The sequence below is a fragment of the Leptospira fluminis genome, from assembly GCF_004771275.1.
Lineage (GTDB): Bacteria > Spirochaetota > Leptospiria > Leptospirales > Leptospiraceae > Leptospira_B > Leptospira_B fluminis.
The window spans coordinates 1-115,343 of the sequence record NZ_RQEV01000012.1 but is presented as its reverse complement, the minus strand read 5'-3'; the positions used below and the strand labels follow the sequence as shown (position 1 = coordinate 115,343).

The 115,343-nt window shown below is 48.5% G+C and carries 107 protein-coding genes and 1 tRNA gene (1 of these 108 running past the window's edge); 37 read left to right on the top strand and 71 right to left on the bottom strand.

Going from position 1 to position 115,343, the window contains the following annotated elements; genetic code table 11:
- Nucleotides 1-591: the 3' portion of a flagellar filament outer layer protein FlaA gene (locus EHO61_RS12470; protein WP_135814215.1), read on the top strand. Its footprint begins 135 nt before the window's first position; only the last 591 of its 726 coding nucleotides appear in the window; the start codon falls outside the window, past its left edge; the stop codon is at nucleotides 589-591.
- Here EHO61_RS12470 and EHO61_RS12465 read toward each other — a convergent pair.
- On the bottom strand, nucleotides 563-1,180 hold the full coding sequence (locus EHO61_RS12465) for an HAD family hydrolase (RefSeq protein WP_135813914.1): 618 nt from the start codon (nucleotides 1,178-1,180) through the stop codon (nucleotides 563-565). The genes EHO61_RS12470 and EHO61_RS12465 overlap by 29 nt on opposite strands.
- 6 nt (nucleotides 1,181-1,186) lie before the next feature.
- On the opposite strand from EHO61_RS12465, the gene EHO61_RS12460 reads away from it, so the two are divergent.
- Together EHO61_RS12460 and nadE are read left to right on the top strand one after the other, a co-directional pair.
- The gene (locus EHO61_RS12460; RefSeq protein WP_135813913.1) at nucleotides 1,187-2,422 is read left to right on the top strand and encodes a 3-deoxy-D-manno-octulosonic acid transferase; all 1,236 of its coding nucleotides are present in this window, start codon (nucleotides 1,187-1,189) and stop codon (nucleotides 2,420-2,422) included.
- Nucleotides 2,423-2,466: 44 nt separating this feature from the next.
- Nucleotides 2,467-4,365, top strand: coding sequence for an NAD(+) synthase (nadE, locus tag EHO61_RS12455; protein WP_135813912.1), 1,899 nt, complete (start codon nucleotides 2,467-2,469; stop codon nucleotides 4,363-4,365).
- 26 nt (nucleotides 4,366-4,391) lie between these two features.
- On the opposite strand, the gene EHO61_RS12450 is transcribed toward nadE, so the two are convergent.
- Complete coding sequence (locus EHO61_RS12450) at nucleotides 4,392-5,096, bottom strand: LIC_20245 family lipoprotein (protein ID WP_135813911.1); 705 nt, start codon at nucleotides 5,094-5,096, stop codon at nucleotides 4,392-4,394.
- A gap of 58 nt (nucleotides 5,097-5,154) precedes the next feature.
- Here EHO61_RS12450 and EHO61_RS12445 point away from each other — a divergent pair, with 58 nt between their 5' ends.
- From EHO61_RS12445 to recJ, 6 genes are all read left to right on the top strand, one after another.
- Nucleotides 5,155-5,937: an LIC11073 family putative lipoprotein gene (locus tag EHO61_RS12445; protein WP_135814214.1), complete on the top strand. Its 783-nt coding sequence runs from the start codon at nucleotides 5,155-5,157 to the stop codon at nucleotides 5,935-5,937.
- Nucleotides 5,934-6,683, top strand: coding sequence for a 16S rRNA (cytidine(1402)-2'-O)-methyltransferase (rsmI, locus tag EHO61_RS12440; RefSeq protein WP_135813910.1), 750 nt, complete (start codon nucleotides 5,934-5,936; stop codon nucleotides 6,681-6,683). Before EHO61_RS12445 ends, rsmI begins: the two co-directional genes overlap by 4 nt.
- A 12-nt stretch (nucleotides 6,684-6,695) precedes the next feature.
- Nucleotides 6,696-7,019: a flagellar biosynthesis anti-sigma factor FlgM gene (locus tag EHO61_RS12435; RefSeq protein WP_135768349.1), complete on the top strand. Its 324-nt coding sequence runs from the start codon at nucleotides 6,696-6,698 to the stop codon at nucleotides 7,017-7,019.
- A gap of 86 nt (nucleotides 7,020-7,105) precedes the next feature.
- Complete coding sequence (locus EHO61_RS12430; RefSeq protein ID WP_135813909.1) at nucleotides 7,106-8,275, top strand: iron-containing alcohol dehydrogenase; 1,170 nt, start codon at nucleotides 7,106-7,108, stop codon at nucleotides 8,273-8,275.
- Nucleotides 8,276-8,673: 398 nt separating this feature from the next.
- On the top strand, nucleotides 8,674-8,994 hold the full coding sequence (locus EHO61_RS12425; protein WP_135813908.1) for a bactofilin family protein: 321 nt from the start codon (nucleotides 8,674-8,676) through the stop codon (nucleotides 8,992-8,994).
- A gap of 3 nt (nucleotides 8,995-8,997) precedes the next feature.
- The gene (recJ, locus tag EHO61_RS12420) at nucleotides 8,998-10,902 is read left to right on the top strand and encodes a single-stranded-DNA-specific exonuclease RecJ (protein ID WP_135813907.1); all 1,905 of its coding nucleotides are present in this window, start codon (nucleotides 8,998-9,000) and stop codon (nucleotides 10,900-10,902) included.
- Here recJ and pcnB read toward each other — a convergent pair.
- The gene (pcnB, locus tag EHO61_RS12415) at nucleotides 10,899-12,359 is read right to left on the bottom strand and encodes a polynucleotide adenylyltransferase PcnB (protein ID WP_135813906.1); all 1,461 of its coding nucleotides are present in this window, start codon (nucleotides 12,357-12,359) and stop codon (nucleotides 10,899-10,901) included. The genes recJ and pcnB overlap by 4 nt on opposite strands.
- A 58-nt stretch (nucleotides 12,360-12,417) precedes the next feature.
- Here pcnB and EHO61_RS12410 point away from each other — a divergent pair, with 58 nt between their 5' ends.
- Nucleotides 12,418-13,434, top strand: a complete 1,017-nt coding sequence (locus EHO61_RS12410; protein ID WP_135813905.1) for a M23 family metallopeptidase — start codon at nucleotides 12,418-12,420, stop codon at nucleotides 13,432-13,434.
- 76 nt (nucleotides 13,435-13,510) lie between these two features.
- A complete protein-coding gene (locus tag EHO61_RS12405) occupies nucleotides 13,511-14,485 on the top strand; it encodes a prolipoprotein diacylglyceryl transferase (protein ID WP_135813904.1) in 975 nt (324 codons plus the stop codon).
- 34 nt (nucleotides 14,486-14,519) lie between these two features.
- Here the strand turns inward: EHO61_RS12405 and EHO61_RS12400 are convergent, their stop codons facing one another.
- Nucleotides 14,520-15,896, bottom strand: coding sequence for a protein-disulfide reductase DsbD family protein (locus tag EHO61_RS12400; RefSeq protein WP_425460352.1), 1,377 nt, complete (start codon nucleotides 15,894-15,896; stop codon nucleotides 14,520-14,522).
- Nucleotides 15,897-16,217: 321 nt separating this feature from the next.
- Between EHO61_RS12400 and EHO61_RS12395 the strand changes: the two genes are divergently transcribed.
- Nucleotides 16,218-16,982, top strand: coding sequence for a hypothetical protein (locus tag EHO61_RS12395; RefSeq protein ID WP_135813902.1), 765 nt, complete (start codon nucleotides 16,218-16,220; stop codon nucleotides 16,980-16,982).
- Nucleotides 16,983-17,106: 124 nt separating this feature from the next.
- Here EHO61_RS12395 and glnA read toward each other — a convergent pair whose 3' ends face one another.
- Entirely contained in the window at nucleotides 17,107-18,528 is a 1,422-nt protein-coding gene (gene glnA / locus EHO61_RS12390) for a type I glutamate--ammonia ligase (protein WP_135813901.1), read from the bottom strand.
- Between the two features lie 320 nt (nucleotides 18,529-18,848).
- On the opposite strand from glnA, the gene EHO61_RS12385 reads away from it, so the two are divergent.
- The 3 genes from EHO61_RS12385 (at nucleotide 18,849) to EHO61_RS12375 (ending at nucleotide 20,565) form a co-directional block, all read left to right on the top strand.
- Complete coding sequence (locus EHO61_RS12385; RefSeq protein ID WP_135813900.1) at nucleotides 18,849-20,066, top strand: hypothetical protein; 1,218 nt, start codon at nucleotides 18,849-18,851, stop codon at nucleotides 20,064-20,066.
- 105 nt (nucleotides 20,067-20,171) lie between these two features.
- Nucleotides 20,172-20,248 (top strand) — tRNA-Met (locus EHO61_RS12380).
- Between the two features lie 17 nt (nucleotides 20,249-20,265).
- A complete protein-coding gene (locus tag EHO61_RS12375; protein ID WP_135813899.1) occupies nucleotides 20,266-20,565 on the top strand; it encodes a Cys-rich protein in 300 nt (99 codons plus the stop codon).
- A gap of 57 nt (nucleotides 20,566-20,622) precedes the next feature.
- Here EHO61_RS12375 and thiH read toward each other — a convergent pair whose 3' ends face one another.
- Genes thiH through EHO61_RS12360 form a run of 3 tightly spaced genes read right to left on the bottom strand, consistent with a single transcriptional unit; the run spans nucleotide 20,623 to nucleotide 25,333 of the window.
- Nucleotides 20,623-21,747: a 2-iminoacetate synthase ThiH gene (thiH, locus tag EHO61_RS12370; protein WP_135813898.1), complete on the bottom strand. Its 1,125-nt coding sequence runs from the start codon at nucleotides 21,745-21,747 to the stop codon at nucleotides 20,623-20,625.
- Nucleotides 21,728-22,543, bottom strand: a complete 816-nt coding sequence (locus EHO61_RS12365) for a thiazole synthase (RefSeq protein WP_135813897.1) — start codon at nucleotides 22,541-22,543, stop codon at nucleotides 21,728-21,730. Before EHO61_RS12365 ends, thiH begins: the two co-directional genes overlap by 20 nt.
- Before the next feature lie 6 nt (nucleotides 22,544-22,549).
- A complete protein-coding gene (locus tag EHO61_RS12360) occupies nucleotides 22,550-25,333 on the bottom strand; it encodes a chromosome segregation SMC family protein (RefSeq protein ID WP_135814213.1) in 2,784 nt (927 codons plus the stop codon).
- 75 nt (nucleotides 25,334-25,408) lie between these two features.
- Between EHO61_RS12360 and EHO61_RS12355 the strand changes: the two genes are divergently transcribed.
- The 3 genes from EHO61_RS12355 to EHO61_RS12345 are packed head-to-tail and all read left to right on the top strand — an operon-like array spanning nucleotide 25,409 to nucleotide 28,507.
- Nucleotides 25,409-27,238 carry a motility associated factor glycosyltransferase family protein gene (locus tag EHO61_RS12355; RefSeq protein ID WP_135813896.1) on the top strand — a complete coding sequence of 610 codons (1,830 nt, stop codon included), beginning with the start codon at nucleotides 25,409-25,411 and terminating at the stop codon, nucleotides 27,236-27,238.
- 1 nt (nucleotide 27,239) lies between these two features.
- Nucleotides 27,240-28,286, top strand: coding sequence for a serine/threonine protein kinase (locus EHO61_RS12350; RefSeq protein ID WP_135813895.1), 1,047 nt, complete (start codon nucleotides 27,240-27,242; stop codon nucleotides 28,284-28,286).
- Nucleotides 28,286-28,507 carry a hypothetical protein gene (locus EHO61_RS12345; RefSeq protein ID WP_135813894.1) on the top strand — a complete coding sequence of 74 codons (222 nt, stop codon included), beginning with the start codon at nucleotides 28,286-28,288 and terminating at the stop codon, nucleotides 28,505-28,507. Before EHO61_RS12350 ends, EHO61_RS12345 begins: the two co-directional genes overlap by 1 nt.
- Nucleotides 28,508-28,526: 19 nt before the next feature.
- Here the strand turns inward: EHO61_RS12345 and EHO61_RS12340 are convergent, their stop codons facing one another.
- The 5 genes from EHO61_RS12340 to EHO61_RS12320 all read right to left on the bottom strand — a co-directional run bounded on the left by EHO61_RS12340 (nucleotide 28,527) and on the right by EHO61_RS12320 (nucleotide 32,373).
- A complete protein-coding gene (locus EHO61_RS12340) occupies nucleotides 28,527-29,435 on the bottom strand; it encodes a DMT family transporter (protein WP_135813893.1) in 909 nt (302 codons plus the stop codon).
- A 110-nt stretch (nucleotides 29,436-29,545) separates the two neighbouring features.
- Complete coding sequence (locus EHO61_RS12335; protein WP_246032118.1) at nucleotides 29,546-30,238, bottom strand: hypothetical protein; 693 nt, start codon at nucleotides 30,236-30,238, stop codon at nucleotides 29,546-29,548.
- A 107-nt stretch (nucleotides 30,239-30,345) separates the two neighbouring features.
- On the bottom strand, nucleotides 30,346-30,558 hold the full coding sequence (locus EHO61_RS12330) for a hypothetical protein (protein ID WP_135813892.1): 213 nt from the start codon (nucleotides 30,556-30,558) through the stop codon (nucleotides 30,346-30,348).
- A 55-nt stretch (nucleotides 30,559-30,613) separates the two neighbouring features.
- Nucleotides 30,614-31,684, bottom strand: a complete 1,071-nt coding sequence (locus EHO61_RS12325; RefSeq protein ID WP_135813891.1) for a bile acid:sodium symporter family protein — start codon at nucleotides 31,682-31,684, stop codon at nucleotides 30,614-30,616.
- Nucleotides 31,681-32,373: a hypothetical protein gene (locus tag EHO61_RS12320; protein WP_135813890.1), complete on the bottom strand. Its 693-nt coding sequence runs from the start codon at nucleotides 32,371-32,373 to the stop codon at nucleotides 31,681-31,683. The genes EHO61_RS12325 and EHO61_RS12320 overlap by 4 nt, the downstream gene beginning before the upstream one ends.
- A 115-nt stretch (nucleotides 32,374-32,488) precedes the next feature.
- Between EHO61_RS12320 and EHO61_RS12315 the strand changes: the two genes are divergently transcribed.
- Together EHO61_RS12315 and EHO61_RS12310 are read left to right on the top strand one after the other, a co-directional pair.
- Nucleotides 32,489-33,094, top strand: a complete 606-nt coding sequence (locus EHO61_RS12315; RefSeq protein WP_135813889.1) for a TetR/AcrR family transcriptional regulator — start codon at nucleotides 32,489-32,491, stop codon at nucleotides 33,092-33,094.
- 4 nt (nucleotides 33,095-33,098) lie between these two features.
- Entirely contained in the window at nucleotides 33,099-33,515 is a 417-nt protein-coding gene (locus EHO61_RS12310; protein WP_135813888.1) for an acyl-CoA thioesterase, read from the top strand.
- A gap of 46 nt (nucleotides 33,516-33,561) precedes the next feature.
- On the opposite strand, the gene plsY is transcribed toward EHO61_RS12310, so the two are convergent.
- The 4 genes from plsY to EHO61_RS12290 are packed head-to-tail and all read right to left on the bottom strand — an operon-like array spanning nucleotide 33,562 to nucleotide 39,127.
- Nucleotides 33,562-34,200, bottom strand: coding sequence for a glycerol-3-phosphate 1-O-acyltransferase PlsY (plsY, locus tag EHO61_RS12305; protein ID WP_135813887.1), 639 nt, complete (start codon nucleotides 34,198-34,200; stop codon nucleotides 33,562-33,564).
- Nucleotides 34,197-35,576, bottom strand: coding sequence for a ribosome biogenesis GTPase Der (gene der, locus EHO61_RS12300; RefSeq protein WP_135813886.1), 1,380 nt, complete (start codon nucleotides 35,574-35,576; stop codon nucleotides 34,197-34,199). The genes plsY and der overlap by 4 nt, the downstream gene beginning before the upstream one ends.
- Nucleotides 35,577-35,578: 2 nt before the next feature.
- Nucleotides 35,579-36,058 (bottom strand): SsrA-binding protein, encoded by a 480-nt coding sequence (gene smpB, locus EHO61_RS12295; RefSeq protein WP_135813885.1) that lies wholly within the window; start codon nucleotides 36,056-36,058, stop codon nucleotides 35,579-35,581.
- A 36-nt stretch (nucleotides 36,059-36,094) separates the two neighbouring features.
- Nucleotides 36,095-39,127 (bottom strand): AAA family ATPase, encoded by a 3,033-nt coding sequence (locus EHO61_RS12290; RefSeq protein ID WP_135813884.1) that lies wholly within the window; start codon nucleotides 39,125-39,127, stop codon nucleotides 36,095-36,097.
- A gap of 158 nt (nucleotides 39,128-39,285) precedes the next feature.
- Between EHO61_RS12290 and EHO61_RS12285 the strand changes: the two genes are divergently transcribed.
- Genes EHO61_RS12285 through pdxH form a run of 3 tightly spaced genes read left to right on the top strand, consistent with a single transcriptional unit; the run spans nucleotide 39,286 to nucleotide 41,923 of the window.
- Entirely contained in the window at nucleotides 39,286-40,404 is a 1,119-nt protein-coding gene (locus tag EHO61_RS12285; protein WP_135813883.1) for a pyridoxal phosphate-dependent aminotransferase, read from the top strand.
- A 7-nt stretch (nucleotides 40,405-40,411) separates the two neighbouring features.
- On the top strand, nucleotides 40,412-41,245 hold the full coding sequence (locus EHO61_RS12280) for a prepilin peptidase (RefSeq protein ID WP_246032117.1): 834 nt from the start codon (nucleotides 40,412-40,414) through the stop codon (nucleotides 41,243-41,245).
- 36 nt (nucleotides 41,246-41,281) lie between these two features.
- Nucleotides 41,282-41,923 carry a pyridoxamine 5'-phosphate oxidase gene (gene pdxH, locus EHO61_RS12275; RefSeq protein ID WP_135813882.1) on the top strand — a complete coding sequence of 214 codons (642 nt, stop codon included), beginning with the start codon at nucleotides 41,282-41,284 and terminating at the stop codon, nucleotides 41,921-41,923.
- 2 nt (nucleotides 41,924-41,925) lie between these two features.
- On the opposite strand, the gene EHO61_RS12270 is transcribed toward pdxH, so the two are convergent.
- From EHO61_RS12270 to rimP, 22 genes are all read right to left on the bottom strand, one after another.
- On the bottom strand, nucleotides 41,926-43,131 hold the full coding sequence (locus EHO61_RS12270) for a bifunctional 3,4-dihydroxy-2-butanone-4-phosphate synthase/GTP cyclohydrolase II (RefSeq protein WP_135813881.1): 1,206 nt from the start codon (nucleotides 43,129-43,131) through the stop codon (nucleotides 41,926-41,928).
- A gap of 159 nt (nucleotides 43,132-43,290) precedes the next feature.
- Entirely contained in the window at nucleotides 43,291-43,908 is a 618-nt protein-coding gene (locus tag EHO61_RS12265; RefSeq protein ID WP_135813880.1) for a riboflavin synthase, read from the bottom strand.
- Nucleotides 43,893-45,158: a bifunctional diaminohydroxyphosphoribosylaminopyrimidine deaminase/5-amino-6-(5-phosphoribosylamino)uracil reductase RibD gene (locus EHO61_RS12260; RefSeq protein WP_135813879.1), complete on the bottom strand. Its 1,266-nt coding sequence runs from the start codon at nucleotides 45,156-45,158 to the stop codon at nucleotides 43,893-43,895. The genes EHO61_RS12265 and EHO61_RS12260 overlap by 16 nt, the downstream gene beginning before the upstream one ends.
- On the bottom strand, nucleotides 45,155-46,096 hold the full coding sequence (gene secF, locus EHO61_RS12255) for a protein translocase subunit SecF (protein ID WP_135813878.1): 942 nt from the start codon (nucleotides 46,094-46,096) through the stop codon (nucleotides 45,155-45,157). Before secF ends, EHO61_RS12260 begins: the two co-directional genes overlap by 4 nt.
- A complete protein-coding gene (gene secD, locus EHO61_RS12250; RefSeq protein ID WP_135813877.1) occupies nucleotides 46,089-48,038 on the bottom strand; it encodes a protein translocase subunit SecD in 1,950 nt (649 codons plus the stop codon). The genes secF and secD overlap by 8 nt, the downstream gene beginning before the upstream one ends.
- 9 nt (nucleotides 48,039-48,047) lie before the next feature.
- Nucleotides 48,048-48,737, bottom strand: a complete 690-nt coding sequence (locus tag EHO61_RS12245; RefSeq protein WP_135814211.1) for an SRP-less Sec system protein — start codon at nucleotides 48,735-48,737, stop codon at nucleotides 48,048-48,050.
- 44 nt (nucleotides 48,738-48,781) lie between these two features.
- On the bottom strand, nucleotides 48,782-49,132 hold the full coding sequence (gene yajC, locus EHO61_RS12240; protein ID WP_135813876.1) for a preprotein translocase subunit YajC: 351 nt from the start codon (nucleotides 49,130-49,132) through the stop codon (nucleotides 48,782-48,784).
- A 57-nt stretch (nucleotides 49,133-49,189) separates the two neighbouring features.
- The gene (gene trpD, locus EHO61_RS12235; protein ID WP_135813875.1) at nucleotides 49,190-50,200 is read right to left on the bottom strand and encodes an anthranilate phosphoribosyltransferase; all 1,011 of its coding nucleotides are present in this window, start codon (nucleotides 50,198-50,200) and stop codon (nucleotides 49,190-49,192) included.
- Nucleotides 50,190-50,924 (bottom strand): CDP-diacylglycerol--glycerol-3-phosphate 3-phosphatidyltransferase, encoded by a 735-nt coding sequence (gene pgsA / locus EHO61_RS12230; protein WP_135813874.1) that lies wholly within the window; start codon nucleotides 50,922-50,924, stop codon nucleotides 50,190-50,192. Before pgsA ends, trpD begins: the two co-directional genes overlap by 11 nt.
- Nucleotides 50,921-52,246, bottom strand: coding sequence for a 30S ribosomal protein S12 methylthiotransferase RimO (gene rimO, locus EHO61_RS12225; protein WP_135813873.1), 1,326 nt, complete (start codon nucleotides 52,244-52,246; stop codon nucleotides 50,921-50,923). Before rimO ends, pgsA begins: the two co-directional genes overlap by 4 nt.
- Nucleotides 52,247-52,254: 8 nt before the next feature.
- Complete coding sequence (locus EHO61_RS12220) at nucleotides 52,255-53,391, bottom strand: helix-turn-helix domain-containing protein (protein WP_135813872.1); 1,137 nt, start codon at nucleotides 53,389-53,391, stop codon at nucleotides 52,255-52,257.
- A gap of 25 nt (nucleotides 53,392-53,416) precedes the next feature.
- Nucleotides 53,417-54,151 carry a LolA family protein gene (locus tag EHO61_RS12215; protein ID WP_135813871.1) on the bottom strand — a complete coding sequence of 245 codons (735 nt, stop codon included), beginning with the start codon at nucleotides 54,149-54,151 and terminating at the stop codon, nucleotides 53,417-53,419.
- A 108-nt stretch (nucleotides 54,152-54,259) separates the two neighbouring features.
- The gene (locus EHO61_RS12210) at nucleotides 54,260-57,109 is read right to left on the bottom strand and encodes a DNA translocase FtsK (RefSeq protein WP_135813870.1); all 2,850 of its coding nucleotides are present in this window, start codon (nucleotides 57,107-57,109) and stop codon (nucleotides 54,260-54,262) included.
- A 331-nt stretch (nucleotides 57,110-57,440) separates the two neighbouring features.
- The gene (gene dut, locus EHO61_RS12205; protein ID WP_135813869.1) at nucleotides 57,441-57,875 is read right to left on the bottom strand and encodes a dUTP diphosphatase; all 435 of its coding nucleotides are present in this window, start codon (nucleotides 57,873-57,875) and stop codon (nucleotides 57,441-57,443) included.
- An 11-nt stretch (nucleotides 57,876-57,886) separates the two neighbouring features.
- Nucleotides 57,887-59,221 carry a M16 family metallopeptidase gene (locus tag EHO61_RS12200; protein WP_210415337.1) on the bottom strand — a complete coding sequence of 445 codons (1,335 nt, stop codon included), beginning with the start codon at nucleotides 59,219-59,221 and terminating at the stop codon, nucleotides 57,887-57,889.
- A gap of 7 nt (nucleotides 59,222-59,228) precedes the next feature.
- Nucleotides 59,229-61,316 carry a polyribonucleotide nucleotidyltransferase gene (pnp, locus tag EHO61_RS12195; RefSeq protein ID WP_135813868.1) on the bottom strand — a complete coding sequence of 696 codons (2,088 nt, stop codon included), beginning with the start codon at nucleotides 61,314-61,316 and terminating at the stop codon, nucleotides 59,229-59,231.
- A gap of 11 nt (nucleotides 61,317-61,327) precedes the next feature.
- Complete coding sequence (gene rpsO, locus EHO61_RS12190) at nucleotides 61,328-61,594, bottom strand: 30S ribosomal protein S15 (RefSeq protein ID WP_135768392.1); 267 nt, start codon at nucleotides 61,592-61,594, stop codon at nucleotides 61,328-61,330.
- A gap of 51 nt (nucleotides 61,595-61,645) precedes the next feature.
- On the bottom strand, nucleotides 61,646-62,572 hold the full coding sequence (truB, locus tag EHO61_RS12185; protein ID WP_135813867.1) for a tRNA pseudouridine(55) synthase TruB: 927 nt from the start codon (nucleotides 62,570-62,572) through the stop codon (nucleotides 61,646-61,648).
- A complete protein-coding gene (gene rbfA, locus EHO61_RS12180; RefSeq protein ID WP_135768394.1) occupies nucleotides 62,529-62,882 on the bottom strand; it encodes a 30S ribosome-binding factor RbfA in 354 nt (117 codons plus the stop codon). Before rbfA ends, truB begins: the two co-directional genes overlap by 44 nt.
- 13 nt (nucleotides 62,883-62,895) lie before the next feature.
- Complete coding sequence (gene infB, locus EHO61_RS12175; RefSeq protein ID WP_135813866.1) at nucleotides 62,896-65,502, bottom strand: translation initiation factor IF-2; 2,607 nt, start codon at nucleotides 65,500-65,502, stop codon at nucleotides 62,896-62,898.
- A gap of 65 nt (nucleotides 65,503-65,567) precedes the next feature.
- A complete protein-coding gene (gene nusA, locus EHO61_RS12170; RefSeq protein ID WP_135813865.1) occupies nucleotides 65,568-66,938 on the bottom strand; it encodes a transcription termination factor NusA in 1,371 nt (456 codons plus the stop codon).
- 2 nt (nucleotides 66,939-66,940) lie between these two features.
- The gene (gene rimP / locus EHO61_RS12165; protein WP_246032142.1) at nucleotides 66,941-67,369 is read right to left on the bottom strand and encodes a ribosome maturation factor RimP; all 429 of its coding nucleotides are present in this window, start codon (nucleotides 67,367-67,369) and stop codon (nucleotides 66,941-66,943) included.
- Between the two features lie 410 nt (nucleotides 67,370-67,779).
- On the opposite strand from rimP, the gene EHO61_RS12160 reads away from it, so the two are divergent.
- The 6 genes from EHO61_RS12160 to EHO61_RS12135 all read left to right on the top strand — a co-directional run bounded on the left by EHO61_RS12160 (nucleotide 67,780) and on the right by EHO61_RS12135 (nucleotide 73,929).
- Nucleotides 67,780-68,973, top strand: coding sequence for an LIC_12708 family protein (locus EHO61_RS12160; RefSeq protein WP_246032116.1), 1,194 nt, complete (start codon nucleotides 67,780-67,782; stop codon nucleotides 68,971-68,973).
- Nucleotides 68,974-68,979: 6 nt separating this feature from the next.
- Nucleotides 68,980-70,434, top strand: a complete 1,455-nt coding sequence (locus EHO61_RS12155; protein ID WP_135813863.1) for a bifunctional ADP-dependent NAD(P)H-hydrate dehydratase/NAD(P)H-hydrate epimerase — start codon at nucleotides 68,980-68,982, stop codon at nucleotides 70,432-70,434.
- Nucleotides 70,427-71,023, top strand: a complete 597-nt coding sequence (locus EHO61_RS12150) for a hypothetical protein (protein ID WP_135813862.1) — start codon at nucleotides 70,427-70,429, stop codon at nucleotides 71,021-71,023. The genes EHO61_RS12155 and EHO61_RS12150 overlap by 8 nt, the downstream gene beginning before the upstream one ends.
- Nucleotides 71,024-71,345: 322 nt before the next feature.
- Nucleotides 71,346-72,302 (top strand): alpha/beta hydrolase, encoded by a 957-nt coding sequence (locus tag EHO61_RS12145; protein ID WP_135813861.1) that lies wholly within the window; start codon nucleotides 71,346-71,348, stop codon nucleotides 72,300-72,302.
- A gap of 15 nt (nucleotides 72,303-72,317) precedes the next feature.
- Entirely contained in the window at nucleotides 72,318-72,674 is a 357-nt protein-coding gene (locus EHO61_RS12140; RefSeq protein WP_135813860.1) for a YciI family protein, read from the top strand.
- 31 nt (nucleotides 72,675-72,705) lie between these two features.
- Nucleotides 72,706-73,929 carry an RNA polymerase sigma factor gene (locus EHO61_RS12135; RefSeq protein ID WP_135813859.1) on the top strand — a complete coding sequence of 408 codons (1,224 nt, stop codon included), beginning with the start codon at nucleotides 72,706-72,708 and terminating at the stop codon, nucleotides 73,927-73,929.
- A 4-nt stretch (nucleotides 73,930-73,933) separates the two neighbouring features.
- On the opposite strand, the gene EHO61_RS12130 is transcribed toward EHO61_RS12135, so the two are convergent.
- Nucleotides 73,934-75,076: a DUF1343 domain-containing protein gene (locus EHO61_RS12130; RefSeq protein WP_135814208.1), complete on the bottom strand. Its 1,143-nt coding sequence runs from the start codon at nucleotides 75,074-75,076 to the stop codon at nucleotides 73,934-73,936.
- 200 nt (nucleotides 75,077-75,276) lie between these two features.
- On the opposite strand from EHO61_RS12130, the gene EHO61_RS12125 reads away from it, so the two are divergent.
- A complete protein-coding gene (locus EHO61_RS12125) occupies nucleotides 75,277-77,802 on the top strand; it encodes a Crp/Fnr family transcriptional regulator (RefSeq protein ID WP_135813858.1) in 2,526 nt (841 codons plus the stop codon).
- A gap of 15 nt (nucleotides 77,803-77,817) precedes the next feature.
- Here the strand turns inward: EHO61_RS12125 and EHO61_RS12120 are convergent, their stop codons facing one another.
- Nucleotides 77,818-78,504, bottom strand: coding sequence for a hypothetical protein (locus EHO61_RS12120; protein ID WP_135813857.1), 687 nt, complete (start codon nucleotides 78,502-78,504; stop codon nucleotides 77,818-77,820).
- 179 nt (nucleotides 78,505-78,683) lie between these two features.
- Between EHO61_RS12120 and EHO61_RS12115 the strand changes: the two genes are divergently transcribed.
- Together EHO61_RS12115 and EHO61_RS12110 are read left to right on the top strand one after the other, a co-directional pair.
- Nucleotides 78,684-79,172, top strand: a complete 489-nt coding sequence (locus EHO61_RS12115) for a hypothetical protein (protein WP_135813856.1) — start codon at nucleotides 78,684-78,686, stop codon at nucleotides 79,170-79,172.
- Entirely contained in the window at nucleotides 79,153-79,647 is a 495-nt protein-coding gene (locus EHO61_RS12110) for a hypothetical protein (protein ID WP_135813855.1), read from the top strand. The genes EHO61_RS12115 and EHO61_RS12110 overlap by 20 nt, the downstream gene beginning before the upstream one ends.
- A gap of 15 nt (nucleotides 79,648-79,662) precedes the next feature.
- Here the strand turns inward: EHO61_RS12110 and EHO61_RS12105 are convergent, their stop codons facing one another.
- From EHO61_RS12105 to dapA, 22 genes are all read right to left on the bottom strand, one after another.
- Nucleotides 79,663-80,133, bottom strand: coding sequence for a tetratricopeptide repeat protein (locus EHO61_RS12105; RefSeq protein WP_135813854.1), 471 nt, complete (start codon nucleotides 80,131-80,133; stop codon nucleotides 79,663-79,665).
- A 47-nt stretch (nucleotides 80,134-80,180) separates the two neighbouring features.
- Nucleotides 80,181-82,094 (bottom strand): 1-deoxy-D-xylulose-5-phosphate synthase, encoded by a 1,914-nt coding sequence (gene dxs, locus EHO61_RS12100; protein WP_135813853.1) that lies wholly within the window; start codon nucleotides 82,092-82,094, stop codon nucleotides 80,181-80,183.
- Between the two features lie 22 nt (nucleotides 82,095-82,116).
- On the bottom strand, nucleotides 82,117-84,444 hold the full coding sequence (locus EHO61_RS12095; protein WP_135813852.1) for an adenylate/guanylate cyclase domain-containing protein: 2,328 nt from the start codon (nucleotides 84,442-84,444) through the stop codon (nucleotides 82,117-82,119).
- A 138-nt stretch (nucleotides 84,445-84,582) separates the two neighbouring features.
- The gene (gene trpA / locus EHO61_RS12090; RefSeq protein ID WP_135813851.1) at nucleotides 84,583-85,395 is read right to left on the bottom strand and encodes a tryptophan synthase subunit alpha; all 813 of its coding nucleotides are present in this window, start codon (nucleotides 85,393-85,395) and stop codon (nucleotides 84,583-84,585) included.
- Complete coding sequence (gene trpB / locus EHO61_RS12085) at nucleotides 85,392-86,606, bottom strand: tryptophan synthase subunit beta (protein ID WP_135813850.1); 1,215 nt, start codon at nucleotides 86,604-86,606, stop codon at nucleotides 85,392-85,394. The genes trpA and trpB overlap by 4 nt, the downstream gene beginning before the upstream one ends.
- A gap of 20 nt (nucleotides 86,607-86,626) precedes the next feature.
- Nucleotides 86,627-88,363 carry a proline--tRNA ligase gene (locus EHO61_RS12080; protein WP_135813849.1) on the bottom strand — a complete coding sequence of 579 codons (1,737 nt, stop codon included), beginning with the start codon at nucleotides 88,361-88,363 and terminating at the stop codon, nucleotides 86,627-86,629.
- A 6-nt stretch (nucleotides 88,364-88,369) separates the two neighbouring features.
- On the bottom strand, nucleotides 88,370-90,055 hold the full coding sequence (locus EHO61_RS12075; RefSeq protein ID WP_135813848.1) for a site-2 protease family protein: 1,686 nt from the start codon (nucleotides 90,053-90,055) through the stop codon (nucleotides 88,370-88,372).
- A complete protein-coding gene (dxr, locus tag EHO61_RS12070) occupies nucleotides 90,049-91,218 on the bottom strand; it encodes a 1-deoxy-D-xylulose-5-phosphate reductoisomerase (RefSeq protein WP_135813847.1) in 1,170 nt (389 codons plus the stop codon). The genes EHO61_RS12075 and dxr overlap by 7 nt, the downstream gene beginning before the upstream one ends.
- 7 nt (nucleotides 91,219-91,225) lie before the next feature.
- Nucleotides 91,226-92,140, bottom strand: a complete 915-nt coding sequence (locus tag EHO61_RS12065; protein WP_135813846.1) for a phosphatidate cytidylyltransferase — start codon at nucleotides 92,138-92,140, stop codon at nucleotides 91,226-91,228.
- Complete coding sequence (locus EHO61_RS12060; protein ID WP_135813845.1) at nucleotides 92,133-92,858, bottom strand: isoprenyl transferase; 726 nt, start codon at nucleotides 92,856-92,858, stop codon at nucleotides 92,133-92,135. The genes EHO61_RS12065 and EHO61_RS12060 overlap by 8 nt, the downstream gene beginning before the upstream one ends.
- A gap of 1 nt (nucleotide 92,859) precedes the next feature.
- A complete protein-coding gene (frr, locus tag EHO61_RS12055; protein ID WP_135768417.1) occupies nucleotides 92,860-93,414 on the bottom strand; it encodes a ribosome recycling factor in 555 nt (184 codons plus the stop codon).
- Nucleotides 93,404-94,156 carry a UMP kinase gene (gene pyrH, locus EHO61_RS12050; RefSeq protein ID WP_135813844.1) on the bottom strand — a complete coding sequence of 251 codons (753 nt, stop codon included), beginning with the start codon at nucleotides 94,154-94,156 and terminating at the stop codon, nucleotides 93,404-93,406. Before pyrH ends, frr begins: the two co-directional genes overlap by 11 nt.
- 3 nt (nucleotides 94,157-94,159) lie before the next feature.
- Nucleotides 94,160-94,759, bottom strand: a complete 600-nt coding sequence (gene tsf, locus EHO61_RS12045; RefSeq protein ID WP_135813843.1) for a translation elongation factor Ts — start codon at nucleotides 94,757-94,759, stop codon at nucleotides 94,160-94,162.
- A gap of 13 nt (nucleotides 94,760-94,772) precedes the next feature.
- Complete coding sequence (gene rpsB / locus EHO61_RS12040; RefSeq protein WP_135813842.1) at nucleotides 94,773-95,666, bottom strand: 30S ribosomal protein S2; 894 nt, start codon at nucleotides 95,664-95,666, stop codon at nucleotides 94,773-94,775.
- A gap of 7 nt (nucleotides 95,667-95,673) precedes the next feature.
- The gene (locus EHO61_RS12035; protein WP_210409363.1) at nucleotides 95,674-95,934 is read right to left on the bottom strand and encodes a hypothetical protein; all 261 of its coding nucleotides are present in this window, start codon (nucleotides 95,932-95,934) and stop codon (nucleotides 95,674-95,676) included.
- 22 nt (nucleotides 95,935-95,956) lie between these two features.
- Nucleotides 95,957-96,340 carry a bactofilin family protein gene (locus EHO61_RS12030; protein ID WP_135813841.1) on the bottom strand — a complete coding sequence of 128 codons (384 nt, stop codon included), beginning with the start codon at nucleotides 96,338-96,340 and terminating at the stop codon, nucleotides 95,957-95,959.
- Nucleotides 96,341-96,350: 10 nt separating this feature from the next.
- A complete protein-coding gene (locus EHO61_RS12025) occupies nucleotides 96,351-96,572 on the bottom strand; it encodes a tetratricopeptide repeat protein (RefSeq protein WP_135768422.1) in 222 nt (73 codons plus the stop codon).
- 4 nt (nucleotides 96,573-96,576) lie between these two features.
- Nucleotides 96,577-96,957, bottom strand: coding sequence for a holo-ACP synthase (gene acpS / locus EHO61_RS12020; RefSeq protein WP_135768423.1), 381 nt, complete (start codon nucleotides 96,955-96,957; stop codon nucleotides 96,577-96,579).
- Entirely contained in the window at nucleotides 96,954-98,000 is a 1,047-nt protein-coding gene (locus EHO61_RS12015) for a CdaR family protein (protein ID WP_210415343.1), read from the bottom strand. The genes acpS and EHO61_RS12015 overlap by 4 nt, the downstream gene beginning before the upstream one ends.
- Nucleotides 97,996-98,820, bottom strand: a complete 825-nt coding sequence (gene cdaA / locus EHO61_RS12010) for a diadenylate cyclase CdaA (RefSeq protein WP_135813839.1) — start codon at nucleotides 98,818-98,820, stop codon at nucleotides 97,996-97,998. The genes EHO61_RS12015 and cdaA overlap by 5 nt, the downstream gene beginning before the upstream one ends.
- Before the next feature lie 13 nt (nucleotides 98,821-98,833).
- A complete protein-coding gene (gene dapB, locus EHO61_RS12005) occupies nucleotides 98,834-99,640 on the bottom strand; it encodes a 4-hydroxy-tetrahydrodipicolinate reductase (protein ID WP_135813838.1) in 807 nt (268 codons plus the stop codon).
- A 10-nt stretch (nucleotides 99,641-99,650) separates the two neighbouring features.
- Nucleotides 99,651-100,535 (bottom strand): 4-hydroxy-tetrahydrodipicolinate synthase, encoded by an 885-nt coding sequence (gene dapA / locus EHO61_RS12000; RefSeq protein WP_135813837.1) that lies wholly within the window; start codon nucleotides 100,533-100,535, stop codon nucleotides 99,651-99,653.
- Between the two features lie 135 nt (nucleotides 100,536-100,670).
- On the opposite strand from dapA, the gene EHO61_RS11995 reads away from it, so the two are divergent.
- Together EHO61_RS11995 and EHO61_RS11990 are read left to right on the top strand one after the other, a co-directional pair.
- On the top strand, nucleotides 100,671-101,681 hold the full coding sequence (locus EHO61_RS11995) for an MraY family glycosyltransferase (protein WP_135813836.1): 1,011 nt from the start codon (nucleotides 100,671-100,673) through the stop codon (nucleotides 101,679-101,681).
- Nucleotides 101,682-101,724: 43 nt separating this feature from the next.
- Complete coding sequence (locus tag EHO61_RS11990; RefSeq protein WP_135813835.1) at nucleotides 101,725-102,177, top strand: MarR family winged helix-turn-helix transcriptional regulator; 453 nt, start codon at nucleotides 101,725-101,727, stop codon at nucleotides 102,175-102,177.
- A gap of 2 nt (nucleotides 102,178-102,179) precedes the next feature.
- On the opposite strand, the gene EHO61_RS11985 is transcribed toward EHO61_RS11990, so the two are convergent.
- The 6 genes from EHO61_RS11985 to EHO61_RS11960 form a co-directional block, all read right to left on the bottom strand.
- Complete coding sequence (locus EHO61_RS11985; protein ID WP_135813834.1) at nucleotides 102,180-102,950, bottom strand: enoyl-CoA hydratase/isomerase family protein; 771 nt, start codon at nucleotides 102,948-102,950, stop codon at nucleotides 102,180-102,182.
- A gap of 76 nt (nucleotides 102,951-103,026) precedes the next feature.
- Nucleotides 103,027-103,527: a tetratricopeptide repeat protein gene (locus EHO61_RS11980; protein WP_167884875.1), complete on the bottom strand. Its 501-nt coding sequence runs from the start codon at nucleotides 103,525-103,527 to the stop codon at nucleotides 103,027-103,029.
- Nucleotides 103,528-103,687: 160 nt separating this feature from the next.
- Nucleotides 103,688-106,756, bottom strand: coding sequence for an efflux RND transporter permease subunit (locus EHO61_RS11975; RefSeq protein ID WP_135813833.1), 3,069 nt, complete (start codon nucleotides 106,754-106,756; stop codon nucleotides 103,688-103,690).
- Nucleotides 106,757-106,787: 31 nt separating this feature from the next.
- On the bottom strand, nucleotides 106,788-107,906 hold the full coding sequence (locus tag EHO61_RS11970; protein ID WP_135813832.1) for an efflux RND transporter periplasmic adaptor subunit: 1,119 nt from the start codon (nucleotides 107,904-107,906) through the stop codon (nucleotides 106,788-106,790).
- The gene (locus tag EHO61_RS11965) at nucleotides 107,903-109,198 is read right to left on the bottom strand and encodes a TolC family protein (RefSeq protein WP_135813831.1); all 1,296 of its coding nucleotides are present in this window, start codon (nucleotides 109,196-109,198) and stop codon (nucleotides 107,903-107,905) included. The genes EHO61_RS11970 and EHO61_RS11965 overlap by 4 nt, the downstream gene beginning before the upstream one ends.
- Nucleotides 109,199-109,206: 8 nt before the next feature.
- Nucleotides 109,207-110,334, bottom strand: coding sequence for a hypothetical protein (locus EHO61_RS11960; protein ID WP_135813830.1), 1,128 nt, complete (start codon nucleotides 110,332-110,334; stop codon nucleotides 109,207-109,209).
- A 383-nt stretch (nucleotides 110,335-110,717) separates the two neighbouring features.
- On the opposite strand from EHO61_RS11960, the gene EHO61_RS11955 reads away from it, so the two are divergent.
- From EHO61_RS11955 to EHO61_RS11945, 3 genes are read left to right on the top strand one after another with little or no spacing between them, the layout of a single operon-like run.
- Entirely contained in the window at nucleotides 110,718-111,398 is a 681-nt protein-coding gene (locus EHO61_RS11955) for a response regulator transcription factor (RefSeq protein ID WP_135813829.1), read from the top strand.
- A gap of 3 nt (nucleotides 111,399-111,401) precedes the next feature.
- A complete protein-coding gene (locus EHO61_RS11950) occupies nucleotides 111,402-112,772 on the top strand; it encodes an ATP-binding protein (protein ID WP_135813828.1) in 1,371 nt (456 codons plus the stop codon).
- A 35-nt stretch (nucleotides 112,773-112,807) separates the two neighbouring features.
- Nucleotides 112,808-113,521 (top strand): MgtC/SapB family protein, encoded by a 714-nt coding sequence (locus tag EHO61_RS11945; RefSeq protein WP_135813827.1) that lies wholly within the window; start codon nucleotides 112,808-112,810, stop codon nucleotides 113,519-113,521.
- A 29-nt stretch (nucleotides 113,522-113,550) separates the two neighbouring features.
- Here the strand turns inward: EHO61_RS11945 and EHO61_RS11940 are convergent, their stop codons facing one another.
- A complete protein-coding gene (locus tag EHO61_RS11940; protein WP_135813826.1) occupies nucleotides 113,551-114,468 on the bottom strand; it encodes a hypothetical protein in 918 nt (305 codons plus the stop codon).
- Nucleotides 114,469-114,750: 282 nt separating this feature from the next.
- The gene (locus EHO61_RS11935; protein ID WP_135813825.1) at nucleotides 114,751-115,038 is read right to left on the bottom strand and encodes a hypothetical protein; all 288 of its coding nucleotides are present in this window, start codon (nucleotides 115,036-115,038) and stop codon (nucleotides 114,751-114,753) included.
- Between the last annotated feature and the right edge of the window lie 305 nt (nucleotides 115,039-115,343).

Below are 115,343 nucleotides of genomic sequence, written 5' to 3'. Positions count from 1 at the left end.
TTTCTGGTAGATTCGTTCGAGGGAGAACGTCCTTGGGAGATCTATCGCGGAATTTCCTTCGTAAATAGAATCGAATTCACGTCCCAGGTGCCCGCCTCTCCCGCGTTTTTAAAAGAGAGAGAACTCTACAAATCTTCCCGGCCGGAAGAGTACAGGTCCATGATGGTCCAGAGCAATTTCGAAAATCCCAAATTGGAACGTCTAGAAATACGACCCAAGGAACCGATCCGCTTGCCGATCGGAATTCCGACGCGGATTTTCTTTTGGGCTTATTCCTCCAACCATAACGCCTCCGTGGAGATCGTATTTAAGCAAAGACATTCCCGGGAAGTGGTTCAAGAAATCGGGAATTTGAAATTCGACGGTTGGAAACGGATCGAAGCCCAACTTTCTCTTCCTCGCAGGAACATACGATTGAACCAATCTCTGAGATTTCCCCTAGAAGTGGGAGCGATCCGGATCAAGCCGAATCCCTTCCAGGAAAAAGGGGAATTCATCTTCTATATGGACCGATTGGGAATCCTGATCGATAGCAGGGACGAAATCTATCCGGGAGCGGAGATCAAAGACAATTGGGGTACTGCTCTCTGAGAAATTCCTCCAGTCCTTTGGGATCCTTAGGATCAAAACGATAGGAGTTCCAATTCAAATAACCGGCGACTTCCACATTCGTGGGATTGTCGTCTATGAATACGATTTCCCGTTCCGGAAAATCCACTTCGATCCATTGGTAATATTCCTGGGAGGGTTTGCGCACTCCCATTTCGCAGGAAAAATAGAGTCTGTCCAAGGAATGGAGAAGACTTCCGATTTCCGGGAACCGAAGGAGTTCCTTGTACCAGATCGAATAGTTGCTGGCCAAAATTACTTGAAACCCTTTCTGTTTTAGAGTTCGAACCACCTGAGCGGTTTCCTCGATAAGTTCCACGGAGGAGAACATCTTTCGTTTCAGTTCTTCCGGACTGGGAAGTCCTGCCAGCCTGTGGGATTCGAGATAAAATCTGGAAAAGAATTCCTGCTCGTCGATTTGGCCTTTTTCGAATTCCAAGAAAGCTTGCCTTTCCCGGCCGTTTTTAAAAGATTCCAACTGATCCTTGGACAACAAGGCGCGCAGAGCCGAGTGAAACGGATCTTTGATCAGTGTGTCCATCAGATCGAACACGAATAGCGGAGATCGCATACCCCCATGCTTTTCTTTTATAGAATTTTGACGATTCTTCTTTGGATTCCGATTCGTGTTTTGTCCCTATCGATTCCCGCTGCTCGGGAATTCTTCCGAGTGAGGAAGGAAGACTTCGTCAGAATTCGTTCCCTTCCCGATCCGGATCCGGCACGGAAAGTAATTTGGTTCCACGCCTCTTCCGTCGGAGAATTGGACCAATGCAGGGCCCTCGCAACCGTATTCCGGAAACGAAAGCCGGAAACTCTGATTCTACAGAGCGTATTTTCTCCTTCCGTCCGGGAATCGCAACTGGATGCGTTTCCCGCGGACGTTACATTTCACCTTCCCTTGGACTTTCCTTGGGCCTATGGTTTCTTGTTCGATAAATTCCGACCGAGAACTTTAGTATGTATGGCCTGGGACCGTTGGCCGAATCTTTTGCTCTCCGCAAAAAAAAGAGGAATTCGAACCTTGCTGGCCTGCGCAGTCATCACTCCTCCTGCCGGTTTTTTGGGAAAAAAATTCTATCGCTGCGTCTTCGCCCTCTTCGATCGAATTTACCCTTCCCATCTTTCCGCGGAAAAAAATTTTCGAGAACTCCTGGGACAAAAAGCGGAGATCAGGACGTTGGGAGACTGTAGGATCGATACTGTGATTCGAAAAGTGGAGTCGAATCCGGGAAGCTTTCGGAGGCCGAACGGATACCCTTTTCCGAAGGTTCTCCTTCTGGCTTCCACGTACGAGGAGTGCGAAGGTCTCTTTCTCCCTTTACTTTCCGAACCGTCGTTAAACGACTTCGCATTCTGGATCTTTCCGCATAAAACGGATCCCGCCAGAATCCGATCCATCTTAACCGAGGTTTCTCGAAGGACGGAAAACGTTCGCCTCTATACTTCCGGTCCTTTTGAAGCCGCTAACGCCAGAGTCGTGGTTTTCGATGTTCTAGGTATTCTTGCGTTCGCATACCAAGCCGCCGATTTCGCCTATGTAGGAGGAGGACTGCATCACCGTGTCCACAACGTATTGGAGCCGGCTTATTTCGGGTTGCCGATACTGACTGGTCCTAAGATCGATCACTCTCCGGAGGCCAAGGAGCTGAATTCACAGGGAGGATTGTTCATCGTAAAAAACGAAAAGGACGTTTTGGAAACGCTTTCCCTTCCCTCCGAAAGATTGGAAAAAATCGCCTCTTCGAATCGGGCTTTTTTGGAATCCGGAAGAGGAGCCGCGGAGCGGATTTACGAGGAATTGGAGAAGTAAAAAAAGGTTTCCGCAAGGGTGCCGGCGAAGACACTAGGGAGAACATGTCGATCTACCGCTGTACCGCAGTAAGTATCCGGACCACCCCTCTCGATTTTCGCGGAAACCGGGAAAGGATTCTGGCTGCATTAGAAAAATGCAAAACTTCCTCGATCGTTCTTTTTCCCGAACTTTGCATTTCCGGCTACGGTTGCGAAGACGCTTTCTATTTTCCTTGGGTGTGGGAACATTCTTGGAAAAGTCTGATCCAAATCGCGGAAGCCTCAGGTTCCAGAACGGTCGTTGTCGGATTGCCGTTTTTCCAGAGCCCTTATCTTTACAACGTAGCGGCGGTATTGCGGAACGGCAAAGTGATCGCCTTGGTACCGAAACAGAATCTTGCACAGACGGGAGTTCATTACGAAAACAGGTGGTTTACCAAGGGGGAAGAAGCGGATCCTTATGCCGTCGCTCCGGATGGGAGTGAGATATCTTTCGGCTCCGTACTATTTGAGACGGACGATTTCAATTTCGGGATCGAAATCTGCGAAGATTCTTGGGTTCAAACCAGGCCGGGGCAAAACTTGGTGGAAGCCGGAGCGGATCTGATTCTTTCTCCCGGAGCCTCCCACTTCGCTCTCGGAAAGCAGGAAACTAGAAAGAGACTTTTCGGAGAAGCCTCACGGAACGGCGCGGGGGCCGTATTGTATTCCAATCTGAACGGCAACGAGTCGGGAAGGTTGATTTTCGAAGGCGGATCCTTGGGATTCTTGGAAGGTGCTCTCGTGACGGAAGGACCAAGATGTCATTTTACGGATTTTGAATTCATTCATCTGGATTTGGATTCGAACGACATACGTTCCAGAAGGGCACGGAATTTTCGTCCTTCCGGCACGAGAGAATCCAGATCCAAAAGCAAAAACCTGCAAAGGATCCGGATTCGGGAATTACCTTCCGTTTCGGTGAAAGAACGGGTTTCTCCATCCGCGACGGAGAAAGGAAGGGACGATTATCGCGATTTTACGCGGGCCGTCTCTCTAGGTCTGTTCGATTATTTAAGAAAATCTAAAACGAAAGGTTACACTCTTTCCCTTTCCGGAGGAGCGGACAGCGCCGCCTGTGCCTTGCTAGTGAAGGCGGGGATTCTGATCGCGAAAAAGGAGCTAGGAAAGGATTATCTTCCATCCATCGGCCTGGACGAGAAGAATCTACTTTTCACACTGTACCAAGGAACCGAAAACAATTCGGACCTGACCCAAAACAGCGCCCAAGCCTTGGCAGCAGAATTGGAAGTTCCTCACTCCAGTATCCGGATCGATTCCGAAGTTTCCTCCATGATCCGAAAGATTTCGGAAGTAGTCGGTTACGTTCCGAATTGGGAATCGCACAATCTCGCCCTCCAAAACATCCAAGCCAGGGTTCGATCTCCTTTGATCTGGCTCTTGGCTAACGTAAACGGCCATTTGCTTTTATCCACCGGAAACAGAAGCGAAGCCAGCGTAGGATACACTACCATGGACGGCGATTCCTCGGGTTCGGTGGCGCCTCTCACGGGAATCAGTAAGGAATTCCTGTTGGCTTGGCTGCGAAACGTGATGGAAGGAAGGGACGAAATACTTCCCGCAATCCGATCATTGGAGAAGATTTTAGATTCCAAACCTACCGCGGAACTCAAACCTCTACAGGACAAGCAGGAAGACGAAAAGGATCTGATGCCTTATCCTTTATTACAAAAGTTGGAAGAATCCTTCGTTGTAAAAGGAATCTCCCCCTCGCAAATCGATCGGAGCGTGGATTGGGAAAATCCCGTGGAGGTTCGAAACGGGGCCGAAAAATTTCTCAAGCTCTTTCCCGCAAGCCAATGGAAACGGGAAAGGCTGCCGCCTTCCTTTCATTTGGATAGTTACGGGCTGGATCCGAAATCCAGCTTCCGCTTTCCGATTTTGAGCGAAATTACGTTCTGATTTTCCGGAATTCTCCGAAAACCGGATCACTGCCCCATTTCGTCGAAGGCTTTCTTTTTGTCCCGCTGCACTTGTTCGAATTGCTGCACCATGGATTGGCGTATCGTCTCCAATTTTTTTTCCTGTTCGTCGTCCCCGGAACCTTTTTGTAAATCCACCAGATAGTTGACTATGTCCAAACGATCCTTGGCCTGCTTTTCTATAAAATCGTAATACGTTACCGTCTGTTCCTGGGAAGCGGTCCGACTCATAACCGCACGAGTCGCATCCGAAACTCTTTGCTCGAATTGTTTTTTCTGCTCTTTTTCCGCCGGACTTAATTTCACCGGGATGAGGGAGTTCCCGGGAAAACGTTCTTTCAATTGCTGGAAGCGATCCATCTCTTCATTGGTATAAGGTTTTCCGGTTTGAGGATTGACGGGATTGTCCGCGTCGGCCGCATCCTCATTGCGTTCCTGGGGTGAACCTGATTTTTCGCTTTCTACATATTCCCCCTTTCCCGAACGAAAAAAATCGGAATCGAAAACGGATCCTGCCGGTCCGGAATTTCCCCCCGAACGATCGGAAGACCGGGAACCGCCTCCGCCTAAGAGACTGGCCACCGCGTCCGCCTCCCCTTTTTTTCGATCGGACCCTCCGCCGTCCTCTCCTCCGGAAAAAAGGAAAACCAATAATAAAATGAAAACTATGATAAAGCCGCCGATGAATAGAATCTTACGTATGCCGTTCAAGACGATAGCCTCCGTATTTTTTAGTTGTAAGACCGTCCTTAGGGTGAATCCTATCCCTGTGGGTCGTATTTCGGGGATCTCATACAGCTGCTATACGGGCAACCTAAAAACCCGACGGATTGGCAGTGCACTCTTCTCTCTTCTTTTCCTCCTTCTATCGAATGGATGCGGAACGAACACCGAAGTAGCCCAATCTCCTTTCGTTTTTCTGACTCCGGTTACTGTCCCCCAAGTCTATAGCGTTCAAGCTACGAATCCGGGGATGGATAATTATTTTAACGTTATCGATCCCTTGTATTCCATCAATTATGCGAATTACAAGCCGAACTATCTCTTGAAATATTTCGTTACGAACTTGGAACCACAGTTTGTAGGATACAACCTGTACATCACCGCCGCCACCCCGTCCATCGCGGAAACTTCCACTAGCGGAGGATTGTATTTGGTGAACGGAACGCAACCTTCCTTTCCGCAATTAGCGATTCAGGATTCCACTACGACCCCGGTTATCCAGAGGGTCCAAAACTTCGTCCCTCCCCCCGGAATCACCTCTTTTCAAAAATGCGAAGTATATACTTTTACGCTAAGGGCGCTATTGAATTCCGGGGTTTTGTCCAACCAATCGACCCCGGTATCGCGCTGCAGTTCCTTGCAACCTGCTTTAGAATGCGGGACGGATACCAGTTGCAACCCTTCTTACTGCCAAGACCCCGCATGTATCGCATCCGTACAGGCCACTTGTTCCGTAGGAACCATATGCAATCCTTGTAATTATCCAAGCGTGGCCAAAATCGGTTGCCCTTGCCCTTCCGGCGTTCTTCCCCCCGGCTGCAACCTATGAGCCTCTCCTGGGATTCCAGGTTCAAAGTCCAGCCGGGCACGGCATACGTGGTTGCCACTCCCATCGGTAATCTGGAAGACATTACATTACGAGCGATAGAAGTTCTGAAGCAAACGGACCAAGTCTATTGCGAAAACGCGGCTTACAGCAAACGACTCTTCCTGGCCTTCGGAATTTCCACACCTTGCCGGACCTTGTACAAAGATCAATCGGAACATCCTTTCGCGAACGTGATCTCCGACCTCCGTTCCGGACAAACCTTGGCCTTGGTTTCGGACGCCGGAACCCCCGGAGTGTCCGACCCCGGTTCCCAGTTGGTCCGGGTGTTAAGAGAAAACGAAATTCCTGTGGTTCCGATCCCCGGAGCAAGCGCCCTTACCGCGCTTTTGTCAGTTTCCGGCTGGCAGGTCCAACCCACCCTTTTTCTGGGATTTCTCTCCGAAAAAAAAGGGAAAAAAAGGAACCAATTGAAGGAATGGGAATCGTTCGAAGGGGTACTTGCCGTCTTCGAGTCCGTCCATAGAATCAAGGATACTCTGCTCGCTGCACGGGAAATTTTCCCCCAATCTCCCATTCTGGTAGGGAGAGAATTGACGAAATTGCACGAGGAAATCCTGAAAATCGACCCTGAGCAGGACCTCGAGACCCTAAAATTCGCGGAAAAAGGGGAATTTGCTATCTTAATCCTAGGAAAACCTAAAAAAATGCTTAACGGACGTGTCGGGGTTGCCGATACTTTCAAGTAAGAGGGAAAACCAATGACCATTGACAAAATAGGCGGCATCAGTGGCGGTTCCTACGAGCCTCGTAAACCGACTCCTGTAAGGAAAAACGAAGCCAAAGAATCTTTCGATAATATATCCATATCTGATACTGCTAAGCAAAAGGCTTCTGAAGCCCGTTTACAGGCCGAAGTCCAGGCAATCTCCCAAAAGATCGCTTCTTCCCCTATAGATTCAGAGCGTTCCGCCAAGCTGAAGGAAGTTAAAGAAAAGCTAAAGAATGGTGATTACGATTCTCTTAGCCCCGAAATTCTGAACGCGGTTGCGGATCGGATCGCCGAGTCTTTTCTCGGACGTTGATTTAACCTGATTTCCCGGAATAAAATCCCTTGCATTCCGGGTTCTATTCCGCCCCTTCCCAACCCTAAATAACGGGAGGACCGCAGGTGCCGATACTCCCCGATTGGATTAATTTCAGTTTTCCCACAAAAGTGCATTTTGAAGCCGATTGCGGCTTCAAAATGGGCAGTTTTATCAAGAACATAGGAACTAGGGCAGTGATACTTTCCACTCAGACCGAGTTGGAAAACATGGACGAATTCTCCATCATCAAGACTTCTCTGGAAAAGCATATCGACGGAGTCATCCTGTACGATAATATCGAAAAAGAACCTACGTTAAAGGAATTGGATACCGCGGCCTACTTCGCGAGAATTTCCAACGCGAATTGTATCATCGGTTACGGTTCCTATGAAAGTTTGAACGCCGCAAAGCTGGTTTCGGTACTGGCCAACAGCGATTCTTTTGCGGAAGAGATATTTATCTCCAAACGCGGGCCGAAACTAAAGAAGCCCATTCCTACGGTTTTGATTCCCACCCACCCCATTATGGGTTTAGAATGTTCTCCCATTGCCACGATCTACACGGACGAAGACAGAACGGTCCGTTACTTTACCCATGAGAATTTATTTCCCGAGCTGGTGATTGCGGACGCGAAGATCGGCGCCTTTATGACTTCTGCCGACGTGGCAAAGGTAGGAGTCGGAATTTTGGCGGCCGCAGTGGACAGCATTCTTTCCAAATACTCGAACGAACTCACGAACTCCTCCTCATTAAGGGCGATAGAACTCATATATAAGAACCTGGTTCCGGCGATTCGCGATCCTAAGAATCTACAATACAGGAATTCCATCTTTGGAGCCAGCATTTTGGTCGGGATGTCCCATTCTTCCAGTTCATTAGGATTATGTTATGCACTTTCTCTAGCGGCCTCCAATCTGACTAATCTGGACATTTTCCAAGCCATGTCCATTCTTCTCCCTCACGTCATGGAATACAACCTCACATCCTCGGCCGGTAAATATGTGCTGATCGCCAAAGCTTTGGACGAGGACATCACGAATATCTCGGTGATCGAGGCCGCTATCAAAGCAGTCGAAGGAATCAGAAAGATTTATATAGAACTTCGCATTCCGCAAAGACTCTCGGAATACGAAGTGCGAAAAATAGACCTGCCAGGGATCGCAAGTTTGGCTTCTTCCTTTCCTTTTTTAGACTGCCTCCCGCGGGAATTGCCCAAAAACGAAATCGAAACGATTTTAGTTGCAGCGTTCTGAGGAAGGGTTTCACAAGGAGATCGTCGGGACTAGGACTGTGCTAGGGGATTTTTTTGGCGGCCCCCACCCAGGTTCGGGTGGAGGCGGTGGGCTCGTGGGCAATTCCGCCCGTTTCTCTATCACAAAAAGATCATACCGACAACCTTTTTTTGCGCTACTTTCATGCAGGAGGTCCTGCAAACAATTTTTACCAAAAAAGGTTTACTGAAAAAGGAATTCATGCTAAGCGCGTTGGGTCGTCGCTTCGGGGTACCACCGCACCGGCCCCCGCCCAAAGAGGGCGGGGGCCATCCCCCAAAAAAACACCCCCACCCGAGCGAATCCAGGAACTGAAGAAAAAGAAACTAAAACCGGGAAAAACATTTGAAAGGGGCCCCCAAAAAATCAGAATGGAAACAATGAACGAAGAATCTATCGACACTGTAATCGGAGACGACATCCAATTCAGGGGTAAACTCCGATTTAACAATGCTCTTAAAATCAAAGGGGCCTTTAAAGGAACGATAGAAACGACCGGAACATTAGTCATCGGAGAAACGGGACAAGTCGAGGCGGATATCGAAACCGGCACTCTTGAGGTGGAAGGCGACCTCAAAGGAAACATCAACGCTGCCCAAAAAATCTCCGTCCGAAAAACCGGTAAAATCGTGGGAGATGTCAGAACTCCCGATCTGGAAGTCGAGTCCGGGGCGAAGTTCAGCGGAAACTGCATCATGTAGCCCATGCCGAAACATGGCCCTTCCCTTTCCGACCTTCCTCTTTCGAATCTTTCCGGCTTAAGCCCTCTTCAGTCCTTTCTATTATTGTCCCGTTTTCAGGACGGGAAACCGACGCCCACGCGACTCAGTCCTAGATTCGAAGACTTACCTTCTCCTTTCTTGTTGCCGGATATGGAGAGCGCTCTCGAGCTTTTAAAGCAATCCGTTCGGGAAAAAAAATCCATCCTACTTTTCGGAGATCGTGATAGCGACGGAGTCAGTTCCACGAGTCTATTGGGAAATTTTCTAAAAAAAATCCATACGGGAAAATTGACGATTAAGACTTCAAGCGAAGAAGATTACGGTCTTTGTCCTCCGGCCATGAAGTTCGTTCGGGAAGTGAAACCGGATCTGCTCATCACGTTGGATTTCGGCACTAGCAATAACTTCGAAATCGAGGAATTGAATTCCGAAGGGATGCAAGTGATCGTCTTGGATCATCACGAGATTCCGGAGAAGATTCCCACTACTTGTAAGTTGGTTTCGCCTAAAAGAATCGATTCCATTTATCCTTACGAGAAAATCTGTACGTCCGTTCTGGCCTGGAAACTTATTACCGCGTGGCTGTATGATTCGTTGGAAAAATCCGGCGAGTACGTTTGGGTCCGCGACGGAGAAACATTATTCGAAGGATCTTTGGTCCGAAAAGGGATCCTACTTTTCCGAGGGGAAAGATCGGTCGCAGAAAATCTATTTCCCTTTCCCTTTCGGGAATGGCCTACTGCTATCGAAGGGGAATATCCTGAAAGATCCGTGTTTGTTTCCCAATTATCCGAATCTCCGGATATCTGGGAGGAAGTCAGACAAAATCTGGACTTGGCCGCAATAGGTACGATTACCGACATGATGCCTCTGACGGGCGAGAACCGGATCATCGTTCAAAAAGGTTGTAGCGCCTTGCAGAAACTCCTCTCGGGAATCGATTCGCACCGCGCCGGATTGAAGCAGCTGATGAAGCGCTTGGATTTAAATCCGAAAAAAATTTCTGCGAGAGATTTGGGTTGGAGTATCGGCCCCGCTTTGAACGCGGCGGGAAGGATGGGCAAGACCGAGACCGCGTTAAAGCTTCTGCTAAGCGAATCGGATCGGGAAGCGGAATCTTGGGCCGCCGACCTCTTGAAATTGAACGAAGAAAGAAAGGAACGGACCAAACGCAATTTATTTCGAGTAGAAGGATTCCTGAAACGCAAGAAAGAAAGGACGGAACGTCCCGTACTTTTTTGCTACGAACCCGACTTCGAACCCGGCGTTTCCGGAATCGTAGCAACTCGACTCGTGGAGCAGTACAGAAGGCCGGTCATCTTCATCGCCCCCGATCACGGCCATGCGAAAGGAAGCATCCGTGCGTATGGAGCGGAGAACGTTCTAAATCTCCTAAAGAAAGCGGAACCGATTTTTAAGCAATTCGGCGGTCATAAAGAGGCGGGCGGATTCTCTCTTCCGATAGATAAAATTCCTCAGCTTGCCGAAATCCTTTTCCAGGAGGCCGATGGGTGGCTTAAGGAAGAAAAGGAAAGCAGTTCCCTTTCGGAGGAAGAAAGCGTCGTCAGCCTCCAGCCTATCGAACTGGGCCCCGGAATATACGATGAATTGGGGATATTCGAACCGTTCGGTCAGGGAAATCCCGTTCCGATTTTATCCGTGAGGGCGGCCAAAGTACTTTCGTACAGACCGCTTTCCGAAGGAAAGCACGCAAAATTCAAAATCCTTTCCGCACCGGATTCGGTTCATTTCATCGTATGGAACAAGGCGAATGAGTTCTCCGAAATTCTCAGATCCAAAGGAGTCCTGGATCTCTGGGGGTATCTTGAGGAAAACACGTTCCGTTCCAAGACAACCCTGCAATTCGTGGTCACTGCTTTCGCTTAAACGTCGTCGTTCTGAGAAGAATCAGACTGTCCTTCCTCGTAATTTCTGTCCGAATTTTCGGCCAACTTATCTTCCGAGGAACCCCCTTGCGATTTCCGGTTCCTCTCGCGGCGTGGTCTCCCTTTAAAATCGATTCCGTCCCGTCTATGGTTTCGGGAAGGCTTTCCCTCTTTTTTTCCGGACGGCAAAACCGGTCTTTTGCGTACGGAGATTTCCCAAAAGAAGGCGCATTGCAGGGCCTTGTCGTTATTGTCCGCTATCGCATTTATTTTGAACACGTAAAAGGCGTCGTAAAAGAAATCCTTCTTACGGAAAAAGTTGTTTTGGGAGGCCTTTTCGTCTTCGGTGTGGTAAAACCTATCCTGAGAAGCAAAAACCTTAATCAACCTTTCCTTGTCTTTCTTCGGAGTTCCTAACCTTTGAAAAATCGGTTCCATAGCGCTTTTCAAAGAGGCGACCAAATGGCCTCCCTTTTTGAGGATCGCATCCTGCACGATATCCGAAAAAATTAATGCGTAGAAAATCTGGGGAGTGAGTTCCTCTCTTTCCGATAGTAGCTTGTCGGCGATCGCAAGGCGCTTCCCCACTCTGGTTTGTAAAAACTTCTCTCCGAAGTCTGCATCCCTCTTCTTTTCCTTTTCGAATGCTTCCTTAAACAGGACGTCTAAAAGATGGTTCTGTGCCATCCCCTGAAATATGAGAGAGGTCTTCCATGTGCGGAAGATCTTATTGTATTCCTCCAACATTCTGGAACTTGAAGCTTTTTCCAATTCGGAAACGTTCTTTTTAATCGACTTGGAAGTTCCCTTATCGATCTTCAATCCCAAAAGAACCGCAAACTTTACGGCGCGTAGCATTCGAACAGGATCTTCTCGGAAAGAAATTTCCGGATTCCCGATCACTCTTAGTTGACGGTTTCTTATATCGTCGTATCCGCCGACGTAATCTACGATGGAATCGTTTCGAATATCGTAATAAAGCGCGTTGATCGTAAAGTCGCGGCGAGCGGCGTCTTCCTGCGGGGTTCCGAACTTATTGTCCCGCTTGATCAGATAATCCTGCTCTTCGTCGTGTTTACCGAAACGGTGTTCGGGAAGGGACCGGAAGGTGCTCACTTCGATTACCTTTCCGCGGAATAGGATATGAACGATTTTGAAACGACGACCGATGATTCTACAGTTATTAAAGATTTTCTTAATTTGATTCGGAGTAGCGTTAGTCACCACGTCGAAATCCTTCGGCTTACGCTCCAGAAGAAGATCCCGCACTCCGCCACCGACGATATATGCTTTATATCCGAATTTGTGTAGTCGATGGATGATTTTTACTGCATCCTCATCAATCATATTCTTACGGATAGGATGGGCGTCGCGATAATATCTCTTTCCTTCCGGGTAAATTAGAATGTCGTCGACGGATCCTATTTTTTTCTTGAATAGATTGGACAGAAATTTCATATGATAGGATGTACAGTCCTATAATCCCCCTCGGATCCCTACCTGCAAGTAAAAATCTATGAACATCGAGGCAAAGTTCGAAGACCAACCGAGTTATCGCGAGAGACTGAAAATTTTCTATCTTCGCGCTCGTTCGAACTGGGCGAGATTTCGGGACAAAGGCTCGCGAAAAATTTCCGTGCTCCTCGTTCCCCACGACCAAGAAGCGGTCTTAAATCTGGAAGTCAGCGTGTTCATGGCGATTTTTTTGGCCGTTCTCGCCGGAGTGCTTTTCTTACTGGCTGCCGCTTTCGTGATCTACATGAATTTCTTTTTCGAGCCCGACAAGGAATTGATTAAAAAAACGGACAACAACGTAGGACTCTTTCTTTACTACGACTCCTTGCTAAAGGATGCGAAAAAAGAAATTTCCGGATTGGAACGAAAGACGGAACAGCTGAACCTTGTGGCCTGGGACGAAGTTCCTTGGAAGCGCATTCTTACTTTCGACTATGTACCCGAGTTCAGCTTGAAAAAGCAAATACCGGAATCGTCGACTAACATGAATTTGTATCAGGATACGGTGGAAGGATTTGCGGAACGCAACATAGAACTTTTCAAGATCAAGCACGCCTTCCAAAACGCATTCGATTATCTGGAGGAAAGGGAATCCATTCTCTATGCGATGCCCCGAGGACGACCTTTAAAACCGGGAGTGGGCTTCGTCACTTCCACGTTCGGAGGTAGGGTGGATCCTTTCGGCCTGGTCCCTCTGGGTGAATTTCATTCGGGAATCGATTTTGCGGCCGGAGAAGGAACTCCTATTTACGCCACCGCTCCCGGAGTCGTCGTAGATAACGGACAGTCCGCAGGCGGATTGGGACGTAGCATTCGCATCAATCATTTGAACGGATTTTATACCGTCTACGGACATTGTTCCCAGATTTTGGTGTCTAAGGATCAGATCGTGAATCGCGGAGATCTGATCGGACTCGTGGGATCCACCGGAAAAGCGACGGGACCTCACGTGCACTACGAAGTGCATATCGGTTACGATCCCTCTATGGATCCTGCGGAATTCGTAAATATGGAATGACCGCTGCGATCTCGAAATTCCTCCCGTTTCGAGAAAGAAAAATTACAAGGAAAGATACAAATCCAAAGTAGGTAATATGTTCGAAGTTATCCCCGTACCCAAATGGCTCATGAGCTTTGTTCAGGAGTATATCAGCAGAGACTGGCATGGATTGTCCACGTTCAGCCTTTTAGTCGTACTCGCGTTTTTAGCCGCCTCCTATCTTCTGCCTAAGGAGCTGGAACGCAGAGGTTTGGAACCGGAGCATTCGGACTGGCTGCTCATTCTGGCCGTCATCGGAACTCTGGTAGGAGCTAAGATATTCTTCATCTTCGAGATCTGGGACCAAGTCTTCGTGGAGACTCCGGGCTTCGACGGAAAATACCTGTACCCCATAACCCATTATAATGGCTTTCCGGGAAGACCGGGTTTATGGAGCAGCCTTTTTTCCGGTAGCGGCTTGGTCTTTTACGGCGGCTTCCTTTTCGGGCTTTCCTTCGTTACTATCTATGTAATGAAGCACAAACTGGACGTGAAAGCCTATTTGGACGCGGCGGTTCCGAGCATGGCGATCGGTTACGCCATCGGTCGCCTAGGTTGTTTCGTTTCCGGAGACGGGTGTTACGGCTTTGCGACGGACGTGAGAATTCCCTTACTTGTATTCAATTACGACGGAGCTCATCCTTCCGGCGTTCCTGTCTGGAACACTCCTATCATGGAATCCGCGGTTTCTTTTCTATATTTCGCGTATTTCCAAGGATGGGCAAGATTCCGGAATTTCCGTAAATTCAGCTTGGGAGCACAGTACCTGATTCTGCACGGAATCGCGAGGTTGAGCGTGGAATTCCTAAGAGTCAACAAAGCGGTGATTCCTTTTACGGAGCCTCCAAAATTGGTGAATATTCCTGCGGCGGACGGAAATCCCGAATTTCTCACAAGCTATTATTGGCACGGATTCTCCCAATCACAATACGTTTCCATCGCCCTGATTCTAGCTGGGATCTACTTCATGGTTCGGTGGAAGCTTTGGGAAAAAGAAACCGAGCCGGTCTCCGCGACAGTCCGCGCTTAACGAAAAAAAGGGACTCCGACAACGGAGTCCCTTTTCATTCTTCCATCTTTGCCTGAACGGATTCTCCTCGGAGAGTCCGGATCATTTCCGGAATGTTCAAGTAGTTATTCGTCTTATACAAAACCGTTCCGGTGGAAGAAAAAATCACGAAGAAGGGCAATCCGATTTTGAGTTCCGGAAACCTGGGATCGTCCTGAAATTTCGGAAAAATATGGTCGTCGTCCTTTATCTTTAAGAGCACTGCTTTGTTCAGTACTTCGTTCAATTCCGGATCGGAAAGAGTGAGGTCCTCGAACTCCCTACAATTCGTACACCAATCCGCATAAAAATCCACGAATAAAAGGCGACCCTCCGACTTCGCAAGTTGGAATGCAGCTTCGGAAGTCCGGTGCCAACCTAGATTTCCGTGCGTTTCTATCGGATCCGCGTGCAAGGATGCGGGGGATTTTCCCCATCCTACAAAATGAATTAAAATCGAAAGCGATACGATTGCACCAGACAACAAGAGGGCCTTCTTCATTTTTTCCGTTTTAGGAAGCGCCTTACTTTGGTAAAAAAAGCACGCGGCCAAAATTCCCAGAGCGATCGCCAACACACCTAAACTGGAAATACGATCCATCCCCCAGAGCTTCATCGCCTTATCGTAATACATCCAAGCGAAATAAAATACGACTCCTCCGAGTGCGAACTGGATCCATTTCATCCACTTACCGGATTTCGGTAAGTGGAGACCGAACACTCCGATCAATAAAAAAGGAATCCCCAGACCGAGACCGAACAAGCTCATTTTCAGAGAGGCTAAGGCCAAAGAAGAGGCGGAAACTTCCCCCACTCCCGCGGATACCTGGATCAGTATGGCCACGACGACCGGACCCACGCAAGGAGAAGACAAAAAGCCGGCACCCATTCCCAAAAAGAAGGTTCCCTTCCACCCGGGAAGCTTCTTATCCTCTTTCGAATAAAACGTAGGGAGACGGATCAGATTTATGGAACCCATCGCTAAGAGAAAGATCAGAACGGAAAGGAATAGGTTCGTGACCGGAAACCGTAGGATCGTATTGAAGGCCCCTCCGGTAAGTCCGGCCAAAAGACCGAAGCAAAGGTACATGAAGGCGAGTCCGAAATAATACAGAAACGGGTGGAGGATCTTGCTCTTTCCGCATTCCCCCCGATTCTGTATGATCCCGACCGTGATCGGATACAAAGGATACACGCAAGGCAGAAGGCTCGCCAAAAAACCGCCGGCAAAAAGAAAAAAAGCCCCGAAAACGGTAAAAGAGGAATGGTCGACGCCAGATTCTATCCACCGGTTCAAAGACTGTAGGGTTCCTCCGGAAGAGAAACTTTCAGCAAAGAGGGGTGTGGAAAAAAGAAAAGGGAACTGTAAAAAAAAGACTCTGGAAAGTTTCACATTCTGTATCACTCGAAATCCACTCGTCCGCCGTCGCTTCCAGAATATTTATTCCGTAAAAGGCAGGTTCTTTCCATTGTTTTTCCCACCTAGATACCGACAAACGTCTCTTGGGTCAATTCGGAATCCCGACCGATTTCCCTCCGTCCTAACAGTTGGACTGGATTCGGAAAAGAATGGCCGCAAAAAGGGTTTCCGGTCTCATTGATTTTTGTTTCCAACGGAAAAAACCGAGCCTACTTGTTCAAGAACACTGGCTACGCCCTTTCCGGTCCCTTTTTGAGGTTTTAGCCCGACACGATTTTGCCGATAGAAATCCTAATGAAGGGGAAATTTCCGACCAAGAAGTCGACGGGAGCAGTTTTAGTTTTGCTGGCTCTGATCCTATCGGGAAATTCCGGACTTTCGCCCGTCCCGGTTTCGATCAGCACGGAACCTGACCTGGACTACAATTACGAATACGAAAAAAACGGACCGTATACGAAATTCTCGGATTGGGTTCCGTACAAACTACACAAATGGGAACCGAAGTTTCTGGAAGATTACTACGAAATGTACGGTTTGAAGCTGCATTACAAGGAAAACGAACTCCGTAGAAACATATTCTTCCTCAAGGCGGGCCTGAACCTAAGATTCCGTCACCCTCGAAACGCGCTCTGCCAGGTGAAAAACGAAGAAGAATACCATAAGTACCGGTTGCTTCTCTTCATGCATATAAACCTTCAGATCATGCGGTCCTATATGCGCATCGCATCCCAATTCGATAAAAGACACCTCTACTTCTACAATCTGGACTTCGCACATGAACTCAAACAATCCTTCGAAGTCGCGGACGGATTCTATCGGGAGGCGGTTCCCTATTGGGAAAAAGCAGTTCGATATGCGGACGAGGCCTCGGAAGTGGATTCGGATTTGGATCTAGGAACCATGGAAACGGAAAGGTACGAGATCATTACGGGAAAACTTGATTTCGGAAAAGTCATTTCGGATCATCGAGGCAGACTGGAGAAAAAAAGAGCCACAGTAAAGGAATACTTGGTCAAGTATCCGGAAGCGGATAAACCCAATCTGGACCAGATCCCCTAATTTCCCGCGTCCGAAAGCGCGAAATACAAGCACGGGACTTCCGCAAAAACGAAAAGCGAGCCGTTAAAACAAAAAACCCCGGAAAAAATATCCGGGGTTTTTTGCCTCTGCTTTTTCTTTCCGATCAGCAAGAGTAGGTGGTGAGAAACTCGAAGGGGTGCGGACGACCTTCCCAAGGCCAAATCTCGGTTTCGAATTTGTAAGCCTTGTAAGTTTGGATGAACTCTTCGGTAAACACGTTCCCTTTTTTGAAGATTTCCTTTCCGGCCAGCATGTGTTCGACCGCCTCTCTAAGAGTGTGAGGCATTTGCTGGATTCCCTTTTCGCGGATTTCGTCCAGAGTGAGCTCGAACAGGTCTTCTTCCCGTGGGGGTCCCGGATCGATCTTGTTCTGGATTCCGTCCAGTCCCGCCATGAGCATAGCGGAAAAAGCCAGGTAGGGGTTAGCGGAAGAATCCGGAAAACGGAACTCTACTCGCTTCGCTTTTTCTCCGCTTACGAAAGGAATACGAGCGCAAGCGGAACGGTTCTGAGCGGAATACGCCAAAATCGCGGGAGCTTCGAATCCTGGAAGTAAACGTTTGTAGGAGTTCGTGGAAGCGTTCGTCCAAGCTGCTACGGTTTTACCGTGCTTCAACACGCCGCCGGTATAATGAAGAGCGATGTCGCTCAATCCTTGGTAGCCGTTGCCCGCAAACAGGTTCTTTCCGTCTTTCCAAATGGACTGGTGGCAGTGCATTCCGTTACCGTTATCTCCGTAGAGAGGCTTGGGCATGAAGGTGGCAGTCTTTCCCCATTTATGAGCCACGTTCTTAACTACGTATTTCAGTTTTTGAACGTTATCTGCGGCTTCGATCAAGGTGCCGAATTTTACACCGATCTCTCCCTGGGCCTGAGCCACTTCGTGGTGGACCACGAACGTCTCCATTCCGATTTTATGAAGCGTTTTTACGATGTCCGCGCGTAGATCCACTTGTGAATCCACCGGAGCGACGGGGAAATATCCGCCCTTGGTTCCGGGACGGTGTCCGGTATTGATGGATCCGGGCATTTCGGTGTGGGAATTCCAAATTCCTTCGCTGGACTCCAGCTCATAATACTGGATATTGATTGCGTCGCGAACTTTCAATCCGTCGAAAATAAAGAACTCGTTTTCAGGTCCGAAATATACCGTATCACCGATTCCGCTGGATTGCAGGTATTGAACCGCTTTTTTAGCGATGGAACGAGGACATTTTTCGTACGGTTGGTTTTTATAAATATCCCAAACATCGCAGAAAACCACCAGAGTAGGATCTGCGGTAAACGGATCCAGGAAGATGGTGGTCGGATCGGGAATCAATTGCATATCCGATTTGTCGATCGGTTGCCAAGCTGGGATGGAACTTCCGTCAAAAGGAAGACCTTTCAGAGTGTCTTCGCCTACGGAATCCACATGGTAGGATACGTGGTGCCACGCGCCTTTGATGTCCGTGAACCGGAAGTCGTAAAATAGAATCTTATTCGCTTTAGCAAAAGCGATCACCTCTGCGGCATTTTTAGCCATTGATATGCGTCTCCTATGTTTTTCTACTAGGTGTCTCTAATTCACACGCCAAAAGCGTGATTCGTCAAAAGATATGCAAAAGCCGTGCCAAATAAAGCTCCGCTTTTCCTAGCCACTAGAATGCCTTTCCCGAAACCTTAACGAAAGAAAGGAAAGCTCTTCCTGCTCACGCTAAAAATCCTTGAAGTGGAGGCAATCAGGAAAAAACTCCTCACCAATGGTTTCCCTGGAATTTTCGAAAGTAAGAATCCGCTTGTCTTTTCACCTACACCTGTACCGTAATAGTACACTCCGCTCAAAACGTACTCATGGACTCCCCAATGAAGGTTGATTTCATTTTTCCTTCTCCGCAGGATCTGCCCGTTCGAACCGATTCGGAAGAGTCGAATTCTTTTCCACCTATACTTGCGGCGATGGAATGGGGAAAAGAAAACGGAGCGGATTCCGTTTCCTTTCTTCCGATCGGCACCGAAGGCTGGTCGGAAATTTCCCGTTGGGAAGAGTTTCCTCTCCGGACGGAAATCGTCCAAGCCGAGAAAGAGGTTTCGGACCTGCTTCCTCCTTTGGTTTTCCGAAATCGTCTTTTAGTATGGACTCGCAACCGGGAACAGGAAATCGCGGAAACCTTTTTTCTCGTCTCCGAGCAGCTAAGAAAATTCCGAGAGCAAGCGTCGGAGCTTTTGGAACTTCCGATCTCCCCCTTTCCGAAAGTGTCCTGGACGGAAGAGTCGGAAGGCACGTCCATCCTTTTGTCCGATCTGTGGGAATCCCGTAAAGGCTCTCTGATTCGATCCAAAGATTTTATCCTTCCCGAAGCCTTTCTATTTGCAAGCTCCGTTCGAAGAGAAAGAATTCCGGAAATCCGTTGGACGGAGTTGGAAGACAAAACGACCGTACTCGTCGGAGATTTTATTTCCCGAAGGAGCATAGGAAAATACGGGCACGTGATCCAGGCTCTCTTTTCCTCGGAAATCCCGGAAGAAAATCCGAATGTCAGAGCCTATCGGCCTAGGGAGATTTTTTCCGTTCCCTTTCAGCTTCTTCTATCCGCGGCAATTTCGGCCGAAGCTTGGGAAAGATTGGTGTCCTATTGTCTGGAAGAAAGACCGCATAAAGAGGACATCGCAGAAAGGTTGAAAACCTGGACGGAGAAGCAACCGGAAACGGAATTAGATTCCGGAATCCGTTCGCTCTTCGAGGAAAGAACCGTTTTGCTCGTGGATAAATTCACGGGTAGAAACGACAGAAGACTTCCTGCTTTTCTGGAGAAGGAATACCGTAAAACGGAAGAGATTCGAAAGCGGAAAAAGGAGACCAGATTACGGGAAATCGAAGAGGAACTTTTGCCTAGGCAATTGCTTCTTGTGGAAGCCCAGTCCAGGTTCGAAGTCTCACAGAACGATCAAAAAACATGGGATGAATTCGGGAACAAATGTAGACAAAAGCTGGAAAGCCTCTTGTCCGAGCAAAGGAATCTATCCAAGGAAAGTGACTCTTCCAACGGCAGAAAAGCGGAGGATTGGAACCATCTGGTTTGAATGCGGATTCGTCCCCTGTTTTCCCTCTGGAGAAATCTTTGACAAGCGGGGGATTCCGAAAAAAATGACGGAGAAGTCCGAAAAGACTTCATAGTAAGAAAAGACGGCGACGTAGCTCAGCCGGTTAGAGCAACGGAATCATAATCCGCAGGTCCGGGGTTCGAATCCCTGCGTCGCTACCACTTTTTAAGATAGGCCTATGAAAAAGAATCTGCTTTTCACCCTCCTTTTCTCCTTGTTCGTTTTGTTTGCCACCGCCAGTGCAAGCGCGCAAAATCCGGCTTGCGGACAGATTTGCGATTTCTACACGAACTGTGTGGAATCCCAAACAAAGAAGAAGCTGACTGCGGAAGAACGCCCCAAGGCGGCTGCAAGCTGTCTCGCAACCTGTCGCAAAAATTTTCCCGCAGTCACACAGTGTTATGAAAGCCACGCCAACCAATGCGTTCCTTTCAACAACTGTTTGATCAACGCATACAAAGCCAAAGAAAAGAAATAAGGAATTCGGCACCGCTTAAGGAATCGGAACATCCGATTCCTGGAAACGGTTTGAATCCTAGGCGCCGACCAAAAACCCCCGATCAAAATCCTTAAAGACCGGATCCAATCCCTTTTCGCGTAGCATGGCGAAGATTTCCGGGATCCTTCGAACGTCTTCGATTTCGAATTGTTTGAGTTCCGTTCCTCCGGAATACCCTCCCGGGTCCGTTCTGGATTCCACCGAGAGTTGAGTGACTACCATTCCGGCAAGATGGTCCCGCATTTTAGAGGACTCTCGGGTGGATTGCACGATCCCGGAATCCGGCAAAAACAATCTTAAGGCAAATAGGAATCGGACGAATTCCCGATCGGAAACGGGAAGGGTTTCATGAAAATCCCCTTCTGCCGGTCTCATTCTGGGAAGAGAGATTTGGACCGTGCTTCTCCAATATTTTTTGGAAATGTAGGAAGCGTGCTCTCCCAATTTGAACATTTCTCCGTACGGATTCGCAAGTCCCAAAAGCGCTCCCAAACCGATCTTCCTGAATCCGGCGGAACCTCCGCGGTCCGGCGCTTCCAATCTGTATCTCATGTTCTTCTTCATGCCTCGGAGGTGATAGGAAGAATATGCATCCGGGTCGTACGTCTCCTGGTAAACCACCAATCCCTCGACTCCCTCGGAGACCAGATCCGCATAGCCTTCCGTGTCGAGCGGATAGATCTCCATGGACACGGAATCGAAAAATTCCCGCAGAATGCGGACCGCATTTTTAATATATTCTAAATTCGTTTTGGAGTATTCCTCTCCCGTTAGAAAGAGAAGGTGACGGATCCCTTTTCCTCTCAGGATGCCGGCTTCTTTACGGATTTCCGATTCGTTTAACGTCCGCCGTGGAATCTTATTCTCGAAACTGAATCCGCAATAAACGCAGGAAGAACGACATTCGTTGGAAAGATACATGGGCATGAACAGGGAGACCGTATTTCCGAATCTCTTTCTCGTCCAGGACCTGGATAAGTTCGCCATTTCCTCCAAATACGAATCGGCCGCCGGAGAAACAAGAGCCAGATAATCCTCGAAACCGACGGCTCTCCCCGATGCCGACCGATCCAGCGCGAATTCCACATCCGTTTTCGTTTTGGACAGTACCCGAGTTACGGCTTCGGAAAAAGGAATGGAATCAAAAAGTTCCGTGTACATTACGATTTTCTTCTTCTAAAAATCCGGTCAAAGGGCTGGAAGCGGTAGCGGTTTTCCGCACCGCCGCTCTACCGGATCCGTACAGATGAGAGATCCTTCCCGCTTCCGTGGCGAGCCGGAATGCGAGTCCGATCTTTCCCGGGTCTTTTGCGATGGCGATTGCGGTGTTTACCAGGACGGCATCCGCACCCAGCTCCATTGCTTGTGCGGCGTGGGAAGGTTCTCCCAATCCTGCGTCCACGACGACAGGAACCCTGGATTGCTCGATGATGATTTCCAGATTGGCAAGGGTCTTAATCCCTTGGTTCGTTCCGATCGGAGAACCTAAGGGCATGACGGTCGCGCAACCCGCCTCCTCCAGATGTTTGCAAAGGATAGGATCCGCATTGATATAAGGCAATACGATAAAGCCGTCCTTTACGAGAATTTCCGCCGCCTTCAAGGTTTCGATCGGATCGGGCAAAAGATAAACCGGATCCGGCGTAACTTCCAACTTAACCCAATTCCCGGCACCCAACTCTCTCGCTAGGCGGGCCAATCGTACCGCCTCCTCGGCGTTTCTCGCTCCGCTAGTATTGGGAAGAAGTAGGACTTTCTTTCTATCGATATGGGAAAGGATATCGTCGGAAGCCGATTCCAGATCCACCCTTCTCAGAGCGACGGTTACGACTTCGGTTTCGGAGGAAAGTATGGCTTCCTCCATCGCCCGTCCGGAGGAGAATTTTCCCGTTCCCAGAAAAAGCCTGGAGCGAAAGGACCTCCCCGCGATGACAAGTTCGTCGGATTTCGGCTGCATCAAAAATTAGACTGCCTCGGAAACCTTTCCGGCAAAGTCCCTTGCCTGGTCCAGTCGGAGGCTGACGATCTTGGAAATTCCAGGCTCCTCGTTCGTAACCCCGAAAATGGAATTCGCGCGGTGAATCGTGGATTGCGCGTGGGTGATCACCACGAATTGAGACCTGTCTTTGAACTTATCCAGGATTTGGCAAAACCGCAGTTTATTCGCTTCGTCCAAGGCCGCATCGATCTCGTCCAAAAAGCAGAATGGAGAAGGTTTTACCATATAAATCGCGAACAATAATGCGATCGCCGTCAGGGATTTTTCCCCACCCGAAAGCAATCTGAGATTTTGGACGTGCTTGCCCGGAGGCTCGGCCATAATTTCGATTCCCGCGTTCAGACTATCTTCCCCTTCCACCAATTCCAGGATGGCCCTACCCCCGTTAAACAGAGTAGAGAAAGTTTCCTGAAAATTTTCCCGGATCTTTTCGAAGGTTTCTCGGAAGAGCTTTTCCGATTCCTCGTTGATGTTCTTCAGAATTTCCGAGATATCGTTTTTGGATTTTTCTATATCTTCCTTCTGGGACCGATGGTGTTCGTAGATTTCCTTGATATTCCGATATTCGTCTATGGAAAGAGGATTGATGGAACCCAACATTTGGATTTCCGATTTCAATTTTCTTAATTTGGATTCGTTCTCTCCTCTTTCGAATTTCTTATCCTTGAATTCGTCGGAAAGCTCCTGTTCCGAAATGGAATAATCGTTGTACAATTCCTCGGAAAAGGATTCCAGCTGTACTCGAAAAACCGAAACAGCTTTTTCCTTTTCCGTCAACACGGGAAACAGGTTCTTGTAGTCTTCTTGGTTTTTTTGGATCTCGTTCTTTAAGCCTTGGATCTCTCGAACGATATGACGCAAAGCCTCTTTTTCGGAGTCGAGAGCCCGACTCATCTCCAGGAATTCGTTGTACCTGTTTTCGATCTGCAACTCCAGATCCGTGACTTCCTTTTCGAATTCCGTCTTTTTGACTAGGAGGGTCTTTGTCGATTCCTTGGCGGAAAGAATCCTTTTTTCGACTTCCGCAATTCTCTCGGAAATGGACTTGGAGCTTTCTATCTTTCCGTTTCTTTCGGAATTCAGTTCCAGGATCCTTTTTTCAAAATCCACGGTTCTTTCCTTGTTTCCTTCCACGTCTTCCCGCAGAAGTTCGATGGAAACTCCGGATTCCTTGATGGATCTGGTATGATTCTCGTTTTCGAGAATCAAATCCTCCAGCTCCTGGTCCAAACCTTCCTTTTGGGAAAGGAATCCGTCCCGGTCGAACAAGAGACTCCTGAGCCCGTCCTCTAAAGAAAAATACTGGGAAAGACGACCGCAAAACTCTTCGGTCTGTAACTCGGATGCGAGAGAGAGGATTCTGGCCCTATTTTCGGGAGTGAAGGAAATCTCCAATTCGGAACGGAGGCTGAGACCCACGGAATGCAGACGGTCCGCTTCCGAAAGCAGGATCTCTTTCAGCTCTTTCCTCCGGGTTTCCGATTCTTGAGCCTCTTTTTTTCTGGATTCCAATTGGCTGATGAGGTCGAAGACCACCTCTTTTAATCGATCCCGCAATTCCACATGTCGTTTATCATTGGAGGTAATGCGACCCTCCTTTTCCTGGATGGAGGCGTTTTCAAGATCGATGCGGGTTTCGAGATCCGTCTTTTGTATTTTAAGTTCCTCGATCGCTCCTTCTAGGTTCCGAATCTGGGCTTCCAGCTCTACCGCTTCCTTTTCCGCCCTTTCCTTATCTAGAACCAGGACGCTCAAAGAGGATTCCTCGGAGGACAGGGATTCGCGAATTTCCGAAATTCGATCCTGATAGTCCTGGATGATTCCCTTATTACTTTCCACCTTATCCTTCTGGATTTGGGTCTGGGTCAAATGGTCCAGAAGCTTTTTATCGATCTCCGCGACCTTCTTTTCCAGATCGGATTTTTCGGAATCCAGGGATTCGATCCGTCCCGTTTCCGTCGAGATACGTTCCAATAGAACCTGGTTCTTTTCCTTCACTTCCCGCAACTCCGTTTCGGAAGCGTTCAACTTCCGGGTAAGAGTATCGTATTTTATAAATCGAATGATCTTGTCCGTTTCGTCCAACTGTTGCTTGAGACGGAAATATTCCTCCGCTTTTTCCGCCTGCTTTTCCTTGACTTCCATCTCCTTTTTCATGGTGCCGATGATGTCTTGGATTCGCAGAAGGTTTTGGCTGGTATCGGCCAATTTCTTGAGCGCCTCTTGGCGCTCCATTTTGAAACGGGAAATTCCGGCTGCCTCTTCGAAAATCAGCCTTCTTTCCTCCGGTTTGGAGTGGAGAATACGATCCACCTTTCCTTGCTCCATGATGGAGTAGCTGGATTTTCCGATTCCGGTATCCATTAGAATTTTCTCAATATCCTTGCGCTGCACTCTGGAATCGTTGATGAGATATTCGTTGGTTCCGTCAGCGTACAATCTACGGGTCAATTTGATCGTAGGGTAATCCATCTTGATGAGCTTGGAGGAATTGTCGAAGACTACGCTGACCTCCGCGTAACCGGCGGGCTTACGAGCCTCGGATCCGTGAAAGATCACGTCGTCCATCTTTTCACCGCGCAGTCCCTTGGCGGATTTTTCCCCGAAGACCCATTTTAAAGCGTCTACAATATTCGATTTACCGGAACCGTTCGGACCTACCACAGCGGTAAATCCCGGATCGAGAAGTACTTCTGTCTCGTCCGCAAATGTCTTGAATCCAACAATATTCAGGGTTTTAAGATACATGGTTTTTTTTGTTTCTTCGGGAAATTGATTGCAAGTGACCAGAATCGGGCAGACTCTGGAATGCCTAGGAATATTATGTCTCACGATCTCCCGGAAAAAACAAGAGAAATATTCGGGAAAAAACCTTACCTAGCGCTCTATTTCCGAGAACCGGAAGCGAGCTCTTCCCCGTTCCGTCTGCAAGAAGCGAAAACGAAAGGGGAAGTTTTTCTTTCCCGAAACGAAAGAGCCTTGGCCAGTGCGGTCTCTCCGCGCACCCAAGCGGTCCGGCAATTGGAAAAGGTGAAAATCGTTCCTACGGATCTTGTCGCGGTTATAGGCTTGGGAAACCCGCACCTGATTCTGGAAACGCATCTGAAAATGGAACCGGGGCAGATCCTTCTGTTAATCGACAACGAAAAAGAACTCCTCTTCCCTCTTTGGAAGGATTGGCTGGAGCCGGTGATGGATATTCCGGGTCGTCACTTATTTTTGGGAGAAGGTTCCCTCCCCATTCTTTGGAATTATTTGGAATCCCTTCCTGTGGAAAGGGTTTCCGGAATTCGGATCGTCAGGAATGCGGCGAGCGTTTCCGGAAGCGAGACGTATTATGCCGAAGTAGAAACGAGACTCCGTAAGATTCTTTCCTCCAAGATGAGCGACCTCTTAACCAAGTTCGAATTCGAACGGATCTGGGTAAAGAATTCTCTCGTGAACACCGCAAACTTTCTTTCTCCACCCAATCCGAAGACGAGGATCGAATCCCTCAAGAACCGCTTCGAAGGAGTTCCTTCTCTTCTCGTATCAGCCGGCCCCAACCTCCGCCGTCAATGTGAATGGATCCGCTCGGTACAAAATAAGGTTTTTATCCTTTCCTGCGATACATCTTTGAAGGTTTTATTAAAGCACGGAATCGTACCGGACGGGGTCATGACCTTGGACGCGCAGACGCATTCCGTATTCCACTTTTTAGGCGAGAATTCGGAAGCGATCCCCCTTTTCGCGGATCTGGTAAGCTCTCCTCCTATATTAAGAAATTTGAAATTTCGTTCCGTGGTGCATAGCGTCACCGCGAAATATCTCGTGGATGCCTCCGGAGAACTCAAACGGGAAGCCACAGCCGGAAGTAGGAGCGCGGAGGCGCTACTCGGTCAGATCGGAGACGTACAGTCGGGAGGAAGCGTAGCGACCACCGCCTTCGATCTGCTGAGAGGGCTGGGATGCAAGCCCTGCTTTTTGGTCGGACAGGATCTGGCCTACTCGGGAAGAGAAATCCATTCCACGGGGACACATCACAACGAAAAATGGCTCACACTATTGAATCGTAAAACCAGCCTGGAAAAGATCAACGAAGCGGTCGTTCGAAAACGGGATACGAGATACGTCCCCTCGGTAACCGGAGGAGAGGTTCTGACCGATTACGTTCTGGATCTGTACCGCCATTGGTTCGAAGAATCCGCTAAATCCCTGGATTTTCCTGTTTACAACGTGAATACGCAAGGAGCTAAAATCGAAAACGTGAACAATATAGGACCGGAAGAAGCGAATTCCATCCTTTCCGGATTTCCCGAGCACGGAAAATTCTGGAAAGAATTTCCCGCCTGGAAACCGGAAACACTGAACGAAACTCTGCCGGGTTCCCCTGGGCGGTTCAGGAAGGAATTGCTCTCCACGATAGAATCGATACGATCCAAGTTTTCTTCTCCGGAGAGAAAACGGGACTCTTACGAAAACCTGACGGCTCTCTTCCGGGAAACTCTAGGAACTTGGGAAGATTTGCGATACTTGATCCGGAAAACCGAAGTCTATATCCTAAGGCACAAGGACACACTGGAGGAATCCCGTAAATCGCAGCTTTTTCTCGGAGCGATTCTAAAGGAATTCTCCGGTCTAAAAAGAAAACTTTTGGCCGGATCGGACCAGTAAGATGGAACCCGGAGAAACGGAATTTTACAATCGGTTGGGTATAGACTCCGTATTAAGCGCGGTGGAAGATGCCGGGCATTCCGTTTCCGGACACTGCTTGGCCTTAAACAGTCTGGAAAACAGAGTCTATGACGTGGGATTAGAGGAAGGCGGTCACTTGATCGTCAAATTCTACCGGCCGGGCAGGTGGACTTTGCAACAAATTTCGGAAGAACATTCCTTTCTGCTGGAATTGGCCCGAGCGGAAATTCCGGTGATCGCACCCATGGCATTGGAAGGAGGGGCGACGATACGGGAAATCTTAGGCATGTATTACGCTCTTTGGCCCGCGCAGAGAGGTCGGTTAGTGGAGGAATTGGACGAGATCTCCTTGCCTATATTAGGAAGACTTGTAGCAAGAATTCATAATATAGGCGCCTCTGTCGGAGCGAAAAATAGGCTGGAACTCACCGTTCGGAATTTCGGCGAGGATCCTCTCCGATTTCTGTTGGAAAAGGAATTCCTTCCTAAGCCTTTGCGCAAGAGATACGAGGATGCCGCGAGGAAAGTATTCCTATCCTTTTCGGAAAATTCCCGGGATGTTCCCTTCCATCGGATCCATGGGGATTGTCACAAAGGAAACTTGATCCGTACGGAAGAAGGCTTTTGCTTCATCGATTTCGACGATTTCGTGACCGGTCCCGCAGTGCAGGATTTCTGGATGCTCCTGCCTTTCGGAGATTCCCGTGCGGATTATGAACGGGAATTATTTCTAGCCGGATATCGGGAATTCCGGGAATTTTCCGATCGGTGGTTTTCCTTGGTGGAACCTTTGCGGGGACTCAGATTTATCCATTACTCCGCTTGGATCGCGAAACGGTGGGAGGATCCTTCCTTTCCGAACGCGTTTCCTCATTTCGGGACGGAGGAATATTGGGAACGGGAAACCACGGATCTGGAACGCCTAGCCTTCGGACTGTACGTTGAGGAAACGAATGTCCAGGAACGGAATTCGGCTTCGGAATCCGAAGAACTTACCAACAAAGACTTTTTCTGGGATCTGAACTGATGGACGGACTATCCACACAGATTCTTCAGGACATCTTTGCTTCCACCCAAGACGGGGGATTTCTCACCATGAGGGATTTGGAGCTGAAGGTTTCGGAATCGGAACGGAGACTTCGCCCCATTCTGGAGGACCTAAAGGAATCCAGAATGATCGTGGAATATTCGGAAGGATTTCAGATCGCGAAAATCGGAAGCCAGTATTGCCGGGCTAGATGGGGATGAGTCTTGCTCCGAACAAGAGTTAATCGGGCAGGACTTTTTCCTTTTTTGTCCGATTCAAAATCAGTACGGCCAATATCGCTAAGGTTCCTCCGGTAAGAGTGGCAAGATTCGGGATTTCCCCTAAAAACATCCAACTTCCCAAAACGGCGGTTACCGGAACCAAAAAGATGAACGAACTCGCGATGCGGGAACCGAGTCGACTCGCCGCATAGAAATACACCGTGGTTCCGAACGTGGTGGAAACGACGGAAAGATATAGAATCTGACTCCAGAACTCGATTCCTTGCGTAAAAGCGAGTTCGATCCCGTACGGTATCGCCAAAAGAAAATCGAAAACCGCCCCTATCGCAAAGACATAGAAGCTGTAGACCAAGGGGGATATTTTCTGTCCGGCGCTATGACTATTCAGACTTAGGAAAGCCCAACTGAAAGCGCATAATAAAAAGAAAATATTCCCGGATTGTAAAATTCCTTCCGAGGATTTATCCCATATATGTAATAGTACTAATCCGCCGACAAGCCCCAGAGCTAGACCGAAAAAGTCCTTTCGGCTAGGAATCTGCCTTTGCACCAGATGAACAAGAAGATACGTGAAAATCGGATTGATCGTGGTTACGAGTACGCCTCCCGCTCCGGCAAAACCGCTATTCAATCCTAGAAGAAAGAATTGGTTGTAGATCGTATACAAGATCGCTCCGACAAATACCAGCAAGGTCGTCCTCTTGTCCGGTAAGCTTACGGATTCCTTTTTCCAAAGAAGGATCGGAACGACGGAAAGAGCGGTCGCCAAAAAACGCCAGAAGATGATCACGTTCGGATGCAGTGTTCCCACGATAACCTTTGCGGAAGGCCAAGCAAATCCCCAGGAAATCATGGAGATCACAAGCAAAACGAAAAATCTGACGGAGGCTGTTGCGTTAGGATTCAAATCGTAAGACTCCTTATGCCAAAATGGTCAAGTGACCGGACGATTCAAATCCAATTTCTATAGAGGAGATGAAGGCGCATCTATGGCGGGAATCCGATCCACGATCGGATTCAAAGATTTTTGGAAAGAATGTAATTTCGCAGGGACTCCAAATTCACTTTCTCTTTTTGGAACTGCAGGCTATTTAACGTCCGGGATAGATTGCTTTCTCTATCTTTGTAATTATTGATTTTCAATACCGGATTGATGACCGTCAAAACGGTATCTTGTTCGACCAAGGTGCCCGCCAAGGAAACGTAAACGGATTTATCCCCGTTCGTTTGCAGATCCGGCGGGATTTCGAACCGATGGATCAGAGAATCCTTTCCTGAAGTTTTTAAGACCACATAAAACGGATCGATCTGGTACAGAAGACCGTTCTTTTCCTGGTACTCTTTTTCCCAGAGATAATGGAATCCTAGGACCAGCTTAGTCGAATGTCTCATCCCCTTTTCCGTCAGGAATTCGCTCTTCTTGGTAAAGACGAACTGGGTGGCCTTGTCTTCCGCGCTGAATACGTATTGCCCCCGAAAGTCGCGAAAATTCAGGATCTTTCCGTCCAAGACCACGATAAAATTCAGATTCTCCCGATTGATTCCAAGAACGGTCAGGTTCTCGTTCGTAGCGATCAGGACATCGGAATCCAGACGTCCGTACTGGAAGACCGAGTTTGGAGTCATCGGAACGGGAGAAGCCGAGGGCCTTAGAGAGTGACAACCGAAGGAAAGAAGCAGAGCGAAACAAGGGAAGAGAAGATTTTTCATGGCGACCCCGAATAAGCTACCGATAGGGCTTTCAGAATTTGCGGAGAAATTTTCAATTCCCTTCAATCCGGAACTCCGACGGGGTTCCGAGAGATTTAGAGAAAAAGCTAGGCGTTCAGATCGATCAGATAGCCCCTACGGAGAGCCTGGTCGTCCGTGTTTACCCCGACCTGAGCGATACTCTTAGGACCGGTAACCACATTGTCCAGATTGGTAAGCGGATGGAGACGATCCGGCATATTTCGGATCGTGAATTCCGACTGAGAAAACTGTCGGGCGGCCCGGTTATTGCTTCCGGATGCGTTTATTTCCTGTAACATTCTGCGAAGTTCCTTTTTTTCGAAGTATACCGGTTTAAGAATGAATTGTAAAGCCTTAAAACCGATCCGGAGACAACTTCCGATCCACATAACCGGCGACGATATGCTGCACTAGATTATAGAAAATGATCGGGAGCATTACCGACGGATAACCGGCTAGGCTAAGAGAAGCCAAAACCAATCCGGTCCCATTGTTGTTCATACCCAAGCCGAAAACCAAGGAGGACCTCTCCTCTCCCGAACTTTTCAAAATCCGGGCAAGAACGAAACCTGTAAAAAAAGCGAAAGCGCAGAGACTTCCCGTAATGACCAGAATCACGAATAAAAAATCCCAATCGGGTTCCGAAAACACCCCCGGTAAAACCACGGAAGCATTCGAATAATTTAAAACGAGTAGATTCAGCAGGTTCGCGTCCTTGATCGGCTTTTTGGCGCCTTCTATATATTTTCTCTTCATTAAAAAATGAAGCCCGATCCCCGCCAAGGTCGGCAACAATACCGACAGAAACAAAAACGCCCCGATCCCGTTTTCGGCGATTTCGTGCAAACGCTCCGAATATTCCCCGGTGGTGATAAAGCCCACGGAATGCAGACCGATCGGAGTCGTCAGCGGACTTAAGACGGTGGAAAAGACGACTAGTCCTAGACTCAAGGCCAGATTGCCGTTGGATTTCTGCGCCCAAGCGGTGGACGAGGCGGCGATAGGCATGGAGGCGATCAAAGCCAAACCTACGAGAATATTCTGCACCTCGTCGGGATTGTGCCACAGCACCATCAAGTAGGAGACGACGAACGTGAATGCGATCGGTATGGAAAGGTTAGCCGTTAATCCGATCAGTAGAAGTCTAGGATTTTTGAACAGATTCAAAAGTTCCGATTTCTGGATTCCCAAACCCGCATTGAAAAGCAGAAGGGAGAGCAAAAGTAAAGATAAGGAAACTTTAATACCTTCCCCGCCCCAAAAACGGAAAGTACCGAAATCCGTGTCACGGATCGCCAATCCGAATTGCGGGAAAAAACCGCCCAAAATATAGGAGGCGATGATGAAATAGAAAAAATGACGATGAAGAAAATGAAAAAAATTTTCTATGAAAGCTGGAATCCGTTTATCACTCGGTTCGCTCAAAGTGCCTCCCCTTCCCAACGAGGATAGATCATTTCCGCATCCTCATTTTTTACGTTATGATCCGACAAAGGAATATCGTCCATTAAGCGAAATCCTTTGGGTTCCTGAGCGAATTCCGGAAAATACTCGAAAAACAGTTTGGAAGCGACGATTCTGTAGGAGGCAGGATAGCGGGACTTGAACAAATCGGTGAAATCCAATTCGGGAAGTTGGTGAAATTGGATCCTGTCCTCGAAGTTTACGAATTCCTGTTTGGAAAAAGCGGTGTTCCTGGAAACGATCTCGTCTTTTAACAGAATCCAATCCAGCTTGAACCGCATACGATATCCTTGGAAAGCGGAGGATCTTTGCATCAGGTTGACGATCCTCATCAGAGGATATTCCAGCTTTACGTACGGAGACAGATAGACCATCAGATATCTCTGGCTGAAACCCAGGGGTTCCCAAACCGTTTCCGGAACTTTTTCCAAGTCGGCGTCCGCGTTCAGATCTTCCAGCATGGAATGGAGCGCAGGTGCATTCTTCTTTTCTCCGAAGAACTCCTGTAACACGATCTCTCCGAATTCTCCGAAATACAGCCATTTATAAAAATCCTGAATTTCCAGTTCCGGATGTCCTTCCAAAAACCGGTTTAGGCTCAGGATCTTCTCTTCTCGAGTTCTGTTTTCGTCGATTTCCTTATGAATCATCGGTAATCCTGACAGATTCTAACAGGGAACGTGACGATTTCAACCGTAAAACAAGCGTTCAAAATTTCATAAAAAAGACTTGATTAATACGACCGCTTGGTCATATTAATTTCACATGAGAATCAGCGCCGAATCAGCCAAGAAGAAAAGAAATACTCTCATCCTCAAGGGGATCGATCGATTTCGCAGATTCGGATATTCCTCCACAGGAATTCAGGAAATTGCGGACGAAGCCGAAATTCCTAAGGCTTCCTTTTATAATTATTTTCCGACCAAACAGGATTTCGCTTCGGAGGCTTTGGAATATTATTCAGAAAATGCGATTTTATGGAACGATCGCATCCTCCGGAAAACCGAGGAGGATCCGGTCTCTTCTCTTTTGAATCTCTACAAAGAAAGAATTCGATTGGAGAAAAAATTACTGAAAGAAGGCGTCTCTTGTCTCGTAAACGTGTTCGGGCAGGAACTAGGTCATTCGGAAACTTCCCTCCGAAAAACCCTAAAGGACCATTTCGATTCCGCCTTGGATCAATTGGCCTCGGTGATCCAAAAAGCGAGAGCATTCAAAAATTTGAATATTTCCGGATCAAACAGGGAATTTGCCTTATTTTTAGAATCTGCCTGGAGAGGATCACTGCTTGTGGGAAGAGCCACCGGATCCTTAGAACCGGCGGAGAATTTTTATAAATATCTAATACAGCTATTGGAGCATAAGGAATAAGGATATGGAAACTGTACAGGCACAAAAGATCAGGGAAGGTCATAAATATTCCTTAAACGTGCGGTGGGACGAGCTGGACTCAAACCGTCATGTGAACAATAAAAACTACCAAGGCTATCTGGATGAGGCAAGAATGAGGGCGATGAGGGCTTGGGGAGCCCCTATGGAGGAATTCGCGGATAAGGGTTTCGGTCCCGTGATCTTAAATTTGAATCTGAAATTTCTAAAAGAGATATCCTATCCGGAGGAAATTACCATAGAATCGGATTTGATTCTCGCTTCCTCCACAAGAGCCGTCTTCGAGCAAAAAATCATTCTGTCGAACGGAAAGCTGGCCTGTCAGGCAAGCACCGAGTGGACCTTAATGGATCTGAAGAGGAAGCGCCCTGCAAAATTTTTGGAAGTTCTCTCCGCGGCTTAGTTCGAATCCGATCCTAAGATCGATTTTCGGGAACTTTAGAAAGAGTTTATTCCTCGTCCCGGTGGTATTTCTCTTTATCGGAGGTGAATTCCTTTCCTTTGACCAATCGTATCAGATTGGTCCTGTGTAAGAACAGGATAGTCAAACTGACACATACGGTTGCCCAGAAAATCGGAGTATTGAAGTCTTTGCCTTCTATTAGAGAAAGCGAATAGTACGAAATCGGCAGAGCAATCGCTCCGCCGATGGAGCCGAGGGAAACGAATCCGAAGATCTTTTTCAGGCTTAAGAATACGATCAAAGTGATCAGGATGGATCCCGGAGCAAGCACGGCAAAGACTCCGAAACTGGTAGCAACCCCCTTTCCCCCTTTAAACTTTAAAAAAGGGGAAAATATGTGGCCCAGAACCGCGGAGATTCCGCACAGAAGAGGGAGTATGTCGGCTCGATCCGGAAAGAGATATTTCGCGAGGAGTACCGGAAGCGCGCCCTTTGCTATGTCGAGTAGAAGGACGGGGAAACCGATTTTCCAACCCAAGAGCCTAGTTACGTTCGTAGCGCCTATATTTCCGCTCCCTTCTTTCCGGATGTCTATGCCCCCTAGGAATTTGGCCATTAGAAATCCGAAAGGCACGGAACCTAAAACGAAGGAGGCTGGGATCGTCGCGAAGGATTCGAAACTCATTTTCGATCCGACCTCAGTTCCAATCGGATGGGAATTCCCTGGAGGGAATATTTTTCCGTAAGTCTTTTTTTCAGAAAGGAAAGCAGATTCTGCTTAAAGTAATCCACATGGTTCACGAACAATACAAGATGAAAGGGCGAAACCGAAACCTGAGTGGAATAGAGCATTTTGGGCGGACGATCCGCGGAAAAAGACCTTCCCGCCTCGGTCATCCAAGCACGAAGAGACTGATTCAATTCAGAAGTGGAAATCTTACGATTCGCTCTCTCTGCGAGGTCCACGGTTAATTCCATCAGTTTGTGAATTCTCTGTTTTTCCTTTGCGCTCAGAGTAATGATCTGCACTTCCTTTAACAAAGGCAGCCTCGAATACAATCTTTCCTTGTATGCGTCGAAGGACTTCGCGTCCTTTTCCTGGATCGTATCCCATTTATTCACGGCCAACAAAAAAGGCTTTCCGGCTTCCTGCAATAGTGAGACGATCTTTTTGTCAAATTCCCCGAATCCTTTCAGCGCATCCAAAAGATGGATTACCACGTCCGAATTCTCCAACGCCCGTTTCGTCCTTTGGTAGGAATAGAATTCCAGGGCTTCTCCCTTGTCTGATTTTTTACGGATCCCTGCTGTATCCGTGACCAGGATCTGCTTTCCGCCAAAGACCAAGGTTGTGTCCACGGAATCACGGGTCGTTCCCGCCACGTCACTGACCACGGCTCTCTCCATTCCGCACAAAGCGTTCAAAAGACTGGATTTTCCCGAGTTGGGTTTTCCTACGATGGCCAATCGAAAATCATAGGAAACGTCCTTGGCTCCTTCGTTCTCCTCCGTTTTTGTCACGTGACGTTTTGCGTTCGGTAACAAAAATGCGATCTTTTCCAGCAACAAAGAAAGGTTTCTTCTTCCCATGGCCGAGATGGGCAGAAGCTCCGACAAACCCAAACGGTAAAACTGGTCCAGGTCCTCCTCGTCTTCCGGGTTGTCGACTTTGTTCACGCAATATAAAATCGGTATCTCGGTCAATTCGGGATCTTTCCGGAACTTCTCGATCAGTTTGGAATCATAGGCGGTCACCTCGTGCAGATCCAAAAGAAAGACCACCAAATCCGAACGGGAAAGTTGGCGGAACGCGTTGGTTAGGATCGCTTCATCTAGACCGTCCGGCTTTTCTATGTCCAAGCCGGGAGTATCGCAAAGATGAAAGTCCAATCCTTTTTCCCGATTAAGGACCCTGGCCTGGAGTACGTCTCTCGTGACTCCGGGATAATCCTCGGTGATTGCCAATTTCTTTTTAAGAAGGGCGTTGAACAAAGTCGACTTTCCGACATTTTGCCTTCCGACTATGCTTACGACCGGTACGGTATTTCTCTTAGCGGCCATGTTTATGAGTAGTTCTTAGCCTTGATCGCTCTTGCGATCTCCATCTTCGCGTCGCTTTTTTTCAGGTCTTCCCGCTTATCGTAGAGTTTTTTCGGTTTTGCCAAAGCCAATTCGACTTTAGCCCACCGGTTGTCCTTGAAATAAACTTTGGTGGCGATCAACACCAGCCCCTTTTCCTTGATCTGTCTGTCCAATTTTTCGATCTCTTTCTTTTTGAGCAGAAGTTTTCTCGGACGAATCTCCGGATGATTCGCATAACCCCCGTTCTTATACGGAGTAATGGAAAAACTGTCCAGAAACACCTCGCCGTTTTTGATCTTAGCGAAAGCGTCCGTCAAATTTGCCTTCTTTTCCCTAAGGCTTTTTACCTCGGATCCGGACAAAACGATGCCCGCTTCGATGAAGGAAATCAGCTCGAAGTTGAATCTGGCTTTTTTGTTTACCAGAGGTTGGGGTCCGGTTTCTTCCTTTTTCTTTCCCATTTCGGCTCGTTAAGCGACCCAAAAGGCCGCTTTGAGTTAGTTCCGGGACGAATGGTGAGTAAGAATCAGTCTTCCCAGTTCCGCCCCTATCAAATTAGGCATATTGTAAAAATTTTCCGAAGTGATCTGTATGGAATCCGGAAAAATATGCTCCGCTATATAACGTCTTCCGAGACCTACCCCGAGAAAGACGTAATTCTTATTCGAATGTTTCAAGATCTCTGCTTTCAATCTCCGGTTATCCCGGGATTGGATCTCGTGCTCGATCTCCGCCTTTCCTCTTTGTCCTCGAAAATCGGAGATCATGACCAGGATCCTAGTCTGGGCCTCCGGGGAAAAGTAGGATTCGATCTTCTCCAGCAATTGGTATTCTTCGATGGAATCCCCTTGCCAGTCGCTTCGAAGAGAATCGAACATTTCCTCCTCTTTTTTCGCGTCGTACGGCTCGTCTATCCTCTTGATTTCCACCAGATCGATCCTATCCTTCCGGTTCAAACGGTCGGAATAAGCCGTCACGGAAAAATTCACGTCATGCTCGTCCAAGATATGCGCCGAAGAAAGCATGGCGGACAAGGTCGCCACCGCGTATTCGAAATTGAAGATCCTTCTCGCTTTCGACACTAAAAAGGCCACCTCTACCCCTTTTAATTTCTCCTCGTCCTTATCGATCGTGGTTTTATCGAATACCTTGGAATCCCCTTTTCCGGAAAGAAAGGAGATGTATTTGCGGGTATCGATCCGATTGCCTTCGCTTCGGTACATCCGATTGATATCGATTTCCGGATCGAAGAGTCTCTCCAAATTCAGCTCGACTTCCTCCAGGTTTCTGCCGAACACTTCCTTGAATTCCTTTAGGGAAGCCTGGACGGTATATTCCCATAGAATCCTGCGTTTTGCGAGAAATGCTTTGTACAATTCTTCGGTACGAAATCCCCAGGCGCCCCCTCCCCCGGCAGGTTCTCCTTGGCCCATGTTTCCTCGGGTCTCCTGTCCGTACCAAGCATCGGCCCCCTCCTTGACGGAACCCCCGGTCGGAGGGGTATTGATCTCCAGTCCTTTCCTCAACTCTCCTCCGGAGTTTTTGAGTTTGGCTTTTCCGGTAAGCGGCTCCCTTTTATGGAGTTCCGGATCCCACCAGCGGCTCTTTTCGATCGCCGAAGACGGAGTTAGAGTTTTTTTTTTCTTCTCTTCCAACTCTTGGAAGAACTCGGAGACGATTTCGATTCCGGAAAGCTGGAATTCCAGGATCCTTTCCAACTCCTTACGTTCCGCGGGATCGGAGATCTGATTCGAGTAGGCGATCTTCCCGCCTCGGAACGCTACTTCTTTTAAACCTTCCGTTCCGGTCCGGGGATCCGCATATCTATGGATATGATCCTTCCAATGCAGAAGATTGGACAATCCGAACGTATACGGCATCAGATTCGCGGAGCCGATCGTTCTCTTTCTGGACAAGTCCTTGATCTTGGCGTGAAAATCGGACATTTTCTCCACCAGATCGCCTTCGGGGAGATAGAAATTTAGAATTTCCTGAAGCGTTTCCGGATCCTCCAAATCGGGAAACAGAACGGAAGTAAAGCGGTTCCGGAACGCGCGGGAAATCGTGGGAGTCGATTTCGTTTTTCGGAAGAGTTTCATGGCGAAGACTCCGGAATTTTCCTTGAGCGCGATCGGAACGGTTTCGCCGCTTTCCGGAGGTAATACCAGGGAGCGCGCGTCGTCCGTCAGCATGTTCAATTTCTCGACCAACTCCGCGCCTGCCGCTTCGAGATTCGTAATGAGTATATTGCCTCCTTCGCGGATTCCTTTTGTGAGGGGACCGTCCACCCAACCCACTTCGGATCCGGTCGTAGGCTTTAACGCTCCGATGATATCCGACGTGTGAATCCCTTTACAAAGGTGGACCGTCTCCAGCGGAAGTCCGTTCGCTTCCGTAAACATCGGCAAGATCAATTGAGGATCCTGTTCCTCGGAATATTCGATGAGAACGTTTTCCCGAAATTCCACGGCCGTATAGACCTTCTCCGCGAACTCTCTCAGTTTCAGCGGCATAGGTATCTGAGCCAGTATCTCCTTCGCCTTCGTCTCATCCGAAACGGGAATTCGCTTATCGTTGCAGTATAAAAAACCTTTATGAATCTCGAATTTCGGCTCCGGCAGAGACGGAGCGGAGCTTAGGCCCATCTCCTTCAGGATCAATTCCTGCTGGGAAACTCTATCCTCCGTCTTCCTAAACGGCTCTATATAAAAATTCCATAATTCTCTAAAGAGCAAATCGGGCTCTTTCGCCTTCAGGCCGATGATGCGAGCGCAGAGTCGTTTTAGATTCCGGATATTGAAATGGTATTTTTCCAGGTCCCCTTTTCCGATCGTCCCGGACACGACCCTAGTTTCGGTCTCCAAAGAGATACGGATGCAGGATTTGAGAAGTTCGGTTCCCATCTCCGGATAGAGTTTGCTTAAGATGAACAGGATCTCATCGGGAGTATGAGGATCTACGTACACCACGGAGTAATAACGGGTGATATCGAAGGGCAAAGGTTTTCGTCCCTCGAAACCTTCGGAAGGATTCTGTGTTCCGATGAAATTGAAACCGTTTTCGGCTCCGATTCTGACTCCGTTCCCTTCTATCAATTCCAGATAATTCGATTCGTAAACGGTGGAAAACCTTTTGATCACATGGGGAGGACAAAGGTTCATCTCATCCGCTACGAAAGTCGCGCCGGAACGAACCGCGGAAGTCAGCGGGCCGTCCGCCCAAGCGAATCCCTTCCCGTCCAAAAGGAGACGGTAGGACCCGATCAGATCTTCGGGAAGGGTGTCTTCGTTAAAACTGAAACGGGAAGTAGGATGATTCCGTCTATGGTTGATGTAATAGATCAGGGCGTTTTTTCCGACACCGGCGTCTCCGATGAGAAGGACGGGCCTTCCTTCCAACATGGGATACAGGATGTTTTGAAGATTGCGGACCGTGGAATCCGTTTCAACGAGATCGGAACCTAGGCTTCCGGAGTTGTTTCCACTTTTCGATACTGGGACTTTCAATCCTGCGATTTCTACGGTTTGCATGTCTCCAAAATGAAAGACTAGGACTCGGAGGCAATCCGAATTCCCGGAAGGAAGCGCCTGTGTTGGTTGGGAATCCCAACCGTTCTCCGGAAAAAAATTCGGATCACGGAGCGAATTTCCGTTTGTTACCCGAACCGGTTGCCCGGTACCCTTCCCTTATGAGCCAGTCAACACTCGAATACGCCCTTGCAAACAGGATTCGCGGCCTGAATTCTTCCGCCATTCGGAAAGCCTTCGAATTGGCAGGGACTCTGAAGAACCCGATCAATCTGTCCATCGGACAACCTCATTTTCCTTGCCCTGAAAATATTGTGGAAGCAGGGGTCAAGGCGCTGAGAGACGGTAAGACCGCGTATACGCTGACGGCGGGAATTCCGGAATTACGGGAGGCGCTGGCATTAAAATACAAACGGGAGAATTCCATCCCCTACGCGAGTCCCGAACGCGTGCTAGTTACTTCCGGAATCAGCTCCGCGTTTTTGTTGCTTTTCAATGCATTGTTAAACGAAGGAGATGAATGCTTGGTCGTCTCTCCTTACTTTCTGATGTATCCGGAATACATCAAGATTTACGGCGGTAAAATGCATACGATCTCCGAGAATTTCGAACCGCCCGATCTGGCGCAATTCAAGGACAAAAAACTGAAGATCATCATCTTCTCTTCTCCCTCCAATCCGACCGGAACCGTTTTGAGCAAAGACCAATTGACCGGCCTGGCCGACCTGGCGGAAAGAACGGGAGCCTACCTGATTTCGGACGAAATCTACGAAAAATTCGATTACGACAAGCAGTTCTGCTCCGCAGGTTCCTTTTACGAAAAAGCGATCACTCTTTCCGGTTTTTCCAAAACCTACAGCATGACCGGACTGAGATTGGCCTCGATTCTGGCTCCGGAACCGATCATACGCGCGCTAACCACCCTCCAACAATATACGATCGTTTGCGCTCCTTCCATAACGCAATGGATGGGGATAGAAGCGCTCAAAACGGATATGAGTTCCTACATAGACGATTATAGGGAAAAGCGCGACTTTGTTTATGAAAATCTAAAGGACCATTACGAGGTCAAAAAAAGCCAGGGCGCCTTCTATTTCTTTTTAAAGATCAAGGAGAAGGACGAGGATTTCATCGTTCGCGCGGTCAAGGAAAAAGGTCTGATACTCGTTCCGGGATACATTTTCACGGACTCCGTAAATCATATCAGAATCAGCTTCGCTTCGGAATGGGAAAATCTGAAAAGAGGAATCGCCGCGCTGAAGGATCTTTCCGGAGCCTGAACGGAGCTTGGACCCAAACTTAGAATTCATCCCGCAATCCGCCGCATCGGTCCTTCTCGAATGGGCGGGAGGGTTCCTGATTTCCGTTTCTTTGGGAAGTTTTTACTCCACTCTCGCGTTCCGTATTCTTCGCTTCTTTTACGGTCCCGAGAGAAAGACGGGATCCTTCTCTGCGCGACTGCTTCGTTTATTAACCGAGCCGTCTGCTTGCGAATCCTGCGGGACGAGGATCGCCGGACTCGCGCTCTTGCCCGTATTCGGTTATTGGTTTTCGAAAAAAAAATGCGGGAACTGTGGAGCGGCGGTCAACCCACTCTATTCCCTCTGCGAAGCGTCCTTCGGTTTTCTTTTTGCGATCTTCTTTTTCTTTTCGGGAAAATTCCTAGCTTCCCTCGTATTCGTCGCGCTTTGCGGTCACCTCCTAGTATCCTCCGTTACGGATTGGAAAAAGTTCTCCCTGGATTATGAAAATCTTCCGTTCGTCCTCGGTCTCGGAGTTCTCCTAAATTTTTTGACGGATTCGAATCTTCCCGAAAAATCCGATTGGATCGTTTTCGGGTGTTTCTTAAGCGCCTTCTTTGCGATTCATTTTCTATTCCCGCATGGAATGGGCTTTGCAGACGCGGTCTTTGCCCCTTGCTTCGCGTTCTTATCGGGACACCCTTGGTGGATTTTCTTTCTGAATGCGTCCTACGCGATCGCGCTTGCAATCACTCTGGGAACCCGCAAAAAGGGGGAAAGTATTAGAGGGATTCCCGTTCCGATGGGAGTGTATTTTTCCTTAGGTCTCGGATTGACATTTTTGGCAAAAGCTGCCTGGAACTCCGGGTTGCTTTACTGAGAGGATTTTAGACCCTTTGCCTGGAGGAGAGAGCAAATGCCCCAGAATATCGCGGATCTTCGGAACGAATATCTAAAAGCCTCACTGGATGAATCGCAAGTGGGGGACGATCCCCTTTCCTTCTTCTCCCGTTGGTTCGAGGAGGCAGTACACTCTGAAATCAAGGAACCGAACGCTATGACCTTGGCGACGATCGGAGAGTCAGGAATACCGAACGCGCGAATCGTACTACTCAAATCGATTTCGGAGGGGAAACTGCGGTTCTTTACTAGCTATACCAGTACCAAAGGACAGGAATTGGAAAAGCACCCTACCGCCTGCCTCCTGTTCTTTTGGGCGGAACTGGAAAGACAGGTTCGCATACGCGGGAGTATAGCGAAAGTGCGACGGGAAGTTTCCGATGAGTACTTCCATTCCCGTCCCGTTTCCAGTCAGATCGGAGCCCTCGCTTCCGACCAAAGCAAAGCGGTGGCCGACAGAAAGGAATTGGAAACCAAGTTCGAAGAACTCGCCAAGAAATACGAAACTTCCCCTGTCCCGCTACCTCCGACTTGGGGCGGATACGAACTCACACCTTACGAATTCGAGTTTTGGCAGGGAAGAAGGAGCAGACTCCACGACAGAATCCAATTCCTGAAACAGGGATCCTCTTGGGAGAAAAGACGCCTCCAACCCTAAAGTTAGTTCAATCCGAGGAGGTGGCCCAGCTTCATCTTTTTGGTAAAGAGATAATGGTGGTTGTTTCCGGTTGGCTTGATTTCTATCGGGATCCGATCCACTACTTCCAGGCCGTAACCTTCCAAACCGACGATCTTTCGCGGGTTGTTGGTCAGTAATTTCATCTTTCCGACCCCGATATCTTTCAGGATCTGCGCTCCCACCCCGTATTCTCTCAGGTCGGGAGCAAAACCCAATTTTTCGTTAGCTTCCACCGTATCCAGGCCTTCGTCCTGCATATTATAAGCTTTGAGTTTGTTGATGAGTCCGATCCCTCTCCCCTCTTGGCGCATATAAAGGAGCACGCCTTTCCCTTCCTGTGCAATCATGGAAAGCGCGGAGTGAAGTTGGGGGCCGCAATCGCATCGTCCGCTTCCGAAGATATCTCCGGTCAGACATTCCGAATGAACCCTGACCATAATCGGATCGTTTTTGTCGACCTCTCCCTTGATCAGAGCTATGTGGACCTTGTCGTCTATCAAAGTGGAATAAGCGCGGATCCGGAAATCGCCGTATTCCGTGGGAAGTTTCGTCTCTACTTCCAAACGGATCAAGTTCTCTTTTTTTCTTCTGTAACGGATCAGGTCTTCTATCGTATAGATGTTCAATCCGTGTTTCACCGCGAACTTTTCCAGATCGGGCAATCTCGCCATCGTTCCGTCGTCGTTCATAATCTCGCAAATGACTCCCGCAGGATACAGGTCCGCCAGTTTGCATAAATCCACGGAAGCCTCCGTGTGACCCGCTCGTCTCAAAACTCCTCCGGAGACCGCCTGCAACGGAAAGAGATGTCCCGGTTTCATAAGATCGTTCGGAGTCGTCTTCGGATCGATCAGCACTTGGATCGTAGTCGCCCTATCTTGGGCCGAAATCCCCGTGGTGGTTCCTTCTCTAGCGTCGACGGAAACCGTAAATGCGGTCCCGTGCTTGTCTCCTAAAGTATGGTCGTCGACCATCCGGTTCAAACCGAGTTGCCTCAACCTTTCTCCTTCCATAGGAAAGCAAATTAAGCCTCTTCCGTAAGTGGCCATAAAATTGACCTTTTCTTTGTCGGTAAATTGGGCGGCGCAGACGAGATCCCCTTCGTTTTCACGATCTTCGGAATCCACTAGAATGATCATTTTTCCGGCTTTTATATCTTCGATGGCTTGTTCGATGGGTCCGATCATAATTCTATTTCCACCTCATTTATTGGACTGGATTTTTACCAACCATAATCGAGGAAACAAGCCGAAAAACGCTTTCGGCCGTTTGGATTCCCAACGAACTTAGGCATCAAAGGCGGAGAGAAATGCAGGAATTTCTGGAGCTTCCGAGGCCGAGAAACCCTAGTTTTCTACCTTTCCGGATTTCAATAGATGTTCCAGGTATCTCGCCACAAGGTCGATTTCCAAATTGACCTTGGCTCCCGGTTTCCAAGAGACACCGGCGTTCGTTTTTTCCAGAGTTTCCGGAATCAATACGAGTTCGAATTCTCCGGGATGAGAATCCACTATAGTCAACGAGATTCCGTCCACTGTGACACTACCTCGTACCGCAAAGTATTTGGAAAATTCCGGGTCATGTCGGATCAGAATCCGGAGCACTTTTCCGTCGTCCTTCTCCTCTACGGAGTCGATTGTTCCCGTAGCATCCACATGACCTGTGACGAAATGCCCGCCCATTCTAGTATGAGGCTGAACCGAGCGCTCCAGATTTACCGTGGTTCCGACCTCCAAGGTTCCGAAATTCGTGAGCTCCAGAGTTCTGTAGGAAGAATAGAACTCGAATACGTTTCCGCGTCCCTGAAAGGAAGTCACAGTATGGCAGGCTCCGTTGACGGAAATAGAGTCTCCGTTTTTCAGGTCGGGATCCTTCCACTCCGTGCGCACGGAGAATACTTTGCCTTCTCCCGTATCCGAAACGTTTTCGATTTTTCCGGTAGCTTCTATCAATCCGGTGAACATATTTTTAAAATCTCCCACTCGTCGGAATCGACTCGGAATTTCCCGTAAGGACACAATTCCGTTTTCCAGTCCGGACGTCTCCCCTGTTCCAGACGGATCGTACCGGATCGGACCTGCAAACACGCATCGCCAATTTCCATTTCTCTGGAAAATTCGGAATACAAAAAATTTCCGCCTTCCACCAAAGCCAAGCTTACTCCCCAGCCCGCCAATCTCTCCAGAACCAAATCCTTAAAGGAATGTTTCGGATAAGAAACCACCCTACCTTCGGACAAATCCTCCATACGTTTCCTAGATACGGTACCGTATTTTACGTCCTCGGAAAGAAAAAAGGCGATCTTTTTCGAACCGTATTTCAGGTTTAATTCTTCCTGGATTCTCCAGAACTCTTCCGGCACTTCAGATTCTTCGGGCGGAAAAAAAACCCGAAGAGGTTGGTAATCCCTTTCATCGGTCCCATGCTCCGAAATCACCTCTTCTCTTCCGGCGAATCGGAACAATTCGGAAATCAGACCGGGGAACCCGCCCTGCGAGGAAATAAAATCCTGTTTTGGAATATCTATTTTTTCTAAAATGAAAGCCCTCTTTTCGGGAGTTCTAAAGTTCAACTTAGGCAGGTCGATCCGAACGGTCTTCGGGCCCACTAAAATCGCGTCCATTTTAGCCCGTAAAAAGGAGAGAAAAAAATCCGAAACCGTATTGGAGATCTTTTCCCGGAGTCCGCGATGACCCGAATAAAATCCGTCCTTGCTTAAGGAGGATTTCAACAAGATGGAAGGCCTGGACTTAGAAATCAAACTCGTAAATCCGAAGAGAAAAACGGAGGCGATTTCCGCGAGTTCCGGATGGGGAACTACGTTCACCTTCGCGTTCGTCAGTTCCGCAAGTCCGTCCCTTTTTTTGACGAGCGGATTCGGATCCCGCCATCCGTAATACAGTGTTTCCGGTTTTGCCTCTAAAAATAAATCTAAGCAGGGGGGTGTCCTGCCGAAATGAGAACAAGGTTCCAGGGTTACGTAGGCGTCGTGAGGCGGCAACCCATCGGAAAACTTCTCTCGAAGTTGGCGATAAGCCTCCCGTTCCGCATGGTTTCCTCCGACTACTTTAGTTCTTCCGGAAGCCAGGATTCTTCCCGAGGAAGGATCGGTCAGTACGCAAGCTACCGGGGGATTCGGTGAGGAGAATCCCAAGGACAAAAAGGAGGATCGAAGGAGCTCCTCCCGAATTTCTTTCGGGAGGGAGTGTTTCAAGATTTTTTGAACCGATTCGATAAGTCGTCGAAAATGTCCACCAAAGGAGCGGCGATGAATATGGAGGAAAAAGTTCCCAGAACGATTCCGAACGTGAGCACGTAAGCGAAGTCGTACAACTCCACCGCTCCCCCTATGATGATCGCCACGACGGAGATCAAGGTGGCAAAGGAGGTATTGATGGTTCTACTTAGGGTTTGATTGATGGAGATATTGATCACGTTGGAAAACACGTCCTTCATATTTCCGGAATTTTCCCGGATCCTGTCGAACACTACGATCGTATCGTTGATGGAATATCCCAATAGAGTCAAAAGGGCGGCAATGATAGGCACGCTGGGTTTGATCTGGAAGAATCCGATGAACGCCAAGGTGATCACCAAATCGTGGACGAGAGCCAAGATGGCGCCTAACGCGAATTTGAATTGAAAACGGAAACTTAAGTATCCGAGAATAATCAAAAGAGTCAGCCCGAGCAGAGTGATTCCCGTAGAGGTCAATTCCGCTCCCACCACGGATCCGACTTGGTTGGCGGAAAGAATCGCTTTTTTGTCGAGTTTAAAATCGTCGGTCAACAGTCCGATAAGCGCGTCTATCGCCGAAATCTGTTTGGCTTCCGGCGTGAGGTTGTTTCCTTTTTTTTGGAAATACAGTTCTTTGATCCGGTCCGCGGAACCCAATCCTATATCGATCTGAAAATGGTTCTTTTCCTTGTCCATCTGGACGAGGACGGCTTCGATCCCTTTGGAAGAAAAGTAATCCTCCAAACTTTTCCGGTCGACGGATTTGTCGAATTCCACTACCGTTCTGAGTCCGCCGTCGAAGTCCAAAGAGGTGGCAAAACCCTTGTATTTCCCGAAAGTCACTCCGAAACCTACGACGATCAGGAGCGTAGAAAGAGTGATGGAAAGGTATTTGTATTTTATAAAATCAAACATTTTTGGGCACCAGCCTCTTGAATCCGATTTGGAGTTTCGTAACCCCGAGTTTATTTACGAGCAGATCCATGATCATTCTGCTTAGAAAAAGAGAAGTGAATAGGGATGTGACGATCCCCCAGCAGAGAGTGATCGCGAATCCTTTGATCGGTCCGTTTCCTAATTTGATCATCAGAATCCCGGAAATAAGAGTCGTAATGTTACTATCTACGATGGTCCAAAACGCGTTATCGAAACCTTGGGCAACCGCCGCAGTGACATGCTTGCCGGCTCGAAGTTCCTCTTTGATACGTTCGTAAATGATCACGTTCGCATCCACGGCCATACCGACCGTAAGAATAATCCCCGCAAAACCGGGCAAGGTCAGCGTGAATCCCATCAAAGAAAGCAAGGCCATGAGAACGATCACGTTTACGAGCAGGGCGATATCGGCGACCAGACCGGAAAGACGGTAGATCGCGACCATAAACAATATTACCAGCACGAATCCCAAAAGCACGGCCTTCAAACCCACTTCGATCGATTCGATTCCGAGAGTGGGACCGATGAATCTCATTTCAAGAACACTGAGCGGAATCGGTAGAGCTCCTTCGCTGATCACGTTCGAAAGGTCCACTGCTTCCTCGCGACTGAAGTCTCCGTCGATCTGCGCGTTCCCGCCCGCGATCGGCCCCTTGATAACCGGAGCGGAAATCACCTTGTCTCCCCAGACGATGGCCAATTGACGACCCACGTTTTTGGAGGTGATTTCGAAGAATTTCTCCGCACCCGCGGAGGTCAGGGTAAAGGATACGAAATATCCCAGACGGTTATTGTCATAGGAAGGCCTGGCGTCCCTCATGTCCTTTCCGTCAAGCGCGATGGCCCTTTCCAAAACGATGAATTCCCGAGGGAGAAGAGGAGCTTTCGGATTGGCGCCTCTTGCCCACAGAGCATACAACTTGTATTTTTCGGGAATATTATATTTCTTTTCCAAGGTTACGAGGAATTTATCCTGTTCGTCCTTCCCGATTTTTTGCTTTATAATATTCTGAAATTTTACTATATCGGTTTGTTCCCGCTTGTCCTCGGCGACTAGACGGTTTTCTTCCGTGTCTATCAGGGTTTGGTACGTTCCGCGGCCGTCGCTTTGGCTCTTGGGATCCCTGGCGGGTTCCTTTAGCCTATATTCCACCGTCTCGGTGTTCCGGATAATATCCAATATTTGGGAAGAATTGCTGACCCCGGGAAGGGATACTTCTATGGAATCCTGGTCTTTCTGGATACGAACCTGGGGTTCCGTCAAATTCTGGTTGGTAAGACGATTGTCGATGATGAGCTTCGCTTTTTCCAGCTCTATCAGTTTTCTGGAAGGATTGAGGGTGAAGTAACTTTCGATCTCCGCGAGACGATCCTTGGCTTCCTGTCTTTCCTTTTCGACTAGGTTCTTGTCCTCGGATTTCTTGTTCAGATTTTCGATTTCCTTCGCATAACTATCCCGGAGCTTGGAAGCGTAGTCTTCAAAGTCCCCTTTCAAGACGACGCGCATTCCCCCTTGTAAGTCCAATCCCAGCTTGATGGTAAGAGGCCTTTCTCCGAAGAAATATTTTTCCACCCAAGTGGGCCGCAGCTTATTCTTTGGTTCCAGGATAAGTTCCTGGTTTTCCTGGGAAAGCTGGTTGATCTTTGCGGAAGTGATGAACCTTCCCGTAACCAAATAATAATCCGCGTCCGGAAGGACTCCCGGATCGGGTTCGATCTTCCAGGCGTCCTTAGGATCATAGTCGTTTTTCCAACGTTCGGAAAAACTTTCCAGGGCGGCCTTTTTCTTTTCTTCCGGAAGATCCCGGAATTCTTTTCGAATCGCGAGTTCCAGCTCTCTGGTTGCGAAGTTAGGATACAGTAGCGTTAAGGAAGCGGCTACAACGAGTATGGGTACAAGGATCCATTGGGCGGATTTCAATTTCGACTCCTAGTCTCTTCTCACTTTGTTTATTGTCACCGGAGAGCGCCGGCTGATACGCGGCCCGCCCGCCCGAAGACGGTACAAGGCAAATAGGATGATCAGTCCGAGAATGATGATGGGCTTTTTATATTCCGAAAAGAAGGAAACGATCGCGTTTTGGTCCTTTTGCTCGGCGGCCTTCCGTTTTTCTTCTTCTTTCTTTTTATCCTGGCCCATCTGCAGGATATTTCCTAGTTTTTCCTGAAAGGAATTCTCCGATTTGGAAGCGTTCGAAGAAGTGTCCGAATAACCGGGAAGATTCTTGGGATTCAGCGCCGTCTCTTCGTTTACCCAGTACGGTTTTTGGGGACGTCCGAACTCTTCCTTTTTGACCGGTTTATCGGCGGGCTCTTCCGGATTCTTGGATTGTCCGTCGGGACCGGTTCCGGATTCGTTCTTAGGATCGACTGCCGATTCCGGCTCCACCTTTTTCTTGGTTTCGTTTTCCTTTGCCTCGGTCGCAGGTTTCTTCTTCTTCGAGCCTTTCTTAGATTTCTTCTTTTTGACGGTCTTAGCGCCCTGGGCCTTTTTATCGGATGCAGCGGTCGCTTTTTTAGGTTCGGAAACCTTGTCCAAAAAATCGATTTCCTCCCCGTCCTGGCCGAAGGCAGGAAGGGTCAGAATTATGGAAAGAAAGAGGCATAGGATTTTTTTCATCATCTCACCCGGTCACTACTATACCTATCGGAAGGTTGCGGTTTTTACCCTTCCTTCTTCTTTACGATCGTGCTCGTATTAAACGTTACATTCGTATCCTTGGCGATAGCCAAAACGACGACTTCGTTGTTTTCCTTGAACTCCACCACTTTTCCGTGAATTCCGGAGGAAGTAACGACCGTATCCCCTTTTTGGAGGCTTTCTATCATGGTCTTGCGTTTCTTTTCCTCGTTTCTCTGGGGACGGATCACCAGGAAATACATGATCACGAACATAACCGCAATCATTCCGTAGGGAGAAGTCAATAGAGACAGAGGATTTCCCGCAGACGGAGCGGCAGCGCCTGCATCCGAGGCTTGCGCGAGTAATAGAAATGAATTTAAATCGAATTGCATCTTGTTCGTCCTAAATGAGTTCCGGTTGGTTCGGTTTGGAGCCAGTATTTTCCCAACCTACCGTTTGGTAATTAAATTTTGAAAGAACTGCTTCGTTTTTCCGCTGCTTAGCTGTTCTAATGCGATCCGGTAGCCTTCCTCGATCGAGTGCACCTTTCCCATCACGAACAACCCTGCCCCCGCATTCAACGCGACCGCATGTGCTCCTGCGATTTTTTCCCCTTCCAGAATTCGGCGAGCGAGTTCTTCCGCCTGGTCCGGTCCCGAAGTGAAGACTTCCTGGGGAGATTGCGTTCCGAGCCCGAGAGTCTTGGGATCGAAGTCCTTCCTCGAAATCACGCCGTCTTCCAATAGAGTATAATCCGTGGTTTCAAAGATGGAGAACTCGTCCAAACCGTCCCGGGAATGGCAAACCAAGGCCTTTTTCAAACCCAATCCCTGAAGGACCCGGATCAATGTTTCCATCAGTTCCGGTTCGTACACTCCGATGATCTGGTACTGCGGAGAAAAGGGATTACTCAACGGTCCTATCATATTAAATGCCGTGCGAAAACCCAACTCTTTCCTGACCGGAGCCGCAAATTTCATGGAAGGATGCCACATAGGCGCGAAAAGAAAGGTGAAGCCGCTCTCTATCAAATGGGATTCCACTTCTTCCTGAGTCTTTTCGGTGTTATAGCCCAATCGGGTTAAGATGTCGCTGGACCCCGTGTGGGAAGAGACGGAACGATTTCCGTGTTTGGCTACCTTCAACCCTAAGGATGCTAGAGTGATGGCGGAAAGAGTGGATATATTGACCGTTCCTTTTCCGTCTCCTCCCGTTCCGCAGGTATCCAACATGTCGAAGGGAAAAACCGTCTTCGGTTTTAAAGCGTTCCTGCGAAGCGCCAGGGAAAATCCCAGAAGTTCGTCTACGGTCTCCCCCTTGGATCGTAATGCGGTGAGAAAGGAGGCGAGAAGGATCTCGGATACGGAACCTTTCATAATATCGTTCATAACTGCTTCCGCTTCCGCGACCGTTAAAGGCTTACGGTCCAAGACTTTCAATATCGCTTTTCTAATTTCCATTTTTACGAAAGACCCTCCTGATCGCGCTCGGCTGCAGAACTTCTCGGTTCGAAACTAGATAACGGATGCCGGATAAAACCGTAATGAAGGTCGTAAGTAGCATCCCGAAATACGGAACGAAACCTCCCAGTTCGAAAACCAATTCTCCCCAACCCGGAACTCCTTCCTCCTTCCAGGAAAGGAAAAAAGCCTCCGCATTCCCGGAAGCGATGGTAAAAACGGTAAATCCCGCTTCTTTTCCGCTATGATATACGTCGTTGATCAGGGTCCTTTTTTTGGAGGAGACCAGAATGAAGAAGATCAATATCAGAATGATCGCACCCATTTGAAATGCGGTTTTGACCTTTCCCAGCATGGTGGTCCGTATGGAATTCCCCTGCCGAATCGCCAAAAACCGTAGAGTTGTGATCAACATGTCCCTACCCACGATCAGAAGAACCATCCAGAGCTCTATCTGTTCGTGCAGAAAGATAAAAGTAGTGAAGCAGCCCACCACGATGATCTTGTCCGCGAGAGGATCCAGAAATTTTCCGAATTCGGTCTCCTGTTTCCATTTTCTCGCCAAGTATCCGTCTATAAAATCTGTGACGGAGGCAGCCGCGAATAAAACGAGAGCGGCGATATGATATGCCTGCTCTTTTTGATACAAAAACCAGATGAAGAATGGCAAGGAAGCCACACGGAGGACCGTAAGCGTATTCGGTATATTAATATTGGAGTTCAAGCGTTCGACCAGGTTCCCATCATATCGTACTCGTAAAAAGATTCCACTTTCACTTTTCCGATCATTCCGGGCTTGAGACCTGGATCTTCCACATATACGATCTCGTCTATTTCCGGAGCATCTTGGAAGCGTCTCACGATCGCGGAACCGTCTTCTATCCCGTCTACGATTGCCGGATATTCCTTCCCGATCCGGGACTCGTGGATTTCCTGCAGAATCTTCAAATGAGTTTCTCGAATTAAGTTGATTCGCTTAGCCTTTTCCTTTTCCGAAACGGTTTGCTCCAGGTTCGCTCCGGTAGTACCGTCCTGGGGAGAATACGAAAACAGATTCACCTTTTCCGGTCTCGTCTCCTCTATAAATCGAAGGATCTCATCCACATCCTCCCCTGTTTCTCCCGGGAATCCCAAGATGAAGGAGGTTCGGATCTCAAGCCCCGGACGGGTTTCCCTCGCTAGGGAATACAGGTCCCGGAAAGCGGAATAACTCCCGCTTCGATTCATGGATTTCAGTACCCTCTCCGAAACGTGCTGGAGAGGAGATTCCAAATACGGTGCGATTTTAGGGATCTCCCGGAAGAGTCCGAGGATTTTCTCCGTCTTTTTATCCGGATATAGGTATAGAAGGCGTAAAATCTCCAAGCTCGGAACCTCCGAGACTTTACGGATCATGTCCAAAAGAAGATCGCTGTTCTTCCCGTAGTACACCGTATCCTGAGAGACTAGACAAATTTCCTTGGCGCCGGCTGAGATCGCTCTTGCGGTATCCTGAAGTATGTTTTCCAGCGGAGAATCCTGGAACTTGCCTCGGAGAGAAGGAATGATACAGAACGCGCAGCCTCGGTTGCAACCGTCGGAAACTTTCACATAGGCATAGGGTTTGGAATAATTTTCGATCCCGGGAGAAAGCTTCATCCTTTCTATCAGTTCCGCGTTGAATTCCGGCTTGGGATCCCCTTCCAGATCGCGCCGGAAAGCTTCCCGCAGAATTTTTCCGGCTTGGGAATACCTCCCCGTTCCGAATACCAAATCCACTTCGGGGATTTCCGAGGAAATATCCTTAGGATAGCGCTCCGCAAAACAGCCGACCACCACCACCTTCTGCCCTTCGCGCTTTTTAGCCTGGGTCGCTCCCAAAATCGTTTGGATCGTCTCTTCCGTTGCGGAACGGATGAAGGTACAGGTATTGATCAGATGGAAGTCGGAATCCTCAGGCGTGGATGCGGGAGAAAATCCTTCCTCCAAAAGGGAATGGTGCATGCTCATGGAGTCCACCGTATTCTTGGGACATCCTAGAGTGGTGATGTAAAACTTTTTCTCCAAAAGACCTTCTACTCGCCCAGCTCCTTAATGATAAACTGGGTGCTATCGTAAGGGTTGGGCGTTTTAATAAAGACTTTCTTAACTAATTTTCCGGGGCGGCCTAGGACCACCTTGGTCTTTCCGTTTTGAATCATTTCCACGGCGGAACCGTCACCCACCTTCAATTCCAATCGATCCTTGGCTTCCAAGGATCTGGTTTCTCCGCTCTGCACCAATCCTCTGAATCCCATCTGTCCGTCCATGATGAACTCGGCATAGCTAGGTTTGGAAAAGAAAAGTGTGACCTGGATAGGAACGTCTCCTAAGGTCTTGGTAGAATTCGAATCTTCCGTCCCCTGTTTGGTCGCGTTGGAATTCCCCGGGCGTTCCTCCTCGTTCAAGGAAACGAGAACCTTAGCGGAACTGGCGGTAACGCTCTGAGCGGTGATTCGGATACTTCTTCTCAAAGAGGAAATTTCGGGGACGGTATAACTGAGAATCTTTTCCTCCCCTTCCGAAAGTTTGAATTTATAAACGCTTAACTCGGGATAGACGTTAAAAGCCAAAAGGGCCGTGTTGGTCTCGGAACCCTGCTCCACTCCGGTGATGAACAATTTACACTGCTGGTTTGAAACGCTGAAACTTACCCCTTGGTTCGTGGTCAGGATGAAACTCTCCGGCCTGGTTTCCGGAACGGACCTGTTTACGAAATCGATATTTTCGGGAATCTCCAATTTCCGACGCCCGTCCTCCGAGACTTCGTCGTCGCTTCCGGACCCGTCGAATACATAAGGAAAAGCGAATATTCCAATAAGAACGATCAATAAAGCTCCGGCGGCGGTAATGAGCTTATTTTTGTCTATATTCAGGTCGTAATAAAAGGAGGAAGTCGGACGAGTCAATTCCTCGAGCGGCGCCTGGGATTCCTCTATCTTTTCTCCGCGGTACAGGTTTACCAGCATGCCCGTATCCAATTTGAGATAGCTTCCGTAGTTTTTTAGGAAGCCGATCGTAAAAGTTTCACCCGGAAATTGCGCGTAATCCTCCGTTTCCAACGCGAGGATATATTTCACGGAAATATTGGTGTCCTTGGACACGTCTTTGACGGTGAGTTTTTTTTCTTCCCTAGCCTCCCTAAGGATCTGCCCTACACGCTTCTGATTCAATTCCGCTCTCCTTTTCAGGGGAAGATTATTCTTCCGATACCAAGGGGTTATTTACGATTTTTGCATTTCCATCAGGGCGGAAATTAAAAAGCCCATCTTCGACGTCCGCATTTCGATCCCAGCCGGAAAACTCCACAGTGGTGGTTTTGCCTCGACCGTCGCTTGCAACCGCTCTCTTGATCAAAAAGTTCTGTTCGTCCACATAGAGAGTCATGGTTTCATATCCCCCGATCTTTTCCCTTTGTTCCAAGGCCAGTACGAAATACTTACGGTTATCCTTGGGAGAGACCTGAGGTTGTTCTATCGAATCGAACTTGTAGTGATACTTCCTGAAAATGCGGGAAAGGCCTTCTTCGGTGGCTGCGGCAAAAATCGGCCCCGACTTATTGGATTTATTTAAAGTTAAATCCTGTTTTCCCACAGCGTTCAGACGTTTGATGAAGATCCAAAGAGTCTTTCCGTCGGAAACGATCTCGTCTCCGGCAGGATCCGAAAATTCGTACCGGATCTTCCCGCCTTTTTTATAATAGCAGATCCCTTTCATGGATCTCGTCTTTTTATTGGACTCGGTTTGGATGACGAAATCCGCCTTATAGGATTTGATCTCCGAAAAGGTCTTACGTACCTTCTTTACCACTTCGGACGGAGAGTTCCAACCGTGCTTTGTGGAAGACTGTGCTCCCAGGCCCAAGGCCGCACATAGGGCAAAAAGCCCGAAAACTAAAACCTTGGAGACTCGGAAATTCTTACGATCTTTCATTTTGAGAAAAAGCCGGGATTTTTTTTCCAGGATGGAGAGTATCGGCCCGCCTGTCACTTGGTTTCTTTTTTCCGGGCGAAAAATCCCCCGGACAATGACGACAGTGATTTATCTTAGAATTTCCCTTCCTTTCGATCCTAGAATCGCAGTCACGTATCCCCTTTCCTCCATCAGTTCCATGATCCGAGCGGCTCGGTTATAGCCGATCTTCAATTTCCTTTGGAGATAGCTAGCGCTAGCTTTTCTTTCCGTTCGAACGATATCCCATGCTTTATCGAATAATTCCTCGTCCATTTCCTCCGCGGAATCCGTTTCCGATTCCTCCTCGAAATCGAGTTCCACGTACGACGGAGAACCGTACCGCTTCGCTTCCTCCACGATCTTTTCGATTTCCTCCTCGGAAATATAGGGAGCCTGGATCCTGGCCAAGTCGGCGGAAGTGGGCGATTTGTAAAGCATATCCCCTTTTCCCAAAAGGGACTCAGCTCCGTTCATATCTAGAATGATTTTCGAATCCGTTTTCTGAGCCACATGAAACGCGATTCTAGCCGGACAGTTCGCCTTGATCAAACCGGTAATCACGTCTACGGACGGCCTTTGTGTCGCCATCACTAGATGGATTCCCACCGCGCGGGACTTTTGGCTGATTCGAGTGATCGCATCTTCCAAATCCTTTCCGGATACCATCATTAAGTCGGCCAACTCGTCGATGAACACGACGATGTACGGCATTTTGGAATACCCTTCCCGGTGATAGTGCTCCTCCACCTTCTCGTTATAGGAACGGAAATCGCGACATTTCAGTTGGGAAACCGCATCGTAACGAGCCTCCATTTCCTGAATCACCCAGGCTAATGCCTTGGTCGCCTTTCTCGCATCCTTGATCACGGGCATAAGTAGATGAGGTATATCCTCGAAGAGAGTGAGTTCCACCATCTTGGGGTCGACCATGATAAAGCGCACTTCTTCCGGCGAAAGATTTAGGACGAGAGAAGCGATCATGGAGTTCAAACATACGGACTTACCCGATCCGGTCGTGCCCGCGACAAGCAGGTGGGGAAGTTTATTCAGATCTATCGAAATCAGCTTACCGGAGATATCCTTTCCAATGACTATATTCAGATCTTTCTTCTTCGCTTTCGGAGCCAGGGAAGAACGAAGAATATCTCCTAGGAGTACGTCTTCTCTGTGCTTGTTCGGGACTTCTATACCGATCGTGGATTTTCCGGGAATCGGTGCCACGATACGCACGTTTTTGACGGCAAGATACATCCTTAATTCGTCGGTCAAAGAAGTGATCCGTCCCAGTTTGATTCCGGGAGGAGGCGTCAACTCGTAGCGGGTGATGATGGGTCCACGCTCCCAAGCTACTACTTTGGTTTCGTAACCGTACACTTTCAGTGCGTTTTGGATTTCGAAAGCCACCTTTTCCGATTCCACTCGGAAGAGAGCGTCCTGTATTTTCGTCGGATTCGTATGAAGGCGATTTAACGGTATATGATAAACGGATCTCTTGGAACGAAAGATCGGAACCATCGAAACCGGAGTAAAGGGAAGTTCCGCTTGTTTCGGTTTGTCCTCGACCGGAACCGCCCGCTTATAAGTTTCCGCCCTCTCAGGTATCCTTTCTTCGATCGGAGTCGAAACCTCTGGAATCGGAGATTGCGTCACGACCGCGGGAACATTCTCTTCGAAAGTTTCCGCCTCCAATTCTTCCGTTTCTTCGATACCAGCTTCCGAAGAAATGTCCTCTTGTTCGGTACTTTCTTCTTTTTCCTCGTCTAGGAAAGCATCGGAGAGGTCCGGCTTAGCGGGAGAAAAATTCGGTTCGTCCTCATCTACGATTTTTTCATTCTCTAACTCTTTCGGATCGAGAAATTCATTCACTTGAGGAGAAGCGACTTTTCCGCCGTTGCGAAAATCCAATATCTCCCAGCTTCCGGGGTCTTTGGTAAAAGCTCTCTCTTCCGAAGTCGGAACTCCGTAAACTTTTTCCAGAAGGCCGGAAGAGGCGCTTTTGAATTGGAAAACTTTTCGGTCCTCCTCGAAAAAGCCCTCTAAAATCCCGGAATTCTTGTATTTAATCCTAGTTTGAAGATTCTCCTTTTCCGAGGAGTTCTTTCTTTCACTTCGAATAAAGGATTCCAGATCCCTTTTTTCATAAATACTCTGACGAGGCGGGACGATTTCCTGCGAGCTCCGAGCCGAAACTTCCGAAGAGGCTTCCCGTTGAAACCAAGGAGGAGTTTCCTGGGCCGTCGAATCCGAATCTTCCTTCCGTATATTTAAAAATTTCGTAATATTCTCTCCCAATGAGAAATTTCGGGTTCTCTCAGGAAATAGTCTTGCATACGTTCCGGCTTCGGAAGGGCGAGGATTTTGATTGTAACCTGCCAGCCATTGTTTCTTCCAGTCCGAAAGGGAAAAGCCGCCTTGTGCCATAATTCTTCCTAAAAAATGTACCGGAGATTCGTTCAAATAAACCAAGATTCCGTAGAAATAGATGACGAAGTGGATGAGAAGTCTGCCGGTCGTTCCGAGTACGTATTCGAGAGCCACGGCTAAGGCTTGGCCCAACACTCCTCCGTTCGAAGCGAAGGAAATACCGGAAGGATTCCCGAACACGTTGAGGCTTACGGAGACGGCGAGCAAAAAGAGAGGAATCGTAAGCAATTTACTCGTGGCATCCTGGTTCGGTTTGACCAATAAGGTTCCGCCGGTCAAAATCAACATGATTCCGGGAACATAGGCGGCGTTTCCGAATAAATACAGGATACCCCAGGAAAGATAATGGCCCGTCCGACCGAAGAGATTCGTCTGCACACCGTTTTCCGCAATGGAGAAGGACCCGAGGGAAAGGGTCAGAAAAATTCCGATAAAAAGCAGCAGATAAGGAAGGGCAGCCTTCCCCCTTTCCCAAATCAAAGCGTTCTGGTCGAATCCTGACTTTACTTCCATACCTACTAAAAATCGGCAGTTTTTGGAGAAAGGAAAAGAGAATTAGAACTTAAAGCGTCGGGGACTAGGATTGTACTAGGGGTTTTTGTGGCGGGCCCCCACCCTGATTCGGGTGGAGGTGGTGGGCTCGTGGGCAACTTGCCGCAAAAACCCCTATCATAAAAATGTCTTTTGCACAAGATTTTTTTGGATTTTTTTCTTGCAGGAGCTCCTGCAAGAAATGAAAGAAAAAATCCCTTTCCAAAATCCCAAAATTCTGCTATGTGATCAAAGCCGATGCGCACCGCGGGGTACCACCGCACCGGCCCCCACCCAGAGCAGGGTGGGGCCCCTATCTTCCCGTACTCCCAAACCCCCCGGCTCCTCTTTCGGTTTCCGGTAATTCTTCTACCGTCTCCCAATCCATAAGCCAGGTCTTCCGCAAAAGAAGCTGGGCGATCCGGACTCCGCTTTCCAAATGGTAAGCCGACTTTCCTAAATTCAATATCGGAACAAGGAGCTCCCCACGATAATCCGAGTCGATCGTTCCCGGCGAATTCGGAATCAACAGATTATGCTTCGTAGAGAATCCGGATCTAGGCCTGATTTCAAAATGATATCCGTCCGGGATGGCAAAAGAAAGACCGGTCGGCACCAGCTTGACTTCGCCGACGGGGAGTTCCCACACGGAATCCAGACAAGAATACAAATCGTATCCTGCGGAACCGCTGGTTTTGATTTCCGGCAGCTTTGCGCTGGGATGAAGTTTTTTAACTGGAATTTTCATGAAAAGTTCCGTCAAGGATAGGAAAAAGATTCGAAAATTTTCCGGACCTTTTCCTCCTCCTTGGAATTCATTTTAGCAAAAACGGATAAATGAAGTTTAGGAAGAGCAAGAATCTTTGCGGAAAGTGAATTCAATTCTTCTAAAGTAACGGACCGAATCTCGCGCATTCTTTCCTCGAGAGTATAGTATTTTCCGTAATAGATTTCCTGAAAGGCGATATTGTTCATTCGACTTTCGGTATGTTCGTATCCTATGGACAGACTACCTTCATGATTCGTCTTTGCATCCTGCAATTCCTTTGCACTGATACCTTTGTCCAAAAATATTCGAAGTTCCTCCAGGATCAGGGAAATGGATTCTAAAAATCTATCTTTGGAAGAAGAGCATACGATGGAAGTAACCCCGATATCGCGATACGAAGAGGGATAACTGGTAATATTATAGCATAGTCCCCTCTCTTCCCGGATTTTCTGAAAGAGGCGGGAAGACATCCCCCCTCCTAAGATATGAGTGAGAAGGGAAAGGCGAGTCGCGTCGTGAAATCCTCTAGGGCAACCTTCCCCACCCAAAATAAAATAGGCCTGCTCTGTTTCCTTATTTCCTTTTCTAAAAAAACCGAACTCTTTTTTCGGAGTCTCGAACGAAGCGAAAACTCCCGCTTTCGTTTTTCGAGAGAAGTATTTTTCCACTTCCCCTAAGACGACCTCAGGCTCGTAATCTCCGGAAAGCGAGATAATCATATTTTCCGAATGATAATATTTCTCGTAGAACTCCCGTAAGGAAGAAGGAGTCACCGCTTTAATACTCGCTTCGGTACCGATGATATCCCGACCGAGTGCGTTATTAGGAAAGAAATTGTTATAATAGAAATCGTGAACTGCGTCCTCGGGAGAATCTTCGTAGCCCTTCATTTCCTCCAAAACGACTTCGGCTTCGGTTCGGATGTCTCGCTCCCGGAACAACGGAAGAAACATCATCTCGGACAATAACTCCAGCCCGAGACCTAGGTCGGAAGCAGCTAAAGTCGCGTGAAAATACGTATACTCTCTGGAAGTGGCCGCGTTAGAATAGGCCCCTACCCGTTCCCAATCCTCCGCCTGCTGTTTCGCGGATCTCTTTTCCGTGTCTTTGAACAGCATATGTTCTAGGAAATGACAGTATCCCGCCTCCGATCCGGTTTCCGACCTGGACCCGACGCGAACATACACGCCTACGGAAACGCTTGCCGAATAAGGGGCGCGTTGAAACAGAACGGTAATACCGTTTGATAATCGGATTTTATGAGTTTGTTCTTCTTTTAACGCCAATGTTAGAAAGAAGGCGCCGGCCGTAGCCGACGCCTGCATCCATTAATTAAACTTCGAGAGCGTCTCTACGGGAAAGATCGATTTTTCCGGTTTTGTCCACGTTCAAAACCCGAACCCGAATCATTTCCCCTTCGCGAACCACGTCTTTCACGGAATTTACCCGTTTTGAATCCAATTTGGAGATATGGCAAAGACCTTCTTTACCGGGAAGAATCTCCACAAAGGCCCCGAAATCGGTGATCCTCTTAACTTTGCCTTCGTAAATCTTACCGACTTCTACTTCCGCAAAGAAACCTTCGACCATTCCCGCCGCTTTTTCGGCGGATTCCATGCTGGATCCGGCAATGGTTACTCTTCCGTCGTCGTCTATATTGATATCCGCGCCGGAAGCTTCGATGATCGCGCGGATATTCTTACCGCCCGGACCGATCAATTCTCCGATTCTATCTTTCGGAATATGTTTGATGATGATTCTAGGCGCCTTTCTCGAAACGGATTCTGCGGCCTTGGAAATATGTTTTTCCATCACATCCAAGATATGGAATCTCGCTTTTTGAGCCTGAGCAAAGACCGATTCCAAAACTTCGAACGCAACTCCTGTGACCTTCAAATCCATTTGGAACGCCGTAATCCCTTTGCGAGTTCCCGCGATCTTGCAATCCATATCCCCAAAGTGGTCTTCCAACCCTGCAATGTCGGATAGAACCGCAAATCTTCCCTTATCATCGGAGAATAATCCCATCGCGATTCCGGAAACGGAAGAACGGATCGGAACTCCCGCCGCCATCAAGGCCAAGGACCCGGAACAGACGGAAGCCATGGAAGAAGAACCGTTGGATTCCAATATTTCCGAAACGACACGGATCACATAAGGAAAATCATCCATCTTGGGAAGAACCAATTTCAAGGCTCTCTCCGCCAAATTTCCGTGACCGATCTCTCTTCTTCCCGGTCCGGAGGAACGTCTCACCTCTCCCACGGAAAACGCCGGGAAATTATAGTGGAGCATGAAGTTCTTTTCCTTCTGCCCTTCTAAAGTTTCGTATCTTTGGTTGTCGGAAGCAGTACCTAAGGTGACCGTTCCCAAGGATTGGGTTTGCCCTCTAGTAAAGACTGCGGATCCGTGCACTCCGGGAAGAGGACTCATCTCCACGGAAATATTCCTGATTTCGTCCAGTTTGCGGCCGTCAAAACGGACCCCTTCGTGCAATACCTGCTCGCGAACGATCTCGTATTCCAATTCGTGAAGGAAATTCTTGATGTCCTTGATCTTTTCCGGATCGGCCACCGTCGTCTTAAAGAATTCCACGACTTCTTTGTTGACGTTTGCGACTTCTTTGGAACGGGATTGTTTGTCCGGAGTCCGATTCGCTGCGGACAGCTTATCGAAAGAATATTCGCGGACCGTAGTCAGTAATGCCTCGTCTTTTTGTTTGAGTTTGACTTCCTTTTTGACTACGGCAAGTTCCTTGACCCAAGTTTCCTGCAATTCCACGAATTTAGCGATGTGGGATTGTGCGAATCTCAGCGCGGCAAGCATCTCTTCGTTGGATAATTCCTTTGCTTCGCCCTCGATCATTACGATATGAGTTTTTGTTCCCGCTACGATCAGGTCCAAATCGGAATTCGGGATTTCCTTGTTCGTAGGGTTTACGACCAATTCCCCGTTGATTCTACCGATCCGTGCTCCCGCAATCGGTCCATTAAAGGGAATATTAGAAATAGATAATGCTGCGGAGGCGGCGTTTAACGCATGACCTGCGGTCGAAACTTCGTTGTCCGCAGATAGAACCTGCACCAACAGTTGCACTTCGCAAAAATATCCTTCCGGAAATAACGGCCGGATCGGGCGATCGATGATACGGGAATTCAAAACCTCGTGCTCGTACGGTTTGGACTCCCTCTTAAAATAGCCTCCCGGAAAGCGGCCCACGGAATAGATTTTTTCGGAATATTCGCAGGTAAGCGGAAAGAAATCCTGCCCTTCTTTCGGTTCATCGGCGGCGCAAACGGTGGCTAATAAAACAAGATTTCCGGTTTTATAAACTACGGACCCGTGAGCCTGCTTGGCCCAGTCTCCCGTTTCGAGAGTGATTGTGTCCCGGCCAAAAGAGCCGGAAGTTGATTTTGCCATAATGAACTCCTTTACTTGCGGAGTCCCAGAGTTTCGATCAGTTTTTTATAACGCTCTAAGTCGTTTCTTTTCAGGTATTCGAGTAGTTTTTTGCGTTTACTCACCAGCTTTAACAGTCCGGTTTTAGAATGAAAATCTTTCTTATGACCTTTAAAATGCTCGTTTAGTCCTTTGATGCGTGCGTCCAGGAGAGCGACCTGCACTTCGGTGGATCCGGTATCGTTCTTATCTTTCGCAAATGCAGAGATAATTTGCTTCTTGGCTTCCGTAGTTATCATAGCTTGATTGTACCTTTGCCAATTTTTAGATGCCAGGGCTGGGCGTCCAAGCTAATTTTTAGGAAAGACTTTTAAATATTTATAGGACAAACTGCCAGGAAGTCCCTCTCTCTTGCACCAGGCCAATATCTCCCCTTCGGGAGAAGTCAACAGGAATTCTTGGGCAGGAATCCATTCTAATTTGATCTTCTTCCCGTGGAATACGTCTCGGATCTCCGTTCCGGGAATTTCCAATGTAGGAATGTCCAAAATTTCCTCCGGTGGATGAATTTTGACGGTCTTTTCCTCCAGACGGGGAAAATGATCCGCCTGCTCCAGAGTCAATTTTCCCACTTTGGTTCTGACCAAAGATCGCAGGCTCATGGGTAAGCCGCAGGCATTGCCGATGTCCATCACGAGCTTTCTGATATAGGTTCCGCCCGAAACTTTCGCCCGAAAGGACATACCGGTCGCACCCACTTCCTTAACAGAAAACTCGTAAATTTTGATTTTTCGAATGCTGGGGGGTACGTCCACGCCTTCCCGGAACAATTGAGCTCTCCTCTTGCCTTGCACTTTCAAGGCGGAGATCTCCGGCGCGATTTGTTCCTCCCAATTCGGAACCTCGGATAGGACTCCTTCCAGTTTCGAGCGATTCTCCGAATACCAATCCTTTATTTTTGACTCCTCCCAATCTTCCAAGACAAGACCTTCCCGATCGCCTGAATCGGTGGAAAAGCCGAATTGAACTTCGGCGATATATTCCTTGTCCTTATTCAAAAATAGAGAGGAAAAGCTAGTGGACGAACCGATGGGAAGAACCATCAAACCGGATGCGGCCTTGTCCAGAGTACCGGTGTGACCGACCTTTTTCAGTCCCAAAGATTTTTTGGCTTTTATGACCAAATCGGAGGAAGTCATTCCTACCGGTTTGTCCAGCAGCAAAAAACCGATTTCAGTCCGGATTTGTGGGTTTTCTCGTAAGTCGAAGGGATTCATCTAAACCCTGGATATATTCTTCATCCCAAACGAAATGGATCTTAGGAGTTACCCGCAGATTCAGTTTCGTAGAAAGAGTGGCGGCAAATTTACCCGCAGCGCTGTTCAAGCCTGCGAGCAATTTTTCCTTTTTCTTGTCAGTAACGATGGAAGTGACATATACGTTCAGAAACCTTGCGTCTTCGGAAAGTTCCGAACGATGGACGGAAACCATATGAACCCTAGGATCCTTGACCTTACCCGTCAAAATCATCATGGCGACGGTTCGGACCGTCTCCGCTTCGATTTTTCTTTTGCGGATCGGACTCAAAGATAACCGCCTTTCAGTCTAGCTTCCGCTTGATCACCGTTACCGTGTATGCTTCGATCGTATCCCCGACTTTAAAATCATTAAAGCCGTCCACTTGAATACCGCATTCGAAATTGTTCACGACTTCGTTTACCTCGTCCTTGAACCGTCTTAAGGATTTGAGTTTTCCGTCGAATACGATGACTCCGTCGCTGATCACGCGGATTCCGGAAGCTTTCGTAATCTTTCCTGTCGTGACCATACAACCGGCGATATTTCCGATTTTGGAAACCTTGAAGATCTCCCGGATTTCGGCGGTCCCGATGACTTCCTCGATCTTTTCGGGTTCGAGAAGTCCTTCCATGGCCATTTTGATCTCATCTACAACCTGATAAATGATGCTGTAGTATTTGATCTGTACTCCCTCTTTTTCCGCCAAGGCGATGGTCTTCGGATTCGCTCTGACATGGAAACCGACGATGATCGCATTCGAAGCCGAAGCGAGCATCACGTCCATATCCACGATCGCACCGGCACCGGATTGGATGACGTTCAGTTTTACGTCCGGAGTGGAGAGTTTTTCCAAGGCTTCCTTGATCGCTTCCGCAGATCCTCGAACGTCCGCCTTGATGATCACCTTGAGTTCTTTCAAAGCGCCTTGCTTGATGAACTCGTTCATATTTTCCAAAGTCACTTTCGATCCGGCGGCACCGGCGTTTCCGATCCGCTCGAACTCGATTCTGTGTTGGGAAATATTTCTGGCTTCCTTTTCGTCCTCCATCGCATCGAAAGGCGCTCCCGCGTCGGGAACTCCGTCCAAACCGGTCACCTGAACCGGAAAAGCGGGTCCCGCTTCCTTGATGAGATGACCGTAATCGTCGTACATCGCACGAACGCGACCGGAGAACACTCCCGCGACGAAAGGATCTCCGATATGCAAGGTTCCGTTTTGGATCAGAACCGTGGCGACGGCTCCTCTACCCGGATCCAATTTCGCTTCCACGATGGTTCCCTTCGCTCTGCGTTTCGGATTGGCTTTCAAATCCAATACTTCGGCCTGCAAGAGCACAGCGTCCAAGAGTTTGTCGATCCCGATGTTTTCCTTTGCGGAAATCTTGCAATACATCGTGTCTCCGCCCCAATCCTCCGCTTGGAGTCCATGATTGGCCAATTCCTGCATGATTTTATCCGGGTTGGCCGCAGGAAGATCCACTTTGTTGATGGCGACGATGATCGGAACCTTAGCATCCTTAGCGTGGGAAACCGCCTCCAAAGTTTGGGGCATGACTCCGTCGTCGGCCGCAACAACCAGGATTACGATATCCGTTACTTTCGCGCCTCGGGCCCTCATCGAAGTAAAAGCCTCGTGACCCGGAGTATCCAAGAAAGTGATCTCGCCTCTTGCGGTTTTCACCTGATAGGCGCCGATATGCTGGGTGATTCCACCCGATTCCGTATCGATTACGGAAGACTTACGTATCGTATCCAACAACTTCGTCTTACCATGGTCTACGTGTCCCATGATCGTAACGACTGGAGGTCTGTGGATATAATCTTCAGGATTATCTTTTTCCTCTCCGATCAAAGTTTCTTCATAGAGGGAAACGACCTTGACTTTGCATCCGTATTCGTCCGCAAGAATAGAAGCCGTCTCCGCATCGATGATATTGTTGATCGTGACCATCATACCCATTTTCATGAGCTTTCCGATGACGTCTCCGGGTTTCAGGTTCATTTTCTTGGCGAGTTCGCCAACTTGAACATTTTCTAATAAAGTAATTTCCTTAGGAACGGAAACGCCGGTCGGACCGCCTCCCTTCTGCTTGCGAAAGGTTTGCTTAAAGAATTTGGAATTTTCCGTGCCGAAAGACGCTTCCGATCTTCCTGACTTTTCCTTATCTCCGCCGCTGCGTTTTTTATTGGAAGGACCGAGGACTCCCCTGCCTTCTCCTCCGGGAGGACCGGCTACACCTGGTCCGCCGGGACCACCTTGACCGCCTCCGGGACCACGATAACCGCCACCTTGGCCTCCACCTCCGGGACCTCCGCGATAGCCACCACCTTGACCGCCTCCGGGACCGCGATAACCGCCGCCTTGGCCGCCGCCACCGGGACCTCCACGATAGCCACCGCCTTGGCCTCCCTGACCGCCTCCGGGACCGCGATAACCGCCGCCTTGGCCTCCACCACCCTGGTACCCTCCACGGTAGCCGCCGCCAGAAGTATCGGAGGAAGAATCCCGACTATTCGGGCCCGTATAGGTTTGCCTTTGGTTCGGGCGGGAAACGATGATATTATTGTCTTCTTTTTGGAAAGGAGATCTGCCACCGGAATGATCTCCTGCTGGGGAGGAAGAAGTTTTAGACGGAGGAAAATCCTGTCGTTCCTGCCTCGGTTCCGAATGCTGCGACTCCTTCGGAGAAGAAGGTACTTGCTGCTGCCGAGGATGGGAGGTCGCGCCTGAGTTCGGATTTGAGGATTGTCTCTGGTTCACCGGAGATTCGCTTGCGGCTTCTTTTCTAGCCGGGGAAGGAGAAGAAGTCTTTTCTTCCGACTTCTTCTTAATCACCAGTTTCTTCTTCTTGCCGGCGTCACCAGAACCCTGGAGCTTTTCCTTGATTGTCTTATTCTTATCTTCCATATAATTTCCTGGTCTTCTACAGGTGCCCTACGGTTCCTTACAGACTTACGGCAATCGAAAAGAGATCAACTCTCTTCCACCCACTCCACTGATTCGGCCAAAATCTTGAGAATTTGAGTCGCGGTGGTCGGACCGATGCCTGGAAGTTTTGCCAAATCATCCTGGCTGATCTCGATTAACGCCTCTACGTCCTTGATTCCGGCACTCCGCAAGAGCCCGATCAAGCGGGCAGACAGCCCCGGCAAATCCTCCAACGGAGTAGCACCGTCATCTTCCTCCTCTTCCACGGGAGGACTGAACAATTTTTCCAGTCGTTCGCGGGCTTCCGGAGACGAAAACTCCTCGTTGTACTGCGCGATGGTTTTGATGTCGATCCTGTATCCGGTCAGTTGAGAAGCTAGCTTCACATTCGATCCATTGATTCCTATCGCTAAGGAAAGTTGTTCCTCCGGAACGATCACCATGGCTTCTCTTCCTTGGGTATCTACTTTCACGTCGAAAGGCTTGGCGGGAGAAATCGCGTTCGCGATGAATTCCGCAGGGTCATTGGAATATTGGACAATATCGATTCTCTCGTTTCCGAGTTCCCGCACTATGGACTGGATCCGGACTCCTTTCATCCCAACGCATGCACCTACGGGATCGATATCCCCTCGGGTCGCATGAACCACTACCTTGGTGCGAATGGACGGTTGCCTGGCCACGTTCACGATCTCGACAAGCCCGTCGTAGATCTCAGGAATTTCCATTTCAAATAATTTCTTAACAAAATCGGCCGAGGCTCTAGAAAGGGTGATCACGGGGATCGGTTCCCGAGGCCTGAGTTCTACTCTTTGGATGATCGCTTTCAGCCTATCCCCACTATGGTATTTTTCTCCCGGATTCTGCTCTCTTTTGGGCATAATCCCTTCGACTTTCCCCAAGTCTACGGACATGGCGTCCTTTTTCCAGCGCTGGAAATAACCGTGGGTCAACTCCCCTTCTTTCGCCTTGTATTCTTCGTAAAGCAGTTCTTTTTCCATGTCCCGAAGGCGCTGGAAAACCATCTGCTTGGCTTGGCTGGAAATGATCCTGGAAAGCTCCATTGGCTTTTCTTTAAATTCTAATACTTGACCGATTTCCGCATCCGGATGAGAGGATTTGGCGTCGTCGACGGAGATTTCCAAACCGTCTTTGGGAAGAGTATCGACTACCTTGCGCGGAACCACTATGACTACGTTATCCCCGTCGTTATTGGAGTTATTGGAAGCAAATTCCACCTTGATCGGGTTTTCGCTATCATCCAATCCGTCCAGCCCGGACTTCTTTTTGTAGGCCGTAATCAAAGAGTCCCGTATGACTCCCATAACCGCTTCCCGGTCCAGGGACTTATCGGCGCAAAATTGCTGGATCGCCTCCAACAGATTGCCTTCGGATTCTTTCTTCTTTACTGCCATAATCAAATACTTACGTACAAATTTCCTTTCAGTATATCCTTCAATTCCAGGAAGGCTTCCCTTTTTTTCCCGCTTCCTTTTTTACGTTTGGAAAACGGTTCCAAAACCAATCGGTCCCCTTGCCTATCCAGGATTTTAAAGATCCCTTCTTTCTCGCCTCGTTCCCCCTCGACCCGATATACCAGCCGAACAGGAATTCCGCGAAACCGGTCCAAGTCCCCCGGCAATTCCAGCTTTCTTTCCGCACCCGCGGAAGAAACTTTCAAAGTATAGTTCAGATCTGGGGAGATCCGTTCCAACTCTTCATTCAGTTTTCTGGAAACTTGCTCACATTCCAGAAGGCTGACAGAACCGTACGGGTGTTCGAGGTGATCCAACTCTACCTCGATCAGCGTATGGTTGGGCCTTTGGCTAACCATGAGTGCGTACAACTTAACTGGTGCATGCAGGATACTTTCTAGGATCGAATCGATCGTTTCCTTACTGACTGTCAAGTGCCGGCCTTACAGAGAGTCTCTGAACCGCCTCTCCCGCCCTAGGCGGAATGTCTACCACCGAAACCCGGTTTTCTGAAGCCGAATTTCGATTTGTATAACCCAAACTATGGGTTGGTTCCCGATATCCTTTCAAAGTATTTGGGCCAAGCCCTAGTGTAAAGTAAATTTTAGGGGGTACGCTGCGGGAAGCGGAGCGGTTTTCTTCCAACAAAACAGGTCGCGATTGAGAGAGAATCCGGCATTCTGGAATCGAAGTCGGTATTTTCGAATTTCGTTTCGAAAGAATCGTAAAAAAAATCAGAAAAAACAGAATTTCCTTTTTTAATTGGAATCTTGAATAACCTATGCTCCGGCTGTCGGTATTTGACCGCCAGCCCCAAATTATGCTCCAATTTTCCAAAAACAAAAAAAAGAACCGATATTTCCTTTCCTTCCTTTCGATTTCCGTCCTTTTTTGCGCATTCGACTGCTCCAAATTCCGGGTGGACGATTACAATCCTTATCTATACGGAAGGATCAAGCTCGGAAAAGATTTAAAGGAATTGCAAGTGAATATAGTCAATCGGGTTCCTACAAATATTCCGAACCAGATTGCGATCGCCTCCGGATTGATGTATGTTCCCGACTTCGAACAATCCCTGATCAAAGTTTTCAATACGGAAGGAGAACTCAAATTCCTGATCGGCAATGCCAAAGAGAAGGGCGTCGAAAAGTTGAGAATCCACAATGTGAAATTAGGCAGAATCGGCCTCGTCGCAGTATCCTCTAGCGAAGACGTTTTTATTCAATCCAGAATTTCCAAGGAAGACGTAAAGCAGGACAAAGCGCCCGAGAATATATTCACGAAGAAATCAGGAGAGTTTCGGACGGATGCGGAAGAAGCTCTGCCTTCCGTCATATTAAAAATCAACGATTCGGGAAAACTCGTACAGACAATTTATTCGGACGGAGTCGGAGGTTCTGTTCCTTTCGGATACGTGGAGCGGATGGAAACAGGAAAGAACGATCTTCTCTTCGTTTTTCATCGTTCCAACGGAGAAATGCGGCTTTCCGTCTTTGACGAGAACGGAAAGGTGAAACGAAAACTGGATTCGAGCGACTTTAAAGACATGGTCCATTCCGCTTCCGATGGAAGCACTTGGTACATAGACACGATCCTATCTCATTCCGAAGGGGATTATGCGCTCGCTTCCTTCAGTTTTTACGAAGCGAAATCAGGTCGATTTAAGGGAAGAAAGATTTATCGTTACGACTGGGAAACCAAGAGAATCCTCCCTATCAAGGATATCCAAGATCCGTCGGAAACCCTTTATTGGGTTCTAAACGACGATAACTTCTTTGTTTGGGAAACAGAAGCGGAGGAAGGAAATTCGGTGAGACTCCAGGTTCACGACGACGACGGAAACCATGTCAACAATATACGTCTGAATTATCCGCCTCCGAGAGGACTCTGGAGAGAGACTTGGATGGATGCGAACGACGAGATCTACTCCGTCAGAATCCGATCCGGCTTTTTAGAAATCCATAAATGGAAGTAAGAACGGATGAAATGCGAATCCCTATTTACGGACGAGGAAAGCAGGGAGTTGGACAGACTTTCCGTCTCGGAGAGAGGGACCGCTTCCAGACTCCTCATGGGTTTTGCGGCAATTTCGATCTTTCAAACCTGGAAAAGTAAATTCGAAAAAGCCGGGTCGGCCCTCCTACTTTGCGGCTCCGGAAACAACGGCGGGGACGGCTTTGCCCTTGCCCACTTTTTATCCGCGGAAGGAATCCCTTGCAGAGTATATTATAAAAACGGCAACCTTTCCGAGGAAACCTCTTTTTATAAGGAACTCTGCTCCGGCTCCGGGGCGAAATTATTTCCTATAGAGGAGTTTCGAGCCGAAACTTGGAATCGGAAAGAAGTGGTGGTGGACGCTCTTTTAGGCACGGGTTTTCATCCTCCTCTTTCCGAAGAAATCGCAAGAATCGTAGAAGAAATCCGAAAGTTAAAATCGGACGCCTCCTCGGAATGTTTCGTACTCAGCATGGACACTGTTTCCGGATTTTACCCGGGAAGTCCCGAACCATTTCCCTCCGATGCGTTAGCCGAAATAGGAGTGCCTAAATTAACCAATCTATTTCTGGGCGCTCCCGCGAGAGAAAAGACCTTTCATCCGATCGGTTTTCTACGAAAGGAATTCCCGACGAAGCAGAAAGTATTGGTCCGAGCGAGTAAGAAGGAACTTAGGAAACGAACCGAACGAAAAAAGGATTCCCACAAATACTCCAACGGTTCGGCCGTTTTTTTGGGAGGCTCGGAAGGGATGGCGGGAGCGATCCTCTCCTCCGTCTTAACGTTCCATGAAGCGGGAGGCGGAATTTCCCTGATCCGAACCCCTTCCTCCGTTACGCTTCAAAAAGTTTTAAAAAAGGATTCTTCCCTAATGGTAAAATCCTTTTCCGCTCGAGAGAATCCGTTTCTCGGAGGCTTTGCCGGAAAAGCCAAAGTGTTCGCTCTGGGTCCGGGACTTTCCCTCGAAGATTGCCCGACGCATCCACTTCCGGAAAAAATTCCCGTAATTTTGGATGCGGGAGCGATCCTGCCTTATTCCGGTACCAGATTGGGCCCGAACATATTATTCACTCCCCATTTAGGAGAATGGTCTAAAGTCGTCGGAAGAGCCTGTTCTCATGTCTTGGAAGGACAGAAGGAAGCGGCACAATGGGCAAGAGAAAGAAATTGCCACGTACTTTTAAAAAGCGACGTTTCCGTACTATGCACTCCGGAAGGAGATTCGTATTTTTGGCCCCATCGAGACGAGAGGTTGGCGGTGATGGGAACCGGAGATCTGCTCGTCGGAATGCTTGCATTCTTCCTGTCTAGAGGGCATGATATACCGGAAGCGGTTAGACTTTCCTTAAGCCTATTCGCTTCCGCTGCGGAAGTCTCGGAAGGACATCCGACTGCCGGCAGAATTCGAAAAAATATCCGTAAGGTACTTTTCCATGGCTAAAGGATATCACTCCCGCTCTCCGGAAGAATTCCGGGAATTTTTGAAGCAGGTCCAAAAAAAAGGAAAAGAAAGATCGAGGACGAAATTCATTTTATTCCTGGATCTGATCCTGCTTTTATTCATTTTTGCGGTGGTTGCCAGACTGATCAACCCGCTCGCCTTTACGGGCAGAAAGGAATCCAAGCCGACACAGGATTCGGAGATCCGCATTCTCGTCTCCGCGGACCGAGAAGGCGGAAAGGAAGTCCCCGTTTTTTTCCTTTTTATGACCAATTCTTCCGGAAAAGAAATCCGATATCCGGATCGGCAGACCGAATTTATCGGCAAAATTTCCACGAGTTCCGGACTTTCCTGCCTGGAAGAGGAGTGGAAAATTCCCGAGAAAACGATCCTACCGGGAAAGACGGAATTCTTTCGATACGAAGCGGATGAAGCATCCGTTCGGAATCTGCCGCCGGATTGCAAAATCCCAAAATCGAACTTTTGGACGAATATTACGAAAAACTTCTTAAAGGCGAAAGAGCGGGACTTTGAACTCCAGATTCGAAGGAAGGAAGAGACTCTGCGTCTGAGGATTGAGAAGGTTTAGGTTCCCCACCCTACTCTGGGTGGGGGCCGGTGTGGTGGTACCTGCATTCGCTCGCCACGCCGATTGCCTATCACGGATTTTCTATTTAGTAAAGCGATTTTCGGAATTCTTTCTTGTTGGAGCTCCTGCAAATAAAATTCCCGATTCGGATCGATTCGCCCTTTCTTTTTTCCAAAAATTTTCTCCTTTTTGTCCAGTTTCTCCGCCTCCGGTGGATATACGGGAAAACCCTCGGAGAAAGGCCGCGCACATCTGTGCTCCTTCTTCGAACTAGGAGTAACAATATGAAAAATTTACGGTTCTCTTCCAAGGATAAACGGTCATGAAGTTCCGCTTGGTTTGGATCTCCGTCCTCGTTCTATCCCTTATTTGCATAGGTATACTTGCTTCGGTTTGGTCGGCTAGTAGCGAATTGCTTTTTCCGGTTTGGAGGAACGCTTCTAAAAATTGGTCCGTTTGCGATCCGGAAACGGAAAAACATTGGGGGAAAGGTTGCGGAAATCTTCTTCAGACTCGGGAGTTCCGATTCGAGGAAGGTACGTTTCCTTCCTTAAACGGATACGAACTCCCCGGTTGGTTCGTTCGAACCGCGGAAAACGGAGGGGGGAAACCGCAAGGAGTAATTCTATTCGTTCACGGAGGCGGCTCGGATCGAAGAGAAATGACCCGATACGTTCGCTTTTTCCTCGACTTGAATCTCGACGTCCTGTCGGTGGATTTAAGTTGTCACGGACAGGCCCCTTGCGTTATGCCCGGATTGACTTATGGCGAAAGGGAATCGAGAGACGTAATTTCAATCTATCTCTATCTTTCCCGCAAATATTCCAAAGTATATGCGCTCGGATCTTCCGTGGGAGCTTCCTCCATATTAACCGCAATACCGGAGATGCCCGAACTCTCCGGAGTGATTGCGGAAAATCCGATGTTCGATTTTAGACGTCTGATCTTGGAAACTTCCTCCGCTCCCAAATTCATTCCGGAATGGTTTAAAAAATTTCTGTTGGAAGTCTCTATGGTTCGAGGCAAATTCGACGGAATCTCCAGCCCCGCGAATTCCTTACGCATGCCGGGAAAAATTCCCGTTTTCTTTATTCACAGCAAGGAGGATAAAATAGTGCCTTACCGTCACACGGAAGAATTGGCGACCCTATACAAAGGGCCGAAGACGGTTTGGCTCTTGGAAAAGGGAGAACATGGATCCGTCTGGGAAAAGAATCCTAACGAGTACCGAAACCGAGTCCGCAATTTTCTGCAAAGAAAAAGTCCGTCCGGAAATTGATCGAGGAGAACGAAAATGGAAGAATATTTGATATTGATGCGATTGGATTTGCTCACCAAGGAAGCTCAGCCTTCCCCGGAACAGATGCAGGTTTATATGAAGCAATACCAAGATTGGGTCGGAGGCATCGCGGCTCAGAACAAATTCAGAGGCGGGACCGGTCTTTCCAAAGAAGGAAAGGTGGTAAAGTCGGGAGGGATCGTAATCGACGGCCCGTTCGTGGAAATCAAGGAATCTTTGGCCGGCTTTATCGTAATTTCCGCGGAAAATCTGGAAACAGCATTAGAAATCGCTAAAAAATGTCCCATTTTAAACGGGGAAGGAAATAGTGTGGAAGTCAGGGAGATTTCGGCGGCGCACGACCCGAGTTGAACCTTTTCTCCGGATATTCTTTGAGGATGCCATGAACGAATACGAGCTCATCCCTCACCTATTCAGGACGGAATATCGTAAAATCATCTCCGTGCTATGCAAGCGCTTCGGTTTCAGCGAAATCGAAATTGCTGAGGACATAGCCGGAGATACGTTTGCGGCAGCCTCGGAAATCTGGAAAATCAGGGGAGTTCCTCCGAATCCGACGGCTTGGCTCTATTCGGTGGCAAAAAACAAAGCAAGAACTCATCTTCGCAGGAACTCCATCTACGGAAACAAGGTCCTTCCGAATATGGTCGATAGGATTTCGGATTCTGGAGAAGAAATCGATCTGTCTCCGCAAAACATCAACGATAGCCAACTTCAAATGATGTTCGCGATCTGCCATCCGACGATCCCTCCGGCGGCACAAGTGGGACTTTCCCTTCGAATCCTCTGCGGATTCGGAATCGAAGAGATCGCGAATGCGTTTTTAACGAACAAAGAAACGATACAAAAAAGATTATTTCGAGCAAAGGAAAAGCTTAGAGCGGAGAAAGTACCGATAGAATTTCCGACGGAATCCGAAATCGAGGAAAGATTGGACTTGGTCCTCGCGACGATCTATCTGCTATTCAACGAAGGCTATTACTCCTCGAGCGCGGAAAGAACAGTACAAAAGGAACTTTGTTTCGAAGCGCTTCGCCTTTGCAGTATTCTGGCGGAGAACAAAATCACGGACAAACCTAAAGTATATGCGCTACTTTCCCTCATGTGCTTTCATTCCTCCAGACTCGAAGCCAGAACGAACCGGGACGGAGAACTAGTCCTATACGAGGATCAGGATCCTTCCCTTTGGAACTCGGATTGGATCCGAAAAGGAATTCATTTTCTGCATCGCGCTTCGTCGGGTTCCGGGATTTCGAAATATCATCTCGAAGCGGGAATCGCCTACTGGCACACTTTGAAATCGGATAGTTCCGAAAAATGGGAAAACGTATTGCAGCTGTACAATCGTCTTCTCCAAATCGAATATTCCCCCATGGCGGCACTAAATCGTACTTACGCTCTTTCCAAAGCGAGAGGAAAAAAGGAAGCGATAGAAGAAGCCGAAAAATTGGACTTAAAAGAAAATCGCTATTATCATATTCTGTTAGGCGAACTTTATTCAAGTATGGACTCGGAGAAGGCCAAACTGAATCTTCAAAAAGCGATTTCGCTCGGCGGAACGGAAATCGAAAAATCGAATCTGCTAAAAAAATTGGAACAACTTTAGTTCCCTATTTACGATACGCCTTGGTTTCCTTTCTCCAGAGGCTTTCCTTTTCGGAAAGATATTCCTCCGCCTCCAAATAGGAGCGCTTCCCGTCCAGGTAACCTAGTAAAAAATCGTCTCCGACCAGAAGTTCTATCGCGGAAAGATCGGAACGGAATTCGTAAGGCCCTTTCAGATACGAAAAATCGACTGGATAAAATTCCCTCAGAGTACGTAATAGATGTAGCCCGAACAAGAGGCTATGAAATTCGGAAGGCTTCTCCAGCAATATCTGAAATCCTCCGCATACTTTTCCGGCGTGTTTATGGAAGGTTGGAATCATTCGGAGCGGCCTTAAACGAAAGACCCCTTTCTGAGGTTCTTCCAACGTTTTGCGCAATCGTTCGTCCGAATCGTTCAAATACGGAGCTCCGAAAGTTTCGAAAGGACGAGTCGTTCCTCTCCCTTCCGAAAGATTCGTACCTTCCAATAGACATAGCCCAGCATATACGAAGCACGTCGTAAACGAGGGAATATTCGGAGAGGGAGGAACCCAAAGAAACGGATCGTAACTTTTGCTGTACATCTTTCCGAAAGAGTAAAACTCGAAATCCAACCCGAACGTATCCTTATAAAATTCCAAAAGTCCGGCTGCGGTCAATCCATGCCTATGCGGCACGCCGGGAATCCCGACGAAGGACGAATACTTTTCCTCTAACGGACTCCCTTCCACCTTACTCCCCGCCGGATTGGGCGAGTCGAATACCACGACCTTGATCCGATGTCCACCTTCGCGGTTTTTTCGATCCACGGTTTGCAAGAGATAGAGTGCTGAGGTTAAAAAGGTATAGTATCTTGCGCCTACATCCCGGATATCGATTAGGATCGTATCCAACCCGTCCAAAGATTCCGGAGAAGGGACCAGACTTTCTTCGGCGTCTCCGTACAGGTTTAAGATCTGAGTGTCCCCTAGATTGTAGGAAAGGGAAGATCCGGAGACTTGGTCCTGCAATTCCGCAAACAGTCCGTGCTCAGGCAAAAATAATTTTTTTAGTCCGTATTTCGCCTTGATCGTTCGGAAATGATAGTCGTGTTCCCATCCGTATGCGCTTTGATTCGTCAACATTCCGATCTTAGATCCGGATAAGAGCGCGTCCAATTTCTTCATGTCGCTTAGGAGCATTCGGGGAGGTACGAAATCAGTCAAGCAGTAGAGGGCTTCCCTTCGGATCCGAAGAATCCGTTTTGGAGGAGACAAAATTCAGGATCCGGCAAGGATCAGGGGATTTTAGATCCGATCCTAGAAAAAGAGTTTCCCGTATCGGTGAAGGATTGTTTTCTTCTTAATTTGCTCTCTTTTACGAACTTATGGCCATAGATACAAGTGTTCCGAATCAAAAAGTAACCGTCCCCGCCGGCAGCATCCTTTTTCCGGAAGGCAGTCCGGTAAACTCTCTGAACGTTTTACATAGCGGAGGATTGAGGTACGTCGCCGAGGGTCCGAAAGGGAGAAAATTGGAGCTCTTCAAACTCTCCGGTGCGAATTTGACTCCCGGAGCCTCCGCCTTATTTTCAGGAGGAAGGTATCCGTATTCCATCTTCGCGGAACAGGAATGCGTCTTATCCACGTATGTTATGTCTCCGTCAACGGTGTCCAAATCTCTGGCTGCACGCCCTTCCCTAGGAATCATGGTGGGTCGCTCTCTCCTGCGCGAAATCACGGAACTTTTCAAGAGAACGAACCAACTCCGCAAGATCTCATCCGATCTGGCAAAAACGAACGATAATCTTTCCTTATTGTATTACCAATTCAATCCTGCGGTTTTTCCGGATATCAAACCGGGGCAACCGATTGCAGAGCCGGGCGCGGATATCGTGGATCCTATCCTGAGATTGTCGCGGGAGAATCTGAAGAATTATTTCGAAAATGGAGGAATCCTACCGGAACGACCCACCGCGACCTATTTGGACGAGGAGCACTCCCAACAATTGTTGAAATACTACCCGGAAGAGTTGGAGTTCCAGGACCAGGAATTCAATTTTCTGCGGAAACTGATCCTGGCCGATCCGAATCTCTTGGCCCAATTATTCGCTCCCGATCCGAGCATGGTTTCTTATGTCTGCGAAAAATTAGGCAAAGTACAAAGCGAACTCACGGAAAACGGAAAGGGAATCCTGGAAGAATTGGAGGAAGCGCTCCGTTTTTTGATCGGCGGAGAAGAGAGTCTCACCGAAAAATTCTACCTCATCCTGGACATGACCGCGAACGGATACGCGTCGTCTTCTCCCGAATTCGTCGTGCCCGTATTACAGGCGATCTCCCAAAAAATAGAGAAGGCATTAGCGGGACACCAGGCATTATTCGGATCGCCCATGCCGGCTCCCTCTCCGAATATCAAATCCTTCCTGGAAAAAACGGCGGGCCTGGCCAAGAAGTACGAAGGGAGTTCCGCCGCCGCTTCGTCGAACGGTTCCATCGGAGTCGACAGCTCCGCCGATGCGGCCGCGATCCGGAAGGAACTTCAGAATTCCGCCTCCATGATCATACAGTATTCCGGCTTAGGCGGGGAAGCGGTTAAGGAATTCTCCGCCTTAATGGTGAAGTTGAAATCCTTAAAGAACCCCTTGGAATCCGACAACGATACCAGAAAGCTCCGTAGATTGATCACTAAGATTTATTTCGATATTTATGCCGGATGTTTTCAGAAATACCTCAACTCCAATAAGAACGTTCCTAAGCCGGTGGATCTTATGTTGAAGTACGGCTTCTTTGACGAAACCTTATTGGACGATTCACAGTTGGTCTTCATGTCCACCTTCAAGGACGCGATCTCGCCTCCATCGGCCATTCCTATCCATTACGGACAGGAATGGCTGGAAAGGATCTATAGGCGCGAAGCCCCGACTTCGTTGGACGAATTAGGACAGAACTTTTTCGATAAGGTGAAAATGGACAATAGGAACGCGAGTTTCAAAAAGGAGTCCGATCTTCCCCCGGATATAGACAATCCGGAAGCGCGTCTAAAATTCGAATTCGCCGCAATGTACGAATCCAACGTGAGACTCACGACGGGATCTCTTGCGACGTATCTCCCCATTTTGACCAAATACCATTCCCAAATCCCCCTAGGAAAAGCGTACGTCTCCAAAAAGATGCTTACGGACGCGATCAACGAGATCGTGGGAGTCGATTTTTCCGTCTTTAGCAGGGAAGTGATCTACAATAACCCGGAACTGGGAATCAATAAGGAATTCGTGCAAAGATCCATCATCCCGGATTTCATCATCGTTCCCTCGATCGGAAGCAAAGTCATGATGTGGCAAGAATTGTCGGTCCACAGAGGTTCCGGGTCCAAAGAGAGTCGCGGACGCATCGTTCTCCCCATCTTCGTCCAGGGAGATTTAAAGTCCCTTCTCATCGACGCTTTTGCGGCCTTCCGCTGGGAACTCTGCAAGACGATCTTGGGTCCCGAGTGGAATAACGTCGGGAACCCGTCCATTACGGCGGACTATATGGACTACGTTCAATTTTATAAAAAGAACAAAGACCTTTCCATCGAAGTAAAAGAGAAGTTGGCCGCGGAATTCAAACGATTCAGGAACGAAAGGGATATTTTCGCGAACGACTATCAGCTTTGGATCAAGTACGAATCGGAAAGCGTGCAACGTTTAAATCGCGTCGTCAGAGGAATCTTTTATCGGCATATCCCGTTTGCCAGGCCGATCCGGGAAAAAGTCGCCAAGATGCCCGCATTCAGCGAGATCAACAACCGGTTCATCAATATACGGACCAGAAAGTTCACGGAATTGGAAAACCGTTATAAGAAATACATCAACGCGATCGGCTCTCTGCCCGATCCCTTACGCGAAAATTTGGAATTCTACCGGGTATAATCGAAAGAGGACGTTTTACACGTCCTCTAAAAGATAAGGGCGAGTGTATTCCCTCACGATCTCTACCACGAATCTACCCCAGGATTTAGGATCCTCCGGGGATATTTCGATCTGTCTTATTTTGGAAAAATAAGGATTGGGTTTAAAGGCGGTGTGGGTAAGTTCCATCGCTCGCAAATAATTATCCACTCTCTTCACTCTGACAAAATTCAGGAGTTCCGCTTGGACCTTATCCGCCGGAATGTATCCGATGATGATCAATCTCGGAAACAGGGATTTTTTCAAAAGATTGATAAAGTCCCCGAAACTGTCCACCCGATCGATGAACCCTTCGTAGGCACCTCCGCCCAGGTTCATAATCTGGGTCACTATGTCCATGGTAAAGGAAACACCCTCCGCGGAAGTCATATCCGAGATGATGACAATCCCTTCGTCGGGTTGGAAGGTTTTGAATTCCACCGAACCTTTAAAATGACGACGCAGTAACTTTGCCGTTGAAATATCTATCTCGGCGGCCTTAGGTACGAGGATTTTTCCCGTGGAGTCCGCAATCGGTTCCCGGGTAATGAGGTATCTTTTTTTGGCGGCGTTTTGGTTCATCACGCGAAACGCCTTCACTTTCTCCTCAAGTTCATCCAGGTTGCAATACCCGATTTTGAGGACGTTTTCTCTAGCACGCTTTTTTAATTCAATATCTTCCATACGAATTGTCTGGCAAGACCGGCCGTGAGGAACCAGAATACGGATGCTTCCGAATTCAGCGATAATTTACCGGTCGTTCGTGGACAGTATACTAAAAAAAACGATCCTGAAAAGCCTAGTTTTTGGTCTCTCCAAAAAGGCTTGTCCTCCACGGGGCGCTTTTCTGAATGGAAACAAGAATGAAACCGTCGGAAAAAAGGAAAAGGGAACATTCCGAAATGCCGACGTTAGTTCGGTTCGCGTTATTCTTGCTCTTAATCGGTGGCCTTTCCTCCTGCCAGTCCGTCGAGTTCGTTCCGGACGTCGCATATCGCGAAGATTTGATCCGGACCCACAAACAATCCTGGAAAGAGATAGAAATCTTAAAGCAGGCTCCTCGGAATAAAAGTTACGAGGTGTTCGGTCGCATTCTACTCCGGAATTTCGGAGACGGAAAAGTGGAAAAATACTATATCGACAAGATCAAAAAGGAACTATTCGAAAGGGGAATGGACGGAATGTTTTATTCCGGAAAAGGCCTGGTTCCGGTTCCCGCCACGGTTTTCATGAGCGGAACCTCCGCCGGATATTCCACAAACGTAGTGGAACTCCCTCAGTCCGCGAAAGTATTGGAAGGTATCGCGTTTCGGTACAAGGAATCCGACAGGGATGGCAAAACGTCTAGATAGCGAGATCAAAGTCGTTTCCAACGGGGATTGGATCTTCCGAGGAATGAAAATAGAGCACCGGGAAGTTCTGGCGTATTTCCGAAAAAACCTTAAGGAAGCGCCCGACGGTGTGTACATCGACAACCGATACGGGGATCTATCCGAAAACGGTTATCTACTTTTGGAAGGCTATCCTCTGAATCTGATCCGAGTGGGAGAAGAAAACGGCGAACTCCTCTTTTTAAGCGACGCGGGAGAAGAATGGAAACTCTCCGAATTGGATCTGATAGCGGATCGGGAGGGAACTCTCATCGCGAAAAGAAAGGGAAACAAGCTCTTAAAATACAGGATCGCGAGAAACGTGGCCGCCGATCTCTCCCGTTTTTTAGAGGAGACCGACAAGGGTCTCGTGTTGCGTACGAAAACGGCCACGATCCGATTGCCCGAGACGGAAGAAGGCCCGGAAGTCCCTCTTCCACCGGAGTTCAGAAGTTAAAGATCTCGGGGAGTCTTAAATTCCGGTATTCAATTCTTCTCGAAGGCGTTTCGCTTCCTCGAAATCGGGTTTTATTACGATAGCCTTATGAAGGTATTGAAGCGATCTCTCAGGCCTATTCCAGATTTTGTACAAGGTCGCAAGGTTAAAGAGAGAAATATGTGGAGCGTCGTTCAACGTGCAACGCAATGATTTCTTTAACCAATAAACGGATTCCCGTTCCCTGCCCATTCTGAGCAAAAGGATACCGATCTCGTTGCAAGGATTTCCGTATTCCGAATTGATTTCCACCGACCGGTAAAAGTAATACAATCCTCTCTGCCAGTTGGTTCTTTGATTTTCGATCAAACCTAAAAAGAAATAGGCTTCGTGATCTTCCTTATGCTCTAAAAATGATTTTAACAGGAATTCGGACCGATCAATGTCCCCGGCTTTGTAAAAGAATTTTGCGGCTTCAAGCTTATCTTCAGGCGTCAGGTTTTCCAATTATCTACCCGTTTTTTCTTTTATTTTCGGCCGCCTGACTCGGGAGCTTAATTGCGTTTTCCGGGGACGGGCTCTTTCCCGACGATCTGAAGCAAACTGCGGGCAATTCCGTTTCCGTCCAATCCGTATTGCAATAAGATCTCCTTTCTTTCTCCATGATGGATCGGCTCGGAGGGAAAACCGAAAGCTTTTATGAATCGTCCTAGGTATTCCGGAGAAATCCGATTCAGCAAGTACCCGGACGCTCCTCCATCCACGTAACTTTCATCCAAGATCGCAAAATGACCTACTTTGGATAATTCTTCGTCCAGCGCTTCTTTTCCCAAAGGTCTCAGCCAAACTAAGTCGATGAGGGTGACGGATAACCCTTCTCCTTCCAAAATTGCCGCGGCTTTTTTGGCCTCCTCCAAAATGGAGCCGATGGATACCAAGGCGATATCCGTTCCACGCCGCAGCACCCGAAACGTTCCGGGCTTCAAATCCGTGGAAGAGGAAAAATTCAGATCGGAAGTCGCCACGCTCGCTTTCGGAAATCGGATCGCGATCGGCGACTTGTCGTAGGTTTCCATAAACCGCAGGGAATCCACGAGATCCTGGCCGGAAGACGGCACGAATACGTCCATATTCGGCAAGGAAAGCAGATAGGAGAGATCGAAAAGTCCTTGGTGAGTTTCGCCGTCGGGTCCCACGCAACCGGCGCGGTCGATTACGAACCGGACCGGAAGGTTCATCAAGGAAACGTCCTCGACGAGTTGGTCCATAGCCCTGGTTAAAAACGTGGAATAAATGCACATATACGGAACGATATTCCCGTTCGTCATCGCTCCGGCAAAAGCGACGGAGTGTTGCTCCGCAATCCCTACGTCGAATACATGGTCCGGAAATTTGTTCACATATTCCCCTAAGCCGGATCCCTCGATCATGGCGGGGGTGATCGCCGCGATTCTCGGATTCTTTTCGGTAAGTTGCGTAAGAACTTTTCCGACGATCTTCGAATAGGAAATCTTGGAATCGTCCCCGGATTCCATCGCGCCGTCTTCCTTTCGGAAAGGGGTTACGCCGTGGTATTTGATCGGATCCTTTTCCGCAGGGACGTAGCCTTTTCCTTTTTGAGTGATCACGTGAAATAGAATGGGGCCCTTCATGCTTTTGATCTTTTTAAGCATACCCACAAGACGAATGACGTCGTGGCCGTCCTCCGGACCGATATAAACGAATCCTAAATCCTCGAACAGTCCTCCGGGAGTAAATACGTCCTTGAAGCCTTTTTCCACGCGCCTAAAGAAACTTTCCATCGCGGGTCCCACGATGGGCAGCCACTTTAGAAAAGTATAAAATATTCTTTTCCAGTTCAGATAAAAATGCGAACTGATGATATTGTTCAGATAATTCGAAATGGAACCTACGTTCTTGGAGATGGACATGTAGTTATCGTTCAAAACGACGATCAGGTCCTTTTTCAGATGCCCTGCGTGGTTCATGGCTTCGAGCGCCATTCCGGTCGCGATGGAAGCGTCCCCGATGATACCTACCACGTTATAGGATTTTCCGGTAAGATCCCGAGCAACGGCTTCACCCAAAGCTTGGGAGATGGAAGTTCCCGCGTGACCGGTATTATACAGATCGTAAATCGATTCCTCTCTTTTCGGGAATCCGGAAAGTCCTTTGAATTTACGGACCGTGGAAAGCTTCTCCTTCCTGCCGGTAAGGATCTTATGAGGGTATGTTTGGTGGCCCACGTCCCAGATCAACCGGTCGGTGGGAGTGTCGAATACGTAATGCAACGCGACGGTCAACTCCACGACGCCAAGATTGCTCGCAAAGTGACCGCCTACTCCGGACAAAGTGTCTATGATGTAATTTCTAATCTCGGCACAAAGTCGAGGCAACTCCTCCGGAGATAGTTTTCTAAGGTCCGCGGGAATACGGATACCTTCGAGATTGGATTGTTCTTGTTGCATGAATTCCGTCGTTTAACGGTCATCAGGACTGCTCCGCTGCGGAAAGGGGTCTGCGTAACAACTTGAGATCCTCTTCGTTCACCAAATCGATCAGTTCGTAGATCCGTACAGGTTTCGTTTTTCCCTTAACCTTTACCAAATCCAGCTCCCTGGCGATTACACGGTCCTTGACCTTTTCGTATGTATATTCTGAGATGATGATATTGGTCGCGTATTCCTTGTTGGACCCTTCCAGGCGCGAACCTAGATTGATCGTATCTCCCATGCAAGTATAGTCCATACGGTGGGAACTCCCCATATTTCCTACGACCGCAGGCCCGGAATTCAATCCGATCCCTATATCCATCACGGGAAGATCCCGGCTTTTCCACTCTTCCTTCAAGACCGCCAACCTACGCATCTGAGCGATAGAAGCGGCACAAGCGTAGTACGCGTGGTCCTCTAAAGGAACCGGAGCCCCCCAGAATGCCATAATCGCATCACCCATGTATTTATCAATCGTTCCCTTGAATTCGATAATGATCTCCGTCATTTCGGACAAATACTGGTTCAAGAATTGAACAAGCTCTTCCGGACCCATCTTTTCGGACATAGTGGTGAATCCGCGGATATCGGAGAAGAAGATGGTGATGTCCCGTTTCGAACCGCCCAAATTCAGATTATCCGGATTTTTTAGGAGTTCGTCCACCACATCTTTGGAAACGAATTTGGAGAAGGTGCTCCGGATGTATTTTACGTTCTGCTCTTCCGTCAGGATCTTATATCCTATGATCCCGACGAAAATGAACAACTGCTCCAAGATCACCGAAGGGAAAATATGAACGATATTGAATTCGGTAAAATTCACGAGAGCGATGACACTATAGACCAACGCCAAGGCGATGATAAACAAAAATCCCCACGAGGTCCTGAGCCTCGGAAGCACTAGCCCGACCAACAAAGCCATTCCGAAATAGATCAGGAAACTTCCCCATTCGGGAATCTCCAGTAAGAAATCCTGATTCAGGATGGTATTGATCGCATGGGCGTGGTGTTCGATCCCGGACATATCTCCGAACGGAGACAAGTGGGTATCTTTTGCGGCCCCTCTTCCGGTCGCATAGTACATCGCGACTAGGAATATATTGTTCTCCACCTGCGCAGCGGCCTCTTCGTCCCACATTTGCACCACTTCGAAAAGCTCCGTGTTTCGGAAGGAGAACAAGCCGCCCGCGAAATTGATTTCCATCTGACCGTATGCGTCGATCGGAATCGTCACTTCCCGCGAGGCATTCGGCTTTGCCATGATGTCATTCGTTTCCCTCTTCATCGTCTTAAAGTCGAAGTTTGTGATGGTTTTTTGCGGGATGTTCTTGATCTTAACGTATTTTCCCATCACGACTTCCGTATCTTTCTGAACGTCGACACCGTAGTATTTACAGGCGATGATCAGGTCGATGGAAGGGTAATATTCCGTCTCCTTAAAAGGACCGGAATTGACCAATTTCGCCACCAAGGGCATACGTCGGTTCAAGCCGCTTTCATCTTTCTTAATATTCGCAAACCCTAAACCGGTGGATCTGGATCCGACCGGCTCGATGGGAGGCTGGGGAAATTTCAGCCAGGGTTGTCCGATATCGTCCGGGTCGGTGACGTTCTGTAATTTGAATTTGCTTAGGACCTCGATCCTCTTTTCCAAATTGATGATCGCTTCCTTGGATTCCAGACTGGTTTCCATAGGATAGTCGAACATCACCCTGGGGTTCCCGTCCAGAGCCTTGGCCATTTCCTCCGTCTGTCCCGGCTTGTAGTCGACGAAGAAAATATCGAACATCAGCAAGTTGGAGGTCTTCTTGAACTTATCTATAATATTCGCGTAATTCTTCCAGGGAAGAGGCCAGACCCCTTCCAATTTCTCCAAAGTATTGGTCGTGATCCCTATGATTTGGATGTCGCGACGAGCTCCGGGAGGGGGTTGGTATTTTATGTATTCGATCGTACCCGCATCGGATTCCTTCTCGCTTTTCGTAATTCCTCCTCTCGCAAGATTGAATCTCCAGGAAACGGAGGATTCCTCCAAATCCGCGAACGGGGTAAACACCACGTAAAGGTCGAATACTAAGAACGAAACGATGATCGCCAGCCAGAGACTTCCGACGGCTTGTTTATTTTTAACGATTTTTTCCAGAAACTTATAAAAGAAATAAGCGGAGGAAAACAGAAGGGCTGCTCCCCCGAGAAGCACATTGAGCGCAAAAGGGGAATTCGATAGGAAGGCGTAATATAGATGGGCCAGAATCCCGATCGCCGTCAAGGATCCGAATACCAGATCCAAAACCGACGGTTTAAAGGGGGACTTAGATTCGCTCATTCTTTCCTCCGAGTGGAAACTGGAAGGATTTTGACCTCGGATCCTGATTCGTCAATTTTCTTCCAGTTCTTTGGAAAGAAAATATCGACGAAGTTCCGTTCGGATCGAAAAAAGACGAAGGAAAAAAAATTCTCGATCTTAGGAAATCGCCTCGCTCCCTCTCAGAGAGGAGGATACGGAAGCTGAAAATTCGCGCAATTTTTCCATACAGGTTTCCCGATTTTTTCCGTTTTCCTCGATGATCCTCTGGACCGCGGAGCCGATGATGATTCCGTCCGCATATTCCGAAATCTGGGCGGCCTGTTCGGAGGTGGAGATTCCGAATCCCGCACAAACCGGAAGAGAGAACGTTTTTTTGGTAAGACGAATCCTCTCTTCCAGCCCCTCGGAAACCGATTTTCTTTCCCCTGTTACCCCGTAAGAAGTTACGTAATAAACGAAACCGGAGGCGAAATGACGGATTCCTTTCATCCTCTCCGGCTTGGTCGCAGGAGTCACCAAATGGATCAGGTCTATTCCCCTTTTTTTTAGGGATTGAAACAGCTCTTCGGATTCGATGGCATCGTACGGTAGATCCGGAATGATCAAGCCTTGGATTCCGGAAGTTTTGGCCTTTTCCGCAAAAGTTTCGAAGCCGTAACGATAAATCGGATTGAAATACGTTAAGTACACGAGAGGCACATGAGGGTGTTTGGAATAGATTTTTGCGGTCGTATCCAGAATTTGGTCCATCGAAAACGGATGGGCCAGGGCTCTCTGAAACGCCTTTTGGATCACGGGACCGTCCGCCACAGGATCGGAAAACGGAATACCGAGTTCCAAAATCCCCGCTCCGCCTCGGATGAGCGCATCCGCCCAATCCACACAGGATTCGTAATCCGGGTCTCCCAAAGAAATATAAGGGATGAATACGCTGGCATTTTCGGAAAACACGCTTTGAATGGCGCTCAAAGGATTTCTCCTTTCAGGATTCCGGTCAGGCGGGCGACTTCCGCTACGTCCTTATCCCCCCTTCCGGAAAGACAAATCAAAATGTCCTTTTTCTTACCGAGGTCCTTTGCCAGATCTCGAGCAAAACGGAAAGCGTGGGCAGTTTCTAGGGCGGGAATGATGCCTTCCACTCTGCAGACTTCCAAAAAGGCGTCTAACGCATTTTCGTCGGAAACGCTTTCATAGGACACTCTACCGGTTTCATGAAGGTAGGCGTGCTCCGGCCCCACTCCGGGATAATCCAATCCTGCGGAAACGGAATGGGCGGGGAGAACCTGTCCGTTTTCATCCTGTATTACGAGAGTCTTGGTCCCGTGCAGAAATCCCGTTTTACCGAAAAGCATGGTTGCGGAATGTTCTCCGGGAGAAGTTCCTTTACCCCCCGCTTCCACGCCGTACAATTTCACTTTTTTTTCCTTTAAGAATTCGTGAAATATCCCGATCGCGTTCGATCCGCCGCCTACGCAGGCCACGACCGCATCCGGCAATTTGTCTTCCGCCTTACGGAATTGCTTTTTGGATTCCTCTCCGATAATCGCTTGGAAATCGCGGACGATCATCGGAAACGGATGAGGGCCGATCGCGGAGCCTACGATATAATGAGTGTGGTCCACGTTTAAGGCCCAGTCGCGCATTGCTTCGGAAGTCGCGTCCTTTAGCGTGGCGGTTCCTGCGGATACTCCGACCACTTTTGCGCCTAACATCTGCATCCGGATCTCGTTCAGCTTTTGACGTCTAAGGTCCTCTTCTCCCATGTACACGACCGTATCGAAACCGAATAAGGCTCCTACCGTCGCGGTCGCGACACCGTGTTGCCCGGCTCCCGTTTCCGCGATCACTCGTCTTTTTCCCATGGATTTGGCGATCAGCGCCTGGCCGATCGCGTTATTGATCTTGTGCGCACCGGTATGATTCAGGTCTTCCCGCTTGAGCCAGATCCTGGCCCCGCCCCAAGCCTTGGTCAGATTTTCCGCGTAGGTAAGAGGGGAAGGTCTTCCTATATAATTCCTGCGATAGTATTCCAGTTCCTTTTCGAATTTTTTGCTCTTCTTCAAACGCCGGTATGCGGTTTCCAATTCGTCCAAGGCACGAGTCAAAATCTCGGGAGCGTATCTGCCTCCGAATTCTCCGAAGTACCCTTCTTTTCCGGTAAATCCTCGATCTTTTGCCATCTTTCTTTCCTGGGAAGAGATCACTCTTCCGTCAAATCCTGAACCAATTCCTGGCGCAAACGTTCCACTCGCGAAATCAGATCGTCAAAACCGCTAAAAGGAAAAATCTCCTCGCGGTCCCGTTTTCGATCATAAAGGGAAATCTCACCCGTTTCGAAGAATTTTTTGCCGACAGTGACCCGGATCGGAAAGCCGATCAATTCGGAATCCTTGAATTTAAATCCCGGTCCTAGATCGCGATCGTCCCAAAACACTTCGAAACCTTCTCCGCACAACGCGTCGTAAAATTCCTTGGACTTGGCTTCCTGCTCCGGGCCTTTTCCTAAAGTCACGAGCGCAACTTCGTACGGAGCTATGCTGATCGGCCAGTGGATTCCCTTTTCGTCGTTGCATTGCTCGATCACCGTCGCCATGGTTCGGTTCACTCCGATCCCATAACAACCCATGGTAAGCGTCCTAGCCTTGCCTTGCTGGTCCAGAACTTGGATTTGAAAGGCTTTGGTGTATTTATCGCCGAGTTTGAATATATGTCCGACTTCGATTCCTTTTTCCGCCTTCAGAGGAGTTCCGCAATCCGGACAAGGATCTCCCTCTCGCGTCAAGGCCACGTCCAGGACTTCCGCTCCGGGATCCATTTCCTTTGCCGGAACGTAACCTATGATATGTGCATCCTCTTTTCCCGCGCCCACAACGTACGCTTCTTCCTTCCGAATCGACGAGTCTAAAATCGCGCGAAACGGAGCCTTTGCATCGGATGGACCGATATACCCGGGTACGAGTCCTACCTTCCGAAGCTCGGCTTCCGGGATCATTTCCAATTCCGTCCATTTCAAGGCGGTCTTCAATTTGTTTTCGTTCAGCTCCAAATCGCCGCGTAGAAAAACCAATACGGATTCCTTTCCGTTTTTGAGAGCCACCGTTTTGATCGTATCCTCCGGACGGACCGATAGGAGCTCCGCGACTTCCTGGATGCTTTTCTTTCCGGGAGTGGGGACCTCCTTTTTCTCCTTGGGTCCTTTGGTATGGAAATCTTTGGGAAGAACGAAAGGAGTTTTTTCGCTATTCGAATTATAGCCGCATTTACCGCAGAGTAGAAGAGTTTCCTCTCCGATGGGGGAAACCACCATGAATTCCTCGGAGGCGGAGCCTCCCATGGAACCGGAATCGGCTTGGACGGGAATCGTTTTCAACCCGCAGCGTTGGAAGATCCTGCGGTACGCCGTCCTCATATCCTGGTAGGTCGAATCCAAGGAGGCGTCGTCCAAATGAAAAGAATATGCATCTTTCATAATAAACTCACGGGAACGGATCACGCCGAATCTGGGTCGGATCTCGTCCCGGAATTTCGTATGGATCTGGTAGACGTTGACGGGCAGATCCTTATAGGATTTTAATAAAGGTTTGATCAGGTAGGAAAAGGATTCCTCGTGCGTCGGTCCCAGGGCGTACCATTGGTCGTGCCTATCTTTGACCCGGAACATCTCGGGTCCCATGGCGGACCAGCGCCCTGATTGCTCCCAAAATTCCGAAGGAGTCAGAATAGGAAGTTCGAATTCCAGCGCTCCCGTGGCGTCCATTTCCTGGCGCACGATGTTCTCTATCTTCTTCAACACCCTAAGTCCCATAGGGAGGAAGAAGTAAAAACCGGAACCGGATTTACGGACCAGTCCCGCGCGAATCATCAGTCGGTGCGAAGCGACGACCGCGTCCGCAGGATTTTCTTTTTCTGTAGGTAAAATATATTTTGATGCTCTCATGCCGGCCTAACGGAAGAAATCGTAGTAGCTGACATAGAACCCGAGACCTAGGAGAAAGAAGAATCCGATCCTTAGAATCCCTTCCATCACTCGTTGGGGCAAGGGTCTACCGGCCACCGCTTCGTATGCGAAGAAAACGATATGTCCACCGTCGGCCACGGGAATCGGAAGTAAATTCATAATCATCAAAGCGATCGAAATCTTAGCTACGAATTCCCAATAATCCAGGAGACCGTTGCCCATAAAATACTGGGATGCCTTAAAGAGACCGACAGGACCGGAGAGACTATCCTTAACCTTGATCAGGCCCGAAAAAAGCATCCCCAATCCTCTCAGATTGTCGGAGATCATTTTGACGGTGTCCTTTCCGGATTGAACGAAGGCTTCCGCAAAGGAAAGTTTTCGATCCATTCGTTCTTCGCTGACGTACATGGTCGCCCGAAAACCGAGTAAGCCAATATTTCTTAAATTCAGGGTCGCGTCCCAGGCTTCCCCTTTGATCTGCAATCGAACTCTTTCCCCGGATCTAGTTCGAACTTCGTCCAAGAAGTCCTCGAAATTCTCGAAGGTCTTTCCGTTCAGTTTCAGGTTCCGCAGTTTCAACTTCACTTCCGGATCGTAGCTCAATAGATTCCGGGAAGAGGGAGAAAGTTCCGGATACTTCTCATCCTTCAAATTCTTAAACTCGACTACGAAGGCGGGAAGGACCGGCATTTCCACCTGGACTTTTTCCCGGGACCAAGGATTGAGCAGAGGGTATTTCTTGCGGTCGATTTCCAGTCTGACCTTTTCTTTCTGAAATTTGCCTAGAGTCGCCTGCAACTGGGGAACGGTATGCACTTCTATGCCGTTGACGGAAAGAATCCTGTCCCCGTCGTTCAGGTAATCCAAGGCTCTTGCCTGAAGGATTTTCTGGCGTTCCTTTGCCTCCATCAGAGCGGTCTGTTCCGCGGGAAGTTCGTTCCCTACGGCGATGCGTTCCATCCGTTCCCTTTGGTATCGTTCCGCTTCCTTGTTCTTATCCAATTTGGAGGAAAGCCAGTGGTACAAGCGGTCACTTACGTCGAATTCCGCTTCCACCCATCGTTCCCCTGCGAACTCGATTCCCAAATAGGAATCCGGAACCGTAACTTCGAATTTCTTCCCTTCCCTTTCTACCGAGAGAGATACCTGCTTTCCTTTGGAGAGCCCGAGTTCCGAGACCAATTCGTATTTCGTTTCCGTAGGAATTCCGTTGACGGCCAAAATCCGATCTCCGGACCTCAATCCTGCCTGGTATCCGGGGGAGAATTCGTTGTAAGCGGGCTCGAGATAAATCCGATTCCCGGAAGGATTATGACCGTAGAGGTACAGGCCGAACACGATCAGGAATCCCAGGATCAGGTTGAAGAGCGGCCCTCCGATCACCGGAATCATTCTCTTGAGTGGAGGAGTGGAAAGGAACTCCCCTTTTTCTCCCTTTACGTTGCTTCCGTATTCGTCCCCTTTGAAAAGTACGTATCCTCCGATCGGAATCCCGGTGATTTGGAAAGTGGTTTCTCCGATTTGCTTTTTCCAGATTCCCTTTCCGTATCCGATGGAAAATACCCTTGCTTTCACTCCCACGAGCCAACCCATCACCAAGTGCCCGAGTTCATGGATAAAAATGCAGAGCGCGAGCATAAACACTGCGCCAAAAATGAGAGTCAGCACGATTGCGATACCTTTCCTTTTCGCGAATTCAAAACAAAATTTCGGGTCCTCGAATCGGCTTCCTGAAAGCCCTCCAAATCCGTCGGATGGGAAATCGGAATGCTCTCCAGAGCTTCGCGGATCCTATCCGGGATCTGAGTAAATCGGATTTCACCTTTTAAAAACAATTCCACCGCGATCTCGTTTGCCGCGTTGAAAATCGAAGGAGCTGTTCCACCCGCGATTCCCGCTTCGTACGCGAGCGCGAGTCCGGGATAACGTTCCGGATCCACTTCCAAGAATTCCAAGTTTCCCCAGGAAGTACTGGGATGGGGACGTAGCGTTTTAGGAACGATGTCCGGATAAAAGAGGGAATGCGCCACAGGAAATACCATGTCCGGATAGGAAGAATAGACCAAACTAGCTCCGTCCTTGGTTTCCACGATTCCGTGGGCGACACTTTGCGGATGGATCACGACCCCGATTTTTTCATAAGAAAAACCGAATAGATAATGAGCCTCGATGACTTCCAAGCCCTTGTTGATCATTCCCGCGGAATCGATCGTAATCTTGGGTCCCATATTCCATGTGGGATGCCGGAGCGCCTGCTCTACGGTGACATTCGGAAGTTCGGAAACCGGAAGTTTCCGGAACGGTCCACCGGACGCGGTCAGGACGATCCGTTCCACGGAGTCCCGATTCGTATTTCGGAGAAGCTGGAACAACGCGTTGTGTTCGGAATCCACGGGAACCAGATACGCGTCGGAAGTTTTTAATAATTCATTAATATACGGACCGCAGGTTACGAGGGTTTCCTTGTTGGCGATTCCTATTTTTTTTCCGGCTCGGATCGCCTCCACGGTCGGGGCGACACCGCTCGCGCCTACGACGGCGGTTACCACCGTTTCCACTTCCGGATCTACGACGAGTTGACAAAGAGAACCCGAACCGTACAGAATTTCGGTCCGGCCTTGCTTGTTCCCCAAAATCTTGCGATCGACCGAATCGGAGGAAATACATAGGAATTCCGGTTGGAACTCCTTCAAAATCTCTTCCGCTTTTGCCAGGTTGGAATGTACGCTGCAGGACCTAAGTCGGAATTCCTCCGGAAAAGTCCGGATCACTTTAAGCGTGGATTCTCCCACGGAACCGGAAGCCCCGAGGATACAGACGTTCCTGGCCATATAGGAATTAGACTGGGAAGCCTAATGCTCCTTTGATCTGAAGATAAAAATAGAGCATAGGAACCGTAAGAAGTAACGCGTCTGCCCGGTCCAAAACGCCTCCGTGACCCGGAATCAGATTGCCCGAATCCTTGACTTTCGCATCCCGTTTCATCGCAGATTCCAAAAGATCCCCTACGACACCCACTACGGAGAGGATTAGGGAAATCAAAAGAACCTCCGCCCCGCCGATCGGAGGAGAACTTCCGGTGTTCTTTTCCCAAAGGAAGTTCAATAAGAATACGGAACCCGCGGCGACCACGATCCCGGAAGCGTATCCTTCCCAGGTTTTCTTGGGAGAAATCGCCAATCCCGCCGGATTACGACCGAACCAGCGTCCTCCGAAGTAACCTCCCACGTCCGTCAAAAACGTCGCGACGGAAACCAGGAAAATATAATAAATGCCTTCGTTCATCCCTAGCAAAAGAAGCAGATGCCCCAACGGAATCGAAGCGTAAAACACGCCCAACACGGTGGAACTGACCGAGAAAATGGCGCCGTCCAGAGGCCTGCGAAGGATCTGTAGGGTGAAACTGCATAAGAAAAGTAGAATAAAGGCGAAAGTAACCGCGTCGAAAGGCGGTACGAAGAATTTGAAATTCCTTTGGAAGAAGGAAGGAACCTCGAATTTATTCTGAGCCGCCATGAATCTGAAGTAGAACAAAAGAAGGATGAGCAAAAAGAAAAAAATCCCCGTTCCCTTAAAAGGCCTTCCGTCCTGCCCTCTATCCGACAATCTATAAAATTCGGTTAGGCCGATCACGCCGGCAACCGCTAGAATGAACAGGGTTTGAAGATAGTAAAAATCCCTGTAGAAAATCATGAAAAGATAAACAACGACCAGTACGGCGGCGGAAAGGATCCGTTTCGGCGTTTCACTCATTTTCTAAACCCCCAAATTTCCGAGTTCTTCCCGCAAACCAATCCAAAGCGGATTCCAAACTTTTGCGATCGAACTCCGGCCAGAGAGTATCGCAAAAAAAAAGTTCTGCATACGCGGATTGCCAAAGGAGAAAGTTCGATAAACGCTGCTCTCCCGCGGTTCTGATCAGTAAATCTACGGGGGGAAGGGAGTACGTATACAAATATTTTTCGAGTTCCTTTGCGGAGACGGGTTTCCCTCTACCGATTCTTTTCTTCTGGCGGTCCTCCAAGAGCTTTCCGAACGCGGAAAGCAATTCTTCCTGAGAGCCGTAATTCAGGCAGAAGTTTACGGTGAGGTTACGATTTTTTCGGGTGACTTCTACGGCCTTGTCTATCTTGGACAGAACCTTTGCGGAAAGCCTCTTTCTGGAACCGGAATGCAGGATTCGAATCCCTTTTTCTGCGATCGGCTCCAGTCTGGATTCGATGTATTCCACCAGAAGATCGAAGATGGACCGGATCTCGGTGATCGGACGTCTCCAGTTTTCCGTAGAAAACGCGTACAAGGAAACATTTTCCAATCCGATGGAAAGGCTCGCGTCCATAAGACGGTCGATCGCATCGGCGCCCGCCCTATGTCCTTGGGAACGGGGAAGTCCCTTTGCGGTCGCCCACCTACCGTTCCCGTCCATGATAACCGCCACGTGGCGGGGAAGTTTTGGCCGTACAGGAACCACTTTAAATCGTAGTGATTTCCTTCTCCTTATCTGCAGTGACAGCGGAGATCTTATCTATATAAGAATCGGTGACTTTCTGGACTTGGTCCTGGAAGGACTTGAGTTCATCCTGGGAAATTCCTTCGGAATGGCGCTTCAGGTCCTCGAGTGCATCCCGACGGATGTTCCGTACGGCGACCTTCTTTTCTTCCGATTTGGATTTGACCACTTTCGCGAGTTCCTTCCTCCGTTCCCCCGTCAGCTCGGGGATGACGATCCGGATCACCATTCCGTCGTTGGTAGGCTGGAGCCCCAAACCGGAAGCTTGGATCCCTTTTTCTATATCCTTGATGATCCCTTTATCGTACGGGGAAACCACGAGAAGTCTAGGCTCCGGGACGGAGATGTTTCCCAACTGATTGATCGGTGTGGGAGTTCCGTAATACTCCACTTTTAGGTCCTCGATCAAGGCAGGATTCGCGCGTCCCGTGCGGATTCCGGCAAAATCCTTTCGGAGGAGTTCCACCGTTTTGTCCATTTTGGACTTCATTGAGTTTAAGATTTCGTCATTCGCCATCGATCCGTATATCCTCCGAGTTGGAAATCAAGGTACCGATTTCCTTTCCGACGACCAGATCTTTTAAATTGCCCCGCTTGAAAATGTCAAATACGATAATGGGCATATTGTTTTCCATACACAAACTTAACGCGGTGGAGTCCATTACCTGCAGACGTCGTTTGATCGACTCCATAAAAGAAACCCGACTGTAGCGTTTTGCAGTCGGGTCTTTTTTCGGGTCCGCCTCGTATACTCCGTCCACCTTTGTGGCCTTTAGGATCAGTTCGCATCCCACTTCCACCGCACGAAGGCTAGCCGCGGTATCCGTGGTGAAATACGGATTTCCGATTCCACCGGCAAAAATGACGATCCGTTTCTTTTCCAGGTGGCGGACCGCCCTCCTACGAATATAACTTTCGGCTACGGAATGGATGTCTATGGCGGATTGTACTCTCGTATAGAGTCCTTTTTTTTCGCAGGCATCCTGGAGAGCCAGAGCGTTTTGGATGGTAGCCAACATTCCCATATAGTCGGCAGTGGCTCGGTCGATTCCTCCGACCTTTACCAGATTCGCGCCTCGGATCAGGTTGCCTCCCCCCACAACGATGGCGATTTCCACGCCCAGGGATTGGACTTCCTTGACTTCCTCGGCTAAAGAGTGCGTTTTTTTACTATCGATTCCGAATTCGCCCTCTCCGGCAAGCGCCTCGCCGGAGAGTTTGATCAGGACACGTTTGTACTTTGCCGTTTCCTGAACCAAAGTTTACAGGCCGCCTACCTGGTAACGGGTAAAGCGGGCTACGGTGATGTTTTCGCCGAACTTCGCGATGGACTCCTTAACCAGGTCGTCGACCGTCTTGGAATTGTCCTTGATAAAGGCTTGGTTCAAAAGACAGATTTCGGAAAAATATTTCTTAATCTTACCCGGAACGATTTTTTCGATCTGCTCGGACTTTTTACCCTCTTCCTTAAGTTGGGCTTCGATCATTTTCTTTTCACGATCGATTTCCTCCGCGGGCACCTGGTCTTCGCTTACGTATAAGGGAGACATGGCCGCAATCTGAAGACAGAGTTCTTTGCCCAGAGCCTCGAAGGATTCGTTTCTCGCGACGAAGTCCGTTTCCGAGTTGAGTTCGAGCAAAACTCCGATCTTGCCGTCTCCGTGGATATAGGAAACGGTACGACCTTCCTTGGTTACGCGACCCGCCTTTTTAGCGGCCTTCGCGATTCCTTTTTCCCGGAGCCAATCGGCGGACTTATCCAGGTCGTTGTTATTTTCTACAAGAGCCTTCTTGCAGTCCATGAGCCCCGCTCCGGTGCGGTCGCGGAGTTCCTTGATCAGGTCTGTGGTAGATGCTGACAATTTCTACTCCTCCTTATTCGTTCTTGTCGATTTCGATCGTAGCCGCTGCGGAAGAAGATTCGGGAGCGGTTACGGGTGCTGCGGGTTGTTCCTCGGATTTTTTGCCTTTTTCGGGATCCTCGTCCATGATGAACTTACCGCTCTCATCGTATTCTCCCTGGTATTCCAGAGCCAGAGCCTCGGAATCCAAGTCTTCGCTGAATCTAGGTTGTTCAACGACTCCACCTGTCCCTTCGATCACCGCATTGGACATCGTCTCCAGGAAGAGAGAAATGGCGCGGATCGCGTCGTCATTACCGGGAATCGGATAATCGATCAGTTCCGGATCGCAGTTGGTATCCACAACGGCGAATATTTTCAAACCGAGTTTGCGGGCTTCTTTCACCGCGATCTCCTCTTTTTTAGGATCGATCACGAATAGAATGTCCGGAATGGAAACCATGTCCTTGATTCCGCCCAGAGTTTTGCGTAATTTTTCGGATTCCCGACGGAGAGAAAGGATTTCTTTCTTGGTTTTCACTTCCTTTTCGAAAGTGTTTTCGGATTCCATCGCTTCCAATTTTTTCAATCTTGCGATGGACTTCTTAACCGTATTCCAGTTCGTCAACAGACCACCCGGCCAACGGTTATTGATGTAATACATATTGGAGCGGATCGCTTCTCTTTCGATGGCGCCGCGAGCTTGCTTCTTCGTTCCGACAAATAGGACTTTTTTCCCTTCGTTGGTCAGACGTTTTAACGCGTCGTATGCTTCCTTCGCTTTTTGTACGGTCTTTTGAAGATCGATGATGTGGATCCCGTTCCTCGCAGTGAAGACATAGGGAGCCATTTTCGGATTCCATTTCCGGGTCTGGTGTCCGAAGTGAACTCCGGTTTCCAGAAGGTTTTTCATGGAAATTACTGACATGAGTTGTTTACCCCTTTTTTAGTACGAAGAACAATGTCGCCACAAGTCCCAAAAGACTCGCAGGGGTAACTTGAACTTCGACTTTGATTACGTAAAGTTCCAGCCGAACGGCTTCCTGGAGCAGGTAGACGGAAAGGAAATGAATCCCTAGCAGGCGATCGATCAGAACGCCTAGTACGGCTCCCACCAAGGAACCTAGGACAATGGCAAGGGCGATTTTTCCCGCTTTTGCGCCGTCCATGGGTCGTTTCGGGCTGGTAGATACCAATTTTGCAGAATTGGCCTAGAGGTCAATCCTTATTGGGAAGGATCATTTCGCAGTTGCCGTCGAATACCACTCCGTCGGCGATCTGCAACTTGGCCGTCTTGATATTTCCGTTCACTTTTCCGGTAGGAAGCATTTCCAATCTCTGGGTGGCGATCACATTGCCGGTGATTTCTCCGCCTACAACCACGGTGCCTGCCTTGATATTTGCCCGGACTTTGGCCCCTTCGCTTACCAAAAGGAAACCTTCGGATTCGATTTCCCCATGGAATTCGCCCAGGATCTCCAGCGGTCTACGGAAATTCAGAATCCCGGAAAATGCCGTTTCCCTTCCCAAAACGGTAGATATGGCTCCGTGTTCGGTGACTGTACGAATGGGTTTTGTTGCGGTTGTTATTTTTTTGGTCATGATACCGAGGTTATTTCGTTTTCATTTCAAAGACTCCGTCCCAATCTTCGGGAGGAGGTTGCGCGATAAAAGCCTCGCAGCGGCCTATGTATTTTTTGGACGGTCCGTCTCCGGGGGTGATTTCCAGAGCTTTTTTGAACAGCCCTAAGGCATCCGTGAACTTTCTGGTCTTGTAAAGCTGTAGACCTTCGTTATACAGGCGAAGAGTTTCCTTGAAAGACTCGGAGACCATACGTTCACTCCTTATATAGGATTACTACGGCAGTGGAATAATTCTCCGCGTGACTGATCGAAACGGAGACGCCGCTATAACCTTTCTCGAGGAACAATTCTTTCGATTTTCCGTGAAGTACCAATTCTTTTTTTCCGAATTCCTTTCCGAAAAGCTCGATTTCGCGCATGTCCAATGCGACCTTATCCCCTGCTTCTATCGCCTTGATAAAGGCTTCCTTAACGCAAAAGCGGCCGCTCAAATGAGGAACCGGATCCTTTCGCCCGTTGCAATACTGGATTTCCGTCTCGGAAAAAACCCTCTTTAAAAAGCGCTCTCCGTGCTTGTCCAAAAGATCGCGGATGCGGTCGTTTTCTACGATATCGTTTCCGATCGATATTTTCATTCTTCCTCGGGCTCCGGCAGAGGTTCTTCCGAATTCTGTTCCGCCTCGCCTTCCGTAGGCTCCTCTCCTGCCTCTCCGTCTAGGTCCGGCCGGATCCGATACAAAATGGAGATCCTGTCCGGAAAGAAACTCTGTATGTCCACGGATTTCAAGGAAGGCGCTTTCGTTAAACGAACTTTGGCCATGACCGGCTTGCTATCTGGCAAAAGTTTTTTCGCCTTCGGGTCGTATCTGTGGGTGCAGGCGACCGTAGCCGACAGACCCTTAATGATCTGGATACTTCTCAAAGGAGTTTTTGACTGTAGTTTTACGGAAATTTCCTGCTCGGAAAATTCCGCCTCCAGACTTTTATCCAAAGTCTGGCATTTGATCGGAACTCCCAGTACTATGCTTTCTCCCGGCGTGGAGGAGATCGCGATGATGTTCACGCGGACCGAGACTTCCTTTACGTTATCCCGATAACGGACTCCGGAAGGAAGTTCGGGAAGTTTTTGTTTTGTCGTAAAAGATTCGGTTTTGTCCTTTAGGGAAATGGACGGAAGGGAAATTCTCCCGATTTTCTCCAAATGGGCGTGGCTCCCGACCACGGCGAGATTGGTCGGAGAGATAAAATGCGAGGACTTGACGTAATCCTTGGGCGGATCCCCGGAGAATTTCACTTCTAAAGGAAGGTTTCTCGTGATGCTGGAATCGACTACGATCTTGACCTTGTCTTTCAAGCGGGTGACCCGGAGTCCGGCAGGAACTCCTCCGATGCGGACCACGTTCACGAGGTTTTCCCCCGGATGAAGGTCCGCCGCGGAAATATAAGCCTTTAGAGACGGAGAGTAAAAGTTCACGTAGTCGCGAACCCCTTCCACCTTGACCGGGAATGTGGTATCGGATCCCTTTGAGATCGCCATCCCTCCGGAGAGTTTCGGGTAATCGATCTTAATATTCACTTCCCGTACGAGGATCTTGGAATTCTGAAGATTGATGTAAAATACGATCGCAAGGACCAGGGAGCCTAACTTAGCTTGCCAGTTATTTAGGAGGGCCTTAATCACTCTGTTCCTCCTTTTCGTCCCCTTCCCCTTTCTTTTCCGGACCGGATTTCTTTTCGTGAAGAATCGTATTCAACAGATTCTTCAACTCTATGGGTTTGACCGGATGGATCATTTCTCCGTCGTGGCAGACGGAAATCTCGCCCGTTTCCTCGGAAGTCACCACGACCACGGCGTCGGATTCCTCCGCGATTCCGAGCGCCGCCCTATGCCTTGCACCCATTCTGGCATCGTCCATATTCTGGGCCATGGGCAAAAACGCTCCGGCGCAGGCGATCCTGTTCTGCTCTATGATCACCGCGCCGTCGTGAAGGGCCGTATTCTTTTTAAAGATGGTAAGCAGCAAACTCGTCGAGAGGATCGCATCCAACTGGACCGATTGTTCCGTAATTTCCTTCAGACTGTGCTCCCGGACGATGGCGATGATTGAACCGGTTTTATTCTTGGCCATGATTTTGGCCGCTTCCACGATTTCGTCCAGATCCGTAACCGTTTTTAAAAGAAAGGGACGAAAGAACTTCAACCTGGCCATGTCTCCGGTGATCTTACGAAGTTCCGGTTGCAATAAGACGATGATGGCGAATACGAGCGCGGGACGTATATTATCTATGATCCAGTCCAAAAGTTCGAACTCGGCGTATTGGGCAAAGATTCCCAATAACCAGATCAGTCCGATTCCCAACAATAGCTGGACGCCTCTGGTCCGGCGAATGGTCGCATAAAATTGATAGATCAGGAAACTTACGATCAGTATGTCCAGGATGACGTTGATCCCGAACCGATCGTTTTGAAAAAGGGTAATATTCTTAAAGAACCCCATCGTCCTTTTTTCCTTAGATGCCCAACACGGAAAACATGTCGTACAGACCGTTTTTTCTTCCCACTAAGAACTCCGCCGCCCGTACGGAACCTACCGCAAACGTCTTTCTGTCCTGGGCTTTATGGGAAATCTCTATCCTTTCCTCCGGGGTGAAGAAAAAGACGGTATGGTCTCCGATCACTTCCCCGGCCCGAAAAGAATGGATCGCGATCTCTTTCGGATCCCTTTCCGGTAAAATCCCGTGTCGACCGTGGATCACGTCGGATTCGGATCTTCCCAGGGTTTCCAAAAGAATCGCCTTCAGTTTTTCGGCGGTTCCCGAGGGGGAGTCCTTCTTGTGACGATGGTGTATGTCCTGGATTTCTATATCCGCCAAATCTCCCATTACCCTAGCCGCGATTTCCGTCAGCTTGAAAAGAAGGTTCACTCCCACGGACATGTTAGGGGAGTAGACGATCGGAATTTTAGAAGAGGCATCCATCAGTAATTTCTTATGTTCTGCGGTGATCCCGGTCGTCCCCACGACGGCCGGTTTTCCCGCCGCAACGCAGACGCGCAGGACTTCCTGTAAAACTTCACGGAGGGAAAAATCGATGATCGTATCCGCCTCCGAAATCGCCTTCTCCAAATCGCTCGTGAAGAGGATCCCGTTCGGCTTCAATCCGGAATTTAAACCGGCATCCAACCCAAGACACACCGACTCTTTTCCGACCACTGCGGCCGAAAGTTCGGATTCTTTGGACTGGGAAAGCACCTGAATGATAGCCTTCCCCATTCGGCCAGAGGCCCCGATTACCGCGATTCGATTTTTTCCCGCCAAGAATTTCCCCTTAATTATAACCTTTCTCGATCAAGGCGGCGACGGTCTTTTTCAATTTTTCCGCCGCGGCATTTTGGGACAGCGGAGTCAGCGGAAGACGGATCTCCGGACTGCAATGTCCTTGCCAGCTCATGGCAGCCTTGATCGGAATCGGATTCGTTTCCGTAAATGCCAATGCGAACAAATCCAAAAAATCGTAATGGATACGTCTAGCGGTCGTTAGGTCTCCTTTACGGAAGCAATCCACCAACCGAACCAGGCTGGATGGAAATAAGTTCGAAATCACGGAAACCACTCCGACTCCGCCGACCGCTAAAAGAGGAAGGGTAAGGTTATCGTCTCCGGAAAGCACGGTCATCTTGTCTCCGACAAGGGAAATCAACTTGGACATCTGGCCCAGATCTCCCGTCGCCTCTTTCATGGATCGGATACGCGGGTGCTCCGAAAGCCTAAGAACCGTCTCGGGCAAAAGATTCACACCGGTGCGTCCCGGAATATTGTACAGCATGATCGGCACGGAAGAATGATCGGCGACTTCCTTAAAATGCAGAAACATTCCTTCTTGGGTGGGTTTATTGTAATAGGGATTCACTTGCAGGATCCCGTCCACCCCGTCCTTGCAAGCGGCTTCCGTCAGTTCCACCGCCTCTCTCGTAGAATTGGATCCGGTTCCAGCCACGACCTGGATCCTCTTATCGACAGTCCGGACAGTCTCCCGAATGAGTTCCGCATGCTCTTCGTGGGATAGAGTCGGCGACTCCCCGGTCGTTCCGCAAGGTACCACGCCGCTCACGCCTCCCAATATCTGCTTTTCCAAGAGTGAAAAATAAGCGTCGTAATCTATTTTTCCGTTTCGAAAAGGGGTGATGATGGCCGTATAAACGCCTTGAAACATAATTTGTAAATTCCTTAGCCCGGGAGGATTTGGCAATAAAAATACCCTCGGATTTCCCTTCCGCGCAGCTTCCCCGGTTTAGGAACAGGATTCCGAGTTGCCTGGAGTCCGTCCGTCGCAATTCTGGGTTTGTCGATGCACGTTTCTACGGAACTTCTGGTCTATTATTCCGCGACTTTTTTACTCTCCTTAGGTCTATGCAGACTTTATATAGGTTCGAAACGGATTTCGATTTCGGACATTCCGAACGAACGTAGCATGCACCAGGCCGCGACCAAAAAATCGGGAGGGATCTGGATCTTTTTTTCTTCCAGCCTGATTCTAATCGTATGGAGCTATTTCGGCCGTTCCGAATTTCCCCTGCATTGGTGGACGGGAGTCTTTTTCTTTTTTTTGGTCGGATTCGGGGACGACGTAAAGGGCTTAAGCCCGTATTTGCGCTTCGGGGCTGAGTTCGTATTCCTGGTCGCTTGGATCGGCTTGGCTCCGTTCCGGATCTCTTTGTTCGGAATGGACCTAGGAGTTTCGCCCGGAGGTTACGGAGAGATCGCGCTCATTTCTCTTTACCTTCTGTTTTTCGTGAACCTCTGCAATTTTATGGACGGTTTGGACACCTACCTCGTATCCAATCTCGTATTTACCGCCTTTGCGACGATCCTCTTGACCGGTAACGATTTACCCTTTTCTTATCTATCCATCTTTGCCGCATTGTTCGGCTTTTTGGCGTGGAATCTTCCCAAGGCGAAATTGTTTTTAGGAGATTCCGGTTCCCTATTTTTAGGCTTTGCTCTGGGTGCACTTCCCTTCTACGTCCAAGGCAAGAAGCCGTTCGAAGTTTCCGATTTGTTCTTCTTGGCCCCCGTATTTTTTACGGACGGCTTACTTACGATCTTCGTTAGGCTGAAAAAAAAGGAGAATATTTTCCAAGCCCATCGCATTCATTTGTACCAGCTTTTTGCGGTCCGCACCCACCGCAAAGGATGGGTCGCGCTCCTATTTACTCTTGCGAACATTCCCGCTCTCCTTGCTTGGGCTTATCTTCCGAGATACTGGTCCTTTTTTGTCTCACTGGTTTTGTATTCCGCGGCGTATTCGTATTTCAGAAGATCCGTATCTAAAGCTCCCCTTTTCGAGAAGAATCCGTAGATCACTTGACGAACTTAGGGCGGAATAAAATCCTCTCGGAGTCATGTCCTCCTCGGGAAGGTTTCATTCCGTCAAATATCTTCCTCGCCTCGCGGAATTTCTGAACAACGAAATCGAGAAGGGCTTAAAGGAAGTGGAGGATTTACAAAGTCTTTCCGCGTCTCATTTCGAAATCCTGACCTTTCTACTTCGAAAGCAGAAGACGAATATGTCCTTGATCGCCAGAGCGATCCATAGAAAAAAACCCACCGTCACCGTGCTAGTCGGCAAATTGGAAGAGTTAGGTCTGGTAAAAAGATACTCTTCGGAAGAGGACAAAAGAGAGACGAACATAGAACTTACCAGAAAAGGCAAATCTCTCAAGAGAACCGCGTCCAAAATAGGGTCGCGCGTTCTCTCACTGAAACTTTGGGGCTTAAATCCGCAAGAGTCCGAACAACTCTTTGATTTATTAGAAAAAATCTATACTCATCTCAGAAATTCCCGGAACATCTAAGCCTATTTTTCGAACTCGGCTCTTCTTCCCGCCAATGAAGCCGCTACTCCTTCGTGCGCGTCGGGAGTCTTAAGGCTTTCCTTGGTTTTTTCCTTATCATATTTCAATATCTCCGCAAGTTCCCGATTCAGATACCTCATTCCTTCCTTGGAAGCTCCCACCGCGGAGCGGGAATTTTTGGAGAGTTTCTTGGCCAATTTGGAGGACGCTATTTTCAGTTCCGAGGGCGTCTGGTAGACTTCGTCCAACAAACCGATCTCTAACGCTTCCGAACCTTTGTACATTTCCCCGGAAATGATATGCTGCTCCGTCTCCTTCCAGCCTACGATATTCGCAAGCATCCGAGCAACGGAAGCCGGGACTCGAATTCCGATCTTGACTTCGGGAAGCCCCATCCTAAGATTCGGGAGTCCCATGCGAAAATCGCTGGCAATCGCGATCATCGCACCGTACCCTATCGCATGTCCTCCGACTTCGGCGATAACGGGTGAAGGAAAAAAATAAATCTTTTCCAATATTCCGAAAAAATGATTTAGAAATGGGGACAAATCCTTGCGACTCTCCTCCGAACTCAATTCCGAAAGGTTCAAACCTTGGGAAAAGACACCTTCCCGATCGCTAGCGATCACGAGTGCACTCAACTTGGATTTTGCCGCGCCGTCCAGAACTTCCTCTAGCTTACGGAACTCCGCCAAGGTAAAGCTATTCCTTTCATCGGTATTTAGTCCGATTCTCCCTATGCTGTCCTCGACCGCAAATCGAATGGAATCCATCGCCACCCCCCATTTAGTTAGATATCTTACTATTTAGACCGAAAAAATCTTGTAAAGGAATTTTCTCCGCTGGATTTCAGTTATACCTTGCCATTAATTTTTTCAATCCGAGCAGCGCAGGTTCGTAATCGGGATCGATTTTCAATGCGGCTTCGAATTCCTTTTTGGCCCGATCCAGGTATCCAAGGCTTTCCCAACAACAACCTTCGTTGAAATACGGATAGATCCGGACTTCATATCTAGGTGCGGACTTCGCCTTTTGTAACCAGGGAACCGCGTCCAAAAACTTCTTCTGTTGCATCAGATAGACGCCTATGTCATTGTACGGATTTCCGAGCTTGGGATCCGTATCTATGGCGCGGTGACAATATTCGATCGCCTTTTCCGTTTTGCCTGCCAAGGAATAGACCCAGCCGAGAAACGTCCAGGCCTCGGCGGTAGGACGAAGGGAAAGGCTTTTCCTGTAGTAAAAAGAGGCCTTCTTTAGATCCCCTTCCGTTTGGAATTTGTATCCTTCCAAAAAGTACTGCTTTGCGTCCTCGTTCTCTCCGAATGCCCGTAAATACATGGGGTGGATCATTCAACCTTCTCCTCTACCGCACGAGTCCAAAGCTCGGATTCATTTGCGAACTTTACATATCCGGGAAAAAAGGCTTAGGAAGTTCATTCGGTCGCCGTTCCGGGCAGTCTAGGCTAGAAGACATATGTTTACCAGTATTTTTTTAGATGCCTACGGATTACTTCCTACCTAGAAAGACAGTCTCCAGACGGTAATAGATGGCAGGGATAATGAACAAAGTCATCCCGGTGGCGGTAAACAATCCGTATACGATCACGGTAGCCAAAGGTCTTTGCACATCGCTTCCGATTCCCGTCGCGAGGGAAGCAGGTAACAATCCCAAGGCGGCGACAGTTGCCGTCATTAAAATCGGCCTTAATCTGCTCGTGGCGCCTTGGATCACCAAATCTTTCAAAGGGAGCCCCTTACTTTTGAGTTCGTTCAGATGCGAAACCATGATCACTCCGTTCTGGATCGCGACTCCGAACAAGGCGATGAACCCCACCGAACTGGAAACGTTCAAGGTCATCCCCCTCACTATGAGCGCGATAAGTCCGCCCAATAACGCGGCGGGAACGATCAAAAGAAGGAGAGTAGCGTGCCTGAAATTTCCGAACGCGGCATAAAGAAGGACGAACATCACGGAGATCACTAACGGAACGATGATGGCGAGTCTTTTATTGGCCCTTTCCTGGTTTTCCAGCTGACCTCCCCAGACGATCTGGTATTTCTCGGAATCGAATCGGACGTTTTGCTCTATGTTCTCCTTGGCTTCCTTAACGAAAGAAGAAAGATCCCGTCCGCTTAGGTTCACTTTCACGGTCAAGTGCCTGCGATTTCCTTCCCGGGTGATCGTACTTTCCCCCGTGGTCAATTTTACTTCCGCGACCTGGAATATCGGGATCTTGGCTCCGTTAGGCGCGGTTAAGGTCAGGTTTCCGATGGCCTCCGGCGTATTTCGGAATCTCTCCGCATAACGCACGGTGATATCATATCTCTTCTCCCCGATGAAAAGTTCGCCGATAGCCTGCCCTCCGATCGCGTCTTCCACAAGATCCGATACGTCCGAAACGTTTAGACTGTATCTTGCGGCGATTTCCCTGTCGATACGCACCTGGATTTGAGGCAAAGGAGGTTCCTGATCGATCCCGACGTCCGAGGCGCCTTGGGTGGATCTCAGTTGGCCCATCACCTTCTTCGTCAGTTCCCTGGTTTCCCGAAAATCCTCGCCGTAAACTTTCAGAACCAACTCGCTATGAGCTCCGGCGATCTTATCATTGACGTTATCTATCATAGGCTGGGAAAAACTGACGATGTATCCGGGAAGAGTCGCATATTTTTTTCTCAACTCGCCTATGAGTTCGCGTTTGATCCTGCCGCTTTTCCAGGTATCGTAAGGTTTCAGTCCGATGGAAGCCTCTATATGGGAAGGAGTCCAAGAGTCGGTTCCATCGTCGTTCCTTCCGAGCTGAGTCACCATGTGGGAGACCTCTTCGAATTTCAAGGTTTCATGACGCAACTCGTCCGCCATTTCGGAACCCTTCGCGATGGAAATTCCCGGGGGAAGCTGTACCTGTAGCCAGATCGATCCCTCGTCCAATTCGGGAAGGAAGTCCTTTCCGATAAAGATTCCTAAAAAAATCGTCAGAACCAATGCGCCTCCGAAATAACGGAAGGCTTTTTTCGGGGAATCGAGAGTGGACTCTATTATGGATTTATACTTTTCGGAAAGTCTTTCCAGCCATCGGTTGTGATAGAGTTTCTGGGGCTTTCGGTACATGATATACGCCAGACCGGGAATCAAAGTCAAGGCCACTAAAAGGGCGCCCGCAAGCGCATAGCCGACGGTATAGGCCATAGGAGTGAATAATTTCTTTTCTATCCTTTCGAACGCGAACAGGGGAAAATATGCGGTGATAATGATGATCGTCGCAAAGAAAATCGGTTTCGCCACTCCTGCAGTCACCGTCGCGATGTCCGTGACGGTAAGCGTCCGATCCGGATCCTCTTCCCTCGCTTTCAAAACGCTTTCCATCATCACGATGGCCCCGTCGACGATGATGCCGAAGTCTATTGCTCCCATGGAAAGAAGGTTTGCCGGAATCTTGGTGAAGTTCATCAGGATAAAAGCGATGAGGAGAGAAACCGGAATCGTGATCGCGACCAGTACCGCTCCCCGCACATTCCCCAAAAAAACCACGAGTACGATGATCACCAAAGCGATCCCTTCCGTTAAGGTTTTGGACACAGTACTCAAAGTAGTCTTTACGAGATCCGTCCGGTCCATATACGGAACCAGCTTAACGTCCTTCGGAAGCAGGCCGTTATTCAGCTCCGCCACCTTTTCGTGAATCCCCTTCAGCACTACGCTGGGGTTCTGGTATCTTAACAGGAGTACGATTCCGGAGACCACGTCGGGATTCGAATCCTTACCCGCGATCCCCTTTCTCTCCAGGTTACCGTATTTCAGTTCCCCCAAATCCTTTAGATAAATGGGAACTCCTTTGTTCGACTCGACTACGATATTCCCGAGATCCGAAAGCGACCGGATCCGGCCGATTCCTCGGACCACATATCCTAGATCCCCCATTTTCAGAAGACTGCCGCCGGAATTCGTATTATTTTTTTGTACTGTATCGATGACCTGAGAGAGGGAGACACCGAATTGGGTCAGACGATTCGGATCGATCTCCAATTGGAACTGCGTGGTAATCCCGCCGAAGTTGGAGATGTCCGCGACTCCGGGCACCTGCTTCAGCTTGGGAATGACCAACCACTTCTGCAGTTCGCGCAATTCCCGGACGTCCTTGGAATTCGATTCCAACGTGTATCTGAAAATCTCGCCGATGGGGGAAGTAAGCGGATCCAATTCCGGTTTTGCGCCGGAAGGAAGAGACACCCCTTCTATCCTTTCCTTGATCCTTTGCCGAGACCAATAATCCTCCACTCCCTCCTGAAATACGAGAGTGATGATCGAAAGTCCGAACGTACTTTTGCTCCTCATCACCGACAAACCGGGAGTCCCGTTCAGCGCCCTTTCCAACGGAATGGTGATCTGCTCCTCGATTTCCTCCGCGGCCCGACCGGGGAATTGCGTGATCACCTGAGACGTCACGTCCGCGATATCGGGATAAGCCTCGACCGAAAGTTGCTGCCAAGAATAGAATCCGAAAACGCAAAGCAGAATAAAAAGCGCTATGATTAAGATTCTTTTGGAAATCGTCGAGTTTAAGTAATTGAAGATCATTTTATAAACCGTTCTTCCGGAATTTCCGGAGCTATTTCATTTTTAGAAGATAAAAAGTACCTTCCGTGATGATCTCGTCACCGTCCGCAATTCCGTCGGTGACCACGATCTCGTCCTGAAAAGAATCGGAGTCGTCCGTTATGATTTCCCTTTTTTCGAAATTCCCGTCGGATATTTTCAGAAACACGAATTTCTTATCGTTTTCCTGAATGATGGATTTTGCGGGAATGAGAAGCGCCTTGCCCACTTTCGACCGGAAGGTCACGCTGGCAAACATGCCGGGTTTCATTTTTCTCTGAGGATTGTCGAATCCGACCCGAACTTTCACCGTTCTAGTTTCCACGTCCAGAATATCGTCTATATACAGTACTTTTCCCTCGAAGCGATCTTCCGGGTAGGCGGATATACGGGCAATGGCGTCCTCCCCTTCCGCGAGAAAACGGATATCTTTTTCCCTCACGTTCGCCGTGATCCAGACGCTGGATAGGTCCGCGATGGTGATTAGGTTTTGGTTAGGATCGTTATGATATTCCCCGGGAGCCAATCCCATGGAGATCACTCTTCCTCGGATCGGAGAATACACCTTCAAGGGCTCGCCCAGGCTGGTTTTTTCGGGATCTATATTATATATTTTTAATCGTGCTTCCGCCTGTTTCAACTGGCTCTTTGCGACTTCGAAGTTCGTCTTCGTCTGTTCTACGTCCTTCTTCATCCCTACGCCGTTATCGAAAAGGTCCTTTTGGCGGTTCATATTGATCTCCGCTTGTATGATCTCGGCTTTTGCACTGAGATAGTCCTTCTGCGCTTGCGCCAGTTCCGGAGAGTCTATCGTAAACAGAACCTGTCCGGGCTTCACCGTGTCCCCGAGCTTGACATATATATTGATGATTCTCCCCACCAAAGGAGGGGTCACCTTCGCCATCTTCGTGGAGTTGGCCTCGACAGAAGCGGGGGCCTGGACCTCCTTTCGGAAATCCTTCAACTTGATCAGGCCTGTGGCCAATCTTCCGCGAAGAGTGGAATTTTCCGGCAGTGAAATCCTGTTCCCGTCTACAATGAAGTCCTCCGGAAACGGCTCCTGTTTTTTCGCCTTCTTACATGAGGCGAGCACGATCAAAAGAACGGGAAGGAATTTTATAAAAGTTTTCATAGTTCTATTTCCCAAATGCCCGCCGCTCTTTGGAGTTCGACCACTTTGATGGCGTAGTTTTTTAGGTCTTGGTAATACGTGAAATATACGCTGTTCAACATTCTCTGCGCGTTCAACACGTCGAATAAGGAGGCATTTCCCCTTTGGAAACTGTACAGCCTTCCCTTATACACTTTTTCAGCGTCGGTTAATATGCTCGAATTATAGATTTTCAATTGTTCGCTGGCGAGCTGGTACTGGAGATAAGCGCGTTTAACGTCCACTTCCGCCTTCAACTTAGCGGCCTCTAGGTCCACTTCCGATTGGCTGATCCGATGCCTAGCCGCTTCCAAATCCCCGGTATACATGTTCGAAATCGGCATGGTGACTCCGAAAAAGTAAGTCAACGCGTAGTACGAGGGAGAAGGTCCCGTCGCGTTCGTGGATCTAGTATAAAAGTTATTCGCCACTTCGAAATTGAAGTTCGGCACCCGATCCGCTATCGTTAATTTCTGGTTGTTGCCGGCGGCGACCTTGTTGTATCTCGCGGCGATCACATCCGGCCGTTTTTCAAGAGCATGACGGATCAATTCTTCCATGTCGTATTTCTTAACTTGAATATTCAAATTCCCTTTCGGATAAAAAAGAGAACCTCTGTCCTTTCTGCACATCAGTTGGTTCATCGCCAACAAGGCCGCCTTCAGGTCCGACTGGGAGGTCAATAAATCGTTCTTCATCAGGTTCGCTTCGATCGCGGCCTGGGTCACGTCCGTTTCGGAAGCGTCCCCGAATTTCAACTTGATGGCGGTGGAATCCACCAATTGCTGGAGACTGCGGAGGGACTCCTCTTTCCTTTGAATGGTCAAAAGGATGGAAAGAGAATTCGCGTACGTGATCGTGGCATCCGCCCTCAGTTGGAGTAGAAAATCCGCAAACAATGCTCTGGATTGGTCCGCTAAACTGGTGGCCAGATTGATCCTCGCGGACCGCTTTCCTCCGAGCTCTACGGTACCTTGGAAACCGGCATACCATTGTTGGGGAAGATGTTTATTGGAAATGTCCGCGGACTGGTTCCCGACCACGAAGTTCGGATTCGGAAATTTTCTGGCGACATCGATCTGTGCCTCGGAAATATTCACCCCGTATTTTCTGGATGCGAGCTCGTAATTGTTGTTCAATACATCGCTCAAATAATCCCCGAAAGGAATCTCCGGATTGGAGGAACCGATGGCGAGAGGATCCTGCCCAAAGGAAGGGGAAGGAAACGTTCCGAGGAAAAATAAGGAGAAACCGATAAAAGCGCTCTTTTTCATCTTTATCTTCAGAATTGTATCGGATAATACAACGTAAAAGAAACGTTAACTATATCCGCCTTAAATCCGTGGTCGGCGGAAAAAGACGGAATCCCCAGAGTCATCTTTCCTTTTAACCCGTACACCATGGGAGTCTCGAAGAAAAGCATGAATCCTGTCCCTATCGCGTTTTTTTGCTGGATCTTCTTTTTAGGATAAACACTGAGAACGAGCGCAGTCATCGGATCCACTCCCCAAAAATTCACCAGATTCTCGTATGTGATCAAATCCGACTTTCGCGGGGAATAGCCTTGAGCCATCAGGAATGCCGCTAAGGTAGGAGTATCCAATTTTTGCGAATTCAGAAGGAAGGCTGACTGCACAGGGAGATCCACCACTCCCGATAAAATATTATAGGCGGTCAAGGTCTGTATGTACGCGGAGGAATGAAACCCAGTACTCGGGTCCGCCGATAAGGACGCGATCAAAGGTTGGTACCTGTTCTTGATATACATGTCCCCGCTTTCGTTCACCACGGAAACTCCCACGCCCCCGCCGAACCGAAAACCGTCCGAATTCGGCCTTCCCCAAAAAAAGGCCGGCAGCAGGATGGAATAATATCCGTTAGCGTTCGTTCCTACGTCCTCTCGTTTGGTCCGGTTTTGGAGTCTGGTATTGATGAAGTTATCCAAACCGTAGTTCGTAGCGCTCACGTTATCCGGAATCGAATCCATCTCCTGGTTGTCGAAGCTGAATGTGGTCGTATGACTCAGAAGCTGTACGCCGAAATATTCGGCAAGAGCCAAATCTCGAGACTTGAGTTCCAAAAAAAGATTCGGTTTCACATAATGACCTTGGGTCTGCAAGGCAACATAGTCGTGACGCCGAACGGAACCCGTGGCGTGAGAAAAACCCAGCCCGATATTGACGGAAAAATATTTCGTCCTGTATTTTTCTTCGGCAGTATCCTTTCTCTTCTGCTTGTCCGCTAGACTTTCCGAGGTATATTCCTGGATCATGTCGTCCCACTTCGAAGCGGGAGATTGGTCCGGTGCAACTTGCGCGTTCAGATTGGAAACAAATACCAAACGCCACAGTAAGAAACACAGTGCAAACGCCTTCAGAATCGGAAGAAATCCGGAAAGAGGAATTCGCATCCAAGATCCGCGGTTTTGGAAAGCGTAAAAAAGGGAAAACGAAGACGGATATCTGCGAAGAAGAAACATTTCGACCGCTAAAATAAGATATTAATACTTGGGTTTCCGAGAACGGCTACTCGCAAAGCCATCAAAATACGTCGAGCCGTCGGAGCGATTTCTTTTCGGTTTTTCCTGGAAATACGCCAATTAAAATTTCCTTAGAAGGTCTTTAGAATTTTATTAGAGAAAATCCGATCAAAAACGGATCAAAAAATCGATCGCGCAAGATCGATAGACTTTCAGCAAAAAACAGTATTTCAATTTACGATTCTTCAACCTCGATAAATTGTATTATTATAATCTTATTTTGCCGTAAAAGCGGAAAACTTAGAGTTATTTGAATGCATATATTGGTAATAGAAGACGACGTTCGAGTCTCCGAATTGATCAAACGAGGACTGGAAGAGGAAGGCTTCTCCATATCCACCGCATACGACGGGGAAATGGCGAGTAGAATCGCCGTACAAAACGACTTCGACCTGATCATCGCCGACATCATACTTCCGAAAATGAACGGAATCGAGTTATGCAAAATCATTCGAAATTCCAAGCCGGAAATTCCGATCATTATGCTCACTGCCTTGGGAACGACGGACGACAAGGTGGAAGGATTCGACGCCGGAGCGGACGATTATCTGGTAAAGCCCTTCGATTTTAGGGAACTTCTGGCGAGAATCAAGGCGCTTCTAAAAAGGAACCAAGCCCCTCCGAAATATCCGGGAGATTTATTGAAGTATTCGGATCTGGAAATGGACCTGAAGACCAAAATAGTACGCCGGGGAGGAAAAGAGATAGATCTTACCCCGAAGGAGTTCAAATTTCTCGAATTTCTGATGCGGAACCCGGACAGAGTCCTTTCCCGGGCCGAAATCTCCGAAAAAGTCTGGGAAACCTCCTTCGATACGGGCACGAATTTTATAGACGTGTACGTGAACTATCTTAGAAAAAAGATAGATAACGATTTTGAAGCGAAGCTCATACATACCAAACCTGGAATGGGATTCATCTTCAAAGAAGGCTGATCCGTGAAACTAAGGAATAAACTGACCCTAATCTTCTCCTCCATAGTGGCGGTTCTTTTACTCTTCTTCGCGGTATCCATTTATATTACCTATTCCGAAGATAGGGAGGAGGAATTTTACAAAAGACTAAAACAACTCGGAATGACCAAAGCCGATCTGCTCATCGGCGCCAAGATCCACCCTCAATCGCTGCAGTTGATCTACGCAAGCGCACCGAACTCCTATTTTCAGGATGAGGTCGCGATCTACGACAAAGATTTCAACCTTCTATACCACGACTCTTCCGATAACGACAAAGTCAAAGAATCCAAGGAAATGTTCGAGCGGATTCTCAAGGAAAAGGAAATCCATTTTTACACGGATTCCGTTCAAGCCGTGGGATTCGTATACCATCACAGCGGGTCGGACTACATAATAACCGCCGCCGCAGTGGACGGATACGGATTGGCTATCCTGAAAAAGTTCAAATACAAACTCGCATTCGGATTCCTGATCTGCGTCTCCCTCACCTTCCTAGCAGGCAAAATATTCTCCATCCAAGCTCTCCGACCGGTCACGGATCTAGTCACAAAAACCGAAGAGATCACGGCAAAGAACCTGGACCTCCGCGTAAACGAAGGAAACGGAAAGGACGAGATTTCCAAACTAGCGAGAACGTTGAACAGGATGCTGGATCGATTGGAAAAATCCTTCGAATCACAAAAACATTTCGTGTCCCATATCTCCCACGAATTGCGGACCCCCCTATCCGCATTGATCACCGAACTGGAAATATCCAAGAACAAGGACAGAGGGGTAAGGGAGTACAAGCAAACGATCGCTTCGGCTTTGGAAGACGCCAAAAAGATCGTTCGCTTAATAAACGGACTGCTGGATTTGGCCAAGGCCAATTACGATTCGTCCGAAATAGGATTCAAATCCCTGCGTCTAGACGAGATCCTGCTGGACGCGCGACAGGAATTGATCAAACAAAACGCAAATTACAGCCTGAACCTTCATTTCGCGAGCGATTTCGGAGACGATCTGGACTTCATATCCATTCTTGGAAACGAGTATCTTTTAAAAGTGGCATTTTCCAATCTGATGGAAAACGGATGCAAATTTTCCGAAAACAAACAATCCACGGTTTCCATAAATCATTTTAAGGAAAAAACGATTCTTACTTTTACGGACAACGGAGTCGGAATCCGGGAATCCGAGATTCCCAAAATCTTCGATTCGTTTTATAGAGGTTTTAATTCCAATTTCGCTTCGGGTAACGGAATTGGATTAGCCTTAGTGAGTCGGATCGTGCAATTGCACGGAGGAACGATCACGGTAAAATCCGAGGAAGGCTCGGGCTCCTCTTTTATCGTGGAGCTTCCGCACAGATAACGATAAAATTCGGAATCAGGATATAGAAGATAAAAATGGAAGCCTTTCATAAAATCAATTTCGCTTCTTTGACGGACACTCTCATAAGTTTAGGTGCCGCCTTCGTTTTAGGAGGCCTGATCGGATTAGAGAGGCAGTACAGACAACGGACTGCCGGCCTAAGAACGAACGTCCTTGTAGCCGTCGGAGCCGCCATCTTCGTGGACGCGGCGAATCGTCTCCAAGGACACGAAGGAGCGATTCATGTCATCGCTTATGTGGTTTCGGGAATCGGCTTTTTAGGAGCCGGAGTGATCATGAGAGGAGAAGGAAATGTGCGCGGATTGAATACCGCCGCCACGTTATGGACTTCCGCCGCGGTCGGCGCCTGCGCCGGAGCGGATCTTTTACTGGAAGCTTTTTTAGGTTCCGCATTCATTTTGGCGACCAACACTCTATTACGTCCGATCGTAAACCGCATCAATCGCCAACCTTTGGACACACGATTTGTGGAAGTGACGAATATCGTAAAGATCATCGCCGACCGGGAAAGACATAAGGAGGCCTTGGAATTTCTCGAACAACTTCTGGAGACCAAAGGCTTTCCGATACGCGACCTGATCATAAGTCCGTTCGGGTCCGATTCCGTGGAAATCCAGGCAGTGCTCGTATCCAGTTCCGTAGAAAGCGGCGAGCTCGATTCGCTGATAGAACGTCTTTCCGGTCAGGAAAGTATCGCCCAAGCGTTCTGGACGAGCGCAATGGAGTAAAAAGTCCCGCGACAAAAGACGGGACGGTTCTAGGATTTAAAAAGCGATTTCTTTATATCCTGAATATAACCTTTCAAATAAGAAGGAAAACTTTCCGGATTTCTCCGATGATCGAGGACCAATTTCGATCCGCTATTGTGGAGCACTTTTTCGATTTCATCTTCGAACTTCTTGCATGCCACTTCGAACTGATTCGGATACAGTTTACTTAAGAAAAATCTGTTTATTTCCAGAATCACGCTCGAGATTTTCGGGTGCCTCATTTCTATTCTAAAATCCAGAAGATCCGCATTGAACAGGGAATATTTTTCCAAAGGGATCCAGGTGACCCAGAGAAATATGAGAAGCCCGAAGATGGAAAAAAACGTTAAATGAATTCCCAGTAAAGGCAGAACCAGAGTGAATACGACCGAAACGAATCCCCCTACGGAAACGCCCGTAAACATATAAATCGAATGAAGTCGGACAAAATGCTCTCCTCGGAGGATGTTTCGGATCATCACGAAAAGAGAAACCAAAATGGATCCGATGATATATCCGCAGTACGGAAAGTAATATTGGAAATTTCCCCGGAAAACGCTTTCCCCATTCTCGGCAACGAAAGGGGAAAGCCTCCCTTCCCAGGACAGCCAAAGGAAATATACGATCACGATCGTATGAAGGATCGTAAGTGCCAAAGGAGGGTTCTTCAGATCCATCGGACGGGTATAATTATAAGTGATATAGGTAAGTAAGACAGGAACGAATAACGGAAAAACGGTGATCAATTGGATCATCGTCCATTGGAATCCGGAAAAAAAAGAGTAGTCGCTCCAAAAAAGGGAAAATCCCCAAAAGGACAGGGTGGATGCCATCAAGGCAAAAGCTTTGCTTAAATTGGTACGATGGGAATATTTATAAAAAAAGACCGCCGACCCGAATACGAGTCCGAACATGATGAGTCCCATTCCAACCTACCTAAAAATCAAAAATATTCGGAATCGAAAAAGGAACAATTCGGACATCGGACTGACACCTTCTTTTAACGCCTAAGATAATTTTTAATTCCTGCGTTTTTTTGGCGTCAACCGACTTTTCCTGCCACGCTTCTTTCAGGACCAAAAAATGAAAAAATCCCATAGATTTATCCTAACTGACGGCCCTCCGATTCGAAAAGCTGAAACCCGCAATCGATTCACTCACGTTTTCTTGGAGCCGGACAATCCGAACTCCGGGGTTTCAAATTTCAGTTAAACCCTCTTGCTCTTCAACTTTCCCAGCAGATCGCCGACTCCTACCGCTTTCAACTTCCTCTCCAGTTCGTCGACCTCCTCGACTAACTTCTGCATTTCGGAAAAAACCCGATCGAATTTCTTGTGATAGGAAATCAACTTTGCAAAGAGTCCTTTGATCTGTTTGATCCTTCCGCTGGCACTCAATTTCTCGTGCCGCTTCCGGAACTGCTCCACTTTTTGAATCATCGCGATTTCTTTCTCGGAGAAGCGTAAATTCTGCTGTTTCTTCGCACCAATATCCATAAAACATCAATCCAATTACATTTGTTTTTTATAATATTCAAAGAACTAAAAAAACCGGGGCCTTAAGCCCCGAAAATCTTCGATATCTCTGATACTTATCTTTTAGCGACGTAGCTATTGTAGGTTGATTCGAATCCGATGCTTATAATATGGCTGGATTCGCTTGCAATCTAGAGCAATCTTTGTTACTAACCACGGTCGCGGAGCCGCTCATTACCGAAAATCGAAGCGGAACGCCGCGTCGTGAATCTTTTTTTTCATCATACTTTAGCAACTAAAATACCCCCAATAACGTACAATCAATT

Excerpts from the sequence above, each read along its gene's own strand:
- cdaA (WP_135813839.1), bottom strand. The coding sequence starts at position 98,820 with ATGGGGTTCTTTAAGAATATTACCCTTTTTCAAAACGATCGGTTCGGG.
- EHO61_RS12315 (WP_135813889.1), top strand. The coding sequence starts at position 32,489 with ATGAGAATCAGCGCCGAATCAGCCAAGAAGAAAAGAAATACTCTCATC.
- EHO61_RS12135 (WP_135813859.1), top strand. The coding sequence starts at position 72,706 with ATGAACGAATACGAGCTCATCCCTCACCTATTCAGGACGGAATATCGT.
- EHO61_RS11955 (WP_135813829.1), top strand. The coding sequence starts at position 110,718 with ATGCATATATTGGTAATAGAAGACGACGTTCGAGTCTCCGAATTGATC.
- EHO61_RS11945 (WP_135813827.1), top strand. The coding sequence starts at position 112,808 with ATGGAAGCCTTTCATAAAATCAATTTCGCTTCTTTGACGGACACTCTC.
- dut (WP_135813869.1), bottom strand. The coding sequence starts at position 57,875 with ATGAAAATTCCAGTTAAAAAACTTCATCCCAGCGCAAAGCTGCCGGAA.
- EHO61_RS12350 (WP_135813895.1), top strand. The coding sequence starts at position 27,240 with ATGGAACCCGGAGAAACGGAATTTTACAATCGGTTGGGTATAGACTCC.
- EHO61_RS11985 (WP_135813834.1), bottom strand. The coding sequence starts at position 102,950 with ATGGATTCCATTCGATTTGCGGTCGAGGACAGCATAGGGAGAATCGGA.
- EHO61_RS12365 (WP_135813897.1), bottom strand. The coding sequence starts at position 22,543 with ATGCAGCCGAAATCCGACGAACTTGTCATCGCGGGGAGGTCCTTTCGC.
- EHO61_RS12155 (WP_135813863.1), top strand. The coding sequence starts at position 68,980 with ATGAAATGCGAATCCCTATTTACGGACGAGGAAAGCAGGGAGTTGGAC.
- EHO61_RS12330 (WP_135813892.1), bottom strand. The coding sequence starts at position 30,558 with ATGTTACAGGAAATAAACGCATCCGGAAGCAATAACCGGGCCGCCCGA.
- EHO61_RS11960 (WP_135813830.1), bottom strand. The coding sequence starts at position 110,334 with ATGCGAATTCCTCTTTCCGGATTTCTTCCGATTCTGAAGGCGTTTGCA.
- dxs (WP_135813853.1), bottom strand. The coding sequence starts at position 82,094 with ATGCAACAAGAACAATCCAATCTCGAAGGTATCCGTATTCCCGCGGAC.
- EHO61_RS11965 (WP_135813831.1), bottom strand. The coding sequence starts at position 109,198 with ATGAAAAAGAGCGCTTTTATCGGTTTCTCCTTATTTTTCCTCGGAACG.
- EHO61_RS12150 (WP_135813862.1), top strand. The coding sequence starts at position 70,427 with ATGGCTAAAGGATATCACTCCCGCTCTCCGGAAGAATTCCGGGAATTT.
- EHO61_RS12115 (WP_135813856.1), top strand. The coding sequence starts at position 78,684 with ATGAAACCGTCGGAAAAAAGGAAAAGGGAACATTCCGAAATGCCGACG.
- EHO61_RS12290 (WP_135813884.1), bottom strand. The coding sequence starts at position 39,127 with ATGCAAACCGTAGAAATCGCAGGATTGAAAGTCCCAGTATCGAAAAGT.
- EHO61_RS12145 (WP_135813861.1), top strand. The coding sequence starts at position 71,346 with ATGAAGTTCCGCTTGGTTTGGATCTCCGTCCTCGTTCTATCCCTTATT.
- rpsO (WP_135768392.1), bottom strand. The coding sequence starts at position 61,594 with ATGATAACTACGGAAGCCAAGAAGCAAATTATCTCTGCATTTGCGAAA.
- EHO61_RS11995 (WP_135813836.1), top strand. The coding sequence starts at position 100,671 with ATGCACGTTTCTACGGAACTTCTGGTCTATTATTCCGCGACTTTTTTA.
- EHO61_RS12130 (WP_135814208.1), bottom strand. The coding sequence starts at position 75,076 with ATGAAGAAATTGGACGCGCTCTTATCCGGATCTAAGATCGGAATGTTG.
- EHO61_RS12425 (WP_135813908.1), top strand. The coding sequence starts at position 8,674 with ATGAACGAAGAATCTATCGACACTGTAATCGGAGACGACATCCAATTC.
- pdxH (WP_135813882.1), top strand. The coding sequence starts at position 41,282 with ATGCCCCAGAATATCGCGGATCTTCGGAACGAATATCTAAAAGCCTCA.
- EHO61_RS12385 (WP_135813900.1), top strand. The coding sequence starts at position 18,849 with ATGAAGGTTGATTTCATTTTTCCTTCTCCGCAGGATCTGCCCGTTCGA.
- EHO61_RS12080 (WP_135813849.1), bottom strand. The coding sequence starts at position 88,363 with ATGAGAGCATCAAAATATATTTTACCTACAGAAAAAGAAAATCCTGCG.
- EHO61_RS12405 (WP_135813904.1), top strand. The coding sequence starts at position 13,511 with ATGTTCGAAGTTATCCCCGTACCCAAATGGCTCATGAGCTTTGTTCAG.
- EHO61_RS11935 (WP_135813825.1), bottom strand. The coding sequence starts at position 115,038 with ATGGATATTGGTGCGAAGAAACAGCAGAATTTACGCTTCTCCGAGAAA.
- EHO61_RS12465 (WP_135813914.1), bottom strand. The coding sequence starts at position 1,180 with ATGCGATCTCCGCTATTCGTGTTCGATCTGATGGACACACTGATCAAA.
- plsY (WP_135813887.1), bottom strand. The coding sequence starts at position 34,200 with ATGAGTTTCGAATCCTTCGCGACGATCCCAGCCTCCTTCGTTTTAGGT.
- EHO61_RS12095 (WP_135813852.1), bottom strand. The coding sequence starts at position 84,444 with ATGAGCGAATCTAAGTCCCCCTTTAAACCGTCGGTTTTGGATCTGGTA.
- trpD (WP_135813875.1), bottom strand. The coding sequence starts at position 50,200 with ATGGAAATTAGAAAAGCGATATTGAAAGTCTTGGACCGTAAGCCTTTA.
- smpB (WP_135813885.1), bottom strand. The coding sequence starts at position 36,058 with ATGGGAAAGAAAAAGGAAGAAACCGGACCCCAACCTCTGGTAAACAAA.
- EHO61_RS12320 (WP_135813890.1), bottom strand. The coding sequence starts at position 32,373 with ATGATTCATAAGGAAATCGACGAAAACAGAACTCGAGAAGAGAAGATC.
- EHO61_RS12120 (WP_135813857.1), bottom strand. The coding sequence starts at position 78,504 with ATGGAAGATATTGAATTAAAAAAGCGTGCTAGAGAAAACGTCCTCAAA.
- frr (WP_135768417.1), bottom strand. The coding sequence starts at position 93,414 with ATGGCGAATGACGAAATCTTAAACTCAATGAAGTCCAAAATGGACAAA.
- EHO61_RS12030 (WP_135813841.1), bottom strand. The coding sequence starts at position 96,340 with ATGACCAAAAAAATAACAACCGCAACAAAACCCATTCGTACAGTCACC.
- EHO61_RS12025 (WP_135768422.1), bottom strand. The coding sequence starts at position 96,572 with ATGGTCTCCGAGTCTTTCAAGGAAACTCTTCGCCTGTATAACGAAGGT.
- EHO61_RS12270 (WP_135813881.1), bottom strand. The coding sequence starts at position 43,131 with ATGATCGGACCCATCGAACAAGCCATCGAAGATATAAAAGCCGGAAAA.
- EHO61_RS11990 (WP_135813835.1), top strand. The coding sequence starts at position 101,725 with ATGTCCTCCTCGGGAAGGTTTCATTCCGTCAAATATCTTCCTCGCCTC.
- EHO61_RS12065 (WP_135813846.1), bottom strand. The coding sequence starts at position 92,140 with ATGAGTGAAACGCCGAAACGGATCCTTTCCGCCGCCGTACTGGTCGTT.
- dapA (WP_135813837.1), bottom strand. The coding sequence starts at position 100,535 with ATGTTTCAAGGCGTTTATACGGCCATCATCACCCCTTTTCGAAACGGA.
- trpB (WP_135813850.1), bottom strand. The coding sequence starts at position 86,606 with ATGGCAAAAGATCGAGGATTTACCGGAAAAGAAGGGTACTTCGGAGAA.
- EHO61_RS11940 (WP_135813826.1), bottom strand. The coding sequence starts at position 114,468 with ATGGGACTCATCATGTTCGGACTCGTATTCGGGTCGGCGGTCTTTTTT.
- EHO61_RS11970 (WP_135813832.1), bottom strand. The coding sequence starts at position 107,906 with ATGAAAACTTTTATAAAATTCCTTCCCGTTCTTTTGATCGTGCTCGCC.
- rsmI (WP_135813910.1), top strand. The coding sequence starts at position 5,934 with ATGAGCCTCTCCTGGGATTCCAGGTTCAAAGTCCAGCCGGGCACGGCA.
- EHO61_RS12310 (WP_135813888.1), top strand. The coding sequence starts at position 33,099 with ATGGAAACTGTACAGGCACAAAAGATCAGGGAAGGTCATAAATATTCC.
- EHO61_RS12410 (WP_135813905.1), top strand. The coding sequence starts at position 12,418 with ATGAACATCGAGGCAAAGTTCGAAGACCAACCGAGTTATCGCGAGAGA.
- EHO61_RS12345 (WP_135813894.1), top strand. The coding sequence starts at position 28,286 with ATGGACGGACTATCCACACAGATTCTTCAGGACATCTTTGCTTCCACC.
- EHO61_RS11975 (WP_135813833.1), bottom strand. The coding sequence starts at position 106,756 with ATGATCTTCAATTACTTAAACTCGACGATTTCCAAAAGAATCTTAATC.
- recJ (WP_135813907.1), top strand. The coding sequence starts at position 8,998 with ATGCCGAAACATGGCCCTTCCCTTTCCGACCTTCCTCTTTCGAATCTT.
- acpS (WP_135768423.1), bottom strand. The coding sequence starts at position 96,957 with ATGAAAATATCGATCGGAAACGATATCGTAGAAAACGACCGCATCCGC.
- dxr (WP_135813847.1), bottom strand. The coding sequence starts at position 91,218 with ATGGCCAGGAACGTCTGTATCCTCGGGGCTTCCGGTTCCGTGGGAGAA.
- EHO61_RS12375 (WP_135813899.1), top strand. The coding sequence starts at position 20,266 with ATGAAAAAGAATCTGCTTTTCACCCTCCTTTTCTCCTTGTTCGTTTTG.
- nusA (WP_135813865.1), bottom strand. The coding sequence starts at position 66,938 with ATGGCAGTAAAGAAGAAAGAATCCGAAGGCAATCTGTTGGAGGCGATC.
- EHO61_RS12140 (WP_135813860.1), top strand. The coding sequence starts at position 72,318 with ATGGAAGAATATTTGATATTGATGCGATTGGATTTGCTCACCAAGGAA.
- EHO61_RS12265 (WP_135813880.1), bottom strand. The coding sequence starts at position 43,908 with ATGTTCACCGGATTGATAGAAGCTACCGGAAAAATCGAAAACGTTTCG.
- yajC (WP_135813876.1), bottom strand. The coding sequence starts at position 49,132 with ATGCAATTCGATTTAAATTCATTTCTATTACTCGCGCAAGCCTCGGAT.
- EHO61_RS12245 (WP_135814211.1), bottom strand. The coding sequence starts at position 48,737 with ATGAAAAAAATCCTATGCCTCTTTCTTTCCATAATTCTGACCCTTCCT.
- EHO61_RS12395 (WP_135813902.1), top strand. The coding sequence starts at position 16,218 with ATGAAGGGGAAATTTCCGACCAAGAAGTCGACGGGAGCAGTTTTAGTT.
- EHO61_RS12335 (WP_246032118.1), bottom strand. The coding sequence starts at position 30,238 with ATGAAAAATCTTCTCTTCCCTTGTTTCGCTCTGCTTCTTTCCTTCGGT.
- pcnB (WP_135813906.1), bottom strand. The coding sequence starts at position 12,359 with ATGAAATTTCTGTCCAATCTATTCAAGAAAAAAATAGGATCCGTCGAC.
- EHO61_RS12435 (WP_135768349.1), top strand. The coding sequence starts at position 6,696 with ATGACCATTGACAAAATAGGCGGCATCAGTGGCGGTTCCTACGAGCCT.
- glnA (WP_135813901.1), bottom strand. The coding sequence starts at position 18,528 with ATGGCTAAAAATGCCGCAGAGGTGATCGCTTTTGCTAAAGCGAATAAG.
- thiH (WP_135813898.1), bottom strand. The coding sequence starts at position 21,747 with ATGTACACGGAACTTTTTGATTCCATTCCTTTTTCCGAAGCCGTAACT.
- EHO61_RS12215 (WP_135813871.1), bottom strand. The coding sequence starts at position 54,151 with ATGAAAGATCGTAAGAATTTCCGAGTCTCCAAGGTTTTAGTTTTCGGG.
- EHO61_RS12200 (WP_210415337.1), bottom strand. The coding sequence starts at position 59,221 with ATGCAGGCGTCGGCTACGGCCGGCGCCTTCTTTCTAACATTGGCGTTA.
- EHO61_RS12125 (WP_135813858.1), top strand. The coding sequence starts at position 75,277 with ATGGCCATAGATACAAGTGTTCCGAATCAAAAAGTAACCGTCCCCGCC.
- EHO61_RS12210 (WP_135813870.1), bottom strand. The coding sequence starts at position 57,109 with ATGGAAGTAAAGTCAGGATTCGACCAGAACGCTTTGATTTGGGAAAGG.
- EHO61_RS12360 (WP_135814213.1), bottom strand. The coding sequence starts at position 25,333 with ATGTATCTTAAAACCCTGAATATTGTTGGATTCAAGACATTTGCGGAC.
- EHO61_RS12110 (WP_135813855.1), top strand. The coding sequence starts at position 79,153 with ATGGCAAAACGTCTAGATAGCGAGATCAAAGTCGTTTCCAACGGGGAT.
- EHO61_RS12355 (WP_135813896.1), top strand. The coding sequence starts at position 25,409 with ATGTCTCACGATCTCCCGGAAAAAACAAGAGAAATATTCGGGAAAAAA.
- secF (WP_135813878.1), bottom strand. The coding sequence starts at position 46,096 with ATGTTTGATTTTATAAAATACAAATACCTTTCCATCACTCTTTCTACG.
- truB (WP_135813867.1), bottom strand. The coding sequence starts at position 62,572 with ATGAATCCCTTCGACTTACGAGAAAACCCACAAATCCGGACTGAAATC.
- rpsB (WP_135813842.1), bottom strand. The coding sequence starts at position 95,666 with ATGTCAGTAATTTCCATGAAAAACCTTCTGGAAACCGGAGTTCACTTC.
- pnp (WP_135813868.1), bottom strand. The coding sequence starts at position 61,316 with ATGGCAAAATCAACTTCCGGCTCTTTTGGCCGGGACACAATCACTCTC.
- nadE (WP_135813912.1), top strand. The coding sequence starts at position 2,467 with ATGTCGATCTACCGCTGTACCGCAGTAAGTATCCGGACCACCCCTCTC.
- infB (WP_135813866.1), bottom strand. The coding sequence starts at position 65,502 with ATGGAAGATAAGAATAAGACAATCAAGGAAAAGCTCCAGGGTTCTGGT.
- EHO61_RS12160 (WP_246032116.1), top strand. The coding sequence starts at position 67,780 with ATGCTCCGGCTGTCGGTATTTGACCGCCAGCCCCAAATTATGCTCCAA.
- der (WP_135813886.1), bottom strand. The coding sequence starts at position 35,576 with ATGGCCGCTAAGAGAAATACCGTACCGGTCGTAAGCATAGTCGGAAGG.
- EHO61_RS12460 (WP_135813913.1), top strand. The coding sequence starts at position 1,187 with ATGCTTTTCTTTTATAGAATTTTGACGATTCTTCTTTGGATTCCGATT.
- EHO61_RS12285 (WP_135813883.1), top strand. The coding sequence starts at position 39,286 with ATGAGCCAGTCAACACTCGAATACGCCCTTGCAAACAGGATTCGCGGC.